The 108,264-nt window shown below is 60.7% G+C and carries 126 protein-coding genes and 4 tRNA genes (1 of these 130 only partly in view); 94 read left to right on the top strand and 36 right to left on the bottom strand.

Translation table 11 applies throughout. The features are described 5' to 3' along the window. Positions 1 to 343: hypothetical protein (locus AC1Q80_RS05625; RefSeq protein WP_492359872.1), on the bottom strand; the 343-nt coding region annotated here is incomplete at its 3' end. Between AC1Q80_RS05625 and AC1Q80_RS05630 the strand changes: the two genes are divergently transcribed. The 8 genes from AC1Q80_RS05630 (at position 338) to AC1Q80_RS05665 (ending at position 4,633) form a co-directional block, all read left to right on the top strand. After that, positions 338 to 754 (top strand): hypothetical protein, encoded by a 417-nt coding sequence (locus AC1Q80_RS05630; RefSeq protein WP_492359873.1) that lies wholly within the window; start codon positions 338 to 340, stop codon positions 752 to 754. The two genes, AC1Q80_RS05625 and AC1Q80_RS05630, sit on opposite strands and share 6 nt — an antisense overlap. After that, positions 754 to 1,059 (top strand): hypothetical protein, encoded by a 306-nt coding sequence (locus AC1Q80_RS05635; protein ID WP_492359874.1) that lies wholly within the window; start codon positions 754 to 756, stop codon positions 1,057 to 1,059. The genes AC1Q80_RS05630 and AC1Q80_RS05635 overlap by 1 nt, the downstream gene beginning before the upstream one ends. Beyond that, positions 1,059 to 1,394 (top strand): DUF2158 domain-containing protein, encoded by a 336-nt coding sequence (locus AC1Q80_RS05640; RefSeq protein WP_492359875.1) that lies wholly within the window; start codon positions 1,059 to 1,061, stop codon positions 1,392 to 1,394. Before AC1Q80_RS05635 ends, AC1Q80_RS05640 begins: the two co-directional genes overlap by 1 nt. A 46-nt stretch (positions 1,395 to 1,440) precedes the next feature. Further along, positions 1,441 to 1,785, top strand: coding sequence for a Gp49 family protein (locus AC1Q80_RS05645; protein ID WP_492359876.1), 345 nt, complete (start codon positions 1,441 to 1,443; stop codon positions 1,783 to 1,785). A 61-nt stretch (positions 1,786 to 1,846) separates the two neighbouring features. Beyond that, positions 1,847 to 3,772 carry a hypothetical protein gene (locus tag AC1Q80_RS05650; protein ID WP_492359877.1) on the top strand — a complete coding sequence of 642 codons (1,926 nt, stop codon included), beginning with the start codon at positions 1,847 to 1,849 and terminating at the stop codon, positions 3,770 to 3,772. Next, positions 3,769 to 4,038 carry a hypothetical protein gene (locus AC1Q80_RS05655; RefSeq protein WP_492359878.1) on the top strand — a complete coding sequence of 90 codons (270 nt, stop codon included), beginning with the start codon at positions 3,769 to 3,771 and terminating at the stop codon, positions 4,036 to 4,038. The genes AC1Q80_RS05650 and AC1Q80_RS05655 overlap by 4 nt, the downstream gene beginning before the upstream one ends. Continuing rightward, a complete protein-coding gene (locus tag AC1Q80_RS05660) occupies positions 4,035 to 4,370 on the top strand; it encodes a hypothetical protein (RefSeq protein ID WP_492359879.1) in 336 nt (111 codons plus the stop codon). The genes AC1Q80_RS05655 and AC1Q80_RS05660 overlap by 4 nt, the downstream gene beginning before the upstream one ends. Next, a complete protein-coding gene (locus tag AC1Q80_RS05665; protein WP_492359880.1) occupies positions 4,370 to 4,633 on the top strand; it encodes a hypothetical protein in 264 nt (87 codons plus the stop codon). The genes AC1Q80_RS05660 and AC1Q80_RS05665 overlap by 1 nt, the downstream gene beginning before the upstream one ends. Here the strand turns inward: AC1Q80_RS05665 and AC1Q80_RS05670 are convergent. Beyond that, positions 4,630 to 5,634, bottom strand: coding sequence for a DUF2806 domain-containing protein (locus AC1Q80_RS05670; protein WP_492359881.1), 1,005 nt, complete (start codon positions 5,632 to 5,634; stop codon positions 4,630 to 4,632). The genes AC1Q80_RS05665 and AC1Q80_RS05670 overlap by 4 nt on opposite strands. 602 nt (positions 5,635 to 6,236) lie before the next feature. Here AC1Q80_RS05670 and AC1Q80_RS05675 point away from each other — a divergent pair. Together AC1Q80_RS05675 and AC1Q80_RS05680 are read left to right on the top strand one after the other, a co-directional pair. Next, positions 6,237 to 6,938, top strand: coding sequence for a hypothetical protein (locus tag AC1Q80_RS05675; protein ID WP_492359882.1), 702 nt, complete (start codon positions 6,237 to 6,239; stop codon positions 6,936 to 6,938). Between the two features lie 489 nt (positions 6,939 to 7,427). Next, positions 7,428 to 8,897 carry a hypothetical protein gene (locus AC1Q80_RS05680; protein WP_492359883.1) on the top strand — a complete coding sequence of 490 codons (1,470 nt, stop codon included), beginning with the start codon at positions 7,428 to 7,430 and terminating at the stop codon, positions 8,895 to 8,897. Positions 8,898 to 9,133: 236 nt separating this feature from the next. Here the strand turns inward: AC1Q80_RS05680 and AC1Q80_RS05685 are convergent, their stop codons facing one another. Next, positions 9,134 to 9,286 carry a hypothetical protein gene (locus AC1Q80_RS05685; protein WP_492359884.1) on the bottom strand — a complete coding sequence of 51 codons (153 nt, stop codon included), beginning with the start codon at positions 9,284 to 9,286 and terminating at the stop codon, positions 9,134 to 9,136. On the opposite strand from AC1Q80_RS05685, the gene AC1Q80_RS05690 reads away from it, so the two are divergent. The 22 genes from AC1Q80_RS05690 (at position 9,273) to AC1Q80_RS05795 (ending at position 29,632) form a co-directional block, all read left to right on the top strand. After that, entirely contained in the window at positions 9,273 to 9,488 is a 216-nt protein-coding gene (locus AC1Q80_RS05690; RefSeq protein WP_492359885.1) for a hypothetical protein, read from the top strand. The two genes, AC1Q80_RS05685 and AC1Q80_RS05690, sit on opposite strands and share 14 nt — an antisense overlap. Continuing rightward, positions 9,488 to 11,107 (top strand): portal protein, encoded by a 1,620-nt coding sequence (locus tag AC1Q80_RS05695; RefSeq protein ID WP_492359886.1) that lies wholly within the window; start codon positions 9,488 to 9,490, stop codon positions 11,105 to 11,107. The genes AC1Q80_RS05690 and AC1Q80_RS05695 overlap by 1 nt, the downstream gene beginning before the upstream one ends. After that, entirely contained in the window at positions 11,108 to 11,488 is a 381-nt protein-coding gene (locus tag AC1Q80_RS05700; protein WP_492359887.1) for a hypothetical protein, read from the top strand. Continuing rightward, positions 11,485 to 12,414, top strand: coding sequence for a hypothetical protein (locus AC1Q80_RS05705; protein ID WP_492359888.1), 930 nt, complete (start codon positions 11,485 to 11,487; stop codon positions 12,412 to 12,414). Before AC1Q80_RS05700 ends, AC1Q80_RS05705 begins: the two co-directional genes overlap by 4 nt. A gap of 156 nt (positions 12,415 to 12,570) precedes the next feature. Continuing rightward, on the top strand, positions 12,571 to 13,509 hold the full coding sequence (locus AC1Q80_RS05710; RefSeq protein WP_492359889.1) for a phage capsid protein: 939 nt from the start codon (positions 12,571 to 12,573) through the stop codon (positions 13,507 to 13,509). Between the two features lie 64 nt (positions 13,510 to 13,573). Continuing rightward, positions 13,574 to 13,852: a hypothetical protein gene (locus tag AC1Q80_RS05715; protein WP_492359890.1), complete on the top strand. Its 279-nt coding sequence runs from the start codon at positions 13,574 to 13,576 to the stop codon at positions 13,850 to 13,852. A gap of 75 nt (positions 13,853 to 13,927) precedes the next feature. Then, positions 13,928 to 14,581, top strand: a complete 654-nt coding sequence (locus AC1Q80_RS05720; RefSeq protein ID WP_492359891.1) for a hypothetical protein — start codon at positions 13,928 to 13,930, stop codon at positions 14,579 to 14,581. Then, the gene (locus AC1Q80_RS05725; RefSeq protein WP_492359892.1) at positions 14,578 to 16,707 is read left to right on the top strand and encodes a phage tail protein; all 2,130 of its coding nucleotides are present in this window, start codon (positions 14,578 to 14,580) and stop codon (positions 16,705 to 16,707) included. Before AC1Q80_RS05720 ends, AC1Q80_RS05725 begins: the two co-directional genes overlap by 4 nt. A gap of 11 nt (positions 16,708 to 16,718) precedes the next feature. After that, entirely contained in the window at positions 16,719 to 17,255 is a 537-nt protein-coding gene (locus AC1Q80_RS05730; protein WP_492359893.1) for a hypothetical protein, read from the top strand. Position 17,256: 1 nt separating this feature from the next. After that, positions 17,257 to 20,019 carry a phage tail tip lysozyme gene (locus AC1Q80_RS05735; RefSeq protein WP_492359894.1) on the top strand — a complete coding sequence of 921 codons (2,763 nt, stop codon included), beginning with the start codon at positions 17,257 to 17,259 and terminating at the stop codon, positions 20,017 to 20,019. After that, the gene (locus tag AC1Q80_RS05740; protein WP_492359895.1) at positions 20,016 to 21,986 is read left to right on the top strand and encodes a hypothetical protein; all 1,971 of its coding nucleotides are present in this window, start codon (positions 20,016 to 20,018) and stop codon (positions 21,984 to 21,986) included. Before AC1Q80_RS05735 ends, AC1Q80_RS05740 begins: the two co-directional genes overlap by 4 nt. Continuing rightward, complete coding sequence (locus tag AC1Q80_RS05745) at positions 21,983 to 24,484, top strand: hypothetical protein (protein ID WP_492359896.1); 2,502 nt, start codon at positions 21,983 to 21,985, stop codon at positions 24,482 to 24,484. Before AC1Q80_RS05740 ends, AC1Q80_RS05745 begins: the two co-directional genes overlap by 4 nt. Before the next feature lie 71 nt (positions 24,485 to 24,555). Beyond that, on the top strand, positions 24,556 to 25,032 hold the full coding sequence (locus AC1Q80_RS05750) for a hypothetical protein (protein WP_492359897.1): 477 nt from the start codon (positions 24,556 to 24,558) through the stop codon (positions 25,030 to 25,032). 11 nt (positions 25,033 to 25,043) lie between these two features. Further along, positions 25,044 to 25,340, top strand: coding sequence for a DUF6804 family protein (locus AC1Q80_RS05755; protein WP_492359898.1), 297 nt, complete (start codon positions 25,044 to 25,046; stop codon positions 25,338 to 25,340). Between the two features lie 56 nt (positions 25,341 to 25,396). Beyond that, the gene (locus AC1Q80_RS05760; protein ID WP_492359899.1) at positions 25,397 to 26,083 is read left to right on the top strand and encodes a hypothetical protein; all 687 of its coding nucleotides are present in this window, start codon (positions 25,397 to 25,399) and stop codon (positions 26,081 to 26,083) included. Between the two features lie 10 nt (positions 26,084 to 26,093). Then, positions 26,094 to 27,347: a hypothetical protein gene (locus tag AC1Q80_RS05765; protein ID WP_492359900.1), complete on the top strand. Its 1,254-nt coding sequence runs from the start codon at positions 26,094 to 26,096 to the stop codon at positions 27,345 to 27,347. An 87-nt stretch (positions 27,348 to 27,434) separates the two neighbouring features. Continuing rightward, positions 27,435 to 28,109 (top strand): lysozyme family protein, encoded by a 675-nt coding sequence (locus tag AC1Q80_RS05770; protein WP_492359901.1) that lies wholly within the window; start codon positions 27,435 to 27,437, stop codon positions 28,107 to 28,109. Next, the gene (locus tag AC1Q80_RS05775; RefSeq protein ID WP_492359902.1) at positions 28,093 to 28,323 is read left to right on the top strand and encodes a hypothetical protein; all 231 of its coding nucleotides are present in this window, start codon (positions 28,093 to 28,095) and stop codon (positions 28,321 to 28,323) included. The genes AC1Q80_RS05770 and AC1Q80_RS05775 overlap by 17 nt, the downstream gene beginning before the upstream one ends. Continuing rightward, a complete protein-coding gene (locus AC1Q80_RS05780) occupies positions 28,320 to 28,559 on the top strand; it encodes a hypothetical protein (protein WP_492359903.1) in 240 nt (79 codons plus the stop codon). Before AC1Q80_RS05775 ends, AC1Q80_RS05780 begins: the two co-directional genes overlap by 4 nt. 142 nt (positions 28,560 to 28,701) lie before the next feature. Further along, the gene (locus AC1Q80_RS05785; protein ID WP_492359904.1) at positions 28,702 to 29,004 is read left to right on the top strand and encodes a hypothetical protein; all 303 of its coding nucleotides are present in this window, start codon (positions 28,702 to 28,704) and stop codon (positions 29,002 to 29,004) included. Between the two features lie 14 nt (positions 29,005 to 29,018). Further along, positions 29,019 to 29,291: a hypothetical protein gene (locus AC1Q80_RS05790; protein WP_492359905.1), complete on the top strand. Its 273-nt coding sequence runs from the start codon at positions 29,019 to 29,021 to the stop codon at positions 29,289 to 29,291. Positions 29,292 to 29,347: 56 nt separating this feature from the next. Further along, positions 29,348 to 29,632 (top strand): hypothetical protein, encoded by a 285-nt coding sequence (locus AC1Q80_RS05795; protein ID WP_492359906.1) that lies wholly within the window; start codon positions 29,348 to 29,350, stop codon positions 29,630 to 29,632. A 308-nt stretch (positions 29,633 to 29,940) separates the two neighbouring features. Here the strand turns inward: AC1Q80_RS05795 and AC1Q80_RS05800 are convergent, their stop codons facing one another. Further along, entirely contained in the window at positions 29,941 to 30,882 is a 942-nt protein-coding gene (locus AC1Q80_RS05800) for a LysR family transcriptional regulator (RefSeq protein WP_492359907.1), read from the bottom strand. A 140-nt stretch (positions 30,883 to 31,022) separates the two neighbouring features. Between AC1Q80_RS05800 and AC1Q80_RS05805 the strand changes: the two genes are divergently transcribed. Both AC1Q80_RS05805 and AC1Q80_RS05810 read left to right on the top strand, forming a co-directional pair. Continuing rightward, on the top strand, positions 31,023 to 31,643 hold the full coding sequence (locus AC1Q80_RS05805; protein WP_173419730.1) for an FMN-dependent NADH-azoreductase: 621 nt from the start codon (positions 31,023 to 31,025) through the stop codon (positions 31,641 to 31,643). 129 nt (positions 31,644 to 31,772) lie between these two features. After that, positions 31,773 to 32,069, top strand: coding sequence for a hypothetical protein (locus AC1Q80_RS05810; protein ID WP_234902874.1), 297 nt, complete (start codon positions 31,773 to 31,775; stop codon positions 32,067 to 32,069). 174 nt (positions 32,070 to 32,243) lie between these two features. Here the strand turns inward: AC1Q80_RS05810 and AC1Q80_RS05815 are convergent, their stop codons facing one another. Next, entirely contained in the window at positions 32,244 to 33,119 is an 876-nt protein-coding gene (locus AC1Q80_RS05815) for a TrmH family RNA methyltransferase (protein ID WP_173419731.1), read from the bottom strand. Positions 33,120 to 33,338: 219 nt separating this feature from the next. On the opposite strand from AC1Q80_RS05815, the gene AC1Q80_RS05820 reads away from it, so the two are divergent. The 12 genes from AC1Q80_RS05820 (at position 33,339) to rpoC (ending at position 47,853) form a co-directional block, all read left to right on the top strand. After that, positions 33,339 to 33,423: transfer RNA gene (locus tag AC1Q80_RS05820), tRNA-Tyr, on the top strand. Positions 33,424 to 33,446: 23 nt separating this feature from the next. Beyond that, positions 33,447 to 33,520 (top strand) — tRNA-Gly (locus tag AC1Q80_RS05825). A 271-nt stretch (positions 33,521 to 33,791) separates the two neighbouring features. Next, a complete protein-coding gene (gene tuf / locus AC1Q80_RS05830) occupies positions 33,792 to 34,967 on the top strand; it encodes an elongation factor Tu (protein ID WP_173419732.1) in 1,176 nt (391 codons plus the stop codon). A 444-nt stretch (positions 34,968 to 35,411) separates the two neighbouring features. Beyond that, positions 35,412 to 35,487 (top strand) — tRNA-Trp (locus tag AC1Q80_RS05835). A 195-nt stretch (positions 35,488 to 35,682) separates the two neighbouring features. Beyond that, on the top strand, positions 35,683 to 35,883 hold the full coding sequence (gene secE / locus AC1Q80_RS05840; RefSeq protein ID WP_025426653.1) for a preprotein translocase subunit SecE: 201 nt from the start codon (positions 35,683 to 35,685) through the stop codon (positions 35,881 to 35,883). A gap of 16 nt (positions 35,884 to 35,899) precedes the next feature. Next, positions 35,900 to 36,430, top strand: a complete 531-nt coding sequence (nusG, locus tag AC1Q80_RS05845; protein ID WP_077498435.1) for a transcription termination/antitermination protein NusG — start codon at positions 35,900 to 35,902, stop codon at positions 36,428 to 36,430. Between the two features lie 208 nt (positions 36,431 to 36,638). Beyond that, positions 36,639 to 37,067 carry a 50S ribosomal protein L11 gene (gene rplK / locus AC1Q80_RS05850; RefSeq protein ID WP_053247107.1) on the top strand — a complete coding sequence of 143 codons (429 nt, stop codon included), beginning with the start codon at positions 36,639 to 36,641 and terminating at the stop codon, positions 37,065 to 37,067. A 4-nt stretch (positions 37,068 to 37,071) separates the two neighbouring features. Then, positions 37,072 to 37,770, top strand: a complete 699-nt coding sequence (gene rplA / locus AC1Q80_RS05855; RefSeq protein ID WP_025426656.1) for a 50S ribosomal protein L1 — start codon at positions 37,072 to 37,074, stop codon at positions 37,768 to 37,770. A gap of 332 nt (positions 37,771 to 38,102) precedes the next feature. Then, the gene (gene rplJ / locus AC1Q80_RS05860) at positions 38,103 to 38,621 is read left to right on the top strand and encodes a 50S ribosomal protein L10 (protein WP_025426657.1); all 519 of its coding nucleotides are present in this window, start codon (positions 38,103 to 38,105) and stop codon (positions 38,619 to 38,621) included. A gap of 58 nt (positions 38,622 to 38,679) precedes the next feature. After that, a complete protein-coding gene (gene rplL / locus AC1Q80_RS05865; protein WP_025426658.1) occupies positions 38,680 to 39,057 on the top strand; it encodes a 50S ribosomal protein L7/L12 in 378 nt (125 codons plus the stop codon). Between the two features lie 266 nt (positions 39,058 to 39,323). Beyond that, positions 39,324 to 43,463 carry a DNA-directed RNA polymerase subunit beta gene (gene rpoB / locus AC1Q80_RS05870; RefSeq protein WP_492359908.1) on the top strand — a complete coding sequence of 1,380 codons (4,140 nt, stop codon included), beginning with the start codon at positions 39,324 to 39,326 and terminating at the stop codon, positions 43,461 to 43,463. A gap of 184 nt (positions 43,464 to 43,647) precedes the next feature. Next, complete coding sequence (gene rpoC / locus AC1Q80_RS05875; protein WP_209793392.1) at positions 43,648 to 47,853, top strand: DNA-directed RNA polymerase subunit beta'; 4,206 nt, start codon at positions 43,648 to 43,650, stop codon at positions 47,851 to 47,853. A gap of 118 nt (positions 47,854 to 47,971) precedes the next feature. Here the strand turns inward: rpoC and AC1Q80_RS05880 are convergent, their stop codons facing one another. Continuing rightward, a complete protein-coding gene (locus AC1Q80_RS05880) occupies positions 47,972 to 48,268 on the bottom strand; it encodes a hypothetical protein (RefSeq protein WP_025426661.1) in 297 nt (98 codons plus the stop codon). A gap of 561 nt (positions 48,269 to 48,829) precedes the next feature. Between AC1Q80_RS05880 and rpsL the strand changes: the two genes are divergently transcribed. From rpsL to rplQ, 31 genes are all read left to right on the top strand, one after another. Further along, positions 48,830 to 49,201 carry a 30S ribosomal protein S12 gene (gene rpsL / locus AC1Q80_RS05885; protein WP_003507760.1) on the top strand — a complete coding sequence of 124 codons (372 nt, stop codon included), beginning with the start codon at positions 48,830 to 48,832 and terminating at the stop codon, positions 49,199 to 49,201. Between the two features lie 79 nt (positions 49,202 to 49,280). Beyond that, entirely contained in the window at positions 49,281 to 49,751 is a 471-nt protein-coding gene (gene rpsG, locus AC1Q80_RS05890; protein ID WP_025426662.1) for a 30S ribosomal protein S7, read from the top strand. 29 nt (positions 49,752 to 49,780) lie between these two features. Beyond that, positions 49,781 to 51,880, top strand: coding sequence for an elongation factor G (gene fusA, locus AC1Q80_RS05895; RefSeq protein ID WP_173419737.1), 2,100 nt, complete (start codon positions 49,781 to 49,783; stop codon positions 51,878 to 51,880). 71 nt (positions 51,881 to 51,951) lie between these two features. Then, positions 51,952 to 53,127, top strand: a complete 1,176-nt coding sequence (gene tuf / locus AC1Q80_RS05900) for an elongation factor Tu (protein WP_173419732.1) — start codon at positions 51,952 to 51,954, stop codon at positions 53,125 to 53,127. A gap of 314 nt (positions 53,128 to 53,441) precedes the next feature. Beyond that, positions 53,442 to 53,750: a 30S ribosomal protein S10 gene (gene rpsJ, locus AC1Q80_RS05905; RefSeq protein WP_003507767.1), complete on the top strand. Its 309-nt coding sequence runs from the start codon at positions 53,442 to 53,444 to the stop codon at positions 53,748 to 53,750. A 140-nt stretch (positions 53,751 to 53,890) separates the two neighbouring features. After that, entirely contained in the window at positions 53,891 to 54,577 is a 687-nt protein-coding gene (rplC, locus tag AC1Q80_RS05910) for a 50S ribosomal protein L3 (protein ID WP_025426664.1), read from the top strand. A 12-nt stretch (positions 54,578 to 54,589) separates the two neighbouring features. After that, positions 54,590 to 55,210, top strand: coding sequence for a 50S ribosomal protein L4 (gene rplD / locus AC1Q80_RS05915; protein ID WP_112811830.1), 621 nt, complete (start codon positions 54,590 to 54,592; stop codon positions 55,208 to 55,210). Continuing rightward, complete coding sequence (locus tag AC1Q80_RS05920; RefSeq protein WP_025426666.1) at positions 55,207 to 55,500, top strand: 50S ribosomal protein L23; 294 nt, start codon at positions 55,207 to 55,209, stop codon at positions 55,498 to 55,500. The genes rplD and AC1Q80_RS05920 overlap by 4 nt, the downstream gene beginning before the upstream one ends. Before the next feature lie 43 nt (positions 55,501 to 55,543). After that, on the top strand, positions 55,544 to 56,383 hold the full coding sequence (rplB, locus tag AC1Q80_RS05925; protein ID WP_112811829.1) for a 50S ribosomal protein L2: 840 nt from the start codon (positions 55,544 to 55,546) through the stop codon (positions 56,381 to 56,383). Positions 56,384 to 56,398: 15 nt separating this feature from the next. Then, positions 56,399 to 56,677 (top strand): 30S ribosomal protein S19, encoded by a 279-nt coding sequence (gene rpsS / locus AC1Q80_RS05930; protein ID WP_112811828.1) that lies wholly within the window; start codon positions 56,399 to 56,401, stop codon positions 56,675 to 56,677. 2 nt (positions 56,678 to 56,679) lie between these two features. After that, a complete protein-coding gene (rplV, locus tag AC1Q80_RS05935; RefSeq protein WP_112811827.1) occupies positions 56,680 to 57,069 on the top strand; it encodes a 50S ribosomal protein L22 in 390 nt (129 codons plus the stop codon). Next, entirely contained in the window at positions 57,069 to 57,782 is a 714-nt protein-coding gene (gene rpsC / locus AC1Q80_RS05940; RefSeq protein ID WP_053247115.1) for a 30S ribosomal protein S3, read from the top strand. The genes rplV and rpsC overlap by 1 nt, the downstream gene beginning before the upstream one ends. A gap of 36 nt (positions 57,783 to 57,818) precedes the next feature. Beyond that, positions 57,819 to 58,232 (top strand): 50S ribosomal protein L16, encoded by a 414-nt coding sequence (gene rplP, locus AC1Q80_RS05945; protein ID WP_011975175.1) that lies wholly within the window; start codon positions 57,819 to 57,821, stop codon positions 58,230 to 58,232. Between the two features lie 12 nt (positions 58,233 to 58,244). Next, positions 58,245 to 58,445, top strand: a complete 201-nt coding sequence (gene rpmC, locus AC1Q80_RS05950) for a 50S ribosomal protein L29 (protein ID WP_025426672.1) — start codon at positions 58,245 to 58,247, stop codon at positions 58,443 to 58,445. A 12-nt stretch (positions 58,446 to 58,457) separates the two neighbouring features. Then, positions 58,458 to 58,694, top strand: coding sequence for a 30S ribosomal protein S17 (gene rpsQ, locus AC1Q80_RS05955; RefSeq protein WP_025426673.1), 237 nt, complete (start codon positions 58,458 to 58,460; stop codon positions 58,692 to 58,694). Positions 58,695 to 58,872: 178 nt separating this feature from the next. After that, entirely contained in the window at positions 58,873 to 59,241 is a 369-nt protein-coding gene (rplN, locus tag AC1Q80_RS05960; protein WP_003536525.1) for a 50S ribosomal protein L14, read from the top strand. A 14-nt stretch (positions 59,242 to 59,255) separates the two neighbouring features. Next, a complete protein-coding gene (rplX, locus tag AC1Q80_RS05965) occupies positions 59,256 to 59,567 on the top strand; it encodes a 50S ribosomal protein L24 (protein ID WP_025426674.1) in 312 nt (103 codons plus the stop codon). After that, positions 59,560 to 60,117 carry a 50S ribosomal protein L5 gene (gene rplE, locus AC1Q80_RS05970; RefSeq protein WP_025426675.1) on the top strand — a complete coding sequence of 186 codons (558 nt, stop codon included), beginning with the start codon at positions 59,560 to 59,562 and terminating at the stop codon, positions 60,115 to 60,117. Before rplX ends, rplE begins: the two co-directional genes overlap by 8 nt. Before the next feature lie 34 nt (positions 60,118 to 60,151). Further along, a complete protein-coding gene (gene rpsN / locus AC1Q80_RS05975) occupies positions 60,152 to 60,457 on the top strand; it encodes a 30S ribosomal protein S14 (protein ID WP_025426676.1) in 306 nt (101 codons plus the stop codon). Between the two features lie 12 nt (positions 60,458 to 60,469). Next, positions 60,470 to 60,868, top strand: a complete 399-nt coding sequence (rpsH, locus tag AC1Q80_RS05980; protein WP_025426677.1) for a 30S ribosomal protein S8 — start codon at positions 60,470 to 60,472, stop codon at positions 60,866 to 60,868. A 40-nt stretch (positions 60,869 to 60,908) separates the two neighbouring features. Further along, complete coding sequence (gene rplF, locus AC1Q80_RS05985) at positions 60,909 to 61,442, top strand: 50S ribosomal protein L6 (protein WP_053247116.1); 534 nt, start codon at positions 60,909 to 60,911, stop codon at positions 61,440 to 61,442. A gap of 12 nt (positions 61,443 to 61,454) precedes the next feature. Next, positions 61,455 to 61,817: a 50S ribosomal protein L18 gene (gene rplR, locus AC1Q80_RS05990; RefSeq protein ID WP_025426679.1), complete on the top strand. Its 363-nt coding sequence runs from the start codon at positions 61,455 to 61,457 to the stop codon at positions 61,815 to 61,817. Between the two features lie 128 nt (positions 61,818 to 61,945). Then, on the top strand, positions 61,946 to 62,515 hold the full coding sequence (gene rpsE, locus AC1Q80_RS05995) for a 30S ribosomal protein S5 (RefSeq protein WP_025426680.1): 570 nt from the start codon (positions 61,946 to 61,948) through the stop codon (positions 62,513 to 62,515). A gap of 12 nt (positions 62,516 to 62,527) precedes the next feature. Then, a complete protein-coding gene (gene rpmD, locus AC1Q80_RS06000; RefSeq protein WP_025426681.1) occupies positions 62,528 to 62,731 on the top strand; it encodes a 50S ribosomal protein L30 in 204 nt (67 codons plus the stop codon). A 13-nt stretch (positions 62,732 to 62,744) separates the two neighbouring features. After that, entirely contained in the window at positions 62,745 to 63,215 is a 471-nt protein-coding gene (gene rplO / locus AC1Q80_RS06005) for a 50S ribosomal protein L15 (protein ID WP_115420480.1), read from the top strand. A gap of 233 nt (positions 63,216 to 63,448) precedes the next feature. Further along, a complete protein-coding gene (secY, locus tag AC1Q80_RS06010) occupies positions 63,449 to 64,789 on the top strand; it encodes a preprotein translocase subunit SecY (RefSeq protein WP_065785913.1) in 1,341 nt (446 codons plus the stop codon). Then, positions 64,786 to 65,364, top strand: a complete 579-nt coding sequence (locus tag AC1Q80_RS06015; protein ID WP_173419738.1) for an adenylate kinase — start codon at positions 64,786 to 64,788, stop codon at positions 65,362 to 65,364. The genes secY and AC1Q80_RS06015 overlap by 4 nt, the downstream gene beginning before the upstream one ends. A 231-nt stretch (positions 65,365 to 65,595) precedes the next feature. Next, complete coding sequence (rpsM, locus tag AC1Q80_RS06020; protein WP_025426685.1) at positions 65,596 to 65,964, top strand: 30S ribosomal protein S13; 369 nt, start codon at positions 65,596 to 65,598, stop codon at positions 65,962 to 65,964. A gap of 228 nt (positions 65,965 to 66,192) precedes the next feature. Next, positions 66,193 to 66,582 carry a 30S ribosomal protein S11 gene (gene rpsK / locus AC1Q80_RS06025; protein ID WP_003536496.1) on the top strand — a complete coding sequence of 130 codons (390 nt, stop codon included), beginning with the start codon at positions 66,193 to 66,195 and terminating at the stop codon, positions 66,580 to 66,582. 103 nt (positions 66,583 to 66,685) lie between these two features. After that, positions 66,686 to 67,696 carry a DNA-directed RNA polymerase subunit alpha gene (locus AC1Q80_RS06030; RefSeq protein WP_025426686.1) on the top strand — a complete coding sequence of 337 codons (1,011 nt, stop codon included), beginning with the start codon at positions 66,686 to 66,688 and terminating at the stop codon, positions 67,694 to 67,696. A 44-nt stretch (positions 67,697 to 67,740) separates the two neighbouring features. Continuing rightward, positions 67,741 to 68,166 carry a 50S ribosomal protein L17 gene (gene rplQ, locus AC1Q80_RS06035; RefSeq protein ID WP_077498418.1) on the top strand — a complete coding sequence of 142 codons (426 nt, stop codon included), beginning with the start codon at positions 67,741 to 67,743 and terminating at the stop codon, positions 68,164 to 68,166. Between the two features lie 285 nt (positions 68,167 to 68,451). Here rplQ and AC1Q80_RS06040 read toward each other — a convergent pair whose 3' ends face one another. The 3 genes from AC1Q80_RS06040 to msrP all read right to left on the bottom strand — a co-directional run bounded on the left by AC1Q80_RS06040 (position 68,452) and on the right by msrP (position 70,798). Then, the gene (locus tag AC1Q80_RS06040) at positions 68,452 to 69,051 is read right to left on the bottom strand and encodes a histidine phosphatase family protein (RefSeq protein ID WP_492359909.1); all 600 of its coding nucleotides are present in this window, start codon (positions 69,049 to 69,051) and stop codon (positions 68,452 to 68,454) included. A gap of 149 nt (positions 69,052 to 69,200) precedes the next feature. Next, positions 69,201 to 69,854, bottom strand: coding sequence for a protein-methionine-sulfoxide reductase heme-binding subunit MsrQ (msrQ, locus tag AC1Q80_RS06045; RefSeq protein WP_492359910.1), 654 nt, complete (start codon positions 69,852 to 69,854; stop codon positions 69,201 to 69,203). A gap of 2 nt (positions 69,855 to 69,856) precedes the next feature. Continuing rightward, on the bottom strand, positions 69,857 to 70,798 hold the full coding sequence (gene msrP, locus AC1Q80_RS06050; RefSeq protein WP_492359911.1) for a protein-methionine-sulfoxide reductase catalytic subunit MsrP: 942 nt from the start codon (positions 70,796 to 70,798) through the stop codon (positions 69,857 to 69,859). 198 nt (positions 70,799 to 70,996) lie between these two features. On the opposite strand from msrP, the gene AC1Q80_RS06055 reads away from it, so the two are divergent. The 3 genes from AC1Q80_RS06055 to sugE all read left to right on the top strand — a co-directional run bounded on the left by AC1Q80_RS06055 (position 70,997) and on the right by sugE (position 74,265). After that, positions 70,997 to 72,394 carry a DegQ family serine endoprotease gene (locus AC1Q80_RS06055; RefSeq protein ID WP_492359912.1) on the top strand — a complete coding sequence of 466 codons (1,398 nt, stop codon included), beginning with the start codon at positions 70,997 to 70,999 and terminating at the stop codon, positions 72,392 to 72,394. Next, complete coding sequence (locus tag AC1Q80_RS06060) at positions 72,391 to 73,698, top strand: replication-associated recombination protein A (protein ID WP_492359913.1); 1,308 nt, start codon at positions 72,391 to 72,393, stop codon at positions 73,696 to 73,698. Before AC1Q80_RS06055 ends, AC1Q80_RS06060 begins: the two co-directional genes overlap by 4 nt. A gap of 252 nt (positions 73,699 to 73,950) precedes the next feature. Then, positions 73,951 to 74,265, top strand: coding sequence for a quaternary ammonium compound efflux SMR transporter SugE (gene sugE, locus AC1Q80_RS06065; RefSeq protein WP_173419744.1), 315 nt, complete (start codon positions 73,951 to 73,953; stop codon positions 74,263 to 74,265). Positions 74,266 to 74,321: 56 nt separating this feature from the next. Here sugE and AC1Q80_RS06070 read toward each other — a convergent pair whose 3' ends face one another. The 9 genes from AC1Q80_RS06070 to AC1Q80_RS06110 all read right to left on the bottom strand — a co-directional run bounded on the left by AC1Q80_RS06070 (position 74,322) and on the right by AC1Q80_RS06110 (position 80,926). Then, positions 74,322 to 75,107: an ATP12 family chaperone protein gene (locus AC1Q80_RS06070; RefSeq protein ID WP_492359914.1), complete on the bottom strand. Its 786-nt coding sequence runs from the start codon at positions 75,105 to 75,107 to the stop codon at positions 74,322 to 74,324. After that, a complete protein-coding gene (locus tag AC1Q80_RS06075; RefSeq protein WP_492359915.1) occupies positions 75,100 to 75,765 on the bottom strand; it encodes an HAD-IA family hydrolase in 666 nt (221 codons plus the stop codon). The genes AC1Q80_RS06070 and AC1Q80_RS06075 overlap by 8 nt, the downstream gene beginning before the upstream one ends. Next, entirely contained in the window at positions 75,765 to 76,757 is a 993-nt protein-coding gene (locus AC1Q80_RS06080) for an RluA family pseudouridine synthase (RefSeq protein ID WP_492359916.1), read from the bottom strand. Before AC1Q80_RS06080 ends, AC1Q80_RS06075 begins: the two co-directional genes overlap by 1 nt. Before the next feature lie 37 nt (positions 76,758 to 76,794). Next, positions 76,795 to 77,172, bottom strand: coding sequence for a fluoride efflux transporter CrcB (gene crcB / locus AC1Q80_RS06085; RefSeq protein ID WP_173419747.1), 378 nt, complete (start codon positions 77,170 to 77,172; stop codon positions 76,795 to 76,797). Between the two features lie 26 nt (positions 77,173 to 77,198). Beyond that, positions 77,199 to 78,032 carry an S-formylglutathione hydrolase gene (gene fghA, locus AC1Q80_RS06090; protein WP_492359917.1) on the bottom strand — a complete coding sequence of 278 codons (834 nt, stop codon included), beginning with the start codon at positions 78,030 to 78,032 and terminating at the stop codon, positions 77,199 to 77,201. A gap of 25 nt (positions 78,033 to 78,057) precedes the next feature. Next, on the bottom strand, positions 78,058 to 78,705 hold the full coding sequence (locus AC1Q80_RS06095; protein WP_492359918.1) for a DUF1345 domain-containing protein: 648 nt from the start codon (positions 78,703 to 78,705) through the stop codon (positions 78,058 to 78,060). A 40-nt stretch (positions 78,706 to 78,745) separates the two neighbouring features. Beyond that, positions 78,746 to 79,186, bottom strand: coding sequence for a YaiI/YqxD family protein (locus tag AC1Q80_RS06100; protein WP_077498406.1), 441 nt, complete (start codon positions 79,184 to 79,186; stop codon positions 78,746 to 78,748). A gap of 133 nt (positions 79,187 to 79,319) precedes the next feature. Then, positions 79,320 to 80,447, bottom strand: coding sequence for an S-(hydroxymethyl)glutathione dehydrogenase/class III alcohol dehydrogenase (locus AC1Q80_RS06105; protein WP_077498405.1), 1,128 nt, complete (start codon positions 80,445 to 80,447; stop codon positions 79,320 to 79,322). A gap of 80 nt (positions 80,448 to 80,527) precedes the next feature. After that, complete coding sequence (locus AC1Q80_RS06110) at positions 80,528 to 80,926, bottom strand: helix-turn-helix domain-containing protein (RefSeq protein WP_209792804.1); 399 nt, start codon at positions 80,924 to 80,926, stop codon at positions 80,528 to 80,530. A 250-nt stretch (positions 80,927 to 81,176) separates the two neighbouring features. Between AC1Q80_RS06110 and AC1Q80_RS06115 the strand changes: the two genes are divergently transcribed. After that, positions 81,177 to 82,121, top strand: a complete 945-nt coding sequence (locus AC1Q80_RS06115) for a DMT family transporter (RefSeq protein WP_234902791.1) — start codon at positions 81,177 to 81,179, stop codon at positions 82,119 to 82,121. 29 nt (positions 82,122 to 82,150) lie between these two features. Here the strand turns inward: AC1Q80_RS06115 and lipB are convergent, their stop codons facing one another. Then, positions 82,151 to 82,870 (bottom strand): lipoyl(octanoyl) transferase LipB, encoded by a 720-nt coding sequence (gene lipB / locus AC1Q80_RS06120; protein ID WP_492359919.1) that lies wholly within the window; start codon positions 82,868 to 82,870, stop codon positions 82,151 to 82,153. A 194-nt stretch (positions 82,871 to 83,064) separates the two neighbouring features. Between lipB and AC1Q80_RS06125 the strand changes: the two genes are divergently transcribed. Then, positions 83,065 to 83,149, top strand: a tRNA-Leu gene (locus tag AC1Q80_RS06125). Positions 83,150 to 83,266: 117 nt separating this feature from the next. On the opposite strand, the gene AC1Q80_RS06130 is transcribed toward AC1Q80_RS06125, so the two are convergent. The 4 genes from AC1Q80_RS06130 to AC1Q80_RS06145 all read right to left on the bottom strand — a co-directional run bounded on the left by AC1Q80_RS06130 (position 83,267) and on the right by AC1Q80_RS06145 (position 85,868). Continuing rightward, positions 83,267 to 84,037 carry an adenylate/guanylate cyclase domain-containing protein gene (locus tag AC1Q80_RS06130; protein WP_492359920.1) on the bottom strand — a complete coding sequence of 257 codons (771 nt, stop codon included), beginning with the start codon at positions 84,035 to 84,037 and terminating at the stop codon, positions 83,267 to 83,269. Positions 84,038 to 84,472: 435 nt separating this feature from the next. Further along, a complete protein-coding gene (locus tag AC1Q80_RS06135) occupies positions 84,473 to 84,817 on the bottom strand; it encodes a hypothetical protein (protein ID WP_173419753.1) in 345 nt (114 codons plus the stop codon). Between the two features lie 161 nt (positions 84,818 to 84,978). After that, positions 84,979 to 85,239 (bottom strand): hypothetical protein, encoded by a 261-nt coding sequence (locus AC1Q80_RS06140; RefSeq protein ID WP_492359921.1) that lies wholly within the window; start codon positions 85,237 to 85,239, stop codon positions 84,979 to 84,981. Between the two features lie 119 nt (positions 85,240 to 85,358). Then, positions 85,359 to 85,868, bottom strand: a complete 510-nt coding sequence (locus AC1Q80_RS06145) for a peptide deformylase (protein ID WP_492359922.1) — start codon at positions 85,866 to 85,868, stop codon at positions 85,359 to 85,361. A gap of 286 nt (positions 85,869 to 86,154) precedes the next feature. Between AC1Q80_RS06145 and mgtE the strand changes: the two genes are divergently transcribed. Both mgtE and AC1Q80_RS06155 read left to right on the top strand, forming a co-directional pair. Next, positions 86,155 to 87,576 (top strand): magnesium transporter, encoded by a 1,422-nt coding sequence (gene mgtE / locus AC1Q80_RS06150; RefSeq protein ID WP_173419756.1) that lies wholly within the window; start codon positions 86,155 to 86,157, stop codon positions 87,574 to 87,576. A 70-nt stretch (positions 87,577 to 87,646) separates the two neighbouring features. Beyond that, complete coding sequence (locus AC1Q80_RS06155; protein ID WP_025426710.1) at positions 87,647 to 88,033, top strand: MerR family transcriptional regulator; 387 nt, start codon at positions 87,647 to 87,649, stop codon at positions 88,031 to 88,033. A 77-nt stretch (positions 88,034 to 88,110) separates the two neighbouring features. Here AC1Q80_RS06155 and AC1Q80_RS06160 read toward each other — a convergent pair whose 3' ends face one another. From AC1Q80_RS06160 to AC1Q80_RS06170, 3 genes are all read right to left on the bottom strand, one after another. Continuing rightward, positions 88,111 to 88,584 (bottom strand): methyltransferase family protein, encoded by a 474-nt coding sequence (locus tag AC1Q80_RS06160; protein WP_173419758.1) that lies wholly within the window; start codon positions 88,582 to 88,584, stop codon positions 88,111 to 88,113. A gap of 3 nt (positions 88,585 to 88,587) precedes the next feature. Beyond that, positions 88,588 to 89,595 carry an acetyltransferase domain-containing protein gene (locus AC1Q80_RS06165; RefSeq protein ID WP_492359923.1) on the bottom strand — a complete coding sequence of 336 codons (1,008 nt, stop codon included), beginning with the start codon at positions 89,593 to 89,595 and terminating at the stop codon, positions 88,588 to 88,590. A 132-nt stretch (positions 89,596 to 89,727) separates the two neighbouring features. Beyond that, positions 89,728 to 90,420 carry a DUF599 domain-containing protein gene (locus tag AC1Q80_RS06170; protein WP_209792811.1) on the bottom strand — a complete coding sequence of 231 codons (693 nt, stop codon included), beginning with the start codon at positions 90,418 to 90,420 and terminating at the stop codon, positions 89,728 to 89,730. 694 nt (positions 90,421 to 91,114) lie between these two features. Here AC1Q80_RS06170 and AC1Q80_RS06175 point away from each other — a divergent pair. Then, a complete protein-coding gene (locus AC1Q80_RS06175) occupies positions 91,115 to 92,515 on the top strand; it encodes an L-serine ammonia-lyase (RefSeq protein ID WP_173419761.1) in 1,401 nt (466 codons plus the stop codon). Positions 92,516 to 92,592: 77 nt separating this feature from the next. After that, a complete protein-coding gene (locus tag AC1Q80_RS06180) occupies positions 92,593 to 93,030 on the top strand; it encodes a DUF1489 family protein (protein WP_209792815.1) in 438 nt (145 codons plus the stop codon). Positions 93,031 to 93,163: 133 nt separating this feature from the next. On the opposite strand, the gene AC1Q80_RS06185 is transcribed toward AC1Q80_RS06180, so the two are convergent. The 7 genes from AC1Q80_RS06185 to AC1Q80_RS06215 form a co-directional block, all read right to left on the bottom strand. Then, complete coding sequence (locus tag AC1Q80_RS06185) at positions 93,164 to 93,433, bottom strand: hypothetical protein (RefSeq protein ID WP_077498392.1); 270 nt, start codon at positions 93,431 to 93,433, stop codon at positions 93,164 to 93,166. Positions 93,434 to 93,511: 78 nt separating this feature from the next. Then, positions 93,512 to 95,029, bottom strand: coding sequence for an SPOR domain-containing protein (locus tag AC1Q80_RS06190; protein WP_492359924.1), 1,518 nt, complete (start codon positions 95,027 to 95,029; stop codon positions 93,512 to 93,514). A 184-nt stretch (positions 95,030 to 95,213) separates the two neighbouring features. Then, positions 95,214 to 95,948: a hypothetical protein gene (locus AC1Q80_RS06195; protein ID WP_492360354.1), complete on the bottom strand. Its 735-nt coding sequence runs from the start codon at positions 95,946 to 95,948 to the stop codon at positions 95,214 to 95,216. A gap of 328 nt (positions 95,949 to 96,276) precedes the next feature. Then, positions 96,277 to 96,885: a transglutaminase-like cysteine peptidase gene (locus tag AC1Q80_RS06200; RefSeq protein WP_492359925.1), complete on the bottom strand. Its 609-nt coding sequence runs from the start codon at positions 96,883 to 96,885 to the stop codon at positions 96,277 to 96,279. 141 nt (positions 96,886 to 97,026) lie between these two features. Then, the gene (locus AC1Q80_RS06205) at positions 97,027 to 97,425 is read right to left on the bottom strand and encodes a hypothetical protein (protein ID WP_492359926.1); all 399 of its coding nucleotides are present in this window, start codon (positions 97,423 to 97,425) and stop codon (positions 97,027 to 97,029) included. Positions 97,426 to 97,673: 248 nt separating this feature from the next. Further along, positions 97,674 to 98,282, bottom strand: a complete 609-nt coding sequence (locus tag AC1Q80_RS06210) for a PilZ domain-containing protein (protein WP_173419766.1) — start codon at positions 98,280 to 98,282, stop codon at positions 97,674 to 97,676. 111 nt (positions 98,283 to 98,393) lie between these two features. Further along, positions 98,394 to 99,002, bottom strand: coding sequence for a PAS domain-containing protein (locus AC1Q80_RS06215; RefSeq protein ID WP_492359927.1), 609 nt, complete (start codon positions 99,000 to 99,002; stop codon positions 98,394 to 98,396). Positions 99,003 to 99,345: 343 nt separating this feature from the next. Here AC1Q80_RS06215 and AC1Q80_RS06220 point away from each other — a divergent pair, with 343 nt between their 5' ends. Beyond that, positions 99,346 to 100,077, top strand: coding sequence for a rhomboid family intramembrane serine protease (locus AC1Q80_RS06220; protein WP_492359928.1), 732 nt, complete (start codon positions 99,346 to 99,348; stop codon positions 100,075 to 100,077). Between the two features lie 265 nt (positions 100,078 to 100,342). After that, a complete protein-coding gene (locus AC1Q80_RS06225; protein ID WP_077498384.1) occupies positions 100,343 to 100,771 on the top strand; it encodes a CBS domain-containing protein in 429 nt (142 codons plus the stop codon). Between the two features lie 158 nt (positions 100,772 to 100,929). Here the strand turns inward: AC1Q80_RS06225 and AC1Q80_RS06230 are convergent, their stop codons facing one another. The 3 genes from AC1Q80_RS06230 to folE form a co-directional block, all read right to left on the bottom strand. Next, positions 100,930 to 101,895, bottom strand: coding sequence for a patatin-like phospholipase family protein (locus AC1Q80_RS06230; protein ID WP_173419769.1), 966 nt, complete (start codon positions 101,893 to 101,895; stop codon positions 100,930 to 100,932). 406 nt (positions 101,896 to 102,301) lie between these two features. Next, the gene (hisI, locus tag AC1Q80_RS06235; RefSeq protein ID WP_173419770.1) at positions 102,302 to 102,754 is read right to left on the bottom strand and encodes a phosphoribosyl-AMP cyclohydrolase; all 453 of its coding nucleotides are present in this window, start codon (positions 102,752 to 102,754) and stop codon (positions 102,302 to 102,304) included. Between the two features lie 23 nt (positions 102,755 to 102,777). Next, positions 102,778 to 103,395, bottom strand: coding sequence for a GTP cyclohydrolase I FolE (gene folE / locus AC1Q80_RS06240; protein ID WP_173419771.1), 618 nt, complete (start codon positions 103,393 to 103,395; stop codon positions 102,778 to 102,780). Positions 103,396 to 103,737: 342 nt separating this feature from the next. Here folE and AC1Q80_RS06245 point away from each other — a divergent pair, with 342 nt between their 5' ends. The 6 genes from AC1Q80_RS06245 to AC1Q80_RS06270 form a co-directional block, all read left to right on the top strand. Beyond that, entirely contained in the window at positions 103,738 to 104,184 is a 447-nt protein-coding gene (locus AC1Q80_RS06245) for an iron-sulfur cluster assembly scaffold protein (RefSeq protein WP_492359929.1), read from the top strand. Positions 104,185 to 104,187: 3 nt separating this feature from the next. Then, positions 104,188 to 104,562 (top strand): membrane protein insertion efficiency factor YidD, encoded by a 375-nt coding sequence (gene yidD / locus AC1Q80_RS06250; protein ID WP_492359930.1) that lies wholly within the window; start codon positions 104,188 to 104,190, stop codon positions 104,560 to 104,562. Further along, complete coding sequence (locus AC1Q80_RS06255) at positions 104,559 to 104,987, top strand: DUF2267 domain-containing protein (protein WP_492359931.1); 429 nt, start codon at positions 104,559 to 104,561, stop codon at positions 104,985 to 104,987. Before yidD ends, AC1Q80_RS06255 begins: the two co-directional genes overlap by 4 nt. A gap of 17 nt (positions 104,988 to 105,004) precedes the next feature. Further along, positions 105,005 to 105,544, top strand: coding sequence for a DUF1697 domain-containing protein (locus tag AC1Q80_RS06260; RefSeq protein WP_492359932.1), 540 nt, complete (start codon positions 105,005 to 105,007; stop codon positions 105,542 to 105,544). Between the two features lie 128 nt (positions 105,545 to 105,672). Beyond that, positions 105,673 to 107,655, top strand: a complete 1,983-nt coding sequence (gene thrS / locus AC1Q80_RS06265; protein ID WP_492360355.1) for a threonine--tRNA ligase — start codon at positions 105,673 to 105,675, stop codon at positions 107,653 to 107,655. Between the two features lie 95 nt (positions 107,656 to 107,750). Beyond that, positions 107,751 to 108,264, top strand: the 5' portion of a protein-coding gene (locus AC1Q80_RS06270) for a lysophospholipid acyltransferase family protein (RefSeq protein WP_173419777.1). The gene runs 326 nt beyond the window's last position; only the first 514 of its 840 coding nucleotides appear in the window; it begins with the start codon at positions 107,751 to 107,753; the stop codon falls past the right edge of the window.

A 108,264-nucleotide genomic window follows, 5' to 3' on the forward strand; every position in this document is an offset into this window, starting at 1 on the left:
TGGTGGTGAAACCGGATCCGGTGCCGTTGGAGGGGGAGATCCTACCGCCGATTTCGGAGCCGGACGTCTCGATCTCGAACGATATGTGTTTTCTTTCAAACCCGCCGTCGTGTTCCCTGATGGAGAGGGCGTACGAGCGGCATCGCAACAAGATCAGGAACGCGACCGAGGCGATGATGCTGGCGGCGATAACGGGCTGCTGGCGGCTGCCGTAGACCCGGCCCAGGCATTCGACCGCGCAGCCACCGATCGCTATCTCGATCGGCTTATCCCTTTTGCGCAGGTGAAGGAACTGCACCACGTCGAGGATCCGGCCTTTGCGCCGATCGACGGCGCGGTGCATACAGCCGAGAGTGTCGCCTACTCCACGTTCCTGCACCTGGTCGAGTATCACGAGTTTGGGGAAGCTGAATACGAGCGGATCCAGCTGCTTTGTGGCGAGCCGCATTCCAAGCCGACAAACGCGATCGCCATCATGGTGCGGGATATCGGCAAGGAACGCGCCACGCCCGCCGTTGCTGGCCAGCAGCTCAAGATCCTTGGTTTCCTCTCCGATCCGGAGCTTTCCGACGCCGAGGCGCTGATCGTCCAGACCTTCATCAACGTGCTGACCGGCATCGATGCCTACGACCAGGCCGTGGCCGAGCGCCAGGCGGCCGCCGAGCGTGTGGCCGAGGAGCGCAAGCCCATCCCCATCGAGGATACGACGATGGAGCTGGTCGACGATGCGATGTCGACTTGGGGGAACGGCTGATGATTTACATGTCAAAGCCAAGGCACGGGTCCGCGTGGATCACCGTCGACGGAAACCGCTACAACTGCAGCCTCGCATCGGGAAAGCCGCACGCTTCCGATTATTGCGAAAAGAGCATGCTGGATCTGATCGAGGCGCAATATCCGTCGTTCGATCGAGTGCATGCGCTGCGGAATGCCAGGAAGAGCCGGCTTATGGTCGGCATGATGGTCGCCTATCTGGTCCTCGCAATCCTCTCCGTCGTGTTTCTTGGCACATCAGTGGCGCTCGACCTGGTCGAGTATTTCGGATGGGGGAGAGGCTGATGGCCCGCACCAAACCTCAAACTATCCGCGCGGCGGTAGAGCGGATCGAGATTGCAGATCTGGGTCCGTCACCCGCGCCCGAGCGCGGCCCGCAACCCTTCAGCATCGGTGACATCGTCGAGCTGAAATCCGGCGGTTTCCCGATGACGGTCGAGCAGATCGACCAGCGTTGCGGCGGCGAGTTGTGGACCATTCACGTGATGTGGACCACGGCAAAACCTGAACAGGAGATCCCGCGCGACAGTCTTCCAGCCTCATGCCTGCGGCTCGCCCAGCTGGCCGAGGACGGCCGGCCGATGCGGGTGCTCCACATCGACGACAGCATTCCATTCTGACCAGCACGGCCGGCGATGGTGCCGGCCGCAACACTAGGAGAAGAGCATGCAAGACGAACAGGCCTTGGAGGCCAAGATCCGGAGCAAGGGGCTTAATGCTCCACGCCTGACGCCGGCGCAGATCGATGCCGTCATCGTCGGCGAATACTACCTCAAGCCACACGCCGAGGCGCCCGTGCACCCCAGCGTCAATAGCCTGACTGTCTGCGTCCTGGTGCTGGCAAACGGGTTTACCGTCACGGGTGAAAGCGCCTGCGCCAGCCCGGAAAACTTCGACCCGGAGATCGGTCGCGAGATAGCGCGCAAGAATGCCCGCGAAAAGATCTGGGCGCTGGAAGGCTATCTGCTGCGCCAGCGTCTGTTTGAGACGAATACGCCGGCGGCGGCCTGAACTATGCCCGCCGCGCCAGCGAGGGGGCGCGGCGGTTTCACATTCCAGATGCGGGCAAGACATGACCAAAAAACCAAAAGAACAGCGCGGGCTTGCGGCCGTGCGCGCCAAAGTGCTCGACGGGCTGACGGATCTGGAAGAGGCGAGGGACCTTTCCGACCCGGACGCCAACAATCTGCGTGACGGGATCAAGCCCGGCCAGTGGCCCGGCTTTCCTCACGACAAGATGCCGCCTGGCTGCCCTATCACCGTGCTCGGCATGAAGGGCGAGACCGTCTATGTGATCTCGGCGACCGGCTTCCTCTACGAAGTTTCGCGCTGGGATCACCCGACGCTGGTCAAGTTGTTTTCGCCCTACGTCAACTATCTGAAATGGGCCTGGCCGGCGTTCACCAAGGCCAAGGAAGACCCAGTTACGAACGAGATGATCCCGCCCAAGGTCGATCGCGTTGCCCGCGACAAGGCCGTCGAGGCGATCATAGCCGAGGCCGGCCGGCGCGGCACCTTCGACCCCTCGGAGAACGTGCGCGGCCGCGGCGGCTGGAAGAGCGGCGACAATTTCGTCTGGCACTCCGGCAAATACCTGTTCTCGACCGATATCAAACAAGGCGTTACCACCAAGCCGGAAGTGTTTCGGATGAAGCCCGGCGAGCACGAGGGGCATTTCTACGCCCAGGACACCGACACCATGCGCCCGTGGCAGACGCCGATCACGGTCGACGAAAGCCCGGCCAATCAGATCCTGCAGGATCTCAAGACCTGGAACTGGGAGCGCGGTTACATCGACCCGATTTTCACGCTGGGCTGGATCGGCGCGGCCTATCTTTCCGGCGCGCTCGAGCAGCGGCCGATCATCTTCGTCACCGGCGGACCTGGTACCGGCAAATCGGCGCTGCAGCGCTATATCCGATCGCTGTTCGAAAACACGATCTTCGCGACCTCGAACACGACGGCCGCCGGCATCTACCAGACCATGGGCCACGATAGCCGGCCGATCGCGGTCGACGAGTTCGAGCGCACCGCCAATTCCCACAAGCAAACCGCCATCATCGAAATTGCCCGACAGGCCTATTCCGGCGACAAGGGCTATCGCGGCGGCTCCGATGGCGCTTCCAGCCAGTTCGAGCTGAACAACGCCTTCATGTTCACCGCAATCCTGAAGCCGCATATGGAACAGCAGGACAAGACGCGCATGGCGATCATGCAGCTGAACCCGCTGAAGGCGCATGGCGAGCGCCCTGTTGTCCAGGACTACTGGGGTCGACAGCTGCTGCGCCAGGTGATGGACGGCTATCATGATTTCGTCGCGCGGATCCTGCCGAAGTGGCGGACGATCCTTTCCGACGATCGCCTGCGCTTCGATAGTCGCGCGATCGACACCTACGGCACTTTGCTCGCCTGCGCGGAAATGCTGGTCGGCGAACAGGGCATGATCCACGGGGGGCTGATGGCGAAATCCGCCGGCAGCAGCGAGCTGGATATAGATGTGTTGAAAGACACACTGGAATTCGCCACGGCCGCCGAGCGAGCCAACCAGCTGCCGAAGTGGCAGAACGTCATCGAGCGGCTGCTTGGCTGCAAGCTGGACGCCTACAAGAGCGGCGAGCGACTGACCGTCGGCGGCGTGATCGAGGCGCTGGAAGACAAGGATCGCTCCGACATGAATATCGTCGAGGCCCGCGCCCGTCTGGCGCTGCTCGGCCTCGGCATGCGCGATCTGCCTAAATCCGCCGGCGGGCAGGACGAAAACAATCCTTGCCTCGGCTACGCGCTGACCGTGCCCATGAGCGACGACAACCTGAACCGGCTTTTCGGCGACAGTGAGTTCGCCCAGGGCGGCTGGACGGACGCGCTCTTTCTCGGCCCGGAAGATATCGTGCCGCGCGGCCTGACCAAGGCGATGAAGACGATCAGCATCAACAGGGCCAAGAAGACGTGCGTGCTCGTCGATCTCAAGGCCTATGACAAATGGGTGGATAACGCATGACGGACATCTTCTGGATAGAGGTCAGAGAGCCCCGCAAGAGCCCAATGCGCAAGGGGCCATACCGCGTGAAATACATGGCGAGCAGGCTGCGCGAGTTCATGGACGTGCTTCCCGGTGCTTTCCTGACCGTCGTCACGATCGACGATGGCGAGCCATGGTTCGAGGATGCCACGTCGATGCTGTCGATGCTGGATGGCCGATCGCGATCGCGCTGCCGGCGGCATAGGGAGACCAGCCGCAGGGCCTTTGCGGAGCCAAGCAAGTGACGGACATGGTGCGTTACTCCCTTGCCTGGCGCCGGCCGGATATCCCGCCGCCCGGGCCCCGCGTGCTCAAGGCCATGCTCGTTCCCCGGGGCGAGCGGTGCCCAGCCGAGATCATGGAGCTGTGGCGGCCCGGGGCCGGCTATTCCATCGGTTGGGAGCCGGTGACGCAGCAGCCTATCCGGCGATGGAGCCAGGCGGCGAAGGCCAAGGCGCGCCGGCGCAATTTGCGCCAGCGGATGGAGAAGAAATTCCCGCTCTTCGCCGAGACGTTCATCGAGGCGGAGCTTGAGCGCCGGCCGGGCTATTACGCAGCCGACGAGTGTGCGAGCTGATGACCAAAGACTGCCCGCATAAGGAAGTCCGTTTCTGCCCGCTCTACGTGGCCGCCCACGGCCCCGAAGCGGCCTTCGGATGCGACGACGGCGAGCTGGGCCATGGCAGCTGTGCGGCCACTCGCAAGCTTGACTATGCGGCCACCGTTGCCAAACTTGAAGCGCACCATCCCGGCCTTGTCGTCGAACTTCGCTTCCAGGAGGAAGCGGTTAGGACCTACGCCCAGCGCCGGCGGAATATGGAGACGGCCGGGCTGCATTAATCGGGAAGGTTAACCTGGCGATACTCTTCGCCCACTCGATAGAATGCGCGAAACTTGTCCCCCAGCTGGACACGAAGTGTCTTTAAAACGTTGATCCGTGCTCTTTCCTTCATATCCGGCATGACGGTCGAAAGTGCCGTTCCAGCTGCTGTCAGTACGTATATGGACAGACCAATCCCGCTGTCGGTCGGCGCTAGCAGGTTGTTCCCACTTGGGTGATAAGACATTTCAATACCTACCGCCCAGTCGTCACCCAAGGGCAAAAACCAAATCTCCTTTGAATTCATCGTACCCTTGCCAAACGTCTTCACCTGACCGATAGAGCCTGGATCAACCAACAGCCCAGCATCGACCAGCATGAGCTGTTCAGCGAACCCCAGCCCCGCTGGAGGTGGGTATTTAACCACCGTCTTGTCATCGATCCTGCCCCGACAGAAAGTCTCGAAAACCTTCGCTACCTCTTGATCGAGTTCGTCTACAGTCCTCATGACCTTGCGCGAGAATGTTCCAGGCCTGCGAATTTCCGACGCCAGGACCCGCGCCCACCGCTCCTTCAGTTCTTCGGTGCTCGCATCTTCGGCGTAGCCTTGGAAGCGGTCCAGGAACTCAGGCGCCAGCTCGCTGGGGCCATCCTGGGCCTCCTTATCCGTCGGCGGCGAATTGCGAAGATCTTCAAGCGCGAGGGTGGCTACGGCCTCCTTGTTGCTTTGCTTGCGAGCGGCCTCGACCAGGTCGCCAGTGATCACTCGTCGAGCGAAATCGTCGTCCTCGCCGATCATCTGCACGATCCGATCGGCTGCGGCGCCAATTGCTCTCACCTCACCGTCCAGCCTTGCCCGGCGCTTCGCGGTGTTTCCCTCGATGAAGGTGTTCGGCCAGTCGACGATGCTTCCGAACAGCCGGTCGATTGCGGAAGCAGTCCGAGATCTCGCGCCGCCCTTGATACTAGTCTCTGTAAGCTCGCCAGAGGCGGAAATCTCGTTGTCCAGGTGATCTGCCATGTTCTCTCTTTTCAACGCCGTGAGCACGGATGATCAACCGCAAATCGATTCTATTCAAGTAACTCGCCCTGCCCACGCCCTGTCTTGATTGCGGCATCATTTCCGCCAAATCGACCCTTCGCAGTTAACTCTCTTTCCCCCGCCCCGGAGGGAAGAAAAGCGGAGCCTGCGCCAGCGTTTGAGCCAGCGAGCGGCTTAGGCGAACGCTGGTCGCGTCCGCCTTGCGGGCTCGCCACGATATGTCGGCGAACTGAAGGCGCTGGCACTTAACGCAGCCGGGACCATGCGCAGGATGCGGCGTGGCGGGTCATCTGCTGCGACGGGGTCGGGTGGTTACCACCGGTTTCCCATCGGTTGCCAGAGCGGTAACCGGGATATCTCAAGGAAAACAGGGGCTTATTGTGGCGGTTACCGGGTTGGCGACAAATAATGGTTTTTTACGCGCGCGCGTGTGCGATACGCGTAAAGGTAAATATTGGTAACCCGGTAACCGAGAGGTATAAATTCCTGATTTCATTAAAGATATGCGGTTGGCGCAACGGTTGGCGGCGGTTACCGGAAGCGGTCGCCGGTAACCGGAATAAAGAAATAGGGAAATAGCTGTGAGCGACGAAAACGAGCGAAATCAGGGGCTTCTAGAGGCACACCCACCGGGCGAAAAATCTGCGCTGGGCGTCGATCCGGACCGGGCGGCCAAGGTCGGATCGACCAGGGCGATGACGGAAGCCGCGATGACCGGCCTCGCCCAGCAGCTGGCCGGTGCCGAGCCCGAGGCCGAGCAGCCATCGCTCATGTTCGATGAAGACGAGACGGCTTGTCTCTTCCGTGGCCCCGTGCGCCATGTCGCGAACATACGCGATACCGCCAAGCGGGCGCGGGGGAGGCCTCCCGGCAGTCAGAACAAGCGCTCCGCCGATCTCGCCAACTACCTGCTGAACATGGGCTATCGCGATCCAGCCGTGAACCTCGCCGACCTGGCTAACGCTGATCCCCTGGCGCTGGCGCTGGAGCTGTCGGCCCTGCCGCCCCGGGACGACCTGGCGCCGCATGAGTATCTGGGGGCGGCGATCCAGGCCGGGCTGCTGTCGCGGGCTGCCGCCAGTGATCTGATCGAGAAGGCGCAGGCGCTGTCGAAGTCGGCCAACGCCGAGCTGATGCCCTACTTCCATGCGAAGCGGCCGCAGGCCATCGATATCAACAAGAACGTGCGCGGCTTCATGGTGTTCGGCGAGATGCCGGAGGCCGAGCGGCCGAGAGACACCATGGATCTCCGACCAGTGGGCAGCCACGAAAAAGATCAATGAAATCAACGCCGATCCATCCGACATTCCGGCGTCCGACATTTCAGCCGCTAAGCCGTTGAATTTCTTAGGTCGCTAATGATGCTAAATCAGTGACGGCCTTTCCAGCTCGGCCTCTTTCCCAGCGGAAAATCGATTGGCCTATCCGCCTCGTACGCGGGCGGGCGCGCTACGCGCGAAGCGGACGGCCTGCGGCCGGGTTTGAAAGTGGGGCCTGCGGCCCCCTCCATGGGTGTCGCGCCTCACACACACGACCCTTTTCTCTTTTGCCCGACTGAACCGCTGGCCGGCGAACCTAACCTTCCTTGGACCAGAGGGGCGCGGGCGCGGGGCCCCGCCAGATCGCAAGGGTAACGGGTTATGGGTTTTCAGTTCGAGCAACGCAGGCCGGCGGGTCCGGTGGCGGGCGCCTATGCGCGGTCGCGCGGGCCAATCGACATCATCATGGGGCCAGCCGGTTCGGGTAAGACGGTGGCGAGCTGCGAGAAGGCGGTGCGCCTGGCCGGCGAATTCATGCCGGTTTGCCGCGATGGCTGGGTGCGGTTCAAAATTGCCGTCGTGCGCGACACGTATCGCGATTTCGCCCGAACGGCGCTGGCATCCTGGCATGAAATGTTCCCGATCGGCAATCCATTTCAGGTGAGCTACGAAGGCGGGCAGGACCGGCCGATCAAGCATCGGATGCAGTGGGAAGTCCAGCGCGGCCGCGACCTGGTCAAGGTCGATTTCCTGTTTGAGACGGGCGCGGTCGGCGATCACAACGTCGAGGCCTACATCAAGGGCTATGAGCTATCGGCAGGATGGGGCAACGAAGTCGATCTGCTGGATCCTCGCGTGCCTGGTCTCATGTTCCAGCGAACCGGTCGATACCCGCCGGTCAAGGATATCGCCGATCGGGAGCTGGAGCGCGTTTCCCGCGACGGCCGCGAGGCTATGCAGAAGATGGGATTGACGGTTGCCGAGGGTGAGATCGTCCTGCCTCGCGTTTTCTTCGGCGACATGAACCCGCCGGACATCGACCATCCGATCCTCGTCGAGTGCGGTTACGGCGAGCACGCCGAGAAGAAAAATCCAGCCTATAATTTCTTCCATCAGCCGGGCGGGCTTGATCCGCAGGCCGAGAACCCGATCGGAAAGCCACGATCGTCGTATGAGCTCGAAGCAAAGACCCAGGCCGAACATATCGTTCGCCGCATGGTGCACGGCCTGCCAGGCTACGTGCAGGACGGAAAGCCGGTTTATCCGGAGTTCAACCAGCGCCTCCATGTGTCGCTGCAGAATCTCGAACCGACGCCAGGTCTCGGACTGACGATCGGCATCGATGGCGGCGGCTCGCCATCCGCTACGGTTGGGCAGCCGCAGCCGAACGGGCAGGATCGTCTGCTTGCGGAGGTGGTCACTGAGCCGGGTACAGGACCGACGCGCTTTGGCGTGCTACTGATCGAGCTGCTGATGCAGCGTTTCCCTGGGCTTCCGCTTTTAGGCGTCTATGCCGACCCGTCGGCCTTCTATGGCGGCGATAGGGAGAACGACGAATTTAACTTCATTCTGGCGGTCCAGAAAATCCTGCGTTGCCCGATCATGCCGGCGCCATCGAACGAGCCGGGCATTCGCCACGATGCAGTGCGGTGGGGGCTGAGCGGACTGATCGATGGCGTTTTGCCACGATACTTGATTGACCCGAGGTGCAAGAAAATTATCGGCGGTTTCGGCGGCCACTACAAGCTGACCAAGCAGGCCAGCGTCGGCGGTACCGACAAGCTGGCGGTGGTGAAGAATACGTATTCGCACCCGCACGACGCCGAGCAATACCGAGTGCTTGGCTACCGGGGCCTTTCCGCGGTGATCTCGGCGGCCGCCAACTCGGCCCTGCCGCCGAATGTGAGCAGCCTACAGGCGCTGCGGGACCAGCGAGCGGCGCAACAGCAGCGACCGGGTGATTTCAACGTATGGGACGTCTGACGGTTCAGTCGCCGGCGGATTTTTCGGATTGCCTCACGTGCGCGGGCGGGCGGGCGCTCGCGCGTAAGGCGGCGATCTGGATGCGCAACAACGGCGATAGTGTCTCGATTTTCCACGAAGGCGAGCTTCTGGCTGTCACCTACATGGTGCCCGATCCGGACGGGCGTCGGGAATTCTGCCTCTCCGTTCGGCGCTCCGCCCGGGCGCATATCGGCAAGCTCTGCAGGCTGGCGCACTCAACCCTGCAGGCCATCGCCGATCATGGTGTCGTGGTGTTCTGCCGCGTGATGCCTGGCAACCAGGCCGGGGCGCGAATGGCGCACCTGGCGGGCTTCGCGCCCGCGGGCGAGGAATGGATTTTCGAAGGGGCGAGCGATGGAAGCAGTCAAGGGTCTATTCGGCGGCGGCAAGACAGACAACACCGCCAAGGTGGAGGCGGAGAAGAGCCGGCAGGTCCAGCGGGTGGCGAACGACCGCCAGCTGTCGGAGCTGAACCGCAATGACAAGGCCGTTGCCGCCACGCGCCGCGCACCTCGCGGCCGTCGCCTTTTTGAGGATGGCGCCGAGGCGCTGGCCGGAAAGCTCGCCTGATGCAGGGCGATTATCGGGTTGATGTCGTCAAACACCGCGCCCGGGTGAGCAACACGTGGGGCGCGCGATCCGGCTGGTCGCGCATCTACCAGGACGCTTACGACTATGCGATCCCGATGCGGCGCCCCTCGGGCGGTGCGAACGGCAAGCCCCGTCAACCCGATCGCCTTTTCGACATGACTGCGCCGATGTCGGCGATGTATTTCGCCGGCAACCTTCAGCGGGATTTGTTCCCTGCCGGCCAGCCCGCCTTCGAATTGCAGACCGGGCCACTGGCGGCCATGGTGCTCGATGATGCTGACCGCAAGGCGTTCGACCGCGAACTGGCGAGCACGTCAAAGCTGATCCATCCGTTTTTCCTCGCCGGTGACTGGGACACGGCCATTCACGAAATGTGCGTTGATCTCGCGATCGGGACCGGCGCTCTGCTGCCGGTCAAAGGCAAATCGCCAAACGAGCCCATCCGCTTTGCCTGCCTTCCGTTCGACGAACTGGCGATCTCGGCCGATGGCTTCGGCGCGGTCGACCTAGTCGATTGGCAGACCTACATGCGTGCCGATCAGATCGTCGATCAGTGGCCGAAAGGGAATTTCCCCGGAGATTTCAAGGAAAGAGCGGTCACCAAGCCTTCGGACATGTACACGGTTCACCAGACCTGGTGGAAGGATCCGCAAGGGGCCGGCTGGCATTTTGGGGTGATGCTCGACACCTCGACCGGGCTTCTTTGGCACGAGCGGTACCGCACGCAACCGATCGCCATTCCGCGTTACTACCGCGTCCCCGGCGAGGCCTATGGCCGCGGCGTCGTGCTGACGGCGCTTCCGTCGATCAAGACCGTGAACAAGGCGCAGGAACTGGCCCTGAAAAGTGCCGCGATCGCCATGCTCGGGATTTGGGGCTATCGCGCCGGGGGCACGTTCAATCCCAACACGGCGCGGCTCGGGCCCGGCGAGTTCTGGGGGATGCAGTCGACGGGCGGCATGCTCGGGCCCGACGTTACGCGCCTCGATGCCGCCAGCGGCAACCTCAACGTCGCGCAGCTGCTGATCGGCGATCTGCAAAACCAGATCAAGGCCGCCATGTTCGACACCCGTCTACCTGATTATGAGGGCACGCCGCGTTCCGCTTCGGAGATGGCGGGCCGCCTGCAGCAGCGCGCGAACATCCATATCGGCGCGTTCGGTCGCCTGGTGAATGAAATCATGCCGGTGATCGTGCCGCGCGTGGCCGAGATCCTGTTCGAGTTCAACATGCTGCCGATGGTGCGCCAGGTCGACGATCTGCTGGTTTCGGTGAAGGTAAAATCGCCGATGCAGGCGGCATTGAACGCCGACCGCATCGCCGCGATCGCCAACTACCACGATTTCGTGCTCGCGTTTGCCGGACCCGAAGCCAAGGAACTCTACATCAAGCAGGATGCCGTCCTCGACCAGGTCGCCGACGGCTTCCAGATCGACAAGGATCTGGTGCCGGATGCGGATGAGCGCAAGGAAATCGTCGTGAAGATCGAGGAGCGGCGTAAACAACAGATGGCCGAGATGATGGCTGCAGAGGCGGCAAAGCAGGCGCCCAGCGCGATCAAGGATATGGCCATGGCCGAGATGCGGAGGGCCGCGTAAATGTCGGGTCCCTTCATTCCGTCGCGGGCCGGGCAGCCGCTCGACCTGCTCGAACAGGGCGTCGCTGGCAACGGCTGGGATGGCGTCGAAGAGCTGTTCAAGCCCTTCCTGCAAACCGGCGAACTTCAGCCGGCCGATGATGTGGCCAAGTTCATGGCGGCCCTGCGCCACACGGCTGAGGGGCGGGCAATGTTTGAGTGGATGATGGACATCTCCATCCGCCAGCCGTTGCGCCTGGCTGGATCCACTATCGAACACACTGCCATCCTTGCCGCCACGCGGCAGGGCATCAACGGGTTTGCGGAAGCAATCCTGAATGCGCTCGCCCATGGCGAGAAACTGATCGCACAACCGAAAAGCCAGAATGGAGCTGGAGAATGAAAACATTCCTCGATCGCCTGACCTTCAACGCGGCCGACGCTGGTGGGGGCGCCGCTGCGCCTGCTGCGGCCTCGGCCGCCAATCCTTCCGCTGCCGCTCCTCCTCCCGCTGGCACGGAAACCCCGCCGGCGACCCCTCCATTGGGTCAGGCGGCGGGTGCAACTCCTCCAGGGGGCGCCGGCGATCCGCCTCCTGGGGGAGACTTCTACCGTCCGGAGGGTCTCCCCGAACATATGCTCGGTAAGGACCAGGCCGAGACCATGGACAAGATGCAGGCGGCGCTGAAGGGGTACCGCGACAAGGATGCCGCCGCCGGCGTGCCTGAAAAGGTCGAGGCCTATTCCGAATTCGCTGGCGAGATCCCGGAGACGATCAAGCCGCACCTCGACACGCTGAGGGCCGATCCGCTCTTTGGTCGCGTTGCGGCGAAGGCGCTCGAACTGAAGGTGCCGGTGAGCGCATACCAGGCGCTCACACAGGAGTTCCTGTCCGTTTCGCAGGAAATGGGGATGATGGAACCCGTTGTCGACGAAGCCGCTGAACGAGAAGCGTTGACGCCGGACACGGCGAAGCACCTGCCGGCGGCCGAGCAACAGCAGGCGCGCGAAAAGCGGATGAACGATAACTATGCGTTCGTCGACGGCCTGGTGACGAAAGGCCTTGCCAAAGACGACGCCGAGTTCGCAAAGGCGATGCTTGGCGACAGCGCCAAGGGGCACCGCTTCTTCGAGGCCATGCGCAATCTCGCTGGCGGTGACACGGGCGGTGGCCCGGCGCTAGGACATGGGCAGCCTGGTGGCGTCGATCAAAAGGCGGAATTGGCTCGTCGCGCGGCATTGCCGGAGAACACTGTCAGCCACGGGAAGTTTGACCGGACGTCCTACAATCAACTTCAGGCGGACTATAAGGCCTTCTACGGCAACTGACGCACTGAACGGTTCCCGCCCGGTGGCAGCATTCGAAGCGCTACCGGACGGGAGCGACCTGGAACAACCGCTGGCTATCCTTCACCGGACCTAGCGGCTCCGGCTAATCGGCCCTCTCGGTGATTTCGTCCATCACACTCATTGAGGGTCAATCCCATGGCTGTAGAAGCTTGGTTCAAGGAAATTATCAAGGATGGCGTCACTCAGCGCCTTCAGTCGCAGGGCGGTTTGCTTGACGGCACGATGAAAACTGGCGAACAGATCGCCGGCACGGTCAAGTTCCCGATCTCGGGCGGCCGCATCAAGATGTACAAACTTTCCGGCGCGATCGAGGAAGTCCGGCCCCAGGGCCTCGACATCGATGTCGTCTCGGTGCAGGCCTCTGACTACACGGCCGAGGCCACCATCCGCAACCAGGACACCCTGCGGCAGACCCCGTCCTACCAGGCAGAAGTCTCCGACGCGATGGCAAAATCGGTTCGCGTCAAGCGAGACGGTATCAAGTTCGACGCGCTCAACGCGTTTTGCAACCTCGGCAATGCCAACATTCCTGGGGGTGCGCCGACGACACCGGTCACCTTCGGCGACGGTACCGCCCGCATCGACATGCTGCATTGCATGACGGCTTGCGCGCAGATCCGCGGCGCTGGCGGCGACGGCGAATGCTATTGGGCCATGCCTTTCATGTGGTTCGACCAGCTGGAAATGTACAAGGAATTTGCGAGCAAGGACTATCAGGGCGACAAAGACCTGCCGTTCGCGCGCTCCGCCTTGGTCAACAAGAAGACCTTCCGCGGCGTACACTTCCTCGCATTGCCTGACGAGCACTTTACGTTCGGCACGGCGGCCTGGGTCGAAGGCCAGACCGAATGGGATGACACGAAATACCTGGACAGCTTCCTCTGGACTAAGTCTGCGGTCGGTTGCGAAACCTTCTGGTCGAAAGAGCAGATGGATATGAACGAATGGATCGGAAAGGCCGGCAAGCCTATCCTTTGCGATACCGCTCTCTCTGGGGCCGCCATCGGCCTGCTTCCGGAAGGCGTCAAGCGTATTCGCGCCAAGGCGATCAAGGACATCGTCCGTCCGACCTGATCGATACCGTGCCCGTTTAGGCGGGCGCGCATCTCTCGTTTTCAACTCCGGAAAGGACACGACAATGGCTCATCGCCCTCGCGATCTGCGCCGCCGCACCACGATCAGCATTCCTGGTCAGCGCCAGATCATGTTTTTCGACTATGCGACCGTCCACACGCTTGCCGAAGTCCAGGCGGCCGGCTTCTTCAACGACAGCCGCGACAACCTGACGGTCAGCAGCATCATCGACTGCGTCGCCGACATCAATGGCACGCCGGCACGCGTTGTGTTGCGCCTCGCCACTGTTCCGGCGACCGGCAACGTCACCGTTGCCGTCGACGGCGGCCTGGCTGCCACGTAAGCAGCACTGCTTCGCACTCAACGCGGGACCGCGGCCGGTAATCTGGCCGCGGTTCTTCTTTTTTGGGCGGCAGCGATGACGGACGACGAAGCAACGATCATCAATGAGGCGCTGACCGATATCGGCGCCGGGCCGATGTTCTCGATCGACGATGACAGCGAGCTGGCCGAGCAGATCAAGCACGTTTGGCAATCGGTCGTCGATCGCACGTTCGGGCTGGCCTATTGGAGCTTCACCCAGAAAACGTTCCGAAATACGCGCCTGGCCGCCACGCCGGAAAACGGCTTTGCCTATGGCTTTGAGCTTCCAGGCGGCCGCATCGGCAACCCGGTGAAGTATTCCAGCGAGCCGCGCTGCCGCACTCCAATCCGTGATTTCGTGCTCGAGGCGGGGCAGTTCTTCTGTGATCACCCCGACACCTGGTCGCGTTGCCGGGTCTACGTCGCGCCGGAAGTGTGGCCGCCGGAATGGCGTGTCGGGTTCAAGCTGGCGCTGGGCGGCTATCTTGCAGTGCCCGTCTGGCAGGACCGCCAGCTGCGCGAAGACATGCTGGTCGAGGCATTCGGCACGCCTTCCCAAGGTGGCGCCGGCGGTGTGTTCGGCCGCCTGATCGCGCAGGACCTGGCAAGCCAGCCGGTCGGCGAGCCGCAGACCCATGACGATCCGCTTTCGAACGCCCGTTACTCCAGCGGCGGCCGCGAACACTGGGCCGGGAGGTATGCCGAATGAGCAGGATCTCGGGACCGCTGAAAAGCAGCGCCAACGCCGGGCAGCTATCGAAAAGCCTCTTCGGCAAGGTCAACCTGAAGCAGTATTATTCCGGCGCGAAGCGAATGCTGGGCGTCGAGCCGATCGCGCAATCCGGCTTCAATCTGCTGCCCGGTTCGCGCTACGTCGGCGCCGGCATTTCCGGCGTCTGCAACAAATGGGTGCTGCGGATCTCCGAAACCTTGTCTTACACGCTGGTGATCACGCCAGGGCGCGTTGACGTCTGGCGCAACGACCGCACGCATGTCGCGGCGATCACGACTGGCGCCGTCGCCTCGATCACGGCGGCGATGGTTCCCGATCTGCGCTTCTATGCCGAGGCGAACACGGTCGGGATCTGGCACGTTGATCTATGGGACGGCATCCGGCTGTTGCGCAATCCGGCCAACGACACGATCTGGACTGTTTCGGCCTGGCCCTATGGCGAACTGCCCGAAGTGGACCTCGGCGGCGTCTACCCAAAGGATCCGGACGTCTGGAATATCTTCGTTCGCTACACGGCGGGCACGTTGAACCTCGTGATGTCGCTGTCGATCGATGGCAACAATACGAGCGCCGTGCAGCTCAAGGATGGCGGCGGCAACAACATCAACCCCGACGTCGCGACCAACCCGGACTGGGATCTGTTCGCCGGCGCATTGCAGACCGCTGCCCGGGCTCTGCCCGGCATGAATGCAGGGCTGACGATCGTCAACGATCATGCGGCTTCCTACAGCCTCTATCGCGTCCTGGTCGTGACCTTCGGCGGAACGCTGGAGGGCTCCGAGTATCAGTTCGACGCGCAGGTAACCAACACGTCGGATGCTTCTTCTCTTGCCAGCCATACTCAGGTCGGCAAGACGGAAGGCGAGGCATTGATCTCGGCGGGGCGCGGCGGTTTCGCCGGCATGGCGCTGTTTCAGGATCGCGCCTGCTACTTCGGGCCGAAAGCCCGGTCGGCTGCGATCGGTATGTCGCGCATTGCCGAGTATTTCGATCTGAACATCGAGGCGCAGCAGGACAATGCGGCGCGGCTTGAGGCGCTCCGGTCTCAGACCAGCGAGAAGATCCTGTACCTGATGGATGCGACATACCTGATCGCGTTCAGCGACCAGGGCGTCTACTTCGCCTCGAACCGGACGATCGAACGCAACAAGCCGTTGAACTGGGTCAATGCGATCGAGGTCGGCATCAAGCAGAACTGCCAGCCGGTGAAGCTGGAAGGCAAGGTGTATTTCGTCGCCAATGACGGCGGGCGGCTTTACTCGATCGCCTATGACGCTGTCGGCGAGGTGTTTCAGCCGAACCCGGAAAACGATCTCAATGGTTCGGATCCGGATGACCTGGTGCGCGACATCAAGACGATGTGGGTGCAGCATAAGACCGGAATGATGGCCTCGGACCGGCTTTGGCTCCTGCGCGAGGATGGCCGCGTCGTCGTTTGTGTCATCAACAAGCAGCAGGAAATCATGGCGGCCTGCGAATGGCCGGTTGCCTGCGGTGGCTTTGTGCACGGGCTTTGCGTCGACGGGCAGGAGCAGGTCTGGCTGACCATCGAGCGCCACGGCTCGATCGTCGAGGAAGTGCTTGAAGAGAACGACGTCAATCTCTTCCAGATGGCGTTCAGCGTCACCACGGATCTGGTCGGCCAGGCGAGTGGCCTGGCGACCCTGAACGATCGCACGGTTTGGGCCTGCATCGACAACGACATCTATGGCCCGTTCACCGTTGCCGGTGGCGTCGTCGAGACCGGAATTGCCTCACGGCCGGCGAAGATCGGCATCTGGACGCCGCCGATCTACGAAAGCATGCCGTATGTCCAGGTGCTCGGAAACGATGATGTCGTGCGGCGGCCCGGCAAGGTGGGGTCTGCCAGGCTCTATCTGGAGGACACAGCCTCGATCGCGATCGGCGCGAACGGACGGCCGCCGCGCGATGTTTCGCTGGCGCTTGGCAGCGACGATCTCTCTCAACCGAAGAAGAATTTCAGTGGTCACAAGGCCGTCGTCGGGCTGATCGGCGCCAGCATGGATCCAACGTTGACGATCAGCCAGGTGCGGCCGGGGCGGTTGCGCGTGCGTGATTACATTCCGGGGGTGAAGCTGTGACGGAAATTGCGGTGGCTTTGACAAGTCTCTTTACGGCGGCGCCAGCTGCAACAACGGCAGTCGGCACTGCTGTCGGTACGGCCGCGCCAGCTGCTGGTGCAGGTTTCCTGTCTTCGCTGTTGCAGGGCACGGCCACCGTCTTCTCGATGGTAAGCGCACTCGGCGCCGGCAAGGCAGACGCCGAGCAGTTCGACCTGGCGGCCGACGATGCCGCGCGCGAAAAGCCGCTCGAAACCTTGCAGGGCATCAACCGGCGCACCGGCATCAAGGCAGAGATGGCGGCCCGGGTGGCCGAACAGGATGTGGCGAACGCTGCATCGGGCGTTGACCTCTCATTCGGCACTCCCACACAGGCACGAAGCGATAGCTTCCGGCAGGGCGATCTGGCGCTCGAAACGGACATGGGAACCGAGCAGACGCGTGTTTCGCGGCTGGCCGAGCGCGAGGCGAACTATCGCAAGCGGGCGAAGAAAGCACGCTCGTCCGGCGTTCTGGATGCGATCGGCATCGGCCTGAAGGGCGCAACCTCACTCGCAGACAGGTACTGACATGGCAAATCGTCGACTTGATCCCGTTTCCTACCGCCGGTTCGAAGCGCAGCCGCTGCTGTCGGAGGGCCTGCTTTCCGTTGCCCGCGATAACGGCGACCTTGAGCGGAAGGTTGCGATGGGCCTTGCCCGGGTTGCTGACGAATTCGGCCGTCGCGCCGATCGTGAGGCCGAACGGGCAGGGCAGCTTGCCGGTGCGCGTGATGCGCTGGCGGGTGCGCCGACGGGGGCGACGTTTACCGGAGGCGGCCCCGCCAGCGAGGGCGCAATCAGGGTCGCTCCTCGGGCGGGGAACCAGCAGGCGGCCTATGCCCGTGACTATCTGGTCGAGAAACACGGCATGTCTTCTGTCGCTGCGGCTGCCGTCGCCGGGCATGGTATGCAGGAAAGCGGGTTCAACCTCGAAGCGGTCGGCGATAGCGGTACAGCATTTGGTGCATTTCAGTGGCGCGGCGATCGGCTTTCCAATCTCCGGAAGTTTGCCAGTGCTCGTGGTGGCGACTGGCGCAACCTTGATACCCAGCTGGATTTCGCGGTTCATGAGCTGAATACGTCAGAGACCACCGCAGGCAAGGCGCTGGCGAGTGCGACGACACTCGACGATGCCGTTGCCGCCTTCATGCACTTCGAGCGGCCGCAAGGGTACACGGCGGACAATCCTCGCGGCGGGCACGCCTGGGAGAACCGGCTGGCCTTTGCTCGCGGATTGTCCAAGGGCGATGGCTATAGCCGTCTGCCATCGCCGGCGTCGGTGGGGCCGGTCAGCGTCACGCCTGTTCGGGAGCCGGTGACCGTCGAGCCAGGCAAACCGGGAACCTTCCGTCCGTCCGGCCGCGATACGGTCTATGGTCGCGCCTACGATGTGTCAGGCACGCGCACCTATCTCGAAATGACCGATGCAGCGATGGTGGAGAACCAGCGCGCCATCTTCGAACAGTACAAGGACGATCCGGCGAAGCTGCGCCAGGCGCTCGAAGAAGGACTGACGGCCGATTTGAAGGAGAACGTGTTCGAGGATATCGCGCCCGAATACACGATGTCCTACCGGAAGCGGGCGACTAGTCTGATCGACAAGGCCGACAGCGCCCTGCGCGAGCGTGAGCTAGTCCAGAACAGGACCGATTTCATCGGGCGCGCCGAAGAGTTTGAAAACCGAAAGAGCCAGCTGCTCGCGGATCTCAATTTCAACGATCCGTCCGCAGCGGCATCGCTCGCCGATCTGCAGGGCTCGATCGACGCGCACTGGGACAGCGCGGCGGCGCGCGGCATTGTCGACCTCGACGACGCGGAGAAGTTCAAGCGGCAAAGCCGGTCGGATGCGACCGTCGGCTTCTATGTGCGCCAGGCGGCATCGATGCCGGCCGACGACATCAAGACGATGCGCGCCAAGATGACCGAAGACTATGCCGGCGGCAATCTCGCCGGCGTCTCGGCAGACGACTGGGACAAGATTGAAAAAGGCCTGGCCGGGGCAGAAAGCGCCAGGCGGACACAGGACGAAAAGTCGAATGCCGATTTCACCAGGCGCGGCGATGACCTGGCGAAGCGGATTGCCCGTGGGCTGCCGGTGACGGCCGAGGAAATGGCCCGCTTCCAGCTCGATGCCGGTACGGCGCCGAAGGGCAAAGAGATAGCGGCCTCAACCCTCTCACGCATGCGCGTCTCCGAGGCGATCCGGACGCAGCCGATCGGCGCCGTGGAAAAGAATGTGAAAGCTTTGCTCGGCGAGGCGGCGACCAGCGACGATGTAGATTTCGCACAGAAGACGATCGCCGAGCATCGCAAGGATCTGCAGACGGATCCGCTCGGGGTTGCCGAGCGGTTCGGCGTTTTGCCAGTCTCGCCGGGATTGCCGCTCGATGGTGACATTGAGCCTGCCGGCGTATCCGGTGCCTTTGCCGAGCGGATCAATGCGGCGAAGTCGGCCGCGCGGCATTTCGGGGTACAGCCGAAATTCTTCCGCCCGGGTGAGGCTGAGGCGATCGAAGCGGCCGTGAAGGCGGATCCCGCGCGCGGCCTCGATATCGCGGCCGGCCTGGTCGACGCTGCCGGCGGCGATACCGACAAGGTGTTCCGCGAGCTCGGCGACGTTGCGCCGGCGGTGACGCTGTCGGGCGGGCTGATCGCCTCAGGTGGCAACCGCCAGGCGGCGCTGGATCTGATCGCGGGTTTCGGCAAATCTCCTGGTGGCAAGGATTTTGCCGACATTCCGAACACGAAGCGCCTACCGGCGGCACAGGCAATCACGGGCACGGCGCTTGTCTTCACGCCCGACCAGGTCAACCGGCTCGACCAAGCGGCTGCCTCGATCGCGCGCAAGCGGCTGTTTGATGCTGGTATCGATCCTAAGAAAGAGGATGCCAAGCCGGTTTATGAGCGGGCTTATCAGGAGGCGGCCGGCGCTTCGTTCTCAAACGGCGTGCAGTTCGGCGGCATTGCCGATTATGATCGCGGCGCCTGGTATAGCGCGCAAAAGGTGCTGTTGCCGCCGTCGATCCGCGCCGATCGCTTCCCGCGGCTGATGGAGGCCCTGACCGACAAGGACGTCGGCCAGGTGAAGGCGAAGAACGGCCGCACGTGGACCGCCCGTGATTTTCAGAAGGCGATGCCTGTTGCCGTGAAGGGCGGCTTCGCCTTTGCGCTCGGCGATGTCGACGGATCCGCGCCGATGTTCATCGCCGACGAAAACGGCAATGCCGTGGTGCTGGATCTCGACACGCTGCGCCCATCGCTGGAGCCACGCGTGCCGGGGGCCTACCGATGATCGATTTGCTCGACCCTTCCGCCCTGAAACAAGGTGCTTCCGAAGGTCCGCAGTCCTGGGGCGAGGCCTGGTCGCGCGTGAGCGAAACCACCGACACCACGATGCAGGTGATCGAAAACACCAATGCCGACAGCGATGCCCTGGAGCGGGCTTACGATCAGCGCATTGCTGCGATCCGCGATCTGACCGGCACGCAGCTCCCGAACCCGCTGCGCGTTGCCTCGGGCGTCGATCGCGAGATGATCGACATCTTCGCGGCGCAGGCCGCCGGCGGCGGCACGCTCACGCCATCGCAGGTTAGCCCGGATTTCCGCCAACGTCAGGAGGAGGAATTCAACGAAAGGGCGCGCGCGCTTTCCGATCGGTTCCCGCAGATCGAGGGCATTATCAGCAGGCCTGTCATGGAAGAGCGCAACCAGGTGATGCGCGATGCGGAAGCAGCGGCCTCGCTTGCCAACCAGTCTCCGGAGCTGGGCATGGTCGGTCGATTGTCGGCTGGGCTCGTTGGTGGCCTCAAGGGAGCCGGCCGGGATCCGGCGCAATGGGGCATGGCGTTTCTCGGCGCCGGTAGTGGTACGGCGAGGACCGTCGGCGGCCGCATCGGGCAGACAGTGGTGCAGGAAGCGCTGTTGAATGGCGGCCAGGAGCTGGTGCTGCAGGGACTGAGCCAGGAGCGCAAGCGTGAGGCGGGGATCGAGCATGGCCTCGGCGACATGCTCGCCAATGCGGGCATTGCTGCGACCTTCGGTGCGATCTTCGGCGGAACCATCCAGGGCGGCGCCGAACTGGCCAGGGTCTTCAAGCTTGGCGAAGGCGGGGCGGAACGCGCAGCGCGTGTCATCGAGGGGCGGCCGGAGCCCGGCGACGTCGAGGCGATCGCCGCGGCGATGAATGTCGAGCTGGGTCCGGAAAGGCTGGATCTGCTGAACCGTTCGTTCGAGGAGCGCGTGCTCGACGACGTGATGGTGCCGGCCGATGGCGACGCCGGCGCCGTGCGGGTGTTCGAGGCGGCCAGGCGCTATGCCGAGGATCCCGACAACAATCCGCCGCCGGAGCTTATCGAGCGGCTGGTCGCGGACGAAGAGGGCGCGCGGATGCGGTTCTCTCCGGATGAATATGAGCGCATGTTCGCCGGCGACCAGAATGCGATCGACGATATAGCCGATACGTTCATGGCAGGCACGGTCGACGATGCGGTGCGGCGCATCGATGCCGTTGCGGAGCAAGCGGTTGAAGCTCGTTTCGAGGGCACGCGCCGCGATTTGGTGAAGCTCGGATACACCGTCGAGCAGCTGCAGCGCATGTCCGATGATCAGGTGGACGCCTCGTGGGCGGCGATGCGGATCGTGCAAACGGATGCCCGGTCGCGAATGACATCGACCGGTTCTGAGGATGGCGCCGATTGGGCTTTGACGAAGCATTACCGTGATGAGGTGAACGCCGACGTGGCCGCCGGTCGGGTTGTTCTCCCGCAGAACCCTCAGCCGTTCGTTCTGGAACGTCCCAGTGGTTATGCCGTCGGCCGTTTGCAGGAGGCCGAGGTGGAGCTGCTGGATTGGGCTTCGTCCGAAGGGCTGAGCCGTACTGGCGCCATCGACAGCCTGCGTGCAGAGATCGCGGAAGGGCGTGTTCTATCCGACACCGGCATATGGCATGAGGACCTGATCAATCACATGGAAGCGCGGTCCACGATCGACGTGGTAGCGGATCCGCTGCAGGGGCAGACGATCGCGCCGGCCCGGGCTGCCGAGCCAAACGACGCGGCGGCTGAGGCGATCGCCGACGTCCAGGCCGGCGAGATCGTCGAGCCCGCACGCGATGCCAACGGCAATCCGGAGAACTATCTCGACTTCGTCGGCGTCGAGGATGGCGACGGCAACATCAAGATTATGTCGACTGCCGAAGCGCTGGCCATGGCCGACGAACCCGAATTTTTTGCTGAACTCTTGGAAGCGTGCAAACTATGAGCCTTCGCGATTGCCTGAATTCCGCCGTCCAGCAGGGCGCCATCAACTCCCGCCAGGCCGAGGAGCTGAACCGCTATTATGAAGCCCGCTTCAAGCGCAAGCGTGCCGGGATGACCGATCGCGAGGCGGCCGCGGCCGCGCGCGATGAGGTCGTCGCGTCGCTCAAGGCCGATGCCCAGGAGCAGCGCCGGCAGGTGAAGCTGAACGAGGCGCGGCGCAAGGAGATTGCCGAGTTCATCGAGAACTACCGCGATCGCGACGGCAATCCTAACCAGCTCGACGCGGTGATGTCGTTGATGATCCACAACGGCTTCAAGGGCACCCAGTCCATGGCCGGCAAGGCGAATGCGATCATCGCCATGGCGCATCGGGATCTCTCGAATGTGATGTATCATTTCCGCCGATCGAAAGGCGCCGGCCGTCGACTGAACCTGACGGACCTGCCCGACCTCATTAAGGCGATGCATGGTGAGAAAACCGGCAACGAAACGGCCGGCGCGCTTGCGACTGCGCTTGGCGGTGTGCTCGAGGATCTGCGCCTTCGCTTCAACGAGGCCGGCGGCAACATCCCGAAGCGAGAGGACTGGGGCATCGTCCACAGCCACAATCGCCGTGAGATCCGCAAGCTCGGCCGGACGCCAGACGAAGCCCGGGCACGGTGGAAAGATTTCATCCGGCCGTTGCTCGATCCAGAGCAGATGACGAACCCGAACACGGGCGAGGTGATCGGCGCCGACGGGCTCGATGCCTCGCTCGATTATGTGTTCGAGACCATCACATCGGACGGCTGGGCGCACCGCCGGCCGGAAGCGCGAACCTTCGGCAAGGGCAAGACGGCGAGCCGGTACCAGGACAGCCGGTTCCTGATCTTCCGCGATGCGCAGAGCTGGCTTACATATAATGAGCGTTTCGGCAACCAGGACGCCATCGGCTCGATTTTCAACCACATCAACGGCATGGCCCGCGATATCGCCTCGATGGAGCGCTTCGGCCCCAATCCGGATGCGACGATCGAATGGCTGAAGCAGGCGGTCCAGGTCGATATCGGCAAGCGCCAGGCGGGCGCCATAGACACTCAGGGAAAACCGCCGGGCATGTCGGCCATCAAGTGGGCCGGATATCGCGTCGACAGCCTCTGGCGGGCGCTGCGTGGCCGGGAAACGGTGTTGGATGCGCCGGCAAAGATCGCCGGCGACGTGCGCAACCTCGCCACCTCGGCAATGCTTGGATCTACCGGGATCCTCGCGGCCTCGACGGATCCGTTTGTCTCGGCCGCTGCACGTCGTCTCGCGGGCTTGCCCGTCACCTCGACACTCGGCCCGATGTTGAAGCGCCTGGCGCGCGACGGCGATCGGCGGGCGATGGCACGGCGTGCGGTGATCTGGGAGGATTACCTGCACACGATGAACGAAAGCGCCCGCTTCGTCGACCAGATGTTCGGGCACGAATGGAGCCGCTACCTGGTCGACCGCTCGTTGACCTGGAACGGCCTTTCGCCGCTGACGGACGCGCGCAAGCGTGTCGAGGCGAGTGCCTGGCACGAAACGTTGGGGGGCTATGCCGAGAAGGATGCCGACTGGATCGACCTTGATCCGCTGCTGCAGCGGGCCATGGAAGGTTTCGGCATCACGCCCGACGACTGGCACCGGATGCGCGCCGGCATCGACGACATGGGTTTCCTCGACCCGGGCGGAGTGTTCGCCAAGACCGGCGATCGGAACCTTGCCGAGAAATATGCCGAGATGATCGCGCAATGGTCGGAACGATCGGTTCCAGCCGGGGATCCGCGTATCAAGAGCGTGCTCACCGGCGGCGTGCCGCGCGGCACCATCCTCGGCGAGATCGGCGAGTTTGGCTCGCAGTTCCTGTCGTTCGGCATGAGTTTCACCGCTCGCCAGCTTGAGGCGATCTACCTCTATTCCATGCTCGGTCGCTCGAAGGGCGGCAAGGTCGCCCGCGGCGCCTGGTACTTCGCGGCGATGGCAATCCCCCTGACTGTCGGCGCGGCCTTCTACCAGCAGGTCCTGAACGTGCTGAACGGCAAGGATCCGGAGGATATGACGACGTTCGATTTCTGGGGGCGCGCTTTCATCAAGGGTGGCGGCGGCGGCCTCTTTGCCGACTTCGTCAACAGGGCAGAGAACCGGTTCGGCCAGAGCTTTGCCGAGACCCTGCCTGGTCCTGGCGCTGCCTTCATCGGTGACAGCCTCGACCTGTCGCTGCGCACCATTCGAGCGATCATCCCGGGCGGCGAAGATCAGAAGCTTGGCCGCAATGCGGCAAAGTATGTCGGCCGCTATACACCCATCCTGGCATCGCATCCCGCGACCCGCATGTGGTATCGCCGAGCCTTCGTCGACCAACTCCAGTGGCTGACGGATCCGGAAGCTGACAAGAGCTTTCAGAGCCAGAAGCGCGCCTCGTCGATGTGGTGGGAGCCCGGCGAGGTGCAGTTCCGCCGGCTGCCGGCGCCGGAAGCGGTGTTGGGGAGTGAGTAAATTGGACTCCACCTTTGCGTCTGGTCGTGCTTAGGTTGCAAAACTGCAGGTATGGTCCAAGGGGGTGAAATATGGGCTGGCTAGCGCGGAAGGTGCACGGTTGGGGTGTTGGCAAGCAAAACGAGGAGATCGCCGCATTCATTCGCAGGCTCGCAGCCATTGATGGCAGCGAGATTGGAATGGTTGTGGCGCTCGCGGCAGACGGACGTCATTCCTTTTACGCGGCTGAACGTCTTGATCTGTTGCTTCCGTCCGCAGCGTTGGTGCAGGATCCGTACTTGGCTTTGAAGCTCAATCGGCTCATTCAGGAGTGCCAACGGCAGAAGAACTTCCTTTCGGCGACTGCATTCATGGTCTGGCTGCATACTGTTCGCGCCTCTTCGGAACTGGATTTACGGCAGCCGGGCAGAGAAATGTGGCGGCAACTGGAGCGTGGTTTTCAGCACGTTTCGGAAGCCCGCTGGCAGCTTTTCGAGATGATGGGCCGCGACATTCAGATCGAAGGATATGACCGTTTTCCAGACGGGCTGACCCCGCAACCTCTTTAAGGAGTTAGTCTATGAAGGGCTTTGCCTTATGGGCGGCGATCGTTGCTGCCATCATGTTGCTGGCTGCTTTGGGTCCGTGGCCTTATAGTTACTATCAGCTCCTCCGCGTTGTCGTCTGTGCCGCGGGCGTTGTTGCCGGCCTCTATTTCCTTGAGGCCAACCGACCGATAGCGATCGCGCTCTTTCTTTGCGCAGCAATCTTCAATCCTGTGGTGCCAGTTCATCTGACCCGGTCGATCTGGTCAGCCTTCAATGTGGCGGGTGCCGCGCTGTTCGCCTTCTCCGCTTACCGCGTGAGCCGCACTTAACCACCGTCTCCGGCCCTTACGCTCTGCTCTGATCCCGCAATCAGGGCAGGGCGACCATGGCCAACCCATATCCGATACCCCGCCAAGCCAGGCAGACCGATATTCTGGTCGGCAATGGCGGCAAGGTTTATGGCCCGTTTACCGGGTTCAAGATCTTCGATGTCGAGGACATCAAGGTCTATACGCGCGCGCAGGGCACGTCCGATTTCCTGTCCGTGTCCGTCACCGTCGACAAGGTCGGCGATCAGCCGTTTGACCTCTTCACCGTCGAGTTTGCCGACAATCTGCCGGCGACGACGGAGTTTGTCGTTTCGTCGGAGCGCGTGCCCGAGCGCTCGGCCGGCGTCGACAAGGGTACGCGCATCGACCTCACGGCGCTTGAAAAAGAGCTTTCGAAGATCGCCACTGCAATCCAGGAGCTGCGCCGTGATGTCGACGGTGCGTTTCGCGTTCGCTTCGGCGAAACGCCTGGCGTCGTGCCTGGTGCCAGTGATGGCAAGGTGCTGGCGTGGGTGGATGGCCAGCTGGCCAACATCGACCCGGCCGAGTTCATCGAGACGGCCGGCCTCGCTACCGCCGCCCAAGGCGCGAAAGCCGATAGCGCCGTGCAGCCTGGCGGGCTCTCCGGCCTGATCACGATTTTCCTCAATCTTTTGCCGAACAGACCCGACGGCGACCTGACCGGCCTGGCGGCCGGCGACTGGGTCATCAGCGGCGGGTTTCTCGTCAAGGTCCAGCCGTAAGGAAGCCCCCATGAGAAAGCATGCAATAGCGCTGCTCTTCGCTCTTCTGCCTGCCGCGGCCTTCGCGCAATCGGCACCCGTTCTCAATGCCCGGGAGGCGAACCTCGCCGGCCCATTCAAGATCCGGCATCAGAGCACTGCGCCGGGAACACTGATGGGTGCCGATGGGCTGAACATCATCCCGTTCGGCACCTATCGCGGCCAGAGCTACATTTTCACCGATACGAACGCGACCCATGTGGGCAACGCGCTGGTGGGCCTCACCAGTGCAATGACCGTGCACGGCAGTGGCGCATTCGGGCCGGCGACCGCCGACGTGGCGGCATTGTTTTCCGTCACCAAGAAAAACTATCTGACGTCGACCGTGGAAGGTGAGACGCTGGCAAACTACCTGGTCGTCCAGCAGGGGCGCAAAGGCGATGCCGCGCCGTTGCTCGGGGCGGCGACCAAGGTAAAGAGCGGGACCGGCGACGACACCGGCGGCGCGCTCGGCTATGAGCTGCGCGCCGCATTCGTCAATCCGGCAGGAACGACGCTGAACGCGGTGCACTCCTACGCCCCCTATATGGCGCCCTCGACCGACATGTCGGGCGGTAGCGGCTATGGCTCCTACGTCGAAAGCTTCACAGGCACGAATTATGCCGCCTTCACCGCCGGCGCCTATCTTCCGTCGGATGCTGCGACCGGATGGCAGAACGTGCTGCTGGCGACCACGGACCGGTCGGCTGCAAACACCTTCTTCCGGGTGCGCGGAACGAAGTCGCTCACCGGCTCGCAGCAGCCGGGCGATATCGTCATCGGCTCGACTACCGCAAAGACCGTCCGGAACAATGGCGGTTTCCTGCAGGTCCGTAACGCGGCCGACAACGCGACCCTGTTTGAGGTTTCCGATACCGGCGCCGTCAACGCACCCTCGGATCCCGCCTGGGCGACTTACACGCCGACGATCGCGTGCGGCACGGGCACGATCGGCAGTGCATCGGCGTCCGGCGCCTACAAGAGCTTCGGGAAGACGGTGCAGATCCGGATCACGGTGACGATCACGACGATCGGCACCTGCGCGGCCTCGTTGAACCTCGGGCTTCCGGCCGCTGTGAAGGCCTCGCATGTGCTACCCGGCCGGGCCAGCGCTTCGGGCAAGATGCTGCAGGGGGCAACCGGCGGCGCCGGCAGCGCGACCGTCTTCGTTTCCGACTACAGCAACGCCTTTCCGTTTACGTCCGCCGACACGGTGATCATCAACGGCTCCTACGAGGCGCAGTAGGGCAAGGCCTCGGCACTGCCCGCGCATTTGACGCGTTTCTCAACACCTTAATCTCGGCTCCAGTCTGAAACACTGGGGCCGATTTTCATGAGCAAGACGCTTCCGACCATCATCCCGGCGCCCGCATTGCTGCTGCTCGATTTCATCGTCGGCATCGAGGCGCCGCAGGGCTACGACACGATCTATGGCAACAACCAGGACAAGCTGCCCAAGCCGCTCACACAAATGACGCTGGGCGAGGTGATCGACGCGCAGAAAAGCTGGACGAAGCGCTTCAAGTCCAGTGCCGCCGGCGGTCCCCAGTTCATGCGCGAGACCCTGATCGGCATCTGCAACGAGATCCCTTCGCTTCGCGGCGACATGCCGTTCGACAAGAACCTACAGCAGCGCCTCGGCTACTACCTGTTGCTGCGCCGCGGGTACGAAAAGTTCATTGCCGGCGAAGCGTCGACGATCGCCTTCGGCAAGGCATTGGCGCAGGAATGGGCAAGCTTCCCCGTCCTGTCTGCCTGCAAGGGGCGTCATCAACTCGTCGAGCGCGGCCAGAGTTACTATTCCGGCGATGCGCTCAACAAGGCACTGGTGAAGCCAGAGCGCGTCGAGGCGATGCTTGCGAAGATCCAGGCGGCGGCTCGACTGCCGCCCGTTCCTGAGGTTGCCCCCACGCCTCCTCCTGCACCGGCTGCCAAGCCTTCCGGATGGGCAGCCTTCCTCGCGCTCCTGGTCAAGCTCTTCGGAGGCCGGAATGAAAAGGCTCGTTGAACGCATCGTCCGGTTTCGCACCTGGATCGTCAATCTCGTCCTGACGCTCGCGATCCTCGCGCCGGAGCTTTTGAACTCCCCCGAGATGCTGGCCCTTGTGCCGGCGGAATATCAGCGCTGGGTGCTCGCGGCGGCCTTCCTGGTCAATATCTGGATGCGGCCGCGGCCGGCGGTGATTGCCAGCGACGCGGAAGCCCAAGGGGGCGGCCGATGAAATGGATCCCCGGCATTATCGGCGCGATCGTCGGCGCAGCCCTCATGGCCCTGCCGGCCGCTCACTACGGCAAGCGGCTCGAACGCGACCAGGCCGCGATCGACGCCAGCAAGGCGGCGCTCGAACGGATCCAGACCTTGGAGAAGAACAATGCGAATTTCAGCAAGCTTCCGGCTCGCGATCGTTGTGTCCTGTTCATGCGTGACAGCGGCCTGCCAGACAGCGCCTGCGACTGACGGGGCCGGATATCAGTTTGTCCGCTTCACCGATGCGGCCGCGGCCCGGGCGGCATCGCAGGACGCGACCGCTGGGCCCGCAATCTCTTCCAACAATCACCAGTGCCGGCGGGATCCCGGCTGCCGCAAGTAGGAGGCTGACATGCCAATAAGGACACTTACTGCCGATACTGCCGCCACGGGCGTGTCGTTCGGTATCGAGGCGCGCAGCGATGCTGGCTATCGCGTTCTCAGCTACAGCGGCAGCCTCGGCGGCGGCACGCTGCGCGTGTTCACGCAGGTCGAGGGCGGCGACATCGTCCCCGTGCCCGATACCAAGCTGGCGATCGGCGACGTTGACGGCAAAGGCGATGTTAAGCAGCAGCTCCGGTTCACCTCGGCCGGAAATGTTTTTGTGTCACTCACAGGATCGACGGCGCCGACCTGCAAGGTTTCGGTGCTGTAAGAATGGATGATGTCATGAACGCGCCGGCCAGGCTCATCGAGCTGCCCCACGATACCCGCGAATGGCTGGCTACCCTTCGCGAGGACGAGCTTGAAACACTGAAAGCCCTGGTCGACTTGCCGGCCGACGACGTGCGCGACGGCTTCAAGCTGGTGCGCGAGCTGCGCACGGTCGGGCGCTGGATGCGGCTTTTGATCCTGACGGTGGTGGCGGTCTTCGTTGCGACCGTGACGCTGTACGAAAACACGCTCAAGGTTCTGGGCTGGTTCAAGGCCGGCCCTCACTGATCTGCGCGGCCCGCTTCAATCTTGACTCTGGGTCTCGATGAGAACAGAAAAAGAACATGAAGCATCGAAAGGGCATAGAGCTGGATCCGAACAAGCTCGGCGCGCAGTATCTGGGCAACGCCTCGGAGCTGGCCTGGCTGACCTTCGACAAGCTTTCCGAATGGTATGTGCTAGGAGCACATTGCTCAAAGTGCGAACGGGAGGCCTGGCTCGATCGTTGGGAGCTTCAACGCCGGTTTTCAGCAGGCGCCTATATCAATCAGCTGGCAATCCGCCTGCGCTGCCGAGGCTGTGGAAACCGAAGTGGCAACCGCTTTATGCTCGGGAAATTGGCGCGGTGACCTCGATCAACCGCGCCACAAGGGCCGACAATGTCGGACAGGGATTTATAGCTAAGTAGCGGAAATCGCCCAATATTTAGATAATTTGTAATCAGGGGGTCCCGGGTTCGAGTCCTGGTGGGGGCACCACTTTTTCCCGATAGCTATTGAACTCGTAAGGCCGCGATCCGGCATATAAGCGATGCTTGCTGTGCGCCCGCGCGGTCAGCCGTCGGAACGCTTGGCGCACCCTAACGCGCCCTGGGCGATATCGTCTGGTGATGCGAAGCGCTGCGCTTTGCAGTGCTTGTCTGCAACTGCTTGCGCGCTCAAATCTCGAACGACCCGGCCCCCTTGGGAACAATCTCGCGGCATTTCTGCATGGCGTTCAGGAGATTGTCGGCCAGATAGTCGATCAGGGCGCGGGTCGCCGGCAACATGCCGTGACGCGAGGGGAAAACGAGGTGAACGACGACGTCGCCCGAACTCCATTCGGGAAGCACCGGAGCAAGCACGCCGGCCCGGAAGGCACGTTCGCAAATGTGGTCAGGCAGAAGCGCCACGCCCATGCCTTCGATGGCCGCACGTTCCAGGATGAGAAAATCGCTGCAGCCGATGATCGGTCGGTGCGAAATTTCGGCGGTGTTTCCTTCCGTATCGACCAGGCGCCAGACATCGGTTGTGTGGCTCTCGTTCATCGACAGTGTCGGCATTTCGCCGAGAGTGTCGATCGTGACGTCGTCGAAGCGGGTGAGCAGTGTGGGGCTGGCCGCAAGTCTCTGGCGCACCTCGCCGAACCTGCGGATGATCAGCTGATTGTCGGTGTCGAGCTGATCGCGGGCACGCAGTGCAACATCGATCCGCTCCTCGATCAGGTCGATCCGCCGGTTGGTCGCCGTAATCAGCAGACGGACGCCGGGGTAGCGGCGGTGAAACGCCGGCAGAATATCGGCGAGCATCGGTGTGAAGCCGAGCGGGCAGGCGAGGCGGACCGTGCCGGTCGGCTCGGCCCTGACGGCTGCGATCTCGGCTTCAGCGACTGCGACGCCATCGAGCAGGCTCTGGCAATGCTCATAGAAGACCCGGCCGATCTCGGTGACGCGAAGCTTGCGCGTCGAGCGTTCCAACAGTCGCACACCAAGCTGCTCTTCAAGGCGCGCCACGTGTTTGCTCAGCTTGGATTTGGGTATATTCAGATCGCGCGCCGCCGCACTGAAACCGTTGTTGCGCACGACGGCAGCGAAGAGGGCGAGGTCGTTTAGGTCCTGCATCTGTTTTTCGTCTCCCGCCGCGGTATCCAGGTTTCATTGTTTCCATCTGGAAACAGTATGTCAAATAACCGCGGACTTATCGCGCGATTGTTTTCAAATCATATGTGATGCACCGCAACGCCAACACAAAGGTGCTTCCCATGAACGTCCTTCACATCGACTCGGGTATCCTCGGTGATCATTCCGTCTCCCGTCGCCTGACAGCTGCTATCACCGCCCAGATCCAGGCAGACCGCCCGGATGCCAAGGTGACCTACCGCGATCTCGCATCCAGCCAGATCCCCCATCTGACCGGCGCACAGATCATGGCACCTGCCGATCTCGCTGGTGTCGACGCCGGCCTCGCTGCCGAAGTCACGATCGGCCGCGAGATGCTCGAGGAGTTCCTGGCCGCCGACACGGTCGTCGTCGGCGCTCCGATGTACAATTTTTCCATCCCGAGCCAGCTCAAAGCCTGGATCGATCGTCTGGCTGTCTCCGGCAAGACCTTCCGCTACACCGAATCTGGCCCGGAAGGCCTCGCCAAGGGCAAGAAGGTCATTGTCGCCTCGACCCGTGGCGGCCACTATTCTGCCGGCCCGGCTTCGGCCATGGATCACCAGGAAGCCTACCTGAAGACGGTCTTCGGCTTCTTCGGTATCACCGACGTTGAGTTTGTCCGCGCCGAGGGCCTGAACCTCAGCGCCGACTCCAAGCAGTTCGCGATCGCCGAAGCTGAAAAGACCATTGCCGAAGGCACCGTTCTTCGCCTGGCCAGCTAAGTCAAGAGTTCAGCGGATCACGTCAGTGGTTCGATGAAGGGGCGTTGGCCCCCATTGCGGACGGTGCCGGTTGCCATGCAGCCGGCATTGTCCGTTTCCGCGTCGGTATTTCTGTATTATAATGTGCTCATGAGAGACTGGCGGAGAAGGCCCTTGGCTGTCATCGCTGCGGTGGTCGCGCTTACGACCGCCGGTGCAGCATATGCGTCTCCGCCTGATGCTGACTGCACGTGTCGCAATCGCGACGGCTCCAAATATGAACTCGGCCAGACAGCCTGTCTGCGTGTGGACGGGACTTCCTATCTCGCGCGCTGCGAGATGAACCTCAACGTCACCACCTGGAGGAAGCTGCGTGAGGGGTGCCCGACCGCGAGCAATCAGAGCCGATGGCTTCGTACTGGCGAAGACGCGGTGACGCGGTTTTGACGGCTGCAAGAAAGGCGCTGAGGCTGTGTATCGGCGCTCGATGTCGCCGCGTCGTGCGACCGGTCGAATCGATCGGTCTCGCCCATCAGCAGGTATGTTCGGTCAGAAAATCCCCCGGCTCTTCGTGTCCGGAGGATTCTGCAGGCGTTTGGCGGCCTTGAAAGACCGAACTGCTCACTTGCTCAGGAACTGACGGGCCGCATACATGGCGATCGCTGCTGCATTCGAGACGTTGAGCGACTTGATTGCGCCGGGCATGTCGAGCCGGGCGAGCGCCTTGACAGTCGAGCGGGTCTTCTGCCTGAGACCCTTGCCCTCTGAACCAAGCACCAGCGCGACCTTGCCGCCGGCAAACGTGCCCTCGAGCGGCTCCGGTCCTTCCGAATCAAGGCCGATCGTGTGGAAGCCGAGGCGGTGCAGTTCCTCGATCGTGTCGGAAAGATTGGTGATCTGGATATAGGGGATCATTTCCAGGGCGCCGGAAGCCGACTTTGCCAGAACGCCTGATTCGGTCGGGCTGTGGCGAATGGTGGTGATCAGGGCGCCGGCATCGAATGCGACAGCCGAGCGCATGATCGCACCGACATTGTGCGGATCGGTCACCTGGTCGAGCACGAGAATGAGTTGGCATTCGCTGAGCGCTTCGAGCTTGCGCAGCGGTAGCGGCTTGGTTTCGAGCATCACGCCCTGGTGGATCGCGTCAGGACCGAGGATCTTGTCGAGATCTTGTGGCGCCACGGTCTCGACCGGGAAGGGGAGTTCTGACACTTCGCCGAGTTCGAGCCTTGCGGCTGCGTTCTGCGTCACGCACAGGCGAACGATCTTGCGCGACGGGTTGTCGAGTGCTGCACGAACCGTATGAAGGCCGTAGAGCAGCACCTGTTCGGGTGCGAGCGCTGGCGGCTTCCAGTCGCCGGGCTGTTTGCGCCAGCGATCCTGCTTGGGTGTCGGGATCTCCCCGCGCTCGCGCTTGGCGTCGCGGTGGGCGCGTCTGAGAGTGGCGTAGTGGGTGTTCTTGGCGCTCTTGTCGCCGATGTCATCTTTGCTCATGTCCGCCTTATAGAGCGCTTCTTGTGACCTGGGAATGGAATTCGATGGCAGTGGATAAAACGGGCCTGCGGAGAAATTCCCAAAAATTTCCGTTTAGGCGTGTTGACAGGAGCAAGGCGGGCCGTCATATACCCCCCGCAGAACGAGAGGCGGCCACGACAAATTGCTGGTTGTCTCACGATCTCAAATGCTTGGTCGACTTGATCCCGACAGAATAATGGAGGGATGCCCGAGTGGTTAAAGGGGACGGACTGTAAATCCGTTGGCTTCGCCTACGTTGGTTCAAATCCAACTCCCTCCACCATTCTGCTTCTGGATCGAAGGCCCGCGGGTATAGCTCAATGGTAGAGCAGCAGCCTTCCAAGCTGAATACGCGGGTTCGATTCCCGCTACCCGCTCCAGCAGCGCCGACACATTCCCACTGTTAATGCTCCGTTTCAACTGCCCTTCGTAAACTGTTGTTTGCGCTTTTCTCACGCAGCCAGGCGGTTCGCGAATCGGCCCGACTTGCATCCCGGATGCGCCGTTCTTACATGGCGGTATGAAATGGCCGCCGTGGCCGGTCCGGGCGCACGCAATTAAGTCTTGCGCAAATCCCTTGAAACCCTTAAACGGCTCCACAAACCGGCCCCGCCGGCTGATCAATCATACTTGACCACAGGAAACGTACCCATGGCAAAGAGCAAATTTGAGCGCAACAAGCCGCACGTTAACATTGGCACGATTGGCCACGTTGACCATGGCAAGACGTCGCTGACCGCAGCGATCACGAAGTACTTCGGCGAGTACAAGGCGTACGACCAGATCGACGCTGCTCCGGAAGAAAAGGCCCGTGGTATCACGATTTCGACGGCTCACGTTGAGTATGAGACGCCGAACCGTCACTACGCGCACGTCGACTGCCCCGGCCACGCCGACTACGTCAAGAACATGATCACCGGTGCTGCGCAGATGGACGGCGCGATCCTGGTTTGCTCGGCTGCTGACGGCCCGATGCCGCAGACCCGCGAGCACATCCTGCTTGCTCGCCAGGTTGGCGTTCCGGCAATCGTCGTGTTCCTCAACAAGGTCGACCAGGTTGACGACGCCGAGCTTCTCGAGCTCGTCGAGCTTGAAGTTCGCGAACTTCTGTCGTCCTACGAATTCCCGGGCGACGACATTCCGATCATCAAGGGTTCGGCGCTTGCTGCTCTTGAAGATTCCGACAAGAAGATCGGTGAAGACGCGATCCGCGAGCTGATGGCTGCTGTCGACGCCTACATCCCGACGCCTGAGCGTCCGATCGACCTTCCGTTCCTGATGCCGATCGAAGACGTGTTCTCGATCTCGGGCCGTGGTACGGTTGTGACCGGTCGCGTTGAGCGCGGCATCGTCAAGGTCGGCGAAGAAGTTGAAATCGTCGGCATCCGCGACACGTCGAAGACGACGGTTACGGGCGTTGAAATGTTCCGCAAGCTGCTCGACCAGGGCCAGGCCGGCGACAACATCGGCGCGCTGGTTCGTGGTGTTAACCGTGATGGCGTTGAGCGTGGTCAGATCCTGTGCAAGCCGGGTTCGGTCAAGCCGCACAAGAAGTTCATGGCCGAAGCCTACATCCTGACGAAGGAAGAAGGCGGTCGTCATACGCCGTTCTTCACGAACTACCGTCCGCAGTTCTACTTCCGCACGACGGACGTGACCGGTATCGTGACGCTTCCGGAAGGCACGGAAATGGTTATGCCTGGCGACAACGTCACCGTTGCCGTTGAGCTGATCGTTCCGATCGCGATGGAAGAAAAGCTGCGCTTCGCTATCCGCGAAGGCGGCCGCACCGTCGGCGCCGGCATCGTCGCTTCGATCGTCGAGTAATCTCCGGATTATTTCGGTTCAGAAGGCCCCGCTGGAAACGGCGGGGCTTTCGTCGTTTTGAACAAAGTTTGGCGAGCCGCCGGGCAGGGGCGCCGCCGTACCCTTGCGGGAATTCCGTGTGAGGGGAGGCGTAAGGAGGCATCTGGCTGCGCGGTCCAGTACCAAGCTCGTGCGACGTTTTTACCGCCCGTGTGATTGACGGCCCTGTCAATGCCGTCGTAATGCGGCCGTCGGGCCGGCGCGACTGCCGCTTCAATGGCGCGCATATTGCGCGCAATGGAGGGCGCGGCGCGGGGTGAAAAGGCACATCACGCGCTGTTGCGGTTTTTGCCACAAGAATTTGAATCTTTTCCGTCAAAGACGCTTGTCATCGCCCGATAAACTGAATAATAAGCCGCTGACTTGATGCACTGACCGGTTCGAGAATGACCGGCTGGAGCGACTAGGGGTATAGCTCAGTTGGTAGAGCGGCGGTCTCCAAAACCGCAGGTCGTCGGTTCAAGCCCGGCTGCCCCTGCCATTGCCTTCGCCATTGCAAACGGCTCAAAGCCGGGTAGGGCGGAAGGAGGTCGGATAGGCCGACCATCGAAATTCACAGAAAAGACCGAATACCTCTTGTGATTTGTGGAATCGGTCTTTATGTAGGGTCCAAACAGACACGCGGTGCGTGGGGCTGAATCATCGGCTTTACGCGCCGTAATGGCGTGAGCATTACATGGCATCCAAAACGAATCCGTTTACGTTTCTGCAGCAGGTTCGCTCAGAGGCGTCGAAAGTAACTTGGCCATCCAGGCGCGAGACGATGATCTCGACGCTGATGGTATTTGTGATGGTCTTTTTTGCCGCTGCCTTCTTCTTTGCTGCGGACCAGTTGATGGGTTGGCTGATTGGCCTAGTCCTCAACGCTGGCGCTTGATTGGGTGGAGGGTAGTATGGCTGCACGCTGGTATATTGTTCACGCCTATTCGAATTTCGAAAAGAAGGTGGCTGAGTCGATCGAGGAGAAGGCCAAGCAAAAGGGTCTTTCGCACCTCTTCGAAAAGATCCTCGTTCCGACCGAAAAGGTTGTCGAGGTTCGCCGCGGTCGTAAGGTTGATGCCGAGCGCAAGTTTTTCCCGGGTTACGTCCTGGTGCGCGCCAACCTGACGGATGAGGCTTATCACCTCATCAAGAATACGCCGAAGGTCACCGGCTTCCTCGGGACCGACAGCAAGCCTGTTCCGATTCCGGATCACGAAGCCGACCGTATCCTTGGCCAGGTCCAGGATGGTGTCGAGCGTCCGAAGCCGTCTGTCTCGTTCGAGATCGGCGAGCAGGTTCGTGTCTCGGATGGTCCGTTCGCCTCGTTCAACGGCATCGTTCAGGATGTCGACGAGGAGCGGTCGCGCCTGAAGGTCGAGGTTTCGATTTTCGGTCGTGCGACCCCTGTCGAACTGGAATACGGCCAGGTCGAGAAGGTCTGAGAAGATCAAGAGAGATTGGGCAAGTCGTTTAGGCCTGCCCTGGCGGAGAAATCCGCATGCGCGTGGAAGGATGTCGGCCTTAGCCAGGTCGAAGGGTCCGTACCACGCAACCGCAGCCGCCGATCCCTGATCGGCAGAATGCCGGGAAACCGGCGTAACAGTTCCTCGTTTCGATCCGTCGGGATGAGGCAATGAGAGGCAGAGAGAAATGGCTAAGAAAGTTGCAGGCCAGCTCAAGCTGCAGGTGAAGGCAGGGTCGGCCAATCCGTCCCCGCCGATCGGTCCTGCACTCGGTCAGCGTGGCATTAACATCATGGAATTCTGCAAGGCGTTCAATGCCGCCACGCAGGAAATGGAAAAGGGTATGCCGATCCCGGTCGTCATCACCTATTACCAGGACAAGTCGTTCACCTTCGTCATGAAGCAGCCGCCGGTCAGCTACTTCCTGAAGAAGGAATCGAAGATCACCTCCGGTTCGAAGACCCCAGGTAAGGCCAAGGCTGGCTCGATCACCAAGGCTCAGATCCGCACGATCGCAGAGGCCAAGATGAAGGACCTCAACGCGGCCGATATCGAAGGCGCAATGGCAATGGTCGAGGGTTCTGCCCGCTCCATGGGCCTGGAAGTGGCGGGCTAAGACCATGGCGAAGATTGCAAAGCGTGTACAGAAGTCCCGCGAGGGCATCGACCCGACGAAGATCTACGGCCTCACTGAAGCCGTTTCGCTGGTCAAGGAACGTGCAACTGCCAAGTTCGACGAGACTGTTGAAGTCGCGATGAACCTCGGCGTTGACCCGCGCCACGCCGACCAGATGGTCCGTGGCGTCGTCAATCTGCCGAACGGCACGGGCCGCACGGTTCGTGTTGCCGTGTTCGCACGTGGTGCCAAGGCTGACGAAGCCAAGGCTGCCGGCGCGGACATCGTCGGCGCTGAAGAGCTCGTCGAAATCGTCCAGGGCGGCAAGATCGACTTCGATCGTTGCATCGCGACCCCGGACATGATGCCGCTCGTCGGCCGTCTCGGTAAGGTTCTCGGCCCGCGTGGCATGATGCCGAACCCGAAGGTCGGAACGGTCACCATGGACGTTGCCGGTGCCGTCAAGGCATCCAAGGGCGGCGCTGTCGAGTTCCGCGTCGAGAAGGCTGGTATCATCCACGCCGGTATCGGCAAGGCATCGTTCGACGCCAAGGCTCTGGAAGAAAACATCCGCGCCTTCGCTGACGCGGTCGTCAAGGCCAAGCCTGCTGGCGCAAAGGGCAACTACGTCAAGCGCGTAGCCATCTCGTCGACCATGGGCCCGGGCCTGAAGATCGACCCGGCAACGCTCAGCGTCGCCTAAAGAATTTCGGGCTTTGGCCCGGGAAAGAATTTCCGGCTCTTCGGGGCCGGAAATCCGGATCTCGATCCGGAACTCCTGTCCGAGATTGCGGGTGGTTTTACCTTAATCACTTCGGCCTGCATGAGACGGGTAAGATCTGAATTTCGCAATGACGCCGGAGGCGTCGAAATTCGGTTCGAGCCTCGCTTGCCTTGTGTCAGACCCGGCTTTCCGGGAACGCCAAGGGACAGGATCCTCAAGCGTTGCTCGGGATCTTCGTAAGATGATCCCTGGTGACAAAGGCAAACCCGGCGGGGCTGCATCATTGCAACCCTGCCTACTGGAGACAGACAGTGGAAAGAGCGGAAAAACGCGAATTCGTCACGGAGCTGAACGAAGTCTTCAAGGCTTCCGGTTCGGTTGTCGTGGCCCACTATGCTGGTGTCACAGTTGCGCAGATGAACGACTTCCGTTCGAAGATGCGCGCTGCTGGCGGCACCGTCAAAGTCGCGAAAAACCGCCTGGCCAAGATCGCTCTTCAGGGCACCGAGTCGGAAGGGATGACAAATCTCTTCAAGGGTCAGACGCTGATCGCATTCAGCCAAGACCCGATCACGGCTCCTAAGGTCGTCATGGATTTCGCCAAGACCAACGACAAGCTCGTTGTCCTCGGTGGCTCCATGGGAACAACCACGCTCACCGCCGAAGCAGTCAAGTCGCTCGCGACCCTGCCTTCGCTGGACGAGCTGCGCGCAAAGCTGCTGGGCCTTCTCAATGCCCCGGCAACCCGCGTTGCTACGGTTGTTGCAGCACCGGCAAGCCAGCTTGCCCGCGTGTTCGCCGCCTATGCCAAGAAGGACGAAGCCGCCTAAGGCGGATTTTCGCTGTTGTATTTAAAACCAGTTCGAACCGAACAAAAGGAAAAGTAAAATGGCTGATCTCGCAAAGATCGTTGAAGACCTCTCCTCGCTGACCGTCCTGGAAGCTGCTGAGCTTTCCAAGCTGCTCGAAGAGAAGTGGGGCGTTTCTGCAGCTGCTCCGGTAGCTGTTGCTGCTGCTGGCGGCGCTGGCGCTGCTGCACCGGTTGAAGAAGAAAAGACCGAATTTGACGTTATCCTCGTTGACGCTGGCGCCAACAAGATCAACGTCATCAAGGAAGTCCGCGCCATCACCGGTCTCGGCCTCAAGGAAGCCAAGGACCTGGTCGAAGGCGCTCCGAAGCCGGTCAAGGAAGCAGTTTCCAAGGCTGAAGCTGCTGACCTCAAGAAGAAGCTCGAAGACGCTGGCGCCAAGGTTGACGTCAAGTAATTCGGCATTTTGCAAGGGGAGGTGGCCATTTCGGCCGCCTCTCTTTGACCGTTTTTAGAACATATTACCCAAAAGCCTGTCGCAAAACGGCTTTTGGGTAATGGGTTCTTCAAGAGGATGGTCTCGAACGGAAATCGGCACAGCAATCCGCGCTGGGTGTTTTCCGCAAGTTAGACGAGATTGAACTACTCATTGATTGACGGGGTCGACTGGCCATCGGTTCCCGTCCGTTGCAGGCCCGGATGCAAGATTGACAAGGAGCGACGATGGCTCAGACCCTTTCGTTTAACGGTCGCAGGCGCGTACGCAAGTTTTTTGGTAAAATTCCAGAAGTCGCGGAGATGCCGAACCTCATCGAGGTTCAGAAGGCATCCTACGACCAGTTTCTTATGGTTGAAGAGCCCAAGGGCGGACGCCCTGATGAGGGCCTTCAGGCCGTTTTCAAATCGGTTTTCCCGATCAAGGATTTCTCCGGCGCTTCAATGCTCGAGTTCGTTTCCTACGAATTCGAACAGCCGAAGTTTGACGTCGAAGAATGCCGTCAGCGCGATCTGACCTACGCAGCGCCGCTGAAGGTGACGCTGCGTCTGATCGTGTTCGATATTGACGAGGATACCGGCGCGAAGTCGATCAAGGACATCAAGGAACAGAACGTCTACATGGGCGACATGCCGCTCATGACCGACAACGGTACCTTCATCGTCAATGGCACCGAGCGCGTCATCGTTTCGCAGATGCACCGCTCCCCGGGCGTGTTCTTCGACCACGACAAGGGCAAGAGCCATTCTTCCGGCAAGCTGCTCTTCGCGGCTCGCGTGATCCCGTATCGCGGTTCCTGGCTGGACATCGAGTTCGACGCGAAGGACATCGTTCACGCCCGTATCGACCGTCGCCGCAAGATCCCCGTGTCTTCGCTGTTGATGGCGCTTGGCATGGACGGCGAGGAAATCCTCGACACCTTCTATACGAAGTCGCTCTACCAGCGCGACGGCGCAGGCTGGCGCGTGCCGTTCCAGCCGGATGCGCTGAAGGGCCAGAAGGCGATCACCGAGATGGTCGACGCCGACACCGGCGAAGTCGTCGTCGAAGCCGGCAAGAAGCTGACGCCGCGCCTGCTGCGCCAGTTGCAGGACAAGGGCCTGAAGGCTCTCAAGGCGACCGATGACGACCTCTATGGCAACTACCTTGCCGAAGACATCGTCAACTTCGCGACCGGTGAAATCTACCTCGAAGCAGGCGACGAGATCGACGAGAAGACGCTTCCCGTCATCCTGTCGGCAGGCTTCGACGAAATCCCGGTTCTCGACATCGACCACATCAATGTCGGCGCCTACATCCGCAACACGCTGACCGTAGACAAGAACGAGAACCGTCAGGACGCTCTGTTCGATATCTACCGCGTGATGCGTCCGGGCGAACCGCCGACCATGGATTCCGCGGAAGCCATGTTCAACACGCTGTTCTTCGATGCCGAGCGTTACGATCTCTCGGCCGTTGGCCGCGTGAAGATGAACATGCGCCTCGACCTCGAAGTTGCTGACACGGTTCGTATCCTGCGCAAGGAAGACATCCTGGCTGTCGTCAAGATGCTGGTCGAACTGCGTGACGGCAAGGGCGAAATCGACGACATCGACAACCTCGGCAACCGCCGTGTTCGTTCGGTCGGCGAACTGATGGAAAACCAGTACCGCCTTGGTCTGCTCCGCATGGAGCGCGCGATCAAGGAACGCATGTCGTCGATCGAAATCGATACCGTCATGCCGCAGGACCTGATCAACGCCAAGCCGGCTGCAGCAGCCGTCCGCGAATTCTTCGGCTCGTCGCAGCTGTCGCAGTTCATGGACCAGGTGAACCCGCTTTCGGAAATCACCCACAAGCGCCGTCTTTCGGCACTTGGCCCGGGCGGTCTGACCCGCGAGCGCGCAGGCTTCGAAGTCCGCGACGTTCACCCGACCCACTACGGCCGTATCTGCCCGATTGAAACGCCGGAAGGCCCGAACATCGGTCTGATCAACTCGCTCGCAACCTTTGCTCGCGTCAACAAGTACGGCTTCATCGAAAGCCCGTACCGCAAGATCGTTGACGGCAAGGTGACGAATGACGTCGTCTATCTCTCGGCGATGGAAGAAGCCAAGTATCACGTCGCCCAGGCAAACTCGGTTCTCGAGAGCGATGGTTCGTTCTCGGAAGAATTCGTCGTTTGCCGCCATTCCGGCGAAGTTATGCTGGCACCGCGCGACAACATCAACCTGATGGACGTTTCGCCGAAGCAGCTCGTTTCGGTCGCAGCCGCGCTCATCCCGTTCCTCGAGAACGACGACGCCAACCGCGCACTCATGGGCTCGAACATGCAGCGTCAGGCCGTGCCTCTGCTGCGCGCCGAAGCTCCGTTCGTCGGTACTGGCATGGAACCAGTCGTTGCCCGTGACTCCGGCGCTGCCATTGCAGCCCGTCGTGGCGGTGTCGTCGACCAGGTCGATGCCACGCGTATCGTTATCCGCGCCACCGAAGACCTCGATCCGTCGAAGTCGGGCGTCGATATCTATCGTCTGCAGAAGTTCCAGCGTTCGAACCAGAACACCTGCGTCAACCAGCGCCCGCTGGTCACCGTCGGTGACGTCCTGAACAAGGGCGACATCATCGCTGACGGTCCGTCGACCGATCTCGGCGATCTGGCGCTCGGCCGCAACGCGCTCGTCGCGTTCATGCCCTGGAACGGTTACAACTACGAAGACTCGATCCTGCTCTCCGAGCGTATCGTGCGCGACGACGTGTTCACCTCCATCCACATCGAAGAATTCGAAGTGATGGCGCGCGACACGAAGCTCGGCCCGGAAGAAATTACCCGCGACATTCCGAACGTTTCGGAAGAAGCGCTGCGTAATCTCGACGAAGCCGGCATCGTCTACATCGGTGCGGAAGTTCAGCCAGGCGATATCCTGGTCGGCAAGATCACGCCGAAGGGCGAAAGCCCGATGACGCCGGAAGAAAAGCTTCTGCGCGCCATCTTCGGTGAAAAGGCTTCCGACGTCCGCGACACGTCCATGCGCATGCCCCCGGGCACGTTCGGCACCGTCGTCGAAGTTCGCGTCTTCAATCGCCATGGCGTTGAGAAGGACGAGCGCGCGATGGCTATCGAGCGCGAGGAAATCGAACGCCTGGCAAAGGACCGCGACGACGAACAGGCGATCCTCGATCGCAACGTCTACGCACGTCTCGTCGACATGCTGCGCGGTCACACTGCGGTTGCAGGTCCGAAGGGCTTCAAGAAGGGCACTGAGCTGTCCAACCTCGTCGTCAGCGAATATCCCCGCTCGCAGTGGTGGATGTTTGCCATCGAAGACGAAAAGGCTCAGGGCGAGATCGAAGCGCTTCGCGCCCAGTACGACGAATCCAAGTCGCGCCTTGAACAGCGCTTCATGGACAAGGTCGAAAAGGTCCAGCGCGGCGACGAAATGCCTCCTGGTGTCATGAAGATGGTCAAGGTCTTCGTCGCTGTTAAGCGCAAGATCCAGCCGGGCGACAAGATGGCCGGCCGTCACGGCAACAAGGGTGTCGTGTCGCGTATCGTGCCGATCGAAGACATGCCGTTCCTGGAAGATGGTACGCACGTCGACGTCGTTCTGAACCCGCTCGGCGTGCCTTCGCGCATGAACGTCGGCCAGATCCTCGAAACCCATCTTGGCTGGGCTTGCGCCGGCATGGGCAAGAAGATCGGTGCGATGCTCGATGCCTATAAGGCGGGTGCCGATATCCAGCCGCTGCGCGATACCATCGACAGCGTCATCGGGTCGGGCCCGAAGGGTGAGCCGATCAAGCAGTACGACGACGCGTCGATCGTACGGCTTGCCGAGCAGACCCGTCGTGGCGTTTCGATCGCAACGCCGGTCTTCGACGGTGCTGTCGAAGCCGACGTCAACGAGATGCTGGAGCAGGCGGGCCTCAAGGTCAGCGGCCAGTCGACGCTGTATGATGGCCGTACAGGCGATCAGTTCGACCGTCAGGTGACGGTTGGCTACATCTACATGCTGAAGCTGAACCACCTTGTCGACGACAAGATCCACGCCCGTTCGATCGGTCCTTACTCGCTCGTTACCCAGCAGCCGCTGGGCGGCAAGGCGCAGTTCGGCGGTCAGCGCTTCGGGGAAATGGAAGTCTGGGCGCTCGAAGCCTACGGCGCCGCCTACACCCTGCAGGAAATGCTGACGGTGAAGTCGGACGACGTGGCCGGCCGTACGAAGGTCTACGAAGCGATTGTCCGTGGCGACGATACCTTCGAAGCGGGTATTCCTGAGAGCTTCAACGTTCTCGTCAAGGAAATGCGCTCGCTTGGCCTCTCGGTCGAACTCGAGAACACCAAGGTCGACGAACTCGGTGCAGGTCAGCTGCCTGACGCAGCCGAATAAGAAACATCAAGGTGCGTGCCGCGTCGCGGCACGCACCGCTTCCTCCGCAAGGCTTCATTGGCAAGCGAGAGGAACGGGGCCGCATCAGATGCGGTTTTAGCTGTTTATGGGGCAGGGGCCGGCGCCCGGGATTTGTCGGCACCCTCGCCAAGCTCAGGGCGTTAAGCCCGTAAAGGAGACAGGCATGAACCAAGAGGTCATGAATCTTTTCAATCCGCAGGTGCCTGCACAGACTTTCGATTCCATCCGGATTTCGATCGCCTCGCCGGAGAAGATTCTTTCCTGGTCTTACGGTGAGATCAAGAAGCCGGAGACGATCAACTACCGCACGTTCAAGCCGGAACGCGATGGTCTCTTCTGCGCTCGTATCTTCGGTCCGATCAAGGATTACGAATGCCTGTGCGGCAAGTACAAGCGCATGAAGTACAAGGGCATCATCTGCGAAAAGTGCGGCGTTGAAGTAACGCTGTCGCGCGTTCGCCGTGAGCGCATGGGCCACATCGAGCTCGCCGCTCCCGTTGCCCACATCTGGTTCCTGAAGTCGCTGCCGAGCCGTATTTCGACGCTGCTCGACATGACGCTGAAGGATGTAGAGCGCGTTCTGTACTTCGAAAACTACATCGTCACCGAGCCTGGTCTGACGTCGCTGAAGGAAAACCAGCTCCTCAGCGAAGAAGACTACATGCTCGCTGTCGACGAGTTCGGCGAAGATCAGTTCACCGCGATGATCGGTGCTGAAGCGATCTATGAGATGCTCGCTTCGATGAATCTCGAAAAGATCGCTGGCGATCTGCGTTCGGACCTGGCCGAGACCACCTCGGATCTGAAGCAGAAAAAGCTGATGAAGCGCCTGAAGATCGTCGAGAACTTCATGGATTCCGGCAACCGTCCGGAATGGATGATCATGAAGGTCGTCCCGGTGATCCCGCCGGACCTGCGTCCGCTCGTGCCGCTCGACGGTGGCCGTTTCGCGACGTCGGATCTGAACGATCTCTATCGCCGCGTGATCAACCGCAACAATCGTCTGAAGCGCCTGATCGAGCTTCGCGCACCGGGCATCATCATCCGCAACGAAAAGCGCATGCTGCAGGAATCCGTGGACGCGCTGTTCGACAACGGTCGCCGCGGTCGTGTCATCACGGGTGCCAACAAGCGTCCGCTGAAGTCGCTGTCCGACATGCTCAAGGGCAAGCAGGGCCGCTTCCGTCAGAACCTGCTCGGCAAGCGCGTCGACTACTCCGGCCGCTCGGTTATCGTGACTGGTCCGGAACTGAAGCTGCACCAGTGCGGTCTTCCGAAGAAGATGGCACTCGAGCTGTTCAAGCCGTTCATCTATGCTCGCCTCGACGCCAAGGGTTACTCCTCGACCGTCAAGCAGGCCAAGAAGCTCGTCGAAAAGGAAAAGCCGGAAGTCTGGGATATCCTCGACGAGGTCATCCGCGAACATCCGGTCCTCTTGAACCGCGCACCGACGCTGCACCGCCTGGGCATCCAGGCCTTCGAACCGACCCTGGTCGAAGGCAAGGCGATCCAGCTGCACCCGCTCGTCTGCACGGCCTTCAACGCCGACTTCGACGGTGACCAGATGGCGGTTCACGTGCCGCTGTCGCTCGAAGCGCAGCTTGAAGCCCGCGTTCTGATGATGTCGACGAACAACATCCTGCACCCGGCCAACGGTGCTCCGATCATCGTTCCGTCGCAGGACATGGTTCTCGGTCTCTACTATCTGTCGATCCTGAACCAGAACGAGCCGGGCGAAGGCATGGCGTTCTCCGACATGGGCGAGCTGCATCACGCGCTCGAAACCAAGTCCGTGACGCTGCACGCCAAGATCCGCGGCCGCTTCAAGACCGTCGACGCCGAGGGCAACCCGGTTTCGAAGATCTACGAAACGACACCTGGCCGCATGATCATCGGCGAACTGTTGCCGCGCAACGTCAACGTGCCGTTCGAGACCTGCAACCAGGAAATGACCAAGAAGAACATCTCCAAGATGATCGACACGGTCTACCGTCACTGCGGTCAGAAAGACACGGTCATCTTCTGCGACCGCATCATGCAGCTCGGCTTTGCCCATGCCTGCCGCGCCGGCATTTCGTTCGGCAAGGACGACATGGTCATTCCGGACACCAAGGTGAAGATCGTCGGCGACACTGAAGCGCTCGTGAAGGAATACGAGCAGCAGTACAATGACGGCCTCATCACGCAGGGCGAAAAGTACAACAAGGTTGTCGACGCCTGGGGTAAGGCGACCGAAAAGGTCGCCGACGAAATGATGGCCCGCATTAAGGCCGTGGAGTTCGACGACAACGGCCGTCAGAAGCCGATGAACTCGATCTACATGATGTCGCACTCCGGCGCCCGTGGTTCTCCGAACCAGATGCGTCAGCTGGGCGGCATGCGCGGCCTGATGGCCAAGCCGTCGGGCGAAATCATCGAGACGCCGATCATCTCGAACTTCAAGGAAGGCCTCACCGTTAACGAGTACTTCAACTCGACCCACGGTGCTCGTAAGGGTCTGGCCGACACCGCCTTGAAGACCGCGAACTCGGGCTACCTGACCCGTCGTCTCGTCGACGTGGCGCAGGATTGCATCGTCAACTCAGTCGATTGCGGCACCCAGAACGGCCTCACCATGACGGCAATCGTCGATGCCGGTCAGGTTGTGGCTTCGATTGGCGCTCGTATTCTCGGCCGTACGGCTCTGGATGACATCGATCACCCGGTCACGGGCGTTCGGATCGTCGATGCAGGCCGGATGATCCTTGAACCTGATGTCATCGAGATCGAAAAGGCTGGTATCCAGTCGATCCGCATCCGTTCGGCGCTGACTTGCGAAATCCAGACCGGCGTCTGCGGCGTCTGCTACGGCCGCGACCTGGCACGTGGTACGCCTGTCAACATGGGCGAAGCGGTTGGCGTTATCGCCGCACAGTCGATCGGTGAACCGGGCACCCAGCTCACCATGCGTACCTTCCACTTGGGCGGTACGGCGACCGTGGTCGACCAGTCGTTCCTGGAAGCGTCCTACGAAGGCACGGTTCAGATCAAGAACCGCAACATGCTGCGCAACTCTGATGGCATTCTTGTCGCCATGGGTCGTAACATGGCCGTGCAGATCCTCGACGAACGTGGTGTCGAGCGCTCCTCGCAGCGTGTTGCCTATGGTTCGAAGATCTTCGTCGACGATGGTGACAAGGTGAAGCGCGGTCAGCGCCTTGCCGAATGGGACCCCTACACCCGTCCGATGATGACGGAAGTGGAAGGTATCGTTCACTTCGAAGACGTCGTCGATGGCATCTCGGTGCTCGAAGCGACCGACGAATCGACCGGTATCACCAAGCGTCAGGTTATCGATTGGCGTTCGACGCCGCGCGGTATCGACCTGAAGCCGGCGATCGTCATCAAGGACAAGAACGGCGCCGTTCTGAAGCTGTCGCGCGGTGGTGACGCCCGCTTCATGCTTTCGGTCGACGCCATTCTTTCGGTCGAGCCTGGTACGAAGGTCTCCCAGGGTGACGTGCTTGCGCGTTCGCCGCTGGAAAGCGCCAAGACCAAGGACATCACCGGCGGTCTGCCGCGCGTTGCCGAACTGTTCGAAGCTCGTCGTCCGAAGGACCACGCCATCATCGCTGAGATCGATGGTACGATCCGCTTCGGTCGCGATTACAAGAACAAGCGTCGCGTGCTGATCGAACCTGCTGAAGACGGTGTCGAGCCGGTCGAGTACCTGATCCCGAAGGGCAAGCCCTTCCATCTTCAGGATGGCGACTACATTGAAAAGGGCGACTACATCCTCGACGGCAACCCGGCGCCGCACGACATCCTGGCGATCAAGGGCGTGGAAGCACTCGCTTCCTACCTGGTCAACGAAATCCAGGAAGTTTACCGACTGCAGGGCGTTGTGATCAACGACAAGCACATCGAAGTCATTGTTCGTCAGATGCTGCAGAAGGTGGAAATCACCGATGCCGGCGACTCGACCTACATCGTCGGTGACAATGTCGATCGCATCGAGCTCGAAGACGTCAACGACGGTCTGATCGAACAGGGCAAGAAGCCGGCATACGGCGATCCGGTCCTGCTCGGCATCACCAAGGCCTCGCTGCAGACACCGTCGTTCATCTCGGCGGCGTCATTCCAGGAAACCACCAAGGTCCTGACCGAAGCGGCAATCGCCGGCAAGGTCGACGGCCTGCAGGGTCTGAAGGAAAACGTCATCGTCGGTCGTCTGATCCCGGCCGGTACCGGCGGAACGATGACCCAGATCCGTCGCATTGCGACGGCGCGCGACGAGATGATCCTCGAAGAACGTCGCAAGGGTACGGGCGCAGACGTTGCGACCCCGATGCTTGCCGATCTCGCGAAGGAAAACGCTGCGGCCGAGTAATAGGAGGAGGGCGGTTCCCGCCCTCTTTCCCCAGATTAAAAAAAGCCGCCCGGAGCGATCCGGGCGGCTTCTTCATTATGGGAGGCTGAAAAGGGGCGACGCGTCGGCGTCGGCGGCTTCAGCTGAAACGGATGATCGCAACTTCGCCTTCAAGCGCGCCCTGGTAGGCGGAGGCATGCGGCTCCTCGTTCGGCACGTCGGTCAGTGTGCCGATCTGATCGAGGTCGGCCTCCAGGAAGCCTTCTTCGGCAAGCGCGTTCAGCGCCTCGCGTACGGCCGTATCGTCGTCGGGTGCGCGCAACATCACGTGAATGTCGACGCCTTCGTCGTCTCCGTCGGTCTCATAGGCCTTGCCGATGATGATGAAGACCATCGGCTCGTCCGGTGCATTGTCGTTGTCAGGCGTGACGCTCATAGAATATCCTTTCGAGTGCGTGGCTGACTTTAGCGCCCTTTTCAGTGCAGTGCGAAAGAAATAGATCGGAGGCCACAGGCTTTGGTGGGGGATAGAATCGTTCTGGTGGAAAACCGTCATAAACTGGTTGCCGATTCCTTAACCCTGTTGGAAGCTGCTTGCGTTCAAGTGCAATCCGGGTCGCCATACCCCGCCGGGACACGCGCCAAAGCCTTGTTTTCCGGGCATGTCAGGCTTGCGAACCGGAGTTTATTTGTTAATTGCCCTTGACTGTCGGCCTTGAAATCAGTACACCCCGCCGCATCGGAGCCCATGTGAGGCTGGCTGGTTCGGAACGTCGCGTTCTGGAGTTCGCCTCAAACAAGGTTCAAAACGCACGCTGACTACAAAAAATGCTGCACGCATGACGCGCGAAATTGTGTGTCCTCTGCTTTTTGTAGGGCCATCCGCGATAAAGCGGATCGGTCCTCGTTTGCGCATTTTACAGGCGTTCGTATCGCCGGCGACGGCAACGATCCGCCCGCAAGGGTAACGAGACAAGATTTTGCAAGGGATGGTTACATGCCTACCGTAAACCAGCTGATCCGCAAGCCGCGTCAGGCACAGGTAAAGCGCAACAAGGTTCCTGCTCTGCAGGAAAACCCGCAGAAGCGCGGCGTTTGCACGCGCGTCTACACGACGACCCCGAAGAAGCCGAACTCGGCTCTGCGTAAGGTTGCTAAGATCCGCCTGACCAACGGCTTCGAAGTCATCGGCTATATCCCGGGTGAAGGTCACAACCTTCAGGAACACTCGGTTGTCATGATCCGCGGCGGCCGCGTAAAGGACCTTCCGGGTGTCCGTTACCACATCATCCGTGGCGTTCTCGATACGCAGGGTGTCAAGAACCGCAAGCAGCGCCGCTCCAAGTATGGTGCGAAGCGTCCGAAGTAATTTCGGGTTTCACGAATTCGGCGCTGCGCGAGGTTCTCCGCGTGTTAAGGCGCCAGTCAACAGTTGAGAGACAAAACGTATGTCACGTCGTCACAGTGCAGAAAAGCGCGAGATCAATCCGGACCCGAAGTTCGGCGATCTGGTTGTCACCAAGTTCATGAATGCCATCATGCTTCATGGCAAGAAGTCGGTTGCTGAAAGCATCGTTTACGGTGCGTTCGATGCCGTTCAGGGTAAGCTGAAGCAGGAGCCGATTGCCGTGTTCCATTCGGCGCTCGACAACATTGCTCCGCACGTCGAAGTCCGTTCGCGTCGCGTTGGTGGTGCAACCTACCAGGTTCCCGTCGACGTTCGTCCGGAACGCCGTCAGGCGCTCGCCATCCGCTGGCTGATTGCTGCTGCCCGCAAGCGCAACGAAACGACCATGGTTGATCGCCTCTGCGGCGAACTCATGGACGCTGCGAACAACCGTGGCAGCGCCGTCAAGAAGCGCGAAGACACGCACAAGATGGCCGACGCCAACCGTGCATTCTCGCACTACCGCTGGTAATCGACGACCAATTTCGAAAGGGAGTCCCTATGGCTCGCGAATACAAAATCGAAGACTACCGCAACTTCGGTATCATGGCGCACATCGACGCCGGCAAGACGACGACGACCGAACGTATTCTCTACTACACCGGTAAGTCCCATAAGATCGGCGAAGTCCATGACGGCGCCGCTACCATGGACTGGATGGAGCAGGAGCAGGAACGCGGCATCACCATCACGTCTGCTGCGACCACGACCTTCTGGAAGGGCCGTGACGGCAAGACCCGCCGCTTCAACATCATCGACACCCCCGGCCACGTCGACTTCACCATCGAAGTCGAGCGTTCGCTGCGTGTTCTCGACGGCGCCATCGCGCTGCTCGACGCCAATGCCGGTGTTGAGCCGCAGACGGAAACCGTCTGGCGTCAGGCTGAGAAGTACAATGTCCCGCGGATGATCTTCTGCAACAAGATGGACAAGACCGGCGCTGACTTCTACCGCTCCGTCTCGATGATCAAATCGCGCCTCGGTGCGATCCCGGTCGTCATGCAGCTGCCGATCGGCGCTGAGACCGAGTTCAAGGGCGTCATCGACCTGATCGAGATGAACGCACTGATCTGGCGCGACGAATCGCTCGGCGCCCAGTGGGACGTCGTTGAGATCCCGGACGACATGAAGGCAGAAGCGCAGAAGTACCGCGAACTGCTGATCGAGACCGTTGTCGAGATCGACGAAGCCGCGACCGAAGCCTACCTGGAAGGCAATCTGCCTGACAACGACCAGATCCGCGCGCTCGTTCGCCGTGGCACCATCGACGTGAAGTTCCACCCGATGTTCTGCGGTACCGCGTTCAAGAACAAGGGCGTTCAGCCGCTTCTCGACGCTGTCGTCGACTACCTGCCGTCGCCGCTGGACATCCCGGCGATCAAGGGCATCGACGTCAAGACCGAAGCCGAGACCGAGCGCCATGCTGACGACAGCGAGCCGCTCTCGATGCTCGCCTTCAAGATCATGAACGACCCCTTCGTCGGTTCGCTCACCTTCGCCCGCATCTACTCCGGCAAGCTCGAAAAGGGCACGTCGGTCATGAACACGGTCAAGGAAAAGCGCGAGCGCGTTGGCCGTATGCTGCAGATGCATTCCAACAGCCGTGAAGACATCGAAGAAGCCTTTGCAGGCGACATCGTTGCTCTGGCTGGCCTCAAGGAAACCACCACTGGCGATACGCTCTGCGACCCGCTGAAGCCGGTTATCCTCGAACGCATGGAATTCCCGGAGCCGGTCATCCAGATCGCTATCGAGCCGAAGACCAAGGGCGACCAGGAAAAGATGGGCCTCGCGCTCAACCGTCTGGCTGCAGAAGACCCGTCGTTCCGCGTCAAGACGGACGAAGAGTCCGGCCAGACGATCATCGCAGGTATGGGTGAACTTCACCTCGACATCCTGGTTGACCGTATGCGCCGCGAATTCAAGGTCGAAGCAACCGTCGGCGCGCCGCAGGTTGCCTACCGCGAAACCATCACGCGTCAGCACGAAGAAGACTACACGCACAAGAAGCAGTCCGGTGGTACCGGCCAGTTCGCGCGCGTCAAGATCGTCTTCGAACCGAACCCGGATGGCGAAGACTTCAAGTTCGAGTCCAAGATCGTCGGTGGTGCTGTTCCGAAGGAATACATCCCGGGCGTTCAGAAGGGCATCGAAAGCGTTCTGTCTTCGGGTCCGCTCGCAGGCTTCCCGATGCTCGGCGTCAAGGCGACGCTCATCGACGGTGCCTTCCACGACGTCGACTCGTCGGTTCTGGCGTTCGAAATCGCTTCGCGTGCCTGCTTCCGTGAAGCAGCCAAGAAGGCCGGCGCTCAGCTCCTCGAGCCGATGATGAAGGTCGAAGTCGTAACGCCGGAAGACTACGTCGGTGACGTTATCGGCGACTTGAACTCGCGTCGTGGCCAGATCCAGGGCCAGGAAGCACGCGGCGTTGCTGTCGTGATCAACGCAAACGTCCCGCTCGCGAACATGTTCAAGTACGTGGACAACCTGCGCTCGATGTCTCAGGGCCGCGCCCAGTACACGATGACCTTCGATCACTACTCGCCGGTCCCGTCGAACGTCGCACAGGAAATCCAGGCAAAGTATTCCGGTCAGAAGTGACCGGAATACCCTTTCGCTGAAATAGATAGATAAGATTTCCCCGACAGGGGACAGGAAACGGAGAGCCGAAAATGGCAAAGAGCAAATTTGAGCGCAACAAGCCGCACGTTAACATTGGCACGATTGGCCACGTTGACCATGGCAAGACGTCGCTGACCGCAGCGATCACGAAGTACTTCGGCGAGTACAAGGCGTACGACCAGATCGACGCTGCTCCGGAAGAAAAGGCCCGTGGTATCACGATTTCGACGGCTCACGTTGAGTATGAGACGCCGAACCGTCACTACGCGCACGTCGACTGCCCCGGCCACGCCGACTACGTCAAGAACATGATCACCGGTGCTGCGCAGATGGACGGCGCGATCCTGGTTTGCTCGGCTGCTGACGGCCCGATGCCGCAGACCCGCGAGCACATCCTGCTTGCTCGCCAGGTTGGCGTTCCGGCAATCGTCGTGTTCCTCAACAAGGTCGACCAGGTTGACGACGCCGAGCTTCTCGAGCTCGTCGAGCTTGAAGTTCGCGAACTTCTGTCGTCCTACGAATTCCCGGGCGACGACATTCCGATCATCAAGGGTTCGGCGCTTGCTGCTCTTGAAGATTCCGACAAGAAGATCGGTGAAGACGCGATCCGCGAGCTGATGGCTGCTGTCGACGCCTACATCCCGACGCCTGAGCGTCCGATCGACCTTCCGTTCCTGATGCCGATCGAAGACGTGTTCTCGATCTCGGGCCGTGGTACGGTTGTGACCGGTCGCGTTGAGCGCGGCATCGTCAAGGTCGGCGAAGAAGTTGAAATCGTCGGCATCCGCGACACGTCGAAGACGACGGTTACGGGCGTTGAAATGTTCCGCAAGCTGCTCGACCAGGGCCAGGCCGGCGACAACATCGGCGCGCTGGTTCGTGGTGTTAACCGTGATGGCGTTGAGCGTGGTCAGATCCTGTGCAAGCCGGGTTCGGTCAAGCCGCACAAGAAGTTCATGGCCGAAGCCTACATCCTGACGAAGGAAGAAGGCGGTCGTCATACGCCGTTCTTCACGAACTACCGTCCGCAGTTCTACTTCCGCACGACGGACGTGACCGGTATCGTGACGCTTCCGGAAGGCACGGAAATGGTTATGCCTGGCGACAACGTCACCGTTGCCGTTGAGCTGATCGTTCCGATCGCGATGGAAGAAAAGCTGCGCTTCGCTATCCGCGAAGGCGGCCGCACCGTCGGCGCCGGCATCGTCGCTTCGATCGTCGAGTAATCGACGACGGGCGGAATGGGCGGGGCGCATCGGTATGCGCCCCGGACATAGCCGCCCAGCAAGATTTAGTTGGTCGCACGGCTTGCCGACGACGCCGAAATAGTGCAAATGGCGCGCAAGCGTGATTTGCATGGTGCGTCGGCATTGTGCGAACACGAAAGTACAGGCCGGCCACGGCCGCTCAAATAGGAAGGGGCAGGGGAAACCTTGTCCCTCCGATCTTTGAAAAATTAGCGGACTGGCCGAACATCAAACGAAGTTCAATGCGCGTTTCTCCACGGAAACCGCAACTAACATGAACAAGGATAAGTCGTATGAACGGCCAGAACATCCGCATCCGCCTCAAGGCGTTTGATCACCGGATCCTCGATGCCTCGACGCGCGAAATCGTCTCGACGGCCAAGCGCACCGGTGCCAGCGTGCGCGGTCCAGTACCGCTGCCGACGCGCATTGAAAAATTTACGGTCAACCGTTCGCCGCACGTCGACAAGAAGAGCCGCGAACAGTTCGAAATGCGTACCCACAAGCGCCTTCTCGATATCGTAGATCCGACCCCGCAGACCGTTGACGCGCTGATGAAGCTCGACCTCGCTGCCGGCGTCGACGTGGAAATTAAGCTTTAATAACAAGGAAGGTACGTGGACTTCGGTCCAACGGCTTCCAGAAACGGGCGACCCGACGTTCCGCAAGGAGCAGAGGGAGACCTTAAACAAGAGATGCGAGGGGGTTCGCCCCGTCGTTAACTCTCAAGAGGAATGAACCGATGCGTTCAGGTGTGATTGCACAGAAAGTGGGAATGACGCGCGTCTACAACGACGCCGGCGAGCATATCCCGGTAACAGTATTGCGGCTGGAAAACTGCCAGGTGGTAGCCCAGCGCACGGACGACAAGAACGGCTATACCGCTGTCCAGTTGGGCGCCGGCACTGCCAAGGTCAAGAATACGCCGAAGGCGATGCGCGGCCACTTTGCTGCCGCCAACGTCGAACCGAAGGCGAAGCTCGTCGAATTCCGCGTTTCCGCGGACAATCTGATCGACATCGGCTCCGAACTGACCGCAAACCATTTCGTTGCGGGCCAGCTCGTCGACGTTACCGGTACCACGATCGGTAAGGGCTTTGCCGGCGCCATCAAGCGCCACAACTTCGGCGGCCTTCGTGCAACGCACGGCGTTTCCGTATCGCACCGCTCGCATGGTTCGACCGGCTCCAACCAGGATCCGGGTCGCGTCTGGAAGGGCAAGCGCATGGCTGGTCATATGGGCCAGACGCGCGTCACCACGCAGAACCTCGAAGTCGTATCGACCGACGAAGATCGTGGTCTGATCCTGGTCAAGGGCGCAGTCCCCGGCTCCAAGGGTGCCTGGATCGTCGTTCGTGACGCCATCAAGTCGGGCACCCCGGAAGGCGCACCGCGCCCCGCGGCCGTGCGCGCCGAAGCATCCAAGTAAGGGAGCCGAATTATGGATCTCACCGTCAAAACCCTCGAGGGCAAGGACGCGGGAAAGGTTTCCCTTTCGGACGCCATTTTCGGTCTCGAACCCCGTGAAGACATCATTGCCCGCGTCGTTCGCTGGCAGCTCGCCAAGAAGCAGCAGGGCACGCACAAGTCGAAGGGCCGCGCAGAAGTTTCGCGCACCGGCGCCAAGATGTACAAGCAGAAGGGTACTGGCCGCGCCCGCCACCACTCCGCTCGCGCGCCGCAGTTCCGTGGTGGTGGTAAGGCTCATGGCCCGGTTGTTCGCAGCCACGCCCATGACCTGCCGAAGAAGGTTCGTGCACTCGGCCTTCGCCACGCTCTGTCTGCCAAGCTGAAGGCTGAAAACATCATCGTCCTCGACGATCTCGTTGCCGCAGAAGCAAAGACCAAGACCCTCGCAGGCGTTTTCGCCTCGCTGGGCCTGACCAATGCTCTGATCATCGGTGGCGCCGAAATCGAGAACAACTTCAAGCTCGCCGCTCAGAACATTCCGAATGTGGACGTTCTGCCGGTTCAGGGCATCAACGTTTACGACATTCTGCGCCGTGGCAAGCTCGTGCTTTCCAAGGCTGCCGTGGAAGCTCTGGAGGAGCGGTTCAAATGACGGATCTTCGCCACTACGACGTGATCGTGTCCCCCTCGATCACTGAAAAGTCGACGCTGGTTTCCGAACAGAACCAGATCGTCTTCAACGTCGCCAAGGGCGCTTCGAAGCCTGAAATCAAGGCTGCTGTCGAAGCACTGTTCGGCGTCAAGGTTACGGCCGTGAACACGCTCGTCCGCAAGGGCAAGACCAAGCGCTTCCGCGGCTTTACCGGGAAGCAGAAGGACGTGAAGAAGGCGATCATCACGCTCGCCGACGGTCAGTCCATCGACGTCTCCACCGGTCTCTAACGGATAGGCCCATTAGGGTAAAAACCCAAAAGGGAACAATAAAATGGCATTGAAAAGTTTCAATCCGACGACCCCGAGCCAGCGCCAGCTGGTCATCGTTGACCGGTCCGGCCTCTACAAGGGCAAGCCGGTCAAGGCGCTGACCGAAGGTTTGCACTCCAAGGGCGGTCGCAACAACCTCGGCCGTATCACCGTTCGCTTCCAGGGCGGCGGTCACAAGCGGACCTACCGTCTGGTCGACTTCAAGCGTCGCAAGTTCGACGTCGAAGGCACCGTCGAGCGTCTGGAATATGACCCGAACCGCACCGCGTTCATCGCGCTGATCACCTACGCCGATGGCGAACAGGCCTATATCCTCGCTCCGCAGCGCCTCGCTGCCGGCGACAAGGTCATCGCTTCTGGCAAGGCAGCCGTCGACGTGAAGCCCGGCAACACCATGCCGCTGCAGTTCATCCCGGTCGGCTCCATCATCCACAACGTGGAAATGAAGCCGGGCAAGGGTGGTCAGCTCGCTCGTTCGGCAGGTACCTACGCTCAGCTCGTTGGTCGTGACCAGGGCATGGCGATCCTCCGCCTGAACTCTGGCGAGCAGCGCCTGGTGCACGGTTCGTGCCTGGCATCGATCGGCGCCGTGTCGAACCCCGACCACGGCAACATCAATGACGGTAAGGCTGGTCGTTCGCGTTGGCGCGGCAAGAAGCCGCACGTTCGCGGCGTCGTCATGAACCCGGTTGACCATCCGCACGGCGGTGGTGAAGGCCGCACATCCGGTGGTCGTCACCCGGTTACCCCGTGGGGCAAGCCCACGAAGGGTAAGCGGACGCGCTCGAACAAGTCGACCGACAAGTTCATCATGCGCTCGCGCCACCAGAAGAAGAAGTAAGAGAGGAAGTCTCGAATGACTCGTTCAGTATGGAAAGGTCCGTTCGTTGACGGCTATCTTCTCAAGAAGGCTGAGAAGGTCCGCGAAGGCGGTCGTAACGAAGTGATCAAGATGTGGAGCCGTCGCTCCACGATCCTTCCGCAGTTTGTCGGCCTCACCTTCGGCGTCTACAACGGCAGCAAGCACGTTCCGGTCAGCGTCAATGAAGACATGGTCGGCCACAAGTTTGGCGAATTCTCTCCGACCCGGACCTATTACGGTCACGGTGCGGACAAGAAGGCAAAGAGGAAGTAACAATGGGCAAGGCAAAAGCCGAACGCCGGCTGAAGGATAATGAAGCGCAGGCAATTGCGCGCACGATCCGCGTCAGCCCCCAGAAGCTCAACCTGGTTGCCGCGATGATCCGCGGCAAGAAGGTCGAGCGCGCTCTGGCCGAACTCGAGTTCTCGCGCAAGCGGATCTCCGAGACGGTCAAGAAGACGCTTGAATCCGCGATCGCAAACGCTGAGAACAACCACGACCTCGACGTTGATTCGCTCATCGTTGCCGAGGCGTATGTTGGCAAGTCGATTGTGATGAAGCGCTTCCACGCTCGTGGTCGCGGCCGTGCATCGCGTGTTGAGAAGCCGTTCTCTCACTTGACGATCATCGTTCGTGAAGTGGAAGCCAAAGGGGAGGCTGCATAATGGGCCAGAAGATTAATCCGATCGGTTTCCGTCTCGGCATCAACCGGACCTGGGATAGCCGTTGGTTCGCTGATAACGCGGAATACGGTCAGCTTCTGCATGAAGACCTGAAGATCCGCGCTTACCTGATGGAAGAGCTGAAGGCCGCTGGCATCGCCAAGGTCGTGATCGAGCGTCCGCACAAGAAGTGCCGCGTGACGATCCACTCGGCTCGCCCGGGTCTGATCATCGGCAAGAAGGGTGCAGACATCGAAAAGCTCCGCAAGAAGCTTTCCGAGATGACCAACTCCGAAACCCACCTCAACATCGTTGAAGTGCGCAAGCCGGAAGTTGACGCAACCCTCGTTGCTCAGTCGATCGCTCAGCAGCTCGAGCGCCGCGTGGCTTTCCGCCGTGCGATGAAGCGCGCTGTTCAGTCGGCAATGCGTCTTGGCGCCGAAGGCATCAAGATCACCTGCGCCGGTCGTCTCGGTGGTGCCGAAATCGCTCGTACCGAATGGTACCGCGAAGGTCGCGTTCCGCTGCACACGCTGCGTGCGGACATCGACTACGGCACGTCTGAAGCTGAAACCGCTTTCGGTATCTGCGGCATCAAGGTCTGGATCTTCAAGGGCGAAATCCTTGAGCACGATCCGATGGCCTCCGAGCGTCGCGCCATCGAGAGTGACAATCAGGGCGGCAGCAGCAGAGACCGTCGTCGCGAAAACGCGTAACACGCGTCTGGCAGCCAATATCGGAGAATTAAAAAAATGTTGCAGCCAAAGCGTACGAAGTATCGCAAGCAATTCAAGGGCCGCATCAAGGGCGTAGCCAAGGGCGGATCTGATCTTGCCTTTGGTGAATTCGGCCTGAAGGCTCAAGAACCAAACCGCGTCAATGCGCGCGAGATCGAAGCGGCCCGCCGCGCGATCACGCGTCACATGAAGCGCGCCGGCCGCGTCTGGATCCGTGTGTTCCCTGACGTTCCGGTCACAGCCAAGCCTACCGAAGTCCGCATGGGTAAGGGTAAGGGCTCGGTCGAATACTGGGCATGCAAGGTCAAGCCTGGTCGTATGATGTTCGAGATCGATGGTGTCAGCGAAGAACTCGCCCGTGAGGCACTTCGTCTTGGTGCTGCCAAGCTCTCTGTCAAGACGCGCTTCGTGCAGCGTATCGCAGAGTAAGGAGTGAATCTCATGAAAGCCGCAGATGTTCGCGCTTTGAGCGCCGATCAACTCAACGAAGAGCTTGCCAAGCTGAAGAAAGAGCAGTTCAATCTGCGTTTCCAGAAGGCAACCGGCCAGCTCGAAAAGTCGTCGCGTATCGACGAAGTCCGTAAGGACATCGCACGCGTCAAAACAATTGCCCGCCAGAAGGCGGCAGAAGCCAAGGCCTAAGGACCACAAAATATGCCGAAACGCATTCTGCAGGGCACTGTTGTCAGCGACAAGAACGACAAGACCGTCGTCGTAAGGGTCGAGCGCCGCTTTGCGCACCCGATTCTCCAGAAGACCGTCCGCCGTTCGAAGAAGTACAAGGCGCACGACGAAAACAACCAGTACAAGGTTGGTGACGTTGTTTCCATCGAGGAATGCGCGCCGATCTCCAAGGATAAGCGCTGGACGGTGGTTGCCGCCCAGGCTTGATTTCTGCGGGATTTGACCGCGAGACCCTTGCGTCTTGGGCAAATACCTGTATGAAGCACGCAATTGAAGTGAAGGAACGCTCGAGTCCGGGCGTTCTTTTGCTTTGAGATAGGCACAATAAGCCGGGCGAGGGGGTCTAGACCCAACCGGCCCGGTAACAACAAGAAGGCGACCTGACATGATTCAGATGCAAACAAACCTCGACGTGGCGGATAATTCCGGCGCACGTCGTGTCATGTGCATCAAGGTGCTGGGCGGCTCCAAGCGTAAGTACGCGTCGATCGGCGACATCATCGTCGTTTCGATCAAGGAAGCCATTCCGCGCGGCCGCGTGAAGAAGGGTGATGTCATGAAGGCTGTTGTCGTTCGCACCGCGAAAGACATCCGCCGTGCGGATGGCAGCGTCATTCGTTTTGACACAAACGCAGCCGTTCTTATCGATAACAAGAAAGAGCCGATCGGCACCCGTATCTTCGGACCGGTTCCGCGCGAACTTCGCGCCAAGAACCACATGAAGATCATCTCGCTGGCTCCGGAAGTACTCTAAGGGAGCGTTGAGAGATGCAAAAGATTCGTAAAGGCGACAAGGTCGTCGTTCTCACCGGTAAGGACAAGGGTCGTACCGGCGAAGTCGTACAGGTAATGCCGAAGGAAGATCGGGCTGTAGTGCGTGGCGTAAACATGGTGAAGCGTCACCAGCGCCAGACCCAGAGCCAGGAAGCCGGCATCATCAACAAGGAAGCCTCGATCCATCTTTCGAACATCGCGATTGCCGATCCGAAGGACGGCAAGCCGACCCGCGTCGGCTTCAAGATCGACGGTGACAAGAAGGTCCGCGTGGCCAAGCGTTCGGGAGTAGTGATCGATGGCTAAGTCCGCTTATGAGCCCCGGCTCAAGAAGGAATATGTCGAGCGTATTCGTGCGGCTATGCAGGAGAAGTTCTCCTACGCCAACGAAATGCAGATCCCGCGCCTCGACAAGATCGTCATCAACATGGGTGTTGGCGAATCGACTGGCGACTCGAAGAAGCCGACCGTCGCAGCTGCCGACCTCGCTGCGATTGCTGGTCAGAAGCCGGTAATCACCCGCGCTCGCAACTCGATCGCTGGCTTCAAGCTGCGCGAAGGCATGCCGATTGGTGCCAAGGTTACCCTGCGCGGCGTTCGGATGTATGAGTTCCTGGATCGTCTCGTGAACATCGCTCTTCCGCGCGTTCGCGACTTCCGTGGCCTCAACCCGAAGTCCTTCGATGGCCGTGGCAACTTCGCCATGGGCGTCAAGGAGCACATTGTGTTCCCTGAGATCAACTACGACAAGGTTGATCAGATGTGGGGCATGGACATCATCGTTTGCACGACGGCTACTAACGACGACGAAGCACGCGCTCTGCTCACAGAGTTCAACTTCCCGTTCCGTCAGTAATCCGTAACGACAAGCGTAAAGAAGGATAACTGTTATGGCGAAAACGAGCGCAGTTGAAAAGAACAAGCGCCGCCGCAAACTGGTTGCCGGGCAAGCCTCTAAGCGCGCCGCTCTTAAGGCAATCATCATGAACCAGTCTCTGCCGATCGAAGAGCGGTTCAAGGCAACCATCAAGCTGGCTGAACTGCCGCGTGATGGATCCAAGACCCGCATCCGCAACCGTTGTGAAGTTACGGGCCGTCCGCGCGCCTACTATCGTAAACTTCGCATGTCGCGTATTGCGCTTCGCGAACTGGGCAACTCTGGCCGCGTGCCGGGTATTGTCAAGTCGAGCTGGTAAGGAGACGGGCACATGGCAATGACTGATCCGCTGGGCGATATGCTCACCCGTATCCGTAACGGCGCGGCACGCCGCAAGTCGAGCGTTTCCACGCCGGCTTCGAAGCTCCGCGCACGTGTTCTGGATGTCCTTCAGGCTGAAGGCTACATCCGTGGATACTCTGAAGTCGTATTTGGCAACGGCAAGGCCGAGCTGAACATCGAACTGAAGTACTACGAAGGCGCTTCCGTAATCCGTGAGATCGGACGCGTTTCTAAGCCGGGCCGCCGAGTTTATGTCTCGGTTAAGTCCATTCCGCAGGTCGCGAACGGCCTCGGCATCACCATCCTTTCGACTCCGAAGGGTGTGATGGCCGATCATCAGGCACGCGAACAGAATGTTGGTGGCGAGATTCTTTGCTCCGTCTTCTAAGACGTAACATGATCTCCATAGCGAACAGACAGGTATAAAAATGTCTCGTATCGGTAAGAAGCCCGTTCAAGTTCCTGCAGGCGTCACGGCAAGCGTGGATGGCCAGAAGGTAACGGCGAAGGGCCCTAAGGGCGAACTGTTCTTTGTTGCAAACGACGAAGTATCGGTAGCGCTCGAAGACAATGCGGTTGTTGTACAGCCGCTCAACCAGAGCAAGGATGCTCGTTCGAAGTGGGGCATGTCCCGCACGATGATCGAGAACATCCTGAAGGGCGTCAAGGACGGTTACGAGCGCAAGCTCGAAATCAACGGCGTTGGTTACCGCGCGTCGCTGCAAGGCAAGAACCTGCAGCTGGCACTCGGTTTCAGCCACGACGTCGTCTACCAGACGCCGGAAGGCATCACGATCGCTGTACCGAAGCCGACGGAAATCATCGTCTCCGGCATCAACAAGCAGCAGGTCGGCCAGGTTGCAGCGGAAATCCGCGAATACCGCGGCCCCGAGCCCTACAAGGGCAAGGGCGTCAAGTATGCCGAAGAGCGGATTGTCCGCAAAGAAGGCAAGAAGAAGTAAGGATCACGCGAAATGGCTAGCAGGAAAGATACTCTTGTGCGTCGCGCCAACCGCGTGCGCCGTCAAATCAAGGCGGTCGCGAATGGCCGTCCGCGCCTGTCGGTTCATCGCTCGTCGAAGAACATCTACGTACAGGTTATCGACGACGTGGCCGGCAAGACGCTTGCGTCTGCCTCCACGCTCGACACCGATCTGCGTTCGTCTTTGAAGACGGGCGCTGACGCGGCAGCAGCAGCTGCCGTCGGCAAGCTCATCGCTGAGCGCGCCGTAAAGGCTGGCGTCAAGGACGTTGTCTTTGATCGTGGCGCCTTCATCTATCACGGCCGCATCAAGGCTTTGGCCGAAGCTGCACGTGAAGGTGGTCTGAACTTCTGATCGGTTGCCAGGCGGGCTTTGTGTCCGCCTGGCACCTTCATGAGTTTCCGGTCGCTTCCGATCCATGTGACGGGGGCGACTTTTGTCAATCTGCCGATTGCACCCGGAAAAGAAAAAGGAAAAGGACAATGGCACAGGAAAGAAGGGGTTCTCGCGAAGATCGCCAGAACCGCGAAGAGCGCGACAGCGAATTTGTCGATAAGCTCGTAGCAATTAACCGCGTCGCCAAGGTGGTGAAGGGCGGTCGTCGTTTCGGTTTCGCAGCTCTCGTCGTCGTTGGCGACCAGAAGGGCCGCGTTGGCTTCGGTCATGGCAAGGCGCGCGAAGTGCCGGAAGCCATCCGCAAGGCAACGGAAGCCGCCAAGCGCGATCTGATCTTCGTCCCGCTGCGTGGTGGTCGTACCCTGCATCACGACGTTCACGGCCGTCACGGCGCCGGCAAGGTGCTGCTGCGTTCGGCCAAGGCCGGTACCGGTATCATCGCTGGTGGCCCGATGCGCGCCGTCTTCGAAACGCTCGGCGTTCATGACGTCGTCGCTAAGTCGACCGGCTCGTCGAACCCGTACAACATGGTTCGTGCAACGTTCGACGCCCTCAAGAACCAGATGCACCCGAAGGACATCGCAGCTCAGCGCGGCATGAAGTACGCCACGCTCCAGGCTCGTCGTGTTTCCTCCGGCGCTGCTTCCGAAGAATAAGGGAGCTGACAGATGGCTAAGAAAGAAAACGCTGCGAAGACGGTTACCGTCGAGCAGATCGGTAGCCCCATTCGCCGTCCGGCCGTACAGCGTCAGACGCTTATCGGCCTGGGCCTCAACAAGATGCACCGGGTTCGCACGCTGGAAGATACCCCAGCTGTTCGCGGCATGATCCGGTCGGTCCAGCACCTCGTTCGCGTCGTCGACGAGAAGTGAGGGGGATAAGCTCATGAAACTGAATGAAATCAAGGACAACGAAGGCTCGACCAAGAACCGCAAGCGTCTTGGCCGCGGCATCGGCTCCGGCTCCGGCAAGACTGCCGGTCGCGGTGTGAAGGGTCAGAAGGCTCGTTCGGGCGTTGCCATCAACGGCTTCGAAGGCGGCCAGATGCCGATCTACCGTCGTCTGCCGAAGCGTGGCTTCAACAACATCTTCGCTTCGGAGTTTGTTGTCGTGTCGCTCGGCCGCATCCAGACGGCAATCGACGCCAAGAAGCTTGACGCTTCGAAGTCCGTCGATGCAGCAGCTCTCAAGGCTGCCGGCGTGATCCGTCGCGAAAAGGACGGCGTTCGCGTGCTGGCCGATGGCGAACTGAAGGCGAAGATCTCGCTCGAAGTTGCAGGCGCTTCCAAGTCGGCGATCGAAAAGATCGAAAAGGCTGGCGGCTCCATCAAGCTGCTTTCGGCTGCTGCCGAATAATATTACTGATCAACCGCCCGGGGTGCTTCACTCCGGGCGGTTTTGCTCCCATATGTGAGCCTCACGTCCGCGATGGCGAATCGCTCGCCTCGGCGGACATAGCGGAAACCACGGTGAGGCATCCGATTGCAGACACAATCGCCTCGCGTCCGGTTTTCAAGACGAAAAGTTAGTCCTTCCGGAACGGACAGGGTACTCCCGCTGATTCCGAGATTTGGTACGCGGAGAATTGCATGGCTTCTGCAGCGGAACAGCTCGCCTCGAACCTGAATTTCTCGACTTTCGCCAAGGCGGAAGATCTGAAGAAACGACTGTGGTTCACGCTTGGTGCGCTTTTGGTCTACCGTCTTGGCACCTATATCCCGCTGCCAGGCCTCAATCCGGACGCGTTCGCGCAGGCCTTCCAGGGCCAGAGCGGCGGTATCCTCGGCCTCTTCAACATGTTTTCGGGCGGTGCAGTGGAGCGCATGGCGATCTTCGCGCTCGGCATCATGCCCTATATCTCTGCTTCGATCATCGTTCAGCTGATGACCTCCGTCGTTCCGGCGCTGGAACAGCTGAAGAAGGAAGGCGAGCAGGGTCGCAAGATCATCAACCAGTACACCCGCTACGGCACGGTGCTTCTCGGCGTCATGCAGGCCTATGGCATTGCCGTCGGCCTCGAGAGCGGCAACGGCCTCGTCAACGATCCGGGCTGGTTCTTCCGCATTTCCACGGTTATCTCGCTGCTTGGCGGCACGATGTTCCTGATGTGGCTCGGCGAGCAGATTACGTCGCGCGGTATCGGCAACGGCATCTCGTTGATCATCTTTGCCGGTATCGTCGCCCATCTGCCGACGGCTCTTGCCGGCACGCTCGAACTCGGCCGCACCGGCGCGCTGTCGACCCCTCTGATTCTGGCGATCATCGTCATGATCGTTGCGGTTATCGCGCTCATCGTCTTCGTCGAACGCGCCCAGCGCCGGCTTCTGATCCAGTATCCGAAGCGCCAGGTCGGCAACCGCATGTTCCAGGGCGACACCTCGCACCTGCCGCTGAAGCTCAACACCGCGGGCGTCATCCCGGCGATCTTCGCGTCGTCGCTGCTGCTGCTGCCGGCAACGCTTGCTGGCTTTGCCAACACCGCGACGCTGCCCGGCTGGGCGACGTCGATCGTCAGCGCGCTCGGCCACGGCCAGCCGCTCTACATGGTGCTCTACGGCGGCATGATCGCGTTCTTCGCCTTCTTCTACACGGCCATCGTCTTCAATCCGAAGGACACGGCCGACAATCTGAAGAAGCACGGCGGCTTCATTCCGGGCATCCGTCCGGGCGAGCGCACCGCCGAATACATCGATTACGTCCTGACGCGCATCACCGTGCTCGGCGCGATCTACCTGATCTTCGTCTGCATTCTGCCTGAAATTCTCATCGCGCAGACCGGCGTGCCGTTCTACCTTGGTGGTACGTCGCTTTTGATTGTTGTCAGCGTTACCCTTGATACGGTAGCACAGATCCAGGGTCACCTCATTGCTCAGCAGTATGAGGGGCTGATCAAGAAGTCGAAGCTGCGCGGAGGGAAGAGGGGACGATGAGACTGATTTTTTTGGGACCGCCCGGAGCTGGCAAGGGGACGCAAGCCAAGCTTCTGACGGAGAGGTACGGTATTCCGCAGCTTTCCACAGGTGACATGTTGCGGGCGGCCGTCGCCCAGGCGACCGAAGTCGGCAAGCGGGCCAAGGCTGTCATGGACGCCGGCCAGCTCGTTTCTGATGCGATCGTCAATGAGATCGTGTCGGACCGGATCGATGCGCCGGATTGTGCCAACGGCTTTATCCTCGATGGATATCCGCGCACGGTTCCGCAGGCGGTCGCTCTCGGCCAGATGCTCAAAGGCAAGGGCTTGAAGCTCGACGCCGTGATCGAGCTCAAGGTCGACGAGACGGCGCTTGTAAAGCGCATGGAGAATCGCGTAGCGGAAACCATCGCTGCGGGTGGCTCGGTTAGATCGGACGACAATCCGGAAGCCTTCAAGCGTCGGCTTACGGAATATCGCGAAAAGACCGCACCTTTGTCGGAGCACTATGCCGGCACTGGTGAGCTGAAGACGATTGATGGCATGGCCGATGTGGACGCCGTGACAGCACAGATCGAGAAGATTCTGGCTTAGACCCTGGGTCTTTGCCGAAAAGGAACCGCCGGGGAGTTGACTTTTCCGGCTGATTCCGCCAAAGACAGCGCCAACTCGCGACATGGGAGCGATCGGCGCGGTCTTCAACGAAACGAAGTCCGGGTACGGTCGTTTTTGACGTGTCTCGAACCTCAATCAACGTGCGGCTCTTGAGGTCGCGTAACGAAGCACCTATTGCCGGATGGCAACTGGAACGCAAGGAGAATAGACGTGGCACGTATCGCTGGCGTCAACATCCCGACGGCAAAGCGCGTTGTTATCGCGCTGACCTACATTCACGGGATCGGACCGAAATTCGCACAGGAAATCGTCGAGAAGGTCGGTATTCCGGCTGATCGCCGCGTGCATCAGTTGACGGATGCTGAAGTTCTTCAGATCCGCGAAACGATCGACCGCGACTACCAGGTTGAAGGTGACCTGCGTCGTGACACGTCGATGAACATCAAGCGTCTGATGGATCTGGGCTGCTACCGCGGCCTGCGTCATCGCCGCAGCCTGCCGGTACGCGGTCAGCGTACCCACACCAATGCCCGTACCCGCAAGGGTCCGGCAAAGGCGATCGCCGGTAAGAAGAAGTAATTTCCCGAATAGGGAGATTGGGAGGCTGGCGCACGCGCCGGCCTCCTTTTGCAGTTTGGGAAGGGCGATGCCCGACCGTCGCGGAGCCAGACCGGTTTCGTGAAATACCTGCAGGGCCGGTTCCTCCGGTCCTGGATGAAACTGAAGAAGCAGGGCAGGGGACGAAAATTCCTTTCCCGGTGGAGCCGCTGGAATTACGGCGGTGCAGAGATCTAAGAAAGGGATCCTATGGCCAAGGAAGCCACCCGCGTTCGCCGTCGCGAACGCAAGAACATCACGTCTGGCGTAGCGCACGTCAATTCGTCGTTCAACAACACCATGATCACCATCACCGACGCACAGGGCAACGCAATTGCCTGGTCGTCTGCCGGTGCGAAGGGTTTCAAGGGCTCGCGTAAGTCGACCCCGTTTGCCGCTCAGATCGCCGCTGAAGACTGCGCCAAGAAGGCTCAGGAACACGGCATGAAGTCGCTTGAAGTCGAAGTTTGCGGCCCAGGTTCCGGTCGTGAATCCGCTCTTCGCGCACTGCAGGCAGCGGGCTTCATGATCACCTCGATCCGCGATGTGACCCCGATCCCGCACAACGGTTGCCGCCCGCGCAAGAAGCGCCGCGTCTGATCATTTGCGTTCAAAATGCCGGTGAGGGCGCTTCGGCGCGCTCCCGGACTTCGGGGCTCGGTTGTCACGATTGGATGGTGACAACGAACGGAAGGCACAAAACATGATCCAGAAAAATTGGCAGGAACTGATCAAGCCGAACAAGGTGGAGTTCATCTCCTCGGGCCGCACCAAGGCAACGTTGGTCGCGGAACCGCTTGAACGCGGCTTTGGTCTGACGCTCGGCAACGCGCTTCGTCGCGTGCTGTTGTCGTCGCTTCGCGGTGCTGCTGTCACCGCGGTGCAGATCGACGGCGTCCTGCATGAGTTCTCCTCTATCCCGGGCGTCCGGGAAGACGTGACGGACATCGTGCTCAACATCAAGGAAATCGCCATCAAGATGGATGGCGACGACGCAAAGCGCATGGTTGTGCGCAAGCAGGGTCCGGGCGTTGTAACCGCCGGTGACATCCAGACGGTTGGCGACATCGAAATCCTCAACCCGAACCATGTGATCTGCACCCTCGACGAGGGCGCTGAAATCCGCATGGAGTTCACCGTCAACAACGGCAAGGGCTACGTTCCGGCTGACCGCAACCGTTCGGAAGATGCTCCGATCGGCCTCATCCCGGTCGACAGCCTGTACTCGCCGGTCAAGAAGGTCTCGTACAAGGTGGAAAACACCCGCGAAGGCCAGGTTCTTGATTATGACAAGCTGACGATGTCCATCGAGACGGACGGTTCCGTCACCGGTGAAGATGCGATCGCGTTTGCGGCCCGTATCCTTCAGGACCAGCTGTCGGTTTTCGTCAACTTCGACGAGCCGCAGAAGGAAGCAGAGGAAGAGGCTGTCACCGAACTCGCCTTCAACCCGGCGCTTCTCAAGAAGGTCGACGAACTGGAGCTTTCCGTCCGTTCGGCCAACTGCCTGAAGAACGACAACATCGTCTACATTGGCGACCTCATTCAGAAGACCGAAGCAGAAATGCTCCGCACGCCGAATTTTGGTCGCAAGTCGCTGAACGAAATCAAGGAAGTTCTCGCTTCCATGGGCCTGCACCTCGGCATGGAAGTGCCGTCCTGGCCGCCTGAGAACATCGAAGATCTCGCCAAGCGTTACGAAGACCAATACTAACCATTAGACTGCGGGCAGATGCCTGCAAGTGAAGGAGAATAGCAATGCGCCACGGTAAAGCCGGCCGCAAGCTGAATAGAACCGCCAGCCACCGCAAGGCGATGTTTGCCAACATGGCAGCTTCGCTGATCGAGCACGAGCAGATCGTTACGACCCTGCCGAAGGCTAAGGAAATCCGCCCGATCGTTGAAAAGCTCGTCACCCTCGGCAAGCGCGGCGACCTGCATGCTCGTCGTCAGGCGATCTCGCAGATCCGCGACGCTGTTGTCGTTGCCAAGCTGTTCGACACGATCGCTTCGCGCTACGCCACCCGCAACGGCGGCTACCTGCGCATCATGAAGGCTGGCTTCCGCCAGGGCGACAACGCTGCTCTCGCTGTCATCGAATTCGTTGACCGCGACACCGATGCAAAGGGTGCGAAGGATCGCGCTCGCGTCGCAGCTGAAGCTGACGCCGCAGAAGCAGCCTGATTATTTCAGGCTGATTGAATTGAAAGCGGCCGGGTGTTCGTCACCCGGCCGCTTTTTTATGTCCCATCATTCGGTGAGGCCGCGTCTTGCAGCCAGACCATCAGCCTCGCTGATCGGGACGTATAGACACTGCGCCGCCGATCCGCTTGCGAATGTAACCAGCACGCCTGCCGCCGTGATCAACGGCCACAGACAGTGCCAGGTCGAGGGTCTCTTGCAGCGGAATTGTCCGACAGGGCCATCTATGCCCGACGGCTTCTGTTGGCCCCAAGAGGCCAATAGGCCTCATATCGAGGCTGGCACACATAAACCGTCGACGAAGGAAAATACACCGTCATGGAGACGATAGTAGCCGTCTTGCGGGACCGGGAGTTCCAGCATTTCTCGTTTCGATAGGCCTGCGTAGACGCCTCGGATAATTCGCCCGAACAACCCGTGCGATATCGCTATCGTCGGACGCCCGATATCCGCAATCCATGCTTTCGCACGGTTGCAAGCATGGTCGAAGTTCTCACCATCAGGTGATTTGAAATACCAATCGAAAGCATCGGAACCGTCGAGATAGCCGGGGAACTCTGAGTTGATCTCAAATGTGGTCATCCCGTCCCATGAGCCAAGCGTGACCTCCATGAGCCGGGCATCTTCGCTGCTTGGGACGGAAAGCACACGTTGAACCCTGCGCGCGGTCTCGCGAGTTCTGCCAAGGGGACTGACTTGCATCACGGACGACTGAGCGGCATCAGCGATCTCGTGAAAGAGAATTCTTGCGACGAAATCTGCCTGATCGATACCGCGAGGAGTAAGTGACGAGTCCTTTTGGCCCTGAAACCTCCCGAGTGTATTCCAAACGGTTTCACCATGCCGCAACAGGTAAATATTCGACACGCGAATGCCCCAATTAAACGACTAAATACAAGAATGGACATTCGCATGGCCGATTGATGACCGCAATTGGCGCGAAGCGGCCGTCCCGTCATGGCGGCAGTCTTCGATACGGCATGACGCATCTTGTTCAAGGTTCAGCAGGGTACCGCCTACGCTACGGCATCCTTTGCGTGTCGGTGCGGCGGGTTGGCCTGCCGTTTGCGCTTCAGATAGGGCTTTCGCACCAGCCGCCATCCCAAAAGCAAGGCGACGAGCGCGAGATAGGTCATCTGCTCGAGACCGACTACCTTCACCGACATGGCAAAATGCAATGCACCCGCCGCAGCGATGACATAGGCGAGCTTGTGCAACTGGTTCCAGCGGCTGCCAAGGCGTCGGATCGACCAATTGTTCGATGTCAACGCCAGCGGGATGAGCATCACCAGACCGGCCATCCCGATGGTGATGAACGGGCGCCGAGCAATGTCGGCGATGATGGTGGGGATGTTCAAGACCTGGTCGAGCAGGAAATAGGCCAGGAAGTGCATGGCGACGTAGTAGAAGGCGAGCAGCCCGAGCGCGCGCCGATAGCGAAGCCAGTTGATCCCGAAGAGGTCGCGGATCGGGGTGATCGCCAGCGTGGCGACCAGAAAGCGCAGCGCCCAAATGCCCAGCAGATGCTCGAATTCCTTGACCGGATTTCCCGGAAGCCGCCCGGTCGCGCCGAGATAGAAGGCAGCAAGCGCCGGACAGAGACCGAGCCCGTACAGTGCCCAGACGGACGCCGTGTGGAAGCGTTTTGGCAGGGCTGGCAGTTTGGCCATGGTCAGAAATTCGCTTTCAGGTCCATGCCGGCATAAAGGCCAGCGACTTCGTCCGCATAGCCGTTGAAGGGCAGCGTGTCGCGCCGATTGGCGCCGAAGAAGCCGCCGCCGCCGATCCTGTTTTCTGTCGCCTGGCTCCAGCGCGGATGGTCGACGGCGGGGTTCACATTGGCGTAAAAGCCATATTCGGTCGGCGCCGAGAGGTTCCAGGTCGAGGGTGGGGGTGTCTCCGTCAGCGAGATCCGCACGATCGACTTGATACCCTTGAAGCCGTATTTCCAGGGGGTGACGAGCCGGATTGGGGCGCCGTTTTGGTTGGGCAGCGTCTTGCCATAGACGCCGACCGAGAGAATGGTCAGCGGGTGACGGGCCTCGTCGAGGCGCAGGCCTTCGCGGTAGGGCCAGGGCAGCGGCTGGAAGAAGCCGGATTGGCCGGGCATTTGCTCCGGGCGCACCACGGTTTCGAACGAGACGTACTTGGCACTACCAAGCGGCTCGACCTTGTCGAGGAGTGCTGCGAGCGGAAATCCTGTCCACGGAATGACCATCGACCAGGCTTCGACGCACCGCATCCGATAGACACGTTCCTCAAGTGGAAGCGCCACAAGCTCCTCCAGCCCGAACTCCTTCGGCTTGGCGACGAGACCGTCGACTTTCACGGTCCACGGCGTCGGCTTGAATGCATCCGAATTTGCGGCAGGATCGGCCTTGCCGGTCCCGAATTCGTAAAAATTGTTGTAGCCCGTGACGTCGGCTTCCGGTGTCAGATCTTCGTCGACGGTGTATTTGCCTTTTGGTGCCGCAAGGGCGGCCGCCTGGGCAGCACCCGCGCCGGCGACTAGCAGGGCGCCAGCAGTCGTTGCCAGAAAAGTGCGTCGTGAAAGAAAGCAGCCCTCCGGTGTGATTTCGGATGATGCGATTCTCGGTGGACGATAGGCCGGCATGATCTTTTCCGCTTTGAAGGTGTGGGTCTTGTCTGCTCAAACTGACCAGAGTTTCGATCACTGAGAAAGAGGCGGATAACCACGTTTTCGTGCGTTGCGCGTGATGCCAACTGATTTGCGTATGTCTTGGCGACGTTTGCCTTTTTTCCTGCGAAATCCTATCTGAACGTAGCCGCGACGAATAGGAGAATGCGTCATATGATCTTTGGTTCAAGAGCGCTTGCAACGCTCGTTCTTGCTGTCTCTCTGTCCTGTCCGGCAATTGCTCAGGATGCGAAGACCGTGCCGCAATCGCGCACGGAAATGCAGCTTTCCTTCGCGCCGCTGGTCAAACAGACAGCGAACGCTGTGGTCAATGTCTATGCCGAGCGCGTGGTAGAGCGTCGATCGATCTTCTCGGGCGATCCTTTCTTCGAGGAGTTCTTCGGGCAGCGCATGCCAAACCGCAGCGAGAAGCAGTCATCGCTCGGTTCCGGGGTGATCGTCGGCAAGAACGGCATCGTCGTCACCAACAATCACGTGATCGAAGGCGCCGACGACATCAAGGTGGCGCTCGCCGATGGCCGTGAATATCCCTGCAAGATCATGCTCAAGGATGATCGCCTCGATCTCGCGGTGCTGAAGATCCAGTCCGATGGGCCGTTCGACGTCATTCCGATTGGCGATTCCGACGCGGTCGAGGTCGGCGACATCGTGCTGGCGATCGGCAATCCCTTCGGCGTCGGCCAGACCGTAACCAGCGGCATCGTTTCGGCGCTTGCGCGCAATCAGGTGTCGTCGGGCGATTTCGGCTTCTTCATCCAGACGGACGCGGCCATCAACCCCGGCAATTCCGGCGGCGGCCTGATCGACATGAACGGCGCGTTGATCGGCATCAATACCGCAATCTTCTCCAAGGGTGGCGGCTCCAACGGCGTCGGCTTTGCCATTCCGGCCAATCTGGTGAAGGTTTTTGTCGCATCCGCCGAGGGCGGCAATGGCTCGTTCGTGCGTCCATTCATCGGCGCGTCTTTTGAGCCTGTGACATCGGAAGTCGCAGAAGCGCTCGGGCTCGATCGTGCGCGTGGTGCGCTCGTGACCGCCGTTATCAATGGTGGGCCGGCGGCCTCGGCCGGGATCAAGCCGGGGCAGGTGATCACGGCCGTCAATGGTATCGCCGTCGAACATCCCGACGCTCTTGGCTATCGCTTGACCACCGTCGGCATCGGCCATGAGGCGCGCGTCACGGTTTCGGAAAACGGCAAGCCGCACGATGTCAGCCTGAAGCTCAACCGGGCACCGGAGACGTCGCCGCGTGATGAACGGCTTATTGAGGGCCGCAATCCGTTTGCCGGTGCAGTTGTCGCAAATCTCTCGCCTCGACTGGCCGAGGAGCTGCGCCTGTCGACCTCGTTGCAGGGTGTCGTCGTGACCGAAATCAACCGCGGCTCGCCCGCCGCACGCATCGGCCTGGCGCCGAAGGATATCATCCGGTCCGTCAATGGAGCTGCGATCGACAGCTCGAAGACGCTGGAAAGCGTCATGGGCGAGGGTGCCTCCTTCTGGCGCGTTGAAATTGAGCGTGACGGCCAGATCATTCGTCAGTTCTTCCGATGAGTGACCTCTTCTCCTCCTCGGAACCGCCGGAAATGACCTCGGCAAGGCCGCTTGCCGATCGTCTGCGTCCACGCACGCTGTCCGAAGTCACCGGCCAGGAACATCTGACGGGCGAGGACGGCGTGCTGACGCGCATGATCGCATCGGGATCGCTCGGCTCGATGATCTTCTGGGGGCCGCCCGGTACCGGCAAGACGACGGTTGCGCGATTGCTGTCGGGCGAGGCGGGGCTGGCTTTCGAGCAGATCTCGGCGATCTTTTCCGGTGTCGCAGATCTCAAGAAGGTTTTCGAATCGGCGAGGGCACGGCGGATGTCTGGCCGGCAGACCTTGCTGTTCGTCGACGAGATCCACCGTTTCAACCGTGCGCAGCAGGACAGCTTCCTGCCTGGCATGGAAGACGGCACGGTCATTCTGGTTGGGGCAACGACGGAGAACCCATCCTTCGAACTCAACGCCGCTCTCTTGTCGCGCGCTCGCGTTCTGACGTTCAAGCCGCATGGCGAAGAGAGCCTGCAGGAATTGCTGAAGCGCGCGGAAGAAACGGAAGGCAAGCCGCTGCCGCTCGACGCGGACGCCCGAGCAAGCCTCATTCGCATGGCAGATGGCGACGGCAGGGCATCGCTGACTTTGGCCGAAGAAGTCTGGCGTGCGGCGCGACGCGACGAGATCTTCGACGTCGAAGCGCTGCAGCGCATCGTGCAGCGGCGAGCGCCTGTCTACGACAAGGGCCAGGACGGTCACTACAACCTGATCTCAGCGTTGCACAAATCGGTGCGCGGCTCCGACCCGGACGCAGCCCTCTACTATCTCTGCCGGATGTTCGATGCCGGCGAGGACCCGCTCTATCTCGGAAGGCGCCTCGTTCGCATGGCGGTGGAAGATATCGGCCTTGCAGATCCCCAGGCGCTGGCAATCTGCAATGCCGCCAAGGACGCCTACGATTACCTCGGCTCGCCGGAAGGAGAGCTGGCGCTCGCCCAGGCCTGCGTCTATCTCGCGACAGCGCCGAAATCGAATGGCGTTTACACGGCGTATAAGGCCGCCATGCGGGCGGCCAAGGAAAACGGTTCTCTGCTGCCACCGAAGCATATTCTCAACGCACCGACCAAGCTGATGAAGGGCGAGGGTTACGGCGACGGCTACCGATATGACCACGACGAGCCGGATGCGTTTTCTGGCCAGGACTATTTCCCGGAAAAGATGGGGCGCAGGACTTTCTACGATCCGCCCGAGCGCGGCTTCGAGCGCGAGATCCGCAAACGATTGGAATGGTGGGCAAAGCTGCGGCGCGAGCGAAGCTAACAGACAAGGGCGATACGGTCCAAGACGGAATGCTCGGGGCGCTCCATCTCCGTTCCCAAGTATCTTTAGGCCGAAAGCCGATTCAACTTTGGAAAGAACCAAGCATTGCCGGTCGTGCAGGGCTGGTTTGCCGCGGCATATCTTGCTGTCGCCCGCGAACCGTGAGATAGAGACCGTGTTGCAGACGGCTGCACGGTATTGGATACCGAACATCCGCGGGGACGGCCTCGCTCCACTCTCTAGGAGTTTGAAATGGCCTGGTTAATCCTCTTTCTTGCCGGCATCCTCGAAATCGGTTGGGCAATCGGTCTCAAATACACTGAAGGCTTTACGCGGTTGGTGCCAACGGTCCTGACCGCTGGATCGATGGTTGTCAGCATCGCCTTGCTTGGCCTTGCTGTCAGAACCCTGCCGCTCGGCACAGCCTACGCCGTCTGGACCGGTATCGGCACTGTTGGCACCGTCATCCTCGGCATCGTTCTTTTTGCCGAACCGGCGACCTTTGTCCGTCTCGGCTGCATTGCGCTGATCGTCACCGGTATTGCCGGCCTGAAGCTTGCCGCCTAACGCTACGTTAGGCGCCTGCCGCTACGGCTTGGACACTACTGTATTCCGACGCACTGCTATCGCAGTGCGTCGAGAACGGCTGCTGCCGCCTGCATCTCCTGCCAGCGGAGCTCGCGGCGCTTGAACGCTTCCTCGTCCGTGCCCCAATGCTCGATCTGCCAGTCTTCGTCGACATGGGCAGCCGCCCAGGCCTGCTCGGCCGTCAGCCTACCGGATGCGAAAGCAACCGCGAGCAGGGCGGAGCCTGTCAAAGTCGTGATTGTGTGGATACAAGTGAGGCCGAGCGGCGTCGCGAAGGCGCGCAGGCCCTCGGCATAGGCGGTGATCGCCTCTTCTGGCTGTTCCTGGTGAATGACACCCTCGGCCAGAATGAAGCGAGCGCCGAGCGACTGGGCGGCCCATTCGAGCACAGGATTCCAGACGACGTTCTGCCGTTCGACGAGCCCTTCCGGACTGGACGCGCGGTAGCAGATCAGGTCGGTTCCTGCAAACCGCAGAATGTCTTCGAAAACCGAGCGCTGGTCCTTCGCCACGCCGTCGAGCGCCGTGTTGGCGATACGGGTGACCGGCATCTTGGCGGGATCGATGACCTCGGCCTGTGCGTCCCATTCGGCCGCCAGCATTTCGGCAAGCTTGAGGGTCGGGACGGCAAGGGGATGTTTGGCCGGCGTGCGAACCGGCCGACCGTCGAGCAGGACGCTGTGGCCGCCGTCGTCCGCCGCGCCAATGCTGACGTCCTTGTAGAAGCGCTTGGGCAGCGGCTTCAGCATCTGGATCTGCGCACGCCGGACCGGGTCCTCGTGGCTCAGCGCACCGATGAGTTCATCGCGAATATCAGGCATGATAGTGTTCCATCCACTCAATGATATCGGCCGGCGTGCGGGCAATATAATCGGCGCCCGCTTCGACGAGGTCGGGCACGCCAGCGTAACCCCAGGCAACGCCGATGGCGGCGGCACCGGCCGCCTTTGCCATCTGCATATCATAAATCGCGTCGCCGATGACGACGGTATCACGCGGATCGATCCCCGCTTCGGAGCAGCATTCCGTCACCATGGCAGGATGCGGTTTTGAAGGGCAGTCGTCAGCGGTACGCGACACGAAGAACATCCTGTTAAAGCCGTGGGTCTCGGCGATATGCGTCAGGCCGCGGCGCGATTTGCCAGTGACGGCTCCGATCAGCAGCTCGTCGCGACCGGAAAGCGTCTGCATCATCGCTGCGATGCCCGGAAACAGCAATTCCTGAAAGCCGGCTTCCGCACGAACGCCGGCAAAAATCGCCTTGTAGTGCGCTGTCATTGCCAACGCCTGGTCGTCGACATGCTCGCGTCCGAGCAGGCGGGCAATAGCGATATCGAGCGTCAGGCCGATGATGCCTTTGGTCGCCGACAATTCAGGGCGATCCAGGTCGAAGGCTTCGAAGGTTCGTGCCATCACTTCATGGATGAGACCGCCGCTGTCGACCAGCGTGCCGTCGCAATCGAAAAGCGCCAGTTTCATCAGTCGTTCTCGCCAGGCTCGTTCTCTTCGAAGCCCAGCAGGTTCCAGCTTTGGACCATGTGCGGCGGCAGCGGCGCGGTCACACGCAGGCGACCACCGTCCGGATGCGGGATATCGATATGGCGCGCGTGCAGATGCAGACGGTTCTGCATGCCGCCGGGCAGGCTCCAGTTGATATCGGCGTCGAAATACTTGGGATCGCCGAGGATCGGATGACCGATGTGCAAGGCGTGCACGCGCAGCTGATGGGTGCGGCCGGTATAGGGCTCCATCTCCAGCCAAGCGAGGTTCTGCGCGGCCTGCTCACGAATGCGGTAGTAGGAAATGGCGTGGTCGGCGCCGTCCTCGCCATGTTTGGCGATGCGCATGCGGTCGCCGTCCGGCGTCTGCTCCTTGACGAGCCAGGTGGAGATGCGGTCTTCGCGCTTGCGCGGAACGCCCTTGACCAGCGCCCAGTAGGTCTTCTTGGTGTCGCGCTCTCGGAAGGCAGCCGTCAGTTTCTGCGCCGCGCCACGGGTGCGCGCGATAACAAGCACACCTGAAGTGTCGCGGTCGAGGCGGTGAACCAGACGGGGCTTCTCGCCGCGCTGGTTGGTCCAGGCCTCCAGCATCTTGTCGATATGCCGGTTGACGCCCGAGCCGCCCTGAACCGCAAGCCCTGCCGGCTTGTTGAGCACGATAACCTTCGCGTCCTCATGCAGCACCATGCGCGACAACAACTCCCCGTCTGGCGAGTGGCGTAGATCACGCCCGGCAATCGGACCTGTCTTCACTTCCTTCGCGTCGACGTTAAGCGGAGGGATGCGGACCGTCTGGCCCGGCTGCAGCCGCGTATCGGATTTGACGCGTCCACCATCGACACGGATCTGGCCCGAGCGCAGCAGCTTCTGCAGCGGACCGAAACCCAGCCCGGGAAAATGTACCTTGAACCAGCGATCGAGGCGCATACCCGCCTCGTCACCGTCCACCTGCTTATGTTCTATGCCTGCCATCTCAGCGAACCTGCTTCCTGTTCTTTAGAGGCAGCCTTTAGACCATTGCGCGCATCAGGGCCAGCCCGGCAAAGACCGCCAGGATCGAAAGCACGACGCTTGCCGCGATATAGGTGACGGCGAGTGCGGCATCGCCACGTTCAAACAGCGTGATCGTATCCAGCGAGAAGGCGGAAAAGGTCGTGTAGCCGCCGAGCACGCCGGTGATCAGAAACAGCCGCATCTCTGCCGAAGCGCCGAACTTGCGCATGATCAACTCGGCCAAGAGGCCGATGAGGAAGGAGCCTGTGATGTTGACGCCGAGCGTTCCCCAGGGAAAGCCCGGCCCCCAACGGTGAAGCGTCCAGAGGCCAACGAGATAGCGAACCATCGATCCGATGGCGCCGCCGGCACCGACAAGCAGAAGGTTGGACATTGGATACTCCCGCTATTCCCTCTGTCTTAGGCCAGCCGCTCGGCGTGCCATTTCAGGTGGTCGTCCATGAAGGTCGAGATGAAGTAATAGGAGTGGTCGTAGCGCTCGTGCATGCGCAGTGTGAGGCCTATGCCGGTTCCCTTGATGGCCTCTTCGAAGAGCCACGGCCGCAGGCCGTTGTCGAGAAAGCTGTCGGCCTTGCCCTGGTCAATGAGGAACTCAGGGAAACGGGCACCGTCCTTGACCAGCGCGCAGGCGTCATATTGCCGCCACGTGGCCCTGTCCTCGCCGAGATATTTCTCGAAGGCGCCGATCGACCAGTCGGCCGTCGACGGCTCGACGATCGGTGCAAAGGCCGAGCAACTGCGGAAACGGTCGGGGTTCTTGAGCGCGATGGTCATTGCGCCGTGGCCGCCCATCGAATGGCCGAAAATGCCCTGCCGGCTCATGTCGACGCGGAAGTGCTGGCTGACGAAAGCCGGCAGCTCCTCAGTAATATAGCTGTACATCTGATAGTGCTCGGCCCACGGCGTCTGCGTGGCATCGAGATAGAAGCCGGCACCCTTGCCCATCTGCCAGTTGGTGAGTTCGTCCGGAACCTCCGTCCCGCGCGGGCTGGTGTCGGGGCAGACGATAATCAGCCCCAGCTCGGCGGCCATGCGGCGGTATTCGCCCTTTTCCATGACGTTGGCATGGGTGCAGGTGAGGCCCGAAAGATACCAGAGCACCGGCTGCGGCTCCTTGATCGCCTGTGGGGGCACGAAGACGGCGAATGTCATCTCGCCCTTGCAGGCCTCTGACTCGTGCGAGAAGACGCCCTGCATGCCGCCGAACGCGGTGTTCTGAGAAAGGACTTTCATCAAATGCTCCTGGGATATCGTGGGTTCAACCGGCGAGTTGCACGGCCGCGTTGACCGCGGCGGCAACAAGCACGGTGTTGAAGAAGAAGGAAACGATGGCGTGCATCAGATTGATGCGCCGCATCGCCGTAGTGGTGATGGCGACATCAGACGTCTGGGCGGTCATGCCGATCACGAAGGAAAAATATAGAAAATCATAGCCGCCCGGTTCCGGCGTTTCGGGGAAATCGAGGCCACGCTGCGGGGTGGGGGGCTGCCCGCTGTCGTCAGGCACCCAGTAAACGTGGGCGTAGTGCATCGCTGCCATCACGTGAATGGTTGCCCAGCCCAAGACGACGGAGGCAAAGGCCAGCGCCAGCTCGAGCGTCGGCCCCTTGCTTTCGCCGTTGAGCGCGAAGAACAGCGAGATCAGCGCCGTAGCGGCCGCTCCGAAGGTGACGAGAAAGATGACGGATTCCGGTTCGTCGGTGTTTCGCGCGTGCGTCTTGAGGTGTTTGCCGGTCATCATTCGCAGCCTTCGGCCGCTCAGGACGAGATAGACACAGAAGAAGGCAATCGCCGCGACCTCGAGCATATAGCTTGACGCGAAGAACCATGTAACCGGCAGGCTGACGAAGGCGCATAGCGATGCGGTGTAGAACGGCCAATGCCTGAGCTTTGTCGTCGTTGTCATCGAAAATGCCCTTGCGATCCATCGCGGGGTGACGCCCGCCTCACTTTTTCGTCTGGCGCGCGAGTCGGTCAAGTGTCTCGAGGAAGGTCGAACGGTCACGTTGCGTGAAGGCGGCGTTGTAGCCCTTGCTTTCGCCGGTCTCGCGCAGGTGCTGGCCAAGGTCGCGCATGGCGGATGCCATGCCGATATTGCTCTTGTCGAAGACGCGGCCGGAAGGTCCGGTGACGAAAGCGCCGGCAGCCACGCAGCGGACCGCAAGCGGTACGTCGGCGGTCACGACGATATCGCCTTCATGGGCGCGTTCGGCGATCCAGTCGTCGGCAGCGTCGAAACTCGCCGAGACGATGACGTTGTGGACCATCGGGTCGCGCGACGGACGCAGCCCCGAATTGGCGACGAAGGTCACTTCGAAGCCGTGGCGCTCGGCCACCTTCAGCACTTCCGCCTTCACCGGGCAGGCATCGGCATCGACATAGATCATCTTGAATCAACTTCTCAACGGGACTGAAAAAGCGCCGGAATACAATTGATTCCGGCGCCTTCCTGAATCGGCTTACTAAGCAATTCCCGGAAAAGTACGAAACGGTTTCCGTCTGGAATTGCTCAGTTGGCGCTTAGTAGAGAACCACGCTGCGGATGCTTTCGCCGGAATGCATCAGCTCGAAACCCTTGTTGATGTCTTCGAGCGGCATGGTGTGGGTGATCATCGGATCGATCTCGATCTTGCCTTCCATGTACCAGTCGACGATCTTCGGCACGTCGGTGCGGCCGCGTGCGCCGCCAAAGGCGGTGCCCATCCAGCTGCGTCCGGTGACGAGCTGGAACGGACGGGTGGAGATCTCCTGGCCGGCGCCGGCAACGCCGATGACAACCGACTTGCCCCAGCCGCGATGCGAGGCTTCGAGCGCCTGGCGCATGACCTTGGTATTGCCGGTGCAATCGAACGTGTAGTCGGCGCCGCCGATCTGGTCGGCACCGCGCTTCGTCATGTTGACGAGGTAGGGCACGATGTCGTCGCCCACTTCCTTCGGGTTGACGAAGTGGGTCATGCCGAAGCGCTCGCCCCAGGCCTTCTTGTCGTTGTTGAGATCGACACCGATGATCATGTCGGCACCGGCGAGACGCAGGCCCTGGATGACATTGAGGCCGATACCGCCGAGACCGAAGACGATCGCGGTCGCGCCCATCTCGACCTTTGCGGTGTTGATCACGGCACCGATGCCGGTGGTGACACCACAGCCGATGTAGCAGATCTTGTCGAACGGCGCGTCGGGGTTGACCTTGGCAACCGCGATTTCAGGCAGAACCGTGTAGTTGGCAAACGTCGAGCAACCCATGTAGTGGTGGATCTTGTCCTTGCCGATCGAGAAGCGCGAGGTGCCGTCCGGCATCAGACCTTGCCCTTGCGTCGAGCGGATCGCGGTGCACAGGTTGGTCTTGCGTGACAGACACGACGGGCAGGAGCGGCACTCAGGCGTGTAGAGCGGAATGACGTGATCGCCCTTCTTCACCGAGGTGACGCCCGGGCCGACGTCAACGACGATGCCGGCACCCTCGTGGCCGAGGATTGCCGGGAACAGACCTTCGGGATCGGCACCCGACAGCGTGAAATCGTCGGTGTGGCAGATCCCGGTGGCCTTGACTTCGATCAGCACTTCTCCGGCCCGCGGGCCCTCGAGCTGAACGGTCATCACTTCCAGCGGCTTGCCTGCCTGAACGGCGACGGCGGCGCGTACATCCATCAATTTTCTCCTTGGATTAACAATGACTTCGGGCGGCGTCGGCGCAGTGACCAATGTCGCCCGTTGGAATCGGCAATGAACTAACGAATAGTCTGTTGGACGCGATTGAGTTCCATCTCAAGAGCGGCAATGGCCTTGCCGGTCTGTTCGTGCAATTTCTTGACGAGCGCAAGCTGCTCGCGAAGGCTTTCGCCAGAAGCGGTCTTCGTCTCGTCATCAGGCGCGCGGCCCATGCCGGCGATCAGCCAGGCGGGCGTGACGCCCAATACGCCGGCGAGCATGAACAGGCGGTTGGTGCGTGGCTCCGCCCGGTCGCGCTCCCAGGCGGCGACTGTTTCCACCCGGACGCCGAGCTGATCGGCGAGATCCTTGGTCGAAAGATTGGCCGCGTCACGTGCGCGCCAGATGCGTCCGCCCAGCGTATCTCCGTCGCCGGGATCGCGCAGGCGGGCAATCATCGTTTCGGTGGACAAGCGCATGGATATCTCCTTTGCCACGGTCACGTTCAAAGGTCCCGGTTTCTGATCGGAGAAGTGGGAGAACTTCTCCTCCGGGGCGGAAGATGACGTGAGCTTATAGGCATTCGGGCCGTTGCGGACCACCCCGGAGCGGCAAAAACACGGTCAAAAGCGGCCCGGGCCATGAAATCCGCTCTTTCGTGTCGCGCCCGCATGCGTTGAAAAGCGCCGCTAACGTTCTAAGGTGGCGCAACCAAATCGGAAAAAGCCCATGACCGCGCCGGTATCGACAGCAGCCACTCCCCAGAACACCGTGATGCAGGGCGTCGCCATCATGCTTTTTGCCATGGTCATCCTGCCGGGCATGGATGTGATTGCCAAATACATGGCGGTGGTCGAGGGCATGGCGCCGGCACAGGTGACCTTCTATCGGTTCTTTTTCCAGCTTGTCGCGACGCTGCCCTTGCTCCTGACGATTGGTGGCGTGCGGGCGCTGCGACCGAAACGGCTCTGGCTCAACCTGCTGCGCGGGATTCTCTTGGCGGCAGCAGCCCTGTTCTTCTTCATTTCGGTGAAGTACATGCCGCTCGCCGATGTGTTTGCGATCTATTTCGTCGAGCCGTTTATCCTGACGTGCCTGTCGGCGTTGATCCTGCGCGAGAGGGTAGACTGGCGTCGGTGGTTGGCGATCGCCGTCGGTTTTGCCGGCGCGATGATCGTCATCCAGCCGAGCTTCGCAGCGTTCGGGGCAACATCGTTGCTACCGGTCGCCTGCGCCACAGTCTTTGCGTTTTATCTTCTCTTGAACCGTGCGGTCGGAACGGCCGACAGTCCTCTGACGATGCAGACGATTGCCGGTATCGGCGGAACGCTGTTCATGGTGGGCGTGATTGCGATAGGCGACGGCTTGGGCGTCGCCGACTTCGAGCCGTCCCTGCCGAAGACGTCGCTCGGCTGGGTGCTCGTCATCATCCTCGGCTCGCTTTCGGGCTATGGCCACCTTCTGGTGGTCAAGGCCTTCCAGGCCGCACCCGTTTCCCTGCTGGCGCCGTTTGCCTATTTCGAGATCGTCACAGCGACCGCACTTGGCTATCTCATCTTCGGCGACTTCCCGTCGCTCTCGAAATGGCTCGGCATCGCGATCATCGTGGTGTCAGGGTTGTTCATGATCTGGCGCGAGCGCCAGGCCGGCGGTCGATCCATCGAAGCAACGTGATACGGGGCCGGCCTGCAGCAAGCCTAGTTTCAGGATTCGTCGTTGCGGGTCGGACCGAAGACCGTCTCGAACGCCTCGCGAACACGCATGTCCACATCCGGCATCATCACCGGCAGGCCGAGGTCGACCAGGCTGGTCACGCCATAGCTGCGGATGCCGCACGGCACGATGCCGCCGAAATGGTCAAGGTCCGGATCGACGTTGAGCGAAAAGCCGTGAAAACTCACCCAGCGGCGCAAACGGATGCCGATCGCCGCGATCTTGTCTTCTGCCATCGACCCGTCGGGAAGCGATGGCTTCTCCGGCCGGCGCACCCAGACGCCGACGCGATCTTCGCGGCGTTCACCCCTCACGTTCATCGAATCGAGCGAGGAGATGATGACGCTCTCGAGCGCGGCGACGAAGGCGCGTACATCCTGTCGACGGCGCTTGAGGTCGAGCATCACGTAAACCACCCGCTGGCCCGGCCCATGATAGGTGTATTCGCCGCCCCGTCCCGTCGCAAACACCGGGAAGCGGTCGGGCATGACGAGGTCGGCCACATCGGCGCTGGTGCCTGCAGTATAAAGTGGCGGATGTTCCACCAGCCAGACGAGTTCGTCCGCGGTGCCGGCGGCAATGGCCGCCGCTTCGCGCTCCATTGTTTCGATTGCCTGTGGATAATCGATGAGGTGAGGGGCGATCCGCCAGCGAACCGGGGGTGATTCCGGGGGGGCGAACATGTCCTGGCTCAGATTTTCGCGCTGCATTTCCGTCTGCATTCCTATTTTGATGCCCTGTACATGGGACGGCGCGCGACAAGAGTCCAGCGTTTGCAGGGTTTCGCGAGGAGGCTGTTGAAATAGTTTCTTTTCTCGTCAAATTTCTGTCGTCATGCCCTTGTGCACCCCAGGGGCTTTTGCTACATGCAGCCCCGCCGGAGCAATTCGGCGCCTACCACGATGCGGTCGTGGCGGAATTGGTAGACGCGCAGCGTTGAGGTCGCTGTGGGGCAACCCGTGGAAGTTCGAGTCTTCTCGACCGCACCAAAGAAAACCTGCTTCGGCAGGTTTTTTTGTTTTTATCCCTATGCTTAGCTTTGTCGGTGTGGCGCATCAGGACCCGGTGTGGGATCGGACTTATCTGCTCCCGGGTGGCCTCCAGCGTCAATTAGTCGTGAGTATACGCGCCTCAACGGGGTGCTCCAGGCCTTTCAGTGAAAGCAGCCTGGTCTCGGACGCGCTCAGGAAATCCGGCACCTGCGCAGCCGTCTCGGCTGACACGAGGATCTCACCGGCGGCAGCTTGGGATTCGAGCCGTGCGGCGAGATTGACGGTGCCGCCGATCGCGGTGAAATCGCTGCGGAAGCTTGAAAACTCACCAATCTCGACATCGCCCGTATGTATGCCCACACCAACACCGAGCCGGTGGTCGCGTGATTCCTTCAGATCGGAACTCAGGCCGTCGAGTGCATCGGTGTAATGTCGCTGTATATCCGCCGCCGCCCTGACCGCAGCACGAGCGTGGTCCTTGATCTCGATCGGGAAATTGAAGATCGCCATCAGGCCGTCGCCCATCTGCTTGTTGACGATGCCATCATGCGCCCAGATCGCCTGCGCGCATCGATCATGAAACAGGCTGACAATCTCACTCAGCTCGATCGCCTCTGTTCGCTCGGAAAGGGAGGTAAACCCTCGCATATCGGCAAACAGGATCGTCGCGTGGGCGCTTATGTGGCGCTGCTTCTTGACGTAGCGAAAGGAGCGTTCGCAGATCGTGCAGATATTCGGGTTCATCTTGCTTCGGGTGATGCCGAATGCCCGAAAGGGAAGGGCAAACGCCCCGCGGATCGGGATCGGCACGCGCATCTGATCCCAGCAGCCCCGGCAGATGCTGGCGCTGTTATGGGTAGGCGCGAGGGAAGAGGCAGTCGTCATGTGCTGCAGTCTCGCCGCGCCGCGCAGACTTATTGGTGGCGCACAAGAAAACTTCTAATATTCAATTGCCTTTGGCAACCCGAAGTTTTTCTCAGGCGACGATAAGACGGACACATCCTGCTGTCCGTCTGCCACTGCAAAAGGCCGGCTGACTGCGGCAGGCCGGACCCTTCGCCCTTGTCGATGCGTCGGTGGTTGCGAAAGAGCGATAAATAAACGTCGCGGCGGGGCCTTCACTTCGCGTTCCGCACGGACACCACGGCGGACGATAGCTATGTTTGGCGCGCTCCGCTCTCGCTCAGCTGGACCGCTTCTTATCCAGCCTTCCAACAGTTGGGTCTATTTTTCTTCAACCGATCTCGTTTCGGTTTCGATGACCGGCGCTCGGCGAGGCGCCGTCGTCAGGCAGCGAAACTCATGAAAGGCGAACTGCTGCTATTTGGTCGTGCCATCGGGCGAAGCCTGTTGCGTTTGACCGCCGGCAATCGGCGCGGCAGCAGTCGGTGCCTGCACGCGATCCTTCTTGTTATCGATGCTGCCGGTCTGTTCCGGTGACGGCTGAACCTGGTCGACTGCCGTCGTCCGGTCGTTGTCGTTGTTTTCGCCCCAGATCGCTGCGCCACCCCAGACCAGCAGCGCCAGAAACAGGCCGGCTCCGAGGATTGCCAGAACACGCACGCCAAGAGGACCTTGGCGGCTTTCGCGGGCCGTGAAGTTTTCCCGGTCGTCGTCGGGCTCCGCTGTGATGGGATCGCCCCGTTCATCCAGATATTTTGTCATCGGATGACCTCCATTGTTGCCATCCTAAACAACGGGATTCGAACGAAAATGTTCCACTATGAGACAAATTCATCCGGGCATCAGGCTGAGAATGCGAGCACCGAAGCGCCAAGCAAGTTGGCGATCCGGCGTGACAGGTCTTTCGACGAGAAAGCCAGGTTTCAGTTCGACCAGGTATCGGCGACATTGCGCCGCACGAGCTTATAGGTATGGTCGGGTTGAACTTCGTAGGTTTCGAAGACCATCGTGCCTTGATGCATGAAGCGGTTCTGGATCATCGTGCCTGGCGCGGAGATCGTCCTACGCGTGGGGCCCGTCTCGCCATAGGTCAAGCTGCCTGGCAGCGGTTCGAGATTGGGCGTTGTGCTGTTGCATCCCGCCAATGCGAGAAGGGTGACGATAGCGACATGCGTCGATTTCATAGGCTGATCCTTGATTGAAAACATGAATGTGAACTTAGCCATGCTGACTTGCGGCGGAAAGAGCAGGCTTTGGTGATTGCCGCGTGCCGGAAGCTTGAACTTGCGAGGCGCGCGCCGGTTCAGCTTCGCGCCATTTCCCTTGTGGCCTTGTCGAACTTCTTGACGGCTCGCTCCCGCTTCAACCGCGACAGGCGCTGCGTCCAGAATATGCCGTTCAGCTGGTCGATTTCGTGCTGGAGGCAAACCGCCATCAGGCCATCCGCATCTTCCTCGACTGCGTTGCCGTCGAGCGTCTGGTACCGGACGCGCACCTTCGCAGGGCGCTCGACGTCCTCGGAAATTCCAGGCATCGAAACGCTTCCCTCGGCATGCCTGACCATTTGCGGCGAGCGGGAAACGATCTCGGGATTGACGAAAATGTGGACACCGCTTTCACGGGTCAGTTCGATCACTGTCAGGCGTTGCAGAATGCCGATATGCGGCGCTGTGATGCCAATTCCCGGCGCTGCGCGCATCGTGTCGAGCAGATCGTCGGCAAGAGCCCGCAAGGCGTCATCGAAGCGGTCGACTGTCTGTGCTTCCCGGTTCAGTATAGGGTCGGGAAAACGAACAAGGGGGCGGATCGCCATCGGAAGCTCCTGGGCTGCGGCCGCATAGTGCTATCCGATCGCCAGTTCGATGTCGACTGTGCACGCGCATGTGCGTTTCCCATGTATTTGCAACAGCTTGAATAAATCTGTTACCACACGCGCGACGTTGGCCCTTGTGATGTGGACCTTGGCAAGGCTTTGCGCTAGCAGGGCACTAAGGCCCATGTCCTTGAGGAGGATGGGGCAACAACACCGGCAGTGATGTACCCTTTCCCGATCGGCGCATGGCGGCCGGGAAGTTGGCAATCGTTTCGAGGGCGCGCTCATGAGCAATACCGGCGACGACGACCGCGGTTCCGAAGAAATCCCCGTCTATGACGGAGCGGACATCTATGCCGATGATGGTTCGGTGCGCTCCGACTTCCTGATGCATGTCGGCGCGGCGATTGCCGACCGTGACACGATCTATCTGCGCCAGCATGTCGCTGGCCTGCATTCGTCCGAAATGGGCGACCTGCTTGAGGCGATCCAGCCGGAGCAGCGCCTGGCACTTGTCTCCCTGCTTGGCAAGGATTTCGACCTTTCGTCTCTGACCGAAGTCGACGAAGCCATACGCCTCGATATTGTTGAGCACCTGCCCAACGAGCAGATCGCCGAGGCGCTTGGCGAGATGGATTCGGACGATGCCGTCTACATTCTCGAAGACCTCGACCAGGAGGACCAGGACGAGATCCTGGCGAAGCTGCCCTTTACCGAACGTGTGCGCTTGCGCCGCTCTCTGGACTATCCCGAGAGCACAGCCGGCCGCCGCATGCAGACGGAGTTCGTGGCGGTGCCGCCGTTCTGGACCATCGGCCAGACGATCGATTACATGCGCGAGGACGCGGAGCTTCCGGAAAGTTTTACGCAGATCTTCGTCATCGATCCGACCTTCAAGCTTCTGGGTGCGGTCGATCTCGACAAGGTCCTGCGCTCCAAGCGCTCGATCAAGGTCGACGCCATCATGCGAGATACCAGCCACGCCATTCCGGCTGAAATGGACCAGGAAGAGGCGGCGCAGCTCTTCGAGCAATACGACCTTCTCTCCGCCGCCGTGGTCGACGACAACGGCAGGCTCGTTGGGGTGCTGACCATCGACGATGTCGTCGACGTCATCCAGGAGGAGGCGGAGGAAGACTTGCTGCGTCTGAGCGGCGTCGGTGACGAGGAACTGTCGGACTCTGTCGCCGAGGCATCGCGCTCACGCGTGCCGTGGCTGTTCATCAATTCGATGACTGCTTGTATTTCGGCTTCGGTCATCGGCCTTTTCGATGCGACAATCCAGCAGATCGTCGCGCTCGCAATTCTGATGCCGATCGTCGCCGGCATGGGCGGAAATGCTGGTTCGCAGACGATGACTGTGACGGTGCGCGCGCTTGCGACCCGCGGCCTCGACATTCACAACGCGCCGCGAATCATCCGACGCGAAGCGGGCGTGGGCCTGCTGAACGGCATGATCTTCGGCTCGCTGATCGGCCTTTTGGCTGGCCTGTGGTTCCAGGACCCCAACATCGGCGGTATTATCGCCACCGCGATGCTTATCAACATGATGGCCGCGGCCCTTGCCGGCATCATGGTTCCGCTGCTTCTGGAACGTTTTGGCGCTGACCCCGCGGTGTCTTCGGCCGTGTTTGTGACGGCGATTACCGATATCACTGGCTTCTCGAGTTTTCTCGGCATTGCCACCTGGTGGTTCCACGTCACCTGATATCGCCAGTTGTTTGACTTTTACGTCAAGGTCAACGATAGTGATGGTCAGGAAATCATGGAATGGCAGCGTGAATAAGTACTATAGCATTACCGAATTGACGCGGGAATTCGGCATTTCGACCCGGACGCTGCGGTTCTATGAGGACGAGGGCCTCATCCATCCGGAGCGCCGCGGTCGAACCCGCATGTTTCGCCCTGCCGACCGTCGGCTGATCCAGGAGATCCTCCGGGGCCGGCGTATCGGTTTTACGATCGCCGAAATCCGCGAGATCATTCAGGTTTACAAGGATCCGCCCGGTGAGCTTGGTCAGTTGCAACTGCTGATGAGCCGTGTCGAGGCCAAGCGCGAAGAACTGCGCCAGAAGCGCAAGGACATCGAGGATACGCTGACCGAACTCGACAATGTTGAGGAGGCGTGTTTGACGCGTCTTGCCGAGATTGGCGTCGGGACCTGATCGCGAACCTGGTCAACGCATGAAGAACAAAAGGGTGGCTTTGGCCGCCTTTTTTGTTGTCTGAAAAGAACTGCGGATCAGATCCAGCGGCTCGTATGCCGGCAATAACGCTCGAACTCGAAGCCGAAGCGTGAAAGCAGATGCCGTTCTTCGTTGCGGATGGCAAAAATGGTCGTCAACATCACGGCTGCAACCGCCATCACGAAGAACCATGGATTGAGCGTGATCAGACCGAAGCCGATCATCATCAGCGTATAGCCGAGATAGATCGGGTTGCGGGTGAAGCGAAACGGTCCGTAAGTGACGAGGCACGTGGCGCACCGGTGCGGAAGCACAGCGGTATGGCGATCCAGCAGCGTCTTGACGGCCCACAGGTCAAGCCAGATTGCCGCGGCGACAAGGATGCTACCGGAAATCCACGGCACCCAGCCGTGGCCGTGGGCGACCGGGATGGGCGAGTATCGTGCGAGCAGTAAGGCTGCAAGGGTGGCGGTCCCGTAGAGCAGGGCCGGCCATGGGAAACTCAGCGGCTTGGCACGATAGGCATTCATGTCCTAGTCCCCTGATTGCACGTCCATTGTGCATTGACCGGCGATTCGCGCAATGCGTTCATCCGTGTTGACGTTGATCTTTCCCCTGTTCAGTTCGTCGAACAGGTTCTGCTCCACCAGCTTGTCGAGGGTACATCCACAGAAGGCGTCGCAGGGCACGGCCGGATTGCCGCGGTTGCAGGCCTCGACGCAGTTGGTGCGGTAGGCTTGCTTGGGATCCGGCAGTGTCGGTGGCGAGACCAGCGAGAAGAGGAAGACCAATCCGATGAGCAGCGGCTGGTGGAGGAGGTATATGGCCAGACTGTGACGCCCTCCGAAGACCAATGCTTTCGTCCACAGGCGCGTCTTTTCGTCGTCGACCGGGCGCTTTGAAAGGGCTGTCACGAGACGCGCATGCACCAGTTTTGCGGTGCCGAGGCCAAGCAGGAAGGGTGCGAGCCACGGCAGCAGCGGCACGTAGTCGTTCGAGCGTGGGATCGTTTCGGAAAGGCCGATCCACCAGAGATAGGGCGCGTCGAAGATCGCGGAGCGGAGATAGAGGGGGGCGGCGAAGGCGGCGGCCGCAGCCGCGAACGAAACAATCGCCGGAAGGGGCAGGAAAAGAAGACCGATGAGGCTTGCCGCGGCAATGGAATGCAGGATGCCGAAGAATATGAAGGTGTTGGGGAAGGCGAACCAGGTCGCGATACTGATGATCGCGGCCGCTCCGGCAATCTTGGCGAACCGGCGCATGAAGGCATCGAACCGGATCTTCGGCCGTTGCCCGAGCACGAGGCTGTAGCCAGCCAGAAACAGGAAGCTGCTGGCAATCAGCCGTGCAAACATCTTCCACCCGCCGGTGCCGGCGGTCCCGGCGGCGACGTAGCCGAAGAATTCCAGATCCCAGACGAAATGGTAGAGCGCCATGGCCACCAGCGCCAGGCCGCGCAGCACATCGATAAAGACGAGCCGGTTTCGGCTGCCGGTCGTCGGCTGCGGTTCAACGGTCGAGGTCATGTTGGTATCGGACATGGTGTTCGCCATCCTGTTGGCGCGAATGAGTATGGCAGGCCTGGCTTGCGCCAGACCGCCTTGATTGCTCGGAAAAAGACAAAATGCGGCAGAAACCCGTTCGGCGATATCCGCGGTGTACCGGACAAGCTGTTAGCGGGCGGCGTCCTGCAGCAGGGCTGCCCGCGCCTCGGAGAAGAATTGCCGGCGTGTCAGGACGAAGATGACGAAGATTGTCAGGCCGACGAAGGCGTAGGGACTGATAAACCAGCCAAGATAGCCGATCGACAGGAAGATCGCCCTGAGGCCGGCATTGAAGTGCTTGGCGGCAAGTACGTTCATGCGGACGGCCCGTTCGGCCGCAATCTCGGCGGCGTGCCGGTCGCGGATCATGTCCGCTGTCATCGGTATGCCGCCCATCAGGATCGAGCAGTAGTTGAACAGGCGATAGGACCAGCCGAACTTGAAGAAGGAATAGCCGAAGAGGCAGGTGAGCCCGGCGACCTTCAGCTCGAAGGCCGTCCGCCCGCCATGGAACACATAGGGCATGTCGGCGAAGATCATCTGAGCCTGCTCGGTCGCGCCCAGGAGCGCGAAGCAGCCGCCGAGCGCAAAGATCGTCGTCGAAGCGAAGAAGGCCGTGCCCGCCTGCAGCCCGGCAATGATCTGGGTGTCGATCATTTTCAGGTCGCGGTTGAGCGAGTTGCGAATCCACCGGCCACGATGGTCGTTCATCAGCCGTGTGAGGCTGATGCGTTTGAAGCCGCGCGTGCCGTCTGTCGCCCAGCTGAAGCCGGCCCACAGCAGGATGAACACGGCAAGTGCTATGTAATCTTCGAAGGTCATACACGTGTTTTTGGCATGGCTTTTGGAAATTGCAAGGCCGGCACGCCTGTGGAGAATCGGTGCCGCATCAACTAGTGTGATGAAATTGCGGCGGAATTTCTTCCGGCAGAAATGCGCGAACTCCAGCGCTTGGTGCCTTGGTTCGAACGCCGGCGTGCGCCTGACACCTTTCTGCCATATTTCACCGTTGCGTCTTTACACTTTCTTCAGTATGCATTGCGCCATGCGCGGGCCCTTGATGTGTGGCCCGCAGCCGTTGAGAGTTTTTCGGAGACATCATGGACAATACAATACAGAAGTCTTGCTGGGGCGTGACTGCTCGCGCCGTAGCCGGTTTCGCTGGCGTTCTTGTTCTTGCTTATCTTTTCGGCGGCCTTTGATACCCAAAAGTCCTCTGATTGACAGCGCGGCTTCCCGGAAGCCGCGCTGTTTTGATTCCTGCCTGTCGCAACGTAAAGCCGAGAGACCGCAAACCCACTCCCCAGCGCAATGTCGCACCAACGGGATCGAATGTCGGTTGATCGCCTGATCGACAGGGATAGGATGGCTTAGGGTTTGATCCTATATCTAAGCGTGAGGGTACTGCTTCGGTCTTGAGGAGAGATCGAGGTTTGTATCGACTGTGCAATCATGCATATGACGGCATCCGGCGATCGGCCGGGCGGCATATGTTCAGGCTCCGGGCAGGCAATTCATGTTTCTTTCCGTCTTCGACGTCTTCAAGATCGGCATTGGTCCTTCGAGTTCGCATACGATGGGGCCAATGTCGGCCGCCAATCGCTTTCTCGAGCTCATCCTGTCCGATGAATGGCCGCGGCCTTCGCATGCGTCCGTCGCTGCCATCAAGGTTAGCCTGCACGGCTCGCTCGCCCATACCGGCATCGGCCACGGTTCGGGCAGGGCGGTTGTGCTCGGGCTTGTCGGCGAGCGTCCCGATCGTGTCGACCCCGACCGCATGGATGCGCTGATCGACGACGTCGAACGCACTGGGCGCATCACGCCGCCGGGCCATCCGTCCTATGAATTTCAGCCGAAGACCGATCTGATCTTCGACAAGAAGGTCCCCTTGCCGGGCCATGCCAACGGCATGTCCTTCTCGGCCTTTGACAAGGACGGCCGCCTTCTGCTCAAGCGCATCTACTATTCGATCGGTGGCGGTTTTGTCGTGACCGACACGGAACTCGAAGCCATGCGCGCCTCGAAGAACAAGCCCGCCGGCGTCAAAGTGCCGTTCCCCTTCAGCAGCGCCGTGGAAATGCTCGAGATGGCGGCCCGCTCCGGCATGACGATCGCGCAGATGAAGCGGGCAAACGAAGAATGCACCATGTCGCCTCAGGAGTTGAATGAGGGCCTCGATCGCATCTGGGGCGCGATGAGCAACTGCATCGATCGCGGGCTCAGCCAGGACGGTATCATGCCCGGCGGCCTCAAGGTGCGTCGTCGTGCTCGATCCATTCATGACAAGCTGCAGGAAGAGTGGCGCTCCAACAAGATCAATCCGCTGCTCGCCAACGACTGGCTCAGCGTCTACGCCATGGCGGTCAATGAAGAGAATGCGGCCGGCGGTCGCGTGGTGACGTCGCCAACGAACGGTGCTGCAGGCGTCGTTCCGGCGACCATCCGCTATTACATGCATTTCCATGACGATGCCGACCAGGACGGCGTTCGCGACTATCTGCTGACCGCTGCCGCCATCGGCGGCATCATCAAGCACAATGCGTCGATTTCCGGTGCCGAAGTCGGCTGTCAGGGCGAGGTGGGCTCCGCCTCGGCGATGGCGGCGGCGGGTCTTGCCGCCGTTATGGGTGGCACGCCGGAGCAGATCGAGAACGCAGCGGAAATCGCGCTTGAACATCACCTCGGCATGACCTGTGATCCCGTTGCCGGCCTGGTGCAGGTGCCCTGCATCGAGCGCAATGCGCTCGGCGCGGTCAAGGCAGTGACCGCCGCGTCCCTGGCGCTCAAAGGCGATGGCCAGCATTTCGTGCCGCTCGACGCCTGCATCGAAACCATGCGCCAGACCGGCGTCGACATGAACGAGAAATACAAGGAAACCTCGACCGGCGGCTTGGCGGTCAATGTCGTCGAATGTTGAGTGGCGCGCGGACGATTGTGGATGAGGCTGCGCAATTCGCTTGACCGTGACGGCCGGACGGGTGTTCAAAAACAGCCATGTCTCTGCATCTCATAAAGCTCTGCGTCGGGGCGGAATCGATAGAGGATCTGCGCGAATGGGTTTCGCGCAAGGCTCTGACTGCGATTGCCGCCGGCCTTGAACCGCACTCCTACCATACCACCCGCATGGTCCCGAAACGCATGGAAGAGCTGCTGGAAGGTGGCTCGCTTTATTGGGTCATCAAGGGCCAGGTGCAGGCGCGCCAGCCGCTGATCGGCATTGAAACCTTCACCGACGGCGAGGGGGTCGGGCGCTGCAATCTGCTGCTCGGTCCTGAAGTCGTTGAGACCGAACTGCAGCCGCGCCGGGCCTTCCAGGGGTGGCGCTATCTCAAGGACAATGAAGCACCGCGCGATCTGGCGTCGCTTTCCGGTGGCGGAGCCGAGATGCCGCTTGAGCTTCGCCGCGAGCTCGCCGAACTCGGTCTGCTCTGACGGGCGAACTTTCGCACCGCTTGCTGCGCCTTTTGCCTTTATCGCCCATGTTGGTCACCACCGCTACGCTTCCGCGCGGCATGCTGGGCCCAACGAAAAAGGCGGCCGAAGCCGCCTTTGAATATCAGTCTGTTCAGAGAATGCGCATCTTCAGCGGCTGGCGACGGCCGGGCGCCGTCACGTGAAGATGAATGCCAGCGCGCGGCTGCGTCGAGCGCCAGGCTCTAGCACCATGTGTTAGCAGCATGCCCACCAGATCCTTGGTCTTCGCCTTCGGACGGTTCAGACCGAGATCGGCAATACGCATCGCTGCCTCATGCAGCGGATGCAGATTGATGCGCGACGGTTTTGCCCGTCGCCCCGGCAAGGGAGTAACACCCGGAACATTCTCGTTCATTGCCATAACTAACCTCGTACGCTTTACAAAACCGAGGAGGGCGTCCGGACAAATACAAACCGGACGCCGAAACTAATCACCCGTCTACTGCTGGGCAGCCCAGCAGGAAATGCCTTTCTTCTTCAACGTCTTGCATGCGTTGATCGCCGCATTCTGGTCATCGAAGCCGCCAAAGCGGGCGCGGTAGACCTGTGCGCCGCCGTTGCTGAAGGCGACGGTGAAGGGTGTTGCCTTGCTCAGCGCCTTGCCACCCTTGTCCTTGGCATTGCCAAGCAGCGTCATGGCCTGGTCCTTGTCCGGCGTCGCACCGATCTGGATGACCCAGCCCTGAGGTTGCGGAACTGGCTGCGGTTCGGCTTCGGCCGCAACCGGCTCGCGCTTGGGAACGGAGTTGGTGATCTGAGCGTCGACCATGCCGGCCGATACCGGCTGGCGTGACAGCTTGACGCTCTGGGCGTCGAGCGTATTGGGAACAATCTTCGGCGAAAGGACCGGGTTGTCCGACGCACGCTGGGTGCCGGCATAGGCCATCTGCACGCTGTTGGTATTCTCGCCATTGTAGCGAACGGCCGGAACCGGTCCGGTGTTCGGCAGATCGAGACCGGCTGCGGCGGCGACGGGGCTGGCAACCGGTGTTTCCGCGACCTGCGCCACAGCGATCGGTTCTTCGGCAACCGGTGCGACCGGCGTCGGCGCGGTTTCGGCAATCAGGTTGCCACCGCCGCGGCGCGATGCGGCCGGCATGTATTTTGCCACGAGGCGGCGCATCTGGGCGTCGCGGCTGGCGCCCGACGTGCCGCCCATGACGACGGCGACGATGCTGCGGCCTTCGAGCTGCGCCGAGGTCACCAGGTTGAATCCGGAAGCGCGGGTGTAACCGGTCTTGATGCCATCGACACCGCGCACATTGCCGAGCAGGCGGTTATGATTGCCGATCGTCTGTTTGCCGAATTGGAAGCTGCGGGTGGAGAAATAATCGTAATACTGCGGAAAATGCTGGCGAAGCGCGAGGCCGAGGCGCGCCTGATCGCGCGCGGTGGTGCGTTGCTCCGTGTTGGGCAAGCCGTTGGCGTTGCGATAGGTGGTGCGCGTCATGCCGAGCGCCCGTGCCTTGTTGGTCATCATACGGGCAAAACGCTGCTCCGAGCCGCCCAGCAACTCGCCAAGCGCCGTCGAGGCGTCGTTGGCGGAACGGGTGACGAGCGACAGGATTGCCTGCTCGACTGTGATCGATTGCCCCGCCCGCACGCCGAGCTTCGACGGCGGTTCGGCTGAGGCGTTCTTGGAGAAGGGAACGGGCGTCGACTTACTGATCCGGCCGGCTTCGAGCGCCTCGAACGCCAGATAAAGCGTCATCATCTTGGTCAGCGAGGCGGGATAGCGCAATTCGTCGGCATCCTCGCCGTAAAGCACCTTGCCGGTCTTAGCGTCGACGACGATGCCCGAATATTTCGGGTTGGCCAAAGCGGGCGCTGCGAAGGCAACCGATGCAACGGTGCCCGCAAGGACGATCCGTCCGACCATCTTTGAAAAAGCGCCGAACGGGCGTTTCGCGAGATCAAGAAAACCTGATTGGGACACTACGCTACTCTTCATTCTCATGTCATGGGTGTTGTCCGGACGCCGCCTCCGGGAACGACCGTTCCTGAGACAGTATCGGCATAGCGTTACCAATCGGTTTATGATGAATGATTGGTTTCCGGGATCGGACGCATTTGTACAGGGGCGATACCGGTGTAGCGCAATGGTGCGGCGCTGAAGCCAGCACCACAGCACTTGGACGAAATCAGGGCACGAGATGGCTTTTGACGAAGCCTTCAACAGCATTGTCGATTTCGCGCCACTGCGGCAACAGATTGCGGGAGAAGCGGTAAAGGACGACAAGGTCCTTGCCGACATGAATATCGCGCTGGCAGTCTGCGCTGGTTGACGTTTCGTTCGCGCCAGGCTCCAGGCAGCGCACGACATAGGGTGGCTCCTGCTCTCGCTCCGCAGTGAAGAAGGCCTCGCCGGCATAACTCGATGCCGCTTTGACACCGTGTCGCGTCAACCCGCCGGGGCCGGAGCTCGTAGGCCCATCGAAAACCTGGGTGTAGATGGGCTCTAGTCGGCCGGACATGTCGCGCGACATGGTGCTCTGCGAAATCTGCAGGAAGATCAGGGCTTCGGGACGGTTGACGTCATTGAAGAGGTGGCGGTTGTCATCGCTGTAGCCTTCGAGCGAAGGCCAGGCCAGGTAGAGATCGACGCGTTCGGCGATCGAGGTCGCGCGCTGGTTTTCAAAACGAATGACGTTGGCAGGCAACCGCAAGTGATCTTGTCCGATAAAGATATCGTAGGGCGTGAGGATCGACGTGTGGCCGGCAAGCGCGAGGTTTTCGCCGAACCAGCGCCCCGTCAAAGAAAGCGCCGCGGTTGCCGCGGCAAGCAACGCAACGACCGCGGCAATTTTGTAGACGAAGCGTCCTGAAAGAAGCGGGCTGAGTTCCGGCTCCGAATTCCCGTTGGAAGAGGTGCTCATCAATGGGGCGTCCCGTCGCGGTTGCCGCGCGAAATGTGGCGGTTCAGCTGCCGGTCGTCGATCGGTGGCGGCATCGGACCCTGGCAGGGTTTGCTTGCTCGACGCTGGTCGAAGATGGTTAATTTTCGATGAAGTCGACGTGGGTTCCGTTGGTGCCTGCCTGACCATGCTTTGGCCGGGCTGCCTAAAAACGAAAAAGACCGGTTCCGAGGGACAGCGGAACCGGCCAGGGCCTGGTCTGAAACGGGGATGGAACTGACCGAAGCCCGGTAAATTGAGTGTGGCGCGGGACATCACCCAACCGCGCCACAAGTCACTTTACTGCGGCCTACTGGGTGCGGACGCTGCCGACGGCGACCGTGCGGCCATCCTGCAGCTTGACCCAACGGCCGGCATGTTCCGTCGACTGCCGCTTGAGGTAGGTGTATTCGGTATCCGACCACAGCAGCACCTTGTTGCGCATGTTGTCGAGGATGAAGTCGCCGCGATCGGTGCGGACGGTCAGCACCGCGTGGCCATCACCATTCGGCTGAAGGACGACGGTGATCAGAAGATCGGAGGCGGAGAAACCGCTTTCGATCAGCTTGCGGCGCTTCAAGAGCACGTAGTCTTCGCAGTCGCCAACGCTGTCCGGGTAGGACCACTTTTCTTCGACGCCGTGGATTTCCATGTCGGTCATCGGCGTGATCGCCTGGTTGACGTCGAAGTTGACCTCGAGAATTTTCTGCCAGCCTTCGCGTGTCAGGACCATCGGACCGCGGTCGGCGCCGTTCGCGCGGCATTCGCCCGGATTGATCTTGCAAAACTCGTAGTGACCGATCGGCGGATTGGTCGAGCCGGTCACAGCCATATTCGCCGGCAGGGCCAGCGCGCCTTCTGTCAGGCTGCCGGTGAAAATTGCGGCGACAGCGATCATCTTGGTGATTGTCTTGAGCATGATTGTCTCCCCGTTATGGTTCGACAATGGCACGGACATTTTTATCGCTCGCGAATATGCGAGGTAAAACAAAGTACAAATGAAAATCGTATCAGAATAAAATAAGAATAGAATTTGAGATGTATTTAAATCGGATTTGATTCAATTTTTATCGATCTTGACGTTCCAGCGATCGCGAAGGTGGAATTTGTTAGGCATCCAAATGGTTGCGGGAACACCGTTTTTTGGGGGCGTGTCGACGGAAGCTAGGCTGATTTGGAGGCGTACGATGGCGGTCGAAGGCGTCCGCGAGGAGAAAATTCGCAACTTTGCATCCCGCTCGAATGCTTGATTAAAGCGTGAAATCAATGTGGAGAGCGAAAATGTCGAGAAAAAATATTTGAAAAAAGTTGTGCCGAAAATCGGCAGAAAGAACATGGGATGTGCTGAAATGGAGCAAATGCGTCCAGATCCAAGCACGCGCGCAAGCTCTCCCGGTCGATTGTCGAAGGAACTCGGCCGAATGGTGCCATGGCGAATCCGCGGTCTCGCCTCGGACATGCCGGTCGTCGGTTGCGCTATACGATGCACCCGTGGTCGAGGCGTCAGAGGAAAAGTGTTGGCAATGTCGGTGAGCTAGCGACCGAACCTGTCTGGTACAGGACACGCAGAAGCGTTCTGCGGTAGCGCCATGCGCAAGAGCGTGCACTCAATGCGCGGTCATCGAGGCTGACTGATTGTTTCCTTGGATCGGATCCGGTTCAAGGATAAAGACCTGCAGCGACTAAGACGCGCTGTATCGGTGTGTTCTACAGGAATTCCGTCAAGGCTTCACGGGACTGAACGCCCGAGAATTCGATGGCAACGCCTTCTTGGAAATGACGGACGATCTTGCCCTTCATGTTGCCGAGCCTGATCTGTGTGCCGATTGGCGGGCGGTTTTCAATGTCGACGGCGGCGCCGGACAGCGAAAGGTCGATGATGCGGCAGGGATACTTCGCGCCGGTATCGAGCGTCAGCTCGGTCACTGTCTTGCGCGGTGCAAGGCGGTCATGGCGACGGTCTTCCGGCAGGCCGAGTTCGTGCTTGTTGGCAATCCACGTCAATTGTGCCGCAAGCTTCTCGCGCTTGCGTTCCGTGGCATTGAGCTGGATGACGAAGGCGTTTTCGGCAAGCCGCGACACGGTGCCTTCGAGCCGACCGACGTGATCGATGTAGGCGATGATGCGTTCGCCGGCGCGCGGGCGGGCCGGCGACAACAAAAGCACGTCACCCGGTGACATGTCGACGGCGGTGCAGTCGTATTCGTCGTGATTGGCAAGCATCAGTCGCCCGGTGAGATTCACCGAGACGCGCTGGAACGCGCCTTCCTGGTGCGGCTTCGGACCGGTATTTTGCGCTTGCTGGAACGAGAACATGATCACTCTGCATCGACGTATCTTGGCACGCGAAAGCATAGTGTGATCCGGTTAATAGAAGGTTCGCCCTGCGGTTGGTGCCGGCATCGCTCTCGGTGCGGACCTGCAGCGTTACCCGTCACGACCACCTTCGAAGACGCGCAGGTGTTGAACCCGGCGTATGCCCGGCTGAGTGGCATCGCGCTCAATCGGTTCTTTGAGGAAAGCTGCGGTTCGGTCCGGATCGAGTACCCTGAGGCCTGTGACGTCGAGGCCGGAGACGGGGGTGGCATTCAACCAGTACGGGCGCGATAGCGGAGAGAGCGAGCCGAGAATGCGGTCGCTGTGACCTTCGTTGGACGCAAGGGGGAGGAGCAATGTCTCGGTCTCCAGCTCTCTTCCGTCATCCGTTCGTGCTGTCGCCGACAGGACGACGGGGACATGTTGTGTCATGACCCGCCTGCCGATCTGGAGCACTTTGCCGGCCTGGCTTCCGAGCCAAAGCGTGGCGAACTGCCGGCCGCGAAAATCGTGATCGAAGAGGGCGCAGACATGCGTACCGGCAAGGCGGAATTTCATGCCACCGAAATGATCCCGCTCGAGGATGAAGAGTTGGGGAAGGAGCGTTCGAATTGCTGACGGATCGATCTCGTTGCGACGTGGTAGCTCACGGTCGCCTCGGATGACGTTCCAGTACTGAAACAGCTGCGTCGATGTCTTGTTGCGCATGATGTCGTTCATTCCACTTCTGCGGTCGCCTGTGTCGATCCGGCACAAATCGACCGTTCATTCCTGTCGTATCGATGACAGTGCGAAATTCGTGCCACCCGGAAATTAAGGTTAACAAACGGTTTCGATTGCTGCGGACGCACAGGAATGGCACTTGATTGGACATAACTTCACGAAGGGTTGCCTTCGGCACAGAACTTGAGCTCGCGGTATTGGGGGCTCACGGACCGTTCAGTTTTTACTGGACGGTCTTTTTTTGTTTGCTTATGGCTGGGCGCGCTGTCCGGCTATGCGCAATTGCCCGACCGACGTGGTCGGATCGAAACGGATATGCGGACGGAAGAGAGCATCAGCCATGGAACGAGATCAGGCGGCAACGCCACCGGAGGCGGAACGGGAAGGCGCCGTCAATCGCACGCGCGAGCCAGCTTTCAATTTGCCGGCGGGGCTGACGTGCATTCTGCTGTTCCTCGTCGCCATTCACGCGTTGCGCACCTATGTTTTCTCGGAGAGTTTCGATCGGGAAATCATCCTGAACTTTGCCTTCCTTCCTGCACGCTATGATCATCCGCTTGCCGAGCAGGGCCTCGCCTGGCTCTGGAGCCCGGTGACCTATTCGTTCCTGCACGGAAGCTGGGAACACCTGATCTTCAACATCTTCTGGATGGTTGCCTTCGGCGCGCCGGTGGTGCGGCGCATCGGCATGATGCGGCTTGCGGTTTTCTGGGTTCTTTCAGCCGCCGCCGCCGTAGCACTTCACACGGTTTTTCACTGGGGCGAAATGATCGTCGTCGTCGGTGCCTCGGGGGTGGTTTCCGGCTTCATGGGAGGTGCAGCACGATTCGTGTTCTCACCCAGCGGCCGTATCAGTCGTCAATTCGCCCATCTTAACCGCCGGCTTTCCGTCAAAGAGGCGCTGTCCAATCGTTCCGTCGTCGTTTTCAGCGGCATCTGGTTCCTGACGAATTTTCTCGTCGGATTTGGCATGTTCACGCCAGGCGGTGCCGGCAGCGTGGCATGGGAAGCGCATATCGGCGGTTTCCTCTTCGGCTTCCTCCTGTTCGCCCTGTTCGATCCGCGGGATTGATAGCGGACCGATCCTGTTGCGATCATTGTCAGAACGCTTGATTTCCCCGGAACGCTGGCGCACCATTTGAAACGGCCGTTTTCATTCAAGGGTGACGCGGTCCGTGAAGGCCGGGTGCCGGCAGGTCGATTGCGTCCCTGAGGAGCGTCGCGTTGACCTTGACAGCATCGGAAAGGGTATAGGTTCCATTGCCCGATTGTGCCGCACACGACAGGCCGGAACCTTCCTCGCCGACCCGGCGTCGTCGCAACGGGGAGAAGTGCGCATGTCAGTAAAAGCGATACTCAATGAAAAAGGCCGGAACGTCGTGACCGTCGGTCCTCGCATGACGGTTCAACAGGCTGCAGTCCTTCTACGTGACAATCATATCGGCGCGGTGATCATCATCGATGCGGATGATCAGATCGCCGGCATCCTGACCGAGCGCGATATCGTCGCCGCCATCGCCAAACACGGGGCAGCCTGTCTGGAGAAGCCGGTTTCGGCTGTCATGTGGCAGAACGTCTATTGCTGCACCGAGGACATGTCAGTCGATACGCTGATGGAGATGATGAGCAAGTTGCGGGCCCGTCATCTCCCAGTTGAAACCAATGGGCACCTGGCCGGCATCATTTCGATTGGCGACGTGATCAAGCATCACATCCGCGCCATGGAGCAAGAGGCCGAGCACATCAAGGCCTACATCGCCGGGTAATGGTAAAGGGCGGTTGCCGCCGCCCTTTCGTCACCCGCCTGCGGCATGGTCTCGAATATTCGCGCGGAGCGCCTGTTCGCGTTATGGCCTTTCGCGAAACATGCGACCGGTACGGCCATCTCTTGGGTCAACGCGAAAGCCTGGCGTCGCACCAGCCGTTAACGGACGAGGACTTCCTGCATGCGGCGGATTTCGGCGAGCTTGGCCTTTGCTTCCTGATAGCCGCGATCGATCGCCTCGCCGGCGCGGTGGAATTCCGAAAGCCCGATATCGTTGAGCTTAGGATGGAGCGCGAGATCCGGCGGGTCGCCGGCAAGGCGTGCGCGCGAGATCCGATCCTGGATGATGTTGAAAGCCTGAACCATGACGCTGGTCATGCCCATGCGCGCAGAATGGTGCGTCGGCTCCTTGGCGGGCGGCGTATCGTGGGTCTCGGAGCCGGCGTTGTGCTTGACGACGGCAGAACGCCCATAGAGGTCGTAGTTGAGGTTCACCGCGACGACGAGCTGTTGTTCGTGAGCGCGGCAGACGGAAACGGGGACGGGATTGACGAGCGCGCCGTCCATCAACATCCGGCCGTTGGCCTTGATCGGCTCGAAGATGCCGGGCAGGGCGTATGAGGCGCGGATCGCGGTGATCAGCGAGCCTTTTTCCAACCAGACTTCATGGCCGCTATGCACTTCGGTGGCAACTGCGATAAACGGTCGGTCGAGGCCTTCAATGCTCAAGCCCTGCAGATGCTCCTGCATGCGCTTGGTCAAGCGCAGCCCACCGAACAGGCCTCCGCCGCCGATGGCGAAATCGAGCAGGCCGGCAATGCGCCTGACGGTGAGGGAGCGGGCGAACGTTTCCAGTTCATCAAGTTTGCCGGCGAGATAACAGCCGCCGACCAGGGCGCCGATCGAAGTTCCGGCGATCATGCCGACTTCGATGCCCTCTTCGTCAAGCGCCCGGAGCACACCGATATGCGCCCAGCCACGGGCGGCGCCGCCACCAAGGGCGATGGCGATCTTCGGCGGTTTGGGCGGCACGGCGGGTTCTGATGGTGTTGTCGAGAGTGATGACCCATCCGGGTCGGTCAGGTCGGCAATCTGGCTGCTACGCGTAAAAGTCCAGTTCAACATCCGGCACCTCCAACACCGCCGAACACTTGGCAGCGCAACACGTCCTTCAGAATGCGCGAAGGGCGTTGTGGCGCTCCATGCATTGACTCAAACTTCCGAAGACCCGATTCGATCCTGGAACCACGCAATAATTTTTGAGCGCGCTTGTCTGGAGGATACCCTGCCAAGCCGGCGCTGGTGCCGGCCTTGTCCTTATTCATTGCTGAACGACTGGCACCGTTACTCAGATTACCATCGATCCTGCCGCCGTGTGCGGCGGGGTCGATAAACATTCGCTACAGTCTGCAATACTGCCCGGCTTGTGGCCGTTCCCGGCGAAACTGTATCCTTGCCAAAGGATTAGGCGCCCGCTGGGTTACCAAAATATAAACGCAGTATGCACCCGCGCCAAAAAGGTGCGCAATGCTTAATTTTTGTCATAAACCTTGTTCGGGTCGAAATGCTGATGATCGTCCGTGATCGTGACGGTCGCGCGACCCTGCTCGACGCCGACCGTGCGATAGAAGCAGGAGCGGCGGCCGGTGTGGCAGGTTGCATCGTGCCCGGCGACCGAGACCTTCAGCCAGATGGCATCCTGGTCGCAATCGGTGCGAATTTCCTTCACCGTCTGCAAATTGCCGGAGCTTTCGCCCTTCTTCCACAGGCTCTTGCGGGAGCGGCTGTAATAGTGGGCGACACCAGTCTCGATCGTCAGCGCCAGTGCTTCGGCGTTCATGTGCGCGACCATCAGCAACTCGCCGTCGCGCGCATCGGTCACGACTGCCGTGATCAGGCCCTTGTCATCGAAGCGGGGTGTGAAGGCCGGACCGGATTCCAGTTCGGCCTTGTTGGAAGAGGGGGTCTCGAAGGTCAGCGTCATCGAAGGCTCCGTTGATTGGAGCCTTATTTGAAGCCCCGCAGCATCGTCATGAAACGGGCCTGTTCGGCCGGTTCGGTCTGGAACGTACCCGTAAATGTGGTGGTCAGTGTTGTCGAGCCTTGCTTCTGAACGCCGCGCATCGCCATGCACATATGCTCGGCCTCGATCATCACCGCGACGCCGCGTGGGGCCAGCGTTTCATCGATCACCCGGGCGATCTGCGCCGTCATCGATTCCTGCGTCTGCAGCCGACGTCCATAGATGTCGACCACGCGGGCGATCTTGGAGAGACCCAGTACTCTTCCGTTGGGCAGATAGGCGACGTGCGCCTTGCCGATGATCGGCACCATATGGTGTTCGCAATGGGAGTAGAACGGGATGTCCTTGACCAGCACCATGTCGTCATAGCCGGCAACCTCCTCGAAGGTCCGGCCGAGCACGTCTTCGGCTGCAAGATCATAGCCGCTGAAAAGCTCGCGGTAGGACTTGGCCACGCGTGCCGGTGTATCCAGCAGGCCTTCGCGGCTCGGATCGTCGCCGGCCCAGCGAAGCAGCACGCGGACGGCGTCCTCGGCTTCCTTCTGCGTCGGCCGGTCGCTCGCATTGTCGAGCACGGGGAAATTCTTCACTATGGCATCCATAATGGCCTCTTTGCGCAATACGGGGATTGCTTGACGTTTTATCTTTCGGACAACTCGCCACTGGCCATTCGCCTAACCCTGCAGGCTTGGGTTCCGTCGGCGGGCTCCGGGGCTTTCTGGTCCTTGCTTAGCAGTGCAATGGACCGTCCGGCACGGTTTCCCAAACAACAGGCGACATTTGGTCCTCTTGCGGAACTGTCGCCCCAACACGACATAGCATATAGTATGGTGCCATAGAGATGAAAGAGGCCGAGGGGACTGCGTCGTGCTTTTTTCCTGCCTACAGGAGAAAATCATGCGCCGATCACCCAAAACCGCGAAAAATCAGCCGGAACGCGTCACATGATGGATGACATCTACAACAATCGTATTCTCGACTTCGCCGGCAATATCCCGCGCATCGGGATTCTCGAAAATGCCGATGCCGAAGCAGTGGCCCATTCGAAACTCTGTGGCTCGAAAGTGCGGATCTGGTTGAAGATGGACGGCGACGTGGTCACGGATTTTGCCCACGACGTGAAGGCATGCGCGCTCGGTCAGGCATCGTCTTCGATCATGGCGCGCCATGTGGTCGGCGCACAGGCGAGCGAAATCCGCCAGGCGCGCGACGAGATGCTGGCGATGCTGAAGGCCGACGGCGAAGGCCCAGCGGGCCGTTTCGAGGATATGCGCTTCCTCAAGCCCGTGAAGGACTACAAGGCCCGCCACGCGTCGACCATGCTCACCTTCGATGCTGTCGTCGAAGCGATCGGCCAGATCGAGGCCAGGCGCCTGGCAACGGCCGTTTGAGCCATGTGCCGGGATCCGCGTTGTGAACATTCGACAGCGGCAGGCCCCGTGTCTGCATACAAGGGACGCAATTGGGCTGGTCCGTTCCGCAAGACGCCGGGGCGTCTCATCGGCATGGCCCTCATTCGTGCCTATCAGCTGACCCTTTCCAGTTTCATCGGCAATGCCTGCCGGCATCTGCCGACCTGCTCGGAATATGGTTATGAAGCAATTGCGCGCCATGGCTTGTGGGCAGGCGGCTGGATGACGTTTTTCCGCGTAACGCGTTGCGGCCCGGGCGGCACTCACGGTTTCGACCCGGTGCCGGAACGCCTGAAAGCCAGGCATCTCTGGTATGCACCGTGGCGCTACTGGCAGCCGCGGCCGAAGGGCGGATGAACGCGATGACCATCCCGATGGAGTACCGGCAGGCGTCGGTCGATTTCGACCGGTTTATCGTCGATGCCCGCGACATCGCGGGGCTTCAGACGACGAACCAGGCCTATACGATGGTTCAGGCCGTGCTGCAGACCTTTCGCTGCCGCCTGGACGTCGAGGATGCGATCCTGTTTGCTGATGTCCTGCCGCCGGTTCTAAGAGCGATTTTCATTGCCGCGTGGGATCTTGAAGAGCCAAGGAGCCCATTTTCTGGCCGGACGACGATGACGCTTGAAGTGCAGGCGTTCCGCGGCGATCACAACATTTCGCCGGATACGGCGATTGCGGACGTGGCGGCTGCGTTAAGGAAGAATGTCGACGAAGCGAAGCTCGATCGCGTGTTGGCCCGTCTCCCGGCCGGCGCCGCCGACTTCTGGCGTGCATGAGCCAGGGAGTACCTCGTGTGAACAGTTACATAGCGTTGCTCTACAGCATTGTGCTTGGCGAAGGGCGCCGCGTCGTCATGGCGGACCTGAGGGCCATGGCTGAGAGACTTGGCCACCGGTCTCCGCGGACGCTCGTCGCCACCGGCAACCTGCTCTTCGACGCTGATAACGCCGCCGTCAACGATCTGGAGGCAGCGCTCGAGAACGCATTTGCCGAAACGTTCGGCCGTCATGTCGACATCATCGTGCGCCCCGGCGTCGATTGGAAGAGGCTCGCCGCGACCAATCCGTTTCATGCCGAAGGCGAGGAGGACGGTACCCGCGTTCATGTTCGCGTGATGCGCCAGCCATTGTCCGGCACGGTGCCTGCTGATTTCGAACGCTATTGCACGGCGGGCGAGCGGCTGGCGGTCGTCGATGGTGATCTCTGGGTTCATTTCACCGGCCAGGCGAGCGAATCGAAACTGCTCGGCGCCTTGACCAAAAAACGTCTTGGAGTCGGTACGTTTCGCAACTGGAACACGGTGAAGGGCCTGGCCGCGCTGCTCGGCAGCTAGGCTCGCCTTGCCTTTACTCGGCCTCGAAAAACCTCTATCAGGCCTGCGTCAAATAGCCGGCCCAAGCCGGTCAGTCATACCACACCATACCACCCGCATTCGTTGGCGGGACTGGATAGGAGATCATGATGTCGAATCCCGTTTCCCTTACATTTCCTGATGGCTCCGTCCGCGAATACGCCCCGGGCACGACCGGGCGCGATGTCGCCGAGTCGATTTCGAAGTCGCTGGCCAAGAAGGCTGTCGCCATTGCGCTCGACGGCGAGCTGCGCGACCTGTCCGACACCATCGCCGACGGCCGCATCGAAATCGTCACCCGCGACGACAAGCGTTCGCTTGAGCTGATCCGTCACGATGCGGCACACGTGATGGCGGAAGCCGTGCAGGAACTGTGGCCCGGTACGCAGGTGACCATCGGTCCGGTGATCGACAACGGCTTCTACTACGACTTTGCCAAGAACGAGCCGTTCACGCCCGACGACCTGCCGGTCATCGAGAAGCGGATGAAGGAAATCATCGCCCGCAACAAGCCGTTTACCCGGGAAGTCTGGTCGCGCGACAAGGCCCGCCAGGTGTTCGCCGACAGGGGCGAGGCCTATAAGGTCGAGCTCGTCGACGCGATCCCGGAAGGCCAGGATCTGAAGATCTACTACCAGGGCGATTGGTTCGACCTCTGCCGCGGTCCGCACCTGGTGTCCACTGGCCAGATCGGCACGGCCTTCAAGCTGATGAAGGTTGCCGGCGCCTATTGGCGCGGTGACAGCAACAACCCGATGCTGACCCGCATCTACGGCACGGCCTGGCATACGCAGGAAGAGCTCGACCAGTACCTGCACATCCTGGCCGAAGCGGAAAAGCGCGACCACCGTCGCCTCGGCCGCGAGATGGATCTCTTCCATTTCCAGGAAGAAGGTCCCGGCGTCGTGTTCTGGCATGGCAAGGGCTGGCGTCTGTTCCAGACGCTGACGGCCTACATGCGCCGGCGGCTTGCCAATACCTACCAGGAAGTCAACGCACCGCAGGTGCTCGACAAGTCGCTGTGGGAAACCTCGGGCCACTGGGGCTGGTACCGCGACAACATGTTCAAGGTGACCGTTGCCGGCGATGACACCGACGATGAGCGCGTCTTCGCGTTGAAGCCGATGAACTGCCCGGGTCATATCCAGATCTTCAAGCACGGCCTGAAGTCCTACCGCGAACTGCCGGTGCGGCTGGCCGAGTTCGGGAACGTTCATCGCTACGAGCCGTCGGGCGCGCTGCACGGGCTGATGCGCGTGCGCGGCTTCACCCAGGACGATGCGCACGTCTTCTGCACCGATGAGCAGATGGCGGCCGAGTGCCTGCGCATCAACGATCTCATCCTGTCGGTCTATGAGGATTTCGGCTTCAAGGAAGTCGTCGTCAAGCTGTCGACCCGTCCGGAAAAGCGCGTTGGTTCCGACGAGCTCTGGGATCGCGCCGAAAGCGTCATGACCGACGTGCTGAAGACGATTGAGGCGCAGTCCGAGGGCCGGATCAAGACAGGCATCCTGCCGGGTGAGGGCGCGTTCTACGGTCCGAAGTTCGAATATACGCTGAAGGACGCCATCGGCCGCGAATGGCAGTGTGGCACGACGCAGGTCGACTTCAACCTGCCGGAACGTTTTGGCGCCTTCTATATCGACAAGGATTCGGAAAAGCGTCAGCCGGTGATGATCCACCGCGCGATCTGCGGCTCGATGGAACGCTTCCTCGGCATTCTGATCGAAAACTTCGCCGGCCACATGCCGCTGTGGATTTCACCGCTGCAGGTCGTCGTCGCGACGATTACCTCGGAAGCCGACGACTACGGTCGCGAGGTCGCCGAGCTTCTGCGCGACGCCGGGCTGACCGTCGAGACCGACTTCCGCAATGAGAAGATCAATTACAAGGTCCGCGAGCATTCGGTGACCAAGGTTCCGGTCATCGTCGTTTGCGGCAAGCGCGAATCGGAAGAGCGGTCGGTCAACATCCGCCGTCTCGGCTCACAGGCGCAGACGGCGATGTCGCTCGACGAGGCGATCGCTTCGCTCTCTGCCGAAGCGACGGCGCCCGATCTCAAGCGCAAGGCGGAAAAGAAAGCCCGGGGTTAAGACCCCGGGACCTTCGCTCTGTCAGTAAACTGTCATATTAGCGGAATATCCGGATACTGCAGCGCCTTGTACCGGGCCATCCATCGGAGACTTCCGTGCAGTTCAAAGAGCTGTCTTACGCAAACGAAAATGACCGGCGCCTGAAGCGCTGGTTCATCCGCTCGATGGAAGGCTTGGCGGGTCGCAACCGATACGCCAAGCTCTATGCCCGCTGGCGGGCCGACATTGTCGGCAAGAGCGACCGTATCTTCGGCGAGATGCTGCAACTGATCGATGTGCGCCTGCGGCTTCAGGGCGAATGGCCGCCGCGCCACTTGCCGGACACGCCGCTGGTCATCGTCGCAAATCACCCGTTCGGCATCGGCGACGGTATCGCTGTTCTGGCACTCGCCGAGCAACTCGGCCGGCCGTTCCGGGTGCTGATCAACAACGAGCTATTGAAGGTGCCGGAGATGGCGCCCTATTCGCTGCCGGTGTCTTTCGAGGAAACGAAGGAAGCGCTGGCGCTGAACATGGCTACACGCCATGAGGCCGTGCGGCTGCTGAAAGAGGGCGTGACGATCGTGATCTTTCCCGCCGGCGGGGTGGCAACGGCACGTTCGGGCTGGG

This window comes from Ensifer sp. GW823-FHT05D09 (genome assembly GCF_058795755.1).

Bases quoted from the DNA above. Each gene is read 5' to 3' on its own strand.
- AC1Q80_RS05710 (WP_492359889.1), top strand. From the start codon at position 12,571: ATGGCTGTAGAAGCTTGGTTCAAGGAAATTATCAAGGATGGCGTCACT.
- mgtE (WP_173419756.1), top strand. From the start codon at position 86,155: ATGAGCAATACCGGCGACGACGACCGCGGTTCCGAAGAAATCCCCGTC.
- AC1Q80_RS05800 (WP_492359907.1), bottom strand. From the start codon at position 30,882: ATGCAGGACCTAAACGACCTCGCCCTCTTCGCTGCCGTCGTGCGCAAC.
- tuf (WP_173419732.1), top strand. From the start codon at position 33,792: ATGGCAAAGAGCAAATTTGAGCGCAACAAGCCGCACGTTAACATTGGC.
- AC1Q80_RS05695 (WP_492359886.1), top strand. From the start codon at position 9,488: ATGCAGGGCGATTATCGGGTTGATGTCGTCAAACACCGCGCCCGGGTG.
- AC1Q80_RS06060 (WP_492359913.1), top strand. From the start codon at position 72,391: ATGAGTGACCTCTTCTCCTCCTCGGAACCGCCGGAAATGACCTCGGCA.
- rplO (WP_115420480.1), top strand. From the start codon at position 62,745: ATGAAACTGAATGAAATCAAGGACAACGAAGGCTCGACCAAGAACCGC.
- AC1Q80_RS06245 (WP_492359929.1), top strand. From the start codon at position 103,738: ATGATGGATGACATCTACAACAATCGTATTCTCGACTTCGCCGGCAAT.
- msrQ (WP_492359910.1), bottom strand. From the start codon at position 69,854: ATGGCCAAACTGCCAGCCCTGCCAAAACGCTTCCACACGGCGTCCGTC.
- rplX (WP_025426674.1), top strand. From the start codon at position 59,256: ATGCAAAAGATTCGTAAAGGCGACAAGGTCGTCGTTCTCACCGGTAAG.
- AC1Q80_RS06195 (WP_492360354.1), bottom strand. From the start codon at position 95,948: ATGAGCACCTCTTCCAACGGGAATTCGGAGCCGGAACTCAGCCCGCTT.
- AC1Q80_RS05880 (WP_025426661.1), bottom strand. From the start codon at position 48,268: ATGAGCGTCACGCCTGACAACGACAATGCACCGGACGAGCCGATGGTC.
- crcB (WP_173419747.1), bottom strand. From the start codon at position 77,172: ATGTCCAACCTTCTGCTTGTCGGTGCCGGCGGCGCCATCGGATCGATG.
- AC1Q80_RS05815 (WP_173419731.1), bottom strand. From the start codon at position 33,119: ATGAGCAAAGATGACATCGGCGACAAGAGCGCCAAGAACACCCACTAC.
- rplP (WP_011975175.1), top strand. From the start codon at position 57,819: ATGTTGCAGCCAAAGCGTACGAAGTATCGCAAGCAATTCAAGGGCCGC.
- AC1Q80_RS06105 (WP_077498405.1), bottom strand. From the start codon at position 80,447: ATGGATGTACGCGCCGCCGTCGCCGTTCAGGCAGGCAAGCCGCTGGAA.
- rplN (WP_003536525.1), top strand. From the start codon at position 58,873: ATGATTCAGATGCAAACAAACCTCGACGTGGCGGATAATTCCGGCGCA.
- msrP (WP_492359911.1), bottom strand. From the start codon at position 70,798: ATGCCGGCCTATCGTCCACCGAGAATCGCATCATCCGAAATCACACCG.
- AC1Q80_RS05650 (WP_492359877.1), top strand. From the start codon at position 1,847: ATGACCAAAAAACCAAAAGAACAGCGCGGGCTTGCGGCCGTGCGCGCC.
- AC1Q80_RS06070 (WP_492359914.1), bottom strand. From the start codon at position 75,107: ATGCCTGATATTCGCGATGAACTCATCGGTGCGCTGAGCCACGAGGAC.
- AC1Q80_RS06215 (WP_492359927.1), bottom strand. From the start codon at position 99,002: ATGAACGACATCATGCGCAACAAGACATCGACGCAGCTGTTTCAGTAC.
- rpmC (WP_025426672.1), top strand. From the start codon at position 58,245: ATGAAAGCCGCAGATGTTCGCGCTTTGAGCGCCGATCAACTCAACGAA.
- AC1Q80_RS06130 (WP_492359920.1), bottom strand. From the start codon at position 84,037: ATGACGACTGCCTCTTCCCTCGCGCCTACCCATAACAGCGCCAGCATC.
- AC1Q80_RS06140 (WP_492359921.1), bottom strand. From the start codon at position 85,239: ATGAAATCGACGCATGTCGCTATCGTCACCCTTCTCGCATTGGCGGGA.
- rplA (WP_025426656.1), top strand. From the start codon at position 37,072: ATGGCGAAGATTGCAAAGCGTGTACAGAAGTCCCGCGAGGGCATCGAC.
- rpsN (WP_025426676.1), top strand. From the start codon at position 60,152: ATGGCGAAAACGAGCGCAGTTGAAAAGAACAAGCGCCGCCGCAAACTG.
- AC1Q80_RS06100 (WP_077498406.1), bottom strand. From the start codon at position 79,186: ATGATCTATGTCGATGCCGATGCCTGCCCGGTGAAGGCGGAAGTGCTG.
- AC1Q80_RS06205 (WP_492359926.1), bottom strand. From the start codon at position 97,425: ATGTCCGAGGCGAGACCGCGGATTCGCCATGGCACCATTCGGCCGAGT.
- rplV (WP_112811827.1), top strand. From the start codon at position 56,680: ATGGGCAAGGCAAAAGCCGAACGCCGGCTGAAGGATAATGAAGCGCAG.
- AC1Q80_RS05750 (WP_492359897.1), top strand. From the start codon at position 24,556: ATGGGCTGGCTAGCGCGGAAGGTGCACGGTTGGGGTGTTGGCAAGCAA.
- rpmD (WP_025426681.1), top strand. From the start codon at position 62,528: ATGGCTAAGAAAGAAAACGCTGCGAAGACGGTTACCGTCGAGCAGATC.
- AC1Q80_RS06230 (WP_173419769.1), bottom strand. From the start codon at position 101,895: ATGTTGAACTGGACTTTTACGCGTAGCAGCCAGATTGCCGACCTGACC.
- AC1Q80_RS06180 (WP_209792815.1), top strand. From the start codon at position 92,593: ATGTCTCTGCATCTCATAAAGCTCTGCGTCGGGGCGGAATCGATAGAG.
- AC1Q80_RS06135 (WP_173419753.1), bottom strand. From the start codon at position 84,817: ATGACAAAATATCTGGATGAACGGGGCGATCCCATCACAGCGGAGCCC.
- rpsQ (WP_025426673.1), top strand. From the start codon at position 58,458: ATGCCGAAACGCATTCTGCAGGGCACTGTTGTCAGCGACAAGAACGAC.
- secY (WP_065785913.1), top strand. From the start codon at position 63,449: ATGGCTTCTGCAGCGGAACAGCTCGCCTCGAACCTGAATTTCTCGACT.
- AC1Q80_RS05780 (WP_492359903.1), top strand. From the start codon at position 28,320: ATGAAATGGATCCCCGGCATTATCGGCGCGATCGTCGGCGCAGCCCTC.
- AC1Q80_RS05765 (WP_492359900.1), top strand. From the start codon at position 26,094: ATGAGAAAGCATGCAATAGCGCTGCTCTTCGCTCTTCTGCCTGCCGCG.
- AC1Q80_RS05690 (WP_492359885.1), top strand. From the start codon at position 9,273: ATGGAAGCAGTCAAGGGTCTATTCGGCGGCGGCAAGACAGACAACACC.
- AC1Q80_RS06160 (WP_173419758.1), bottom strand. From the start codon at position 88,584: ATGAATGCCTATCGTGCCAAGCCGCTGAGTTTCCCATGGCCGGCCCTG.
- AC1Q80_RS06210 (WP_173419766.1), bottom strand. From the start codon at position 98,282: ATGTTCTCGTTCCAGCAAGCGCAAAATACCGGTCCGAAGCCGCACCAG.
- AC1Q80_RS05790 (WP_492359905.1), top strand. From the start codon at position 29,019: ATGAACGCGCCGGCCAGGCTCATCGAGCTGCCCCACGATACCCGCGAA.
- rplK (WP_053247107.1), top strand. From the start codon at position 36,639: ATGGCTAAGAAAGTTGCAGGCCAGCTCAAGCTGCAGGTGAAGGCAGGG.
- rpoB (WP_492359908.1), top strand. From the start codon at position 39,324: ATGGCTCAGACCCTTTCGTTTAACGGTCGCAGGCGCGTACGCAAGTTT.
- AC1Q80_RS06225 (WP_077498384.1), top strand. From the start codon at position 100,343: ATGTCAGTAAAAGCGATACTCAATGAAAAAGGCCGGAACGTCGTGACC.
- AC1Q80_RS05720 (WP_492359891.1), top strand. From the start codon at position 13,928: ATGACGGACGACGAAGCAACGATCATCAATGAGGCGCTGACCGATATC.
- rplD (WP_112811830.1), top strand. From the start codon at position 54,590: ATGGATCTCACCGTCAAAACCCTCGAGGGCAAGGACGCGGGAAAGGTT.
- AC1Q80_RS06075 (WP_492359915.1), bottom strand. From the start codon at position 75,765: ATGAAACTGGCGCTTTTCGATTGCGACGGCACGCTGGTCGACAGCGGC.
- AC1Q80_RS05645 (WP_492359876.1), top strand. From the start codon at position 1,441: ATGCAAGACGAACAGGCCTTGGAGGCCAAGATCCGGAGCAAGGGGCTT.
- AC1Q80_RS06110 (WP_209792804.1), bottom strand. From the start codon at position 80,926: ATGCGCTTGTCCACCGAAACGATGATTGCCCGCCTGCGCGATCCCGGC.
- fusA (WP_173419737.1), top strand. From the start codon at position 49,781: ATGGCTCGCGAATACAAAATCGAAGACTACCGCAACTTCGGTATCATG.
- AC1Q80_RS06185 (WP_077498392.1), bottom strand. From the start codon at position 93,433: ATGGCAATGAACGAGAATGTTCCGGGTGTTACTCCCTTGCCGGGGCGA.
- rplQ (WP_077498418.1), top strand. From the start codon at position 67,741: ATGCGCCACGGTAAAGCCGGCCGCAAGCTGAATAGAACCGCCAGCCAC.
- rplL (WP_025426658.1), top strand. From the start codon at position 38,680: ATGGCTGATCTCGCAAAGATCGTTGAAGACCTCTCCTCGCTGACCGTC.
- AC1Q80_RS06190 (WP_492359924.1), bottom strand. From the start codon at position 95,029: ATGAGAATGAAGAGTAGCGTAGTGTCCCAATCAGGTTTTCTTGATCTC.
- AC1Q80_RS05635 (WP_492359874.1), top strand. From the start codon at position 754: ATGATTTACATGTCAAAGCCAAGGCACGGGTCCGCGTGGATCACCGTC.
- AC1Q80_RS06030 (WP_025426686.1), top strand. From the start codon at position 66,686: ATGATCCAGAAAAATTGGCAGGAACTGATCAAGCCGAACAAGGTGGAG.
- AC1Q80_RS06145 (WP_492359922.1), bottom strand. From the start codon at position 85,868: ATGGCGATCCGCCCCCTTGTTCGTTTTCCCGACCCTATACTGAACCGG.
- AC1Q80_RS05725 (WP_492359892.1), top strand. From the start codon at position 14,578: ATGAGCAGGATCTCGGGACCGCTGAAAAGCAGCGCCAACGCCGGGCAG.
- AC1Q80_RS05745 (WP_492359896.1), top strand. From the start codon at position 21,983: ATGAGCCTTCGCGATTGCCTGAATTCCGCCGTCCAGCAGGGCGCCATC.
- rplF (WP_053247116.1), top strand. From the start codon at position 60,909: ATGTCTCGTATCGGTAAGAAGCCCGTTCAAGTTCCTGCAGGCGTCACG.
- rplR (WP_025426679.1), top strand. From the start codon at position 61,455: ATGGCTAGCAGGAAAGATACTCTTGTGCGTCGCGCCAACCGCGTGCGC.
- AC1Q80_RS05715 (WP_492359890.1), top strand. From the start codon at position 13,574: ATGGCTCATCGCCCTCGCGATCTGCGCCGCCGCACCACGATCAGCATT.
- AC1Q80_RS06175 (WP_173419761.1), top strand. From the start codon at position 91,115: ATGTTTCTTTCCGTCTTCGACGTCTTCAAGATCGGCATTGGTCCTTCG.
- thrS (WP_492360355.1), top strand. From the start codon at position 105,673: ATGTCGAATCCCGTTTCCCTTACATTTCCTGATGGCTCCGTCCGCGAA.
- nusG (WP_077498435.1), top strand. From the start codon at position 35,900: ATGGCTGCACGCTGGTATATTGTTCACGCCTATTCGAATTTCGAAAAG.
- AC1Q80_RS05705 (WP_492359888.1), top strand. From the start codon at position 11,485: ATGAAAACATTCCTCGATCGCCTGACCTTCAACGCGGCCGACGCTGGT.
- AC1Q80_RS05770 (WP_492359901.1), top strand. From the start codon at position 27,435: ATGAGCAAGACGCTTCCGACCATCATCCCGGCGCCCGCATTGCTGCTG.
- rpoC (WP_209793392.1), top strand. From the start codon at position 43,648: ATGAACCAAGAGGTCATGAATCTTTTCAATCCGCAGGTGCCTGCACAG.
- sugE (WP_173419744.1), top strand. From the start codon at position 73,951: ATGGCCTGGTTAATCCTCTTTCTTGCCGGCATCCTCGAAATCGGTTGG.
- AC1Q80_RS05775 (WP_492359902.1), top strand. From the start codon at position 28,093: ATGAAAAGGCTCGTTGAACGCATCGTCCGGTTTCGCACCTGGATCGTC.
- fghA (WP_492359917.1), bottom strand. From the start codon at position 78,032: ATGAAAGTCCTTTCTCAGAACACCGCGTTCGGCGGCATGCAGGGCGTC.
- rpsH (WP_025426677.1), top strand. From the start codon at position 60,470: ATGGCAATGACTGATCCGCTGGGCGATATGCTCACCCGTATCCGTAAC.
- AC1Q80_RS05640 (WP_492359875.1), top strand. From the start codon at position 1,059: ATGGCCCGCACCAAACCTCAAACTATCCGCGCGGCGGTAGAGCGGATC.
- rpsK (WP_003536496.1), top strand. From the start codon at position 66,193: ATGGCCAAGGAAGCCACCCGCGTTCGCCGTCGCGAACGCAAGAACATC.
- AC1Q80_RS06015 (WP_173419738.1), top strand. From the start codon at position 64,786: ATGAGACTGATTTTTTTGGGACCGCCCGGAGCTGGCAAGGGGACGCAA.
- AC1Q80_RS05735 (WP_492359894.1), top strand. From the start codon at position 17,257: ATGGCAAATCGTCGACTTGATCCCGTTTCCTACCGCCGGTTCGAAGCG.
- AC1Q80_RS05655 (WP_492359878.1), top strand. From the start codon at position 3,769: ATGACGGACATCTTCTGGATAGAGGTCAGAGAGCCCCGCAAGAGCCCA.
- AC1Q80_RS06165 (WP_492359923.1), bottom strand. From the start codon at position 89,595: ATGTCCGATACCAACATGACCTCGACCGTTGAACCGCAGCCGACGACC.
- rpsL (WP_003507760.1), top strand. From the start codon at position 48,830: ATGCCTACCGTAAACCAGCTGATCCGCAAGCCGCGTCAGGCACAGGTA.
- AC1Q80_RS05785 (WP_492359904.1), top strand. From the start codon at position 28,702: ATGCCAATAAGGACACTTACTGCCGATACTGCCGCCACGGGCGTGTCG.
- AC1Q80_RS06115 (WP_234902791.1), top strand. From the start codon at position 81,177: ATGACCGCGCCGGTATCGACAGCAGCCACTCCCCAGAACACCGTGATG.
- lipB (WP_492359919.1), bottom strand. From the start codon at position 82,870: ATGCAGCGCGAAAATCTGAGCCAGGACATGTTCGCCCCCCCGGAATCA.
- AC1Q80_RS05760 (WP_492359899.1), top strand. From the start codon at position 25,397: ATGGCCAACCCATATCCGATACCCCGCCAAGCCAGGCAGACCGATATT.
- AC1Q80_RS06200 (WP_492359925.1), bottom strand. From the start codon at position 96,885: ATGCTCAAGACAATCACCAAGATGATCGCTGTCGCCGCAATTTTCACC.
- rpsS (WP_112811828.1), top strand. From the start codon at position 56,399: ATGACTCGTTCAGTATGGAAAGGTCCGTTCGTTGACGGCTATCTTCTC.
- rpsG (WP_025426662.1), top strand. From the start codon at position 49,281: ATGTCACGTCGTCACAGTGCAGAAAAGCGCGAGATCAATCCGGACCCG.
- AC1Q80_RS05755 (WP_492359898.1), top strand. From the start codon at position 25,044: ATGAAGGGCTTTGCCTTATGGGCGGCGATCGTTGCTGCCATCATGTTG.
- AC1Q80_RS05740 (WP_492359895.1), top strand. From the start codon at position 20,016: ATGATCGATTTGCTCGACCCTTCCGCCCTGAAACAAGGTGCTTCCGAA.
- AC1Q80_RS05795 (WP_492359906.1), top strand. From the start codon at position 29,348: ATGAAGCATCGAAAGGGCATAGAGCTGGATCCGAACAAGCTCGGCGCG.
- AC1Q80_RS06170 (WP_209792811.1), bottom strand. From the start codon at position 90,420: ATGACCTTCGAAGATTACATAGCACTTGCCGTGTTCATCCTGCTGTGG.
- AC1Q80_RS05665 (WP_492359880.1), top strand. From the start codon at position 4,370: ATGACCAAAGACTGCCCGCATAAGGAAGTCCGTTTCTGCCCGCTCTAC.
- rpsE (WP_025426680.1), top strand. From the start codon at position 61,946: ATGGCACAGGAAAGAAGGGGTTCTCGCGAAGATCGCCAGAACCGCGAA.
- rplC (WP_025426664.1), top strand. From the start codon at position 53,891: ATGCGTTCAGGTGTGATTGCACAGAAAGTGGGAATGACGCGCGTCTAC.
- rpsC (WP_053247115.1), top strand. From the start codon at position 57,069: ATGGGCCAGAAGATTAATCCGATCGGTTTCCGTCTCGGCATCAACCGG.
- AC1Q80_RS06055 (WP_492359912.1), top strand. From the start codon at position 70,997: ATGATCTTTGGTTCAAGAGCGCTTGCAACGCTCGTTCTTGCTGTCTCT.
- AC1Q80_RS05810 (WP_234902874.1), top strand. From the start codon at position 31,773: ATGAGAGACTGGCGGAGAAGGCCCTTGGCTGTCATCGCTGCGGTGGTC.
- folE (WP_173419771.1), bottom strand. From the start codon at position 103,395: ATGGATGCCATAGTGAAGAATTTCCCCGTGCTCGACAATGCGAGCGAC.
- AC1Q80_RS05670 (WP_492359881.1), bottom strand. From the start codon at position 5,634: ATGGCAGATCACCTGGACAACGAGATTTCCGCCTCTGGCGAGCTTACA.
- yidD (WP_492359930.1), top strand. From the start codon at position 104,188: ATGTGCCGGGATCCGCGTTGTGAACATTCGACAGCGGCAGGCCCCGTG.
- AC1Q80_RS06220 (WP_492359928.1), top strand. From the start codon at position 99,346: ATGGAACGAGATCAGGCGGCAACGCCACCGGAGGCGGAACGGGAAGGC.
- AC1Q80_RS05700 (WP_492359887.1), top strand. From the start codon at position 11,108: ATGTCGGGTCCCTTCATTCCGTCGCGGGCCGGGCAGCCGCTCGACCTG.
- hisI (WP_173419770.1), bottom strand. From the start codon at position 102,754: ATGACGCTGACCTTCGAGACCCCCTCTTCCAACAAGGCCGAACTGGAA.
- tuf (WP_173419732.1), top strand. From the start codon at position 51,952: ATGGCAAAGAGCAAATTTGAGCGCAACAAGCCGCACGTTAACATTGGC.
- rplE (WP_025426675.1), top strand. From the start codon at position 59,560: ATGGCTAAGTCCGCTTATGAGCCCCGGCTCAAGAAGGAATATGTCGAG.
- AC1Q80_RS06095 (WP_492359918.1), bottom strand. From the start codon at position 78,705: ATGACAACGACGACAAAGCTCAGGCATTGGCCGTTCTACACCGCATCG.
- AC1Q80_RS06080 (WP_492359916.1), bottom strand. From the start codon at position 76,757: ATGGCAGGCATAGAACATAAGCAGGTGGACGGTGACGAGGCGGGTATG.
- secE (WP_025426653.1), top strand. From the start codon at position 35,683: ATGGCATCCAAAACGAATCCGTTTACGTTTCTGCAGCAGGTTCGCTCA.
- AC1Q80_RS05920 (WP_025426666.1), top strand. From the start codon at position 55,207: ATGACGGATCTTCGCCACTACGACGTGATCGTGTCCCCCTCGATCACT.
- rpsJ (WP_003507767.1), top strand. From the start codon at position 53,442: ATGAACGGCCAGAACATCCGCATCCGCCTCAAGGCGTTTGATCACCGG.
- AC1Q80_RS06255 (WP_492359931.1), top strand. From the start codon at position 104,559: ATGAACGCGATGACCATCCCGATGGAGTACCGGCAGGCGTCGGTCGAT.
- AC1Q80_RS05805 (WP_173419730.1), top strand. From the start codon at position 31,023: ATGAACGTCCTTCACATCGACTCGGGTATCCTCGGTGATCATTCCGTC.
- rplB (WP_112811829.1), top strand. From the start codon at position 55,544: ATGGCATTGAAAAGTTTCAATCCGACGACCCCGAGCCAGCGCCAGCTG.